At 67.0% G+C, this 111,572-nt stretch carries 109 protein-coding genes and 1 tRNA gene (1 of these 110 running past the window's edge); 62 read left to right on the top strand and 48 right to left on the bottom strand.

Annotation, left to right across the window (positions count from 1 at the left end; translation table 11 throughout):
* Positions 1–507 precede the first annotated feature (507 nt).
* The 3 genes from QZ755_RS04680 to QZ755_RS04690 are packed head-to-tail and all read left to right on the top strand — an operon-like array spanning position 508 to position 4,957.
* Complete coding sequence (locus QZ755_RS04680) at positions 508–1,611, top strand: PLP-dependent cysteine synthase family protein (protein WP_294320247.1); 1,104 nt, start codon at positions 508–510, stop codon at positions 1,609–1,611.
* The gene (locus tag QZ755_RS04685) at positions 1,608–2,960 is read left to right on the top strand and encodes an L-serine ammonia-lyase (RefSeq protein WP_294320249.1); all 1,353 of its coding nucleotides are present in this window, start codon (positions 1,608–1,610) and stop codon (positions 2,958–2,960) included. The genes QZ755_RS04680 and QZ755_RS04685 overlap by 4 nt, the downstream gene beginning before the upstream one ends.
* 11 nt (positions 2,961–2,971) lie before the next feature.
* Positions 2,972–4,957, top strand: a complete 1,986-nt coding sequence (locus QZ755_RS04690) for a M3 family metallopeptidase (protein ID WP_294320251.1) — start codon at positions 2,972–2,974, stop codon at positions 4,955–4,957.
* Between the two features lie 351 nt (positions 4,958–5,308).
* Here QZ755_RS04690 and QZ755_RS04695 read toward each other — a convergent pair whose 3' ends face one another.
* The gene (locus QZ755_RS04695; RefSeq protein WP_294320253.1) at positions 5,309–6,079 is read right to left on the bottom strand and encodes an Ada metal-binding domain-containing protein; all 771 of its coding nucleotides are present in this window, start codon (positions 6,077–6,079) and stop codon (positions 5,309–5,311) included.
* Between the two features lie 112 nt (positions 6,080–6,191).
* Here QZ755_RS04695 and ogt point away from each other — a divergent pair, with 112 nt between their 5' ends.
* Positions 6,192–6,707, top strand: coding sequence for a methylated-DNA--[protein]-cysteine S-methyltransferase (gene ogt, locus QZ755_RS04700; protein ID WP_294320255.1), 516 nt, complete (start codon positions 6,192–6,194; stop codon positions 6,705–6,707).
* A 64-nt stretch (positions 6,708–6,771) separates the two neighbouring features.
* Here the strand turns inward: ogt and QZ755_RS04705 are convergent, their stop codons facing one another.
* A complete protein-coding gene (locus QZ755_RS04705) occupies positions 6,772–8,187 on the bottom strand; it encodes a mannitol dehydrogenase family protein (RefSeq protein WP_294320257.1) in 1,416 nt (471 codons plus the stop codon).
* Entirely contained in the window at positions 8,184–9,593 is a 1,410-nt protein-coding gene (gene uxaC / locus QZ755_RS04710; RefSeq protein ID WP_294320258.1) for a glucuronate isomerase, read from the bottom strand. The genes QZ755_RS04705 and uxaC overlap by 4 nt, the downstream gene beginning before the upstream one ends.
* 65 nt (positions 9,594–9,658) lie before the next feature.
* Here uxaC and QZ755_RS04715 point away from each other — a divergent pair, with 65 nt between their 5' ends.
* On the top strand, positions 9,659–11,152 hold the full coding sequence (locus tag QZ755_RS04715) for an altronate dehydratase family protein (protein ID WP_294320259.1): 1,494 nt from the start codon (positions 9,659–9,661) through the stop codon (positions 11,150–11,152).
* Positions 11,153–11,161: 9 nt separating this feature from the next.
* Here the strand turns inward: QZ755_RS04715 and QZ755_RS04720 are convergent, their stop codons facing one another.
* From QZ755_RS04720 to glmU, 5 genes are all read right to left on the bottom strand, one after another.
* Positions 11,162–11,608 (bottom strand): hypothetical protein, encoded by a 447-nt coding sequence (locus tag QZ755_RS04720; protein ID WP_294320261.1) that lies wholly within the window; start codon positions 11,606–11,608, stop codon positions 11,162–11,164.
* Positions 11,605–12,138, bottom strand: coding sequence for a gamma carbonic anhydrase family protein (locus tag QZ755_RS04725; protein WP_294320263.1), 534 nt, complete (start codon positions 12,136–12,138; stop codon positions 11,605–11,607). The genes QZ755_RS04720 and QZ755_RS04725 overlap by 4 nt, the downstream gene beginning before the upstream one ends.
* Before the next feature lie 51 nt (positions 12,139–12,189).
* The gene (locus QZ755_RS04730; RefSeq protein ID WP_294320265.1) at positions 12,190–13,458 is read right to left on the bottom strand and encodes a PQQ-dependent sugar dehydrogenase; all 1,269 of its coding nucleotides are present in this window, start codon (positions 13,456–13,458) and stop codon (positions 12,190–12,192) included.
* 239 nt (positions 13,459–13,697) lie between these two features.
* Positions 13,698–15,521, bottom strand: coding sequence for a glutamine--fructose-6-phosphate transaminase (isomerizing) (gene glmS / locus QZ755_RS04735; protein ID WP_294320267.1), 1,824 nt, complete (start codon positions 15,519–15,521; stop codon positions 13,698–13,700).
* A gap of 30 nt (positions 15,522–15,551) precedes the next feature.
* On the bottom strand, positions 15,552–16,910 hold the full coding sequence (glmU, locus tag QZ755_RS04740) for a bifunctional UDP-N-acetylglucosamine diphosphorylase/glucosamine-1-phosphate N-acetyltransferase GlmU (RefSeq protein ID WP_294320269.1): 1,359 nt from the start codon (positions 16,908–16,910) through the stop codon (positions 15,552–15,554).
* Positions 16,911–16,973: 63 nt separating this feature from the next.
* On the opposite strand from glmU, the gene QZ755_RS04745 reads away from it, so the two are divergent.
* The 4 genes from QZ755_RS04745 (at position 16,974) to wecC (ending at position 20,933) form a co-directional block, all read left to right on the top strand.
* Positions 16,974–17,648, top strand: a complete 675-nt coding sequence (locus QZ755_RS04745; RefSeq protein WP_294320271.1) for an HAD-IA family hydrolase — start codon at positions 16,974–16,976, stop codon at positions 17,646–17,648.
* A gap of 25 nt (positions 17,649–17,673) precedes the next feature.
* Positions 17,674–18,459, top strand: a complete 786-nt coding sequence (locus QZ755_RS04750) for an SDR family NAD(P)-dependent oxidoreductase (RefSeq protein WP_294320273.1) — start codon at positions 17,674–17,676, stop codon at positions 18,457–18,459.
* A 103-nt stretch (positions 18,460–18,562) separates the two neighbouring features.
* Positions 18,563–19,687, top strand: coding sequence for a UDP-N-acetylglucosamine 2-epimerase (non-hydrolyzing) (gene wecB, locus QZ755_RS04755; protein ID WP_294320275.1), 1,125 nt, complete (start codon positions 18,563–18,565; stop codon positions 19,685–19,687).
* Positions 19,680–20,933 carry a UDP-N-acetyl-D-mannosamine dehydrogenase gene (wecC, locus tag QZ755_RS04760; RefSeq protein ID WP_294320277.1) on the top strand — a complete coding sequence of 418 codons (1,254 nt, stop codon included), beginning with the start codon at positions 19,680–19,682 and terminating at the stop codon, positions 20,931–20,933. The genes wecB and wecC overlap by 8 nt, the downstream gene beginning before the upstream one ends.
* Before the next feature lie 551 nt (positions 20,934–21,484).
* Here the strand turns inward: wecC and QZ755_RS04765 are convergent.
* From QZ755_RS04765 to QZ755_RS04780, 4 genes are read right to left on the bottom strand one after another with little or no spacing between them, the layout of a single operon-like run.
* A complete protein-coding gene (locus QZ755_RS04765) occupies positions 21,485–22,480 on the bottom strand; it encodes a nucleotidyltransferase family protein (RefSeq protein ID WP_294320279.1) in 996 nt (331 codons plus the stop codon).
* Positions 22,477–23,340 carry an HprK-related kinase A gene (locus tag QZ755_RS04770; protein WP_294320280.1) on the bottom strand — a complete coding sequence of 288 codons (864 nt, stop codon included), beginning with the start codon at positions 23,338–23,340 and terminating at the stop codon, positions 22,477–22,479. The genes QZ755_RS04765 and QZ755_RS04770 overlap by 4 nt, the downstream gene beginning before the upstream one ends.
* Complete coding sequence (locus QZ755_RS04775) at positions 23,337–23,609, bottom strand: HPr-rel-A system PqqD family peptide chaperone (RefSeq protein WP_294320282.1); 273 nt, start codon at positions 23,607–23,609, stop codon at positions 23,337–23,339. The genes QZ755_RS04770 and QZ755_RS04775 overlap by 4 nt, the downstream gene beginning before the upstream one ends.
* 7 nt (positions 23,610–23,616) lie before the next feature.
* Positions 23,617–24,012, bottom strand: coding sequence for a hypothetical protein (locus QZ755_RS04780; RefSeq protein ID WP_294320284.1), 396 nt, complete (start codon positions 24,010–24,012; stop codon positions 23,617–23,619).
* A 117-nt stretch (positions 24,013–24,129) separates the two neighbouring features.
* On the opposite strand from QZ755_RS04780, the gene QZ755_RS04785 reads away from it, so the two are divergent.
* The 8 genes from QZ755_RS04785 to QZ755_RS04820 all read left to right on the top strand — a co-directional run bounded on the left by QZ755_RS04785 (position 24,130) and on the right by QZ755_RS04820 (position 31,770).
* Positions 24,130–25,332, top strand: a complete 1,203-nt coding sequence (locus tag QZ755_RS04785; RefSeq protein ID WP_294320286.1) for an ATP-binding protein — start codon at positions 24,130–24,132, stop codon at positions 25,330–25,332.
* Positions 25,333–25,399: 67 nt separating this feature from the next.
* Complete coding sequence (locus QZ755_RS04790; protein ID WP_294320287.1) at positions 25,400–26,431, top strand: substrate-binding domain-containing protein; 1,032 nt, start codon at positions 25,400–25,402, stop codon at positions 26,429–26,431.
* Positions 26,431–27,813, top strand: coding sequence for a phosphate ABC transporter permease subunit PstC (pstC, locus tag QZ755_RS04795; RefSeq protein WP_294320289.1), 1,383 nt, complete (start codon positions 26,431–26,433; stop codon positions 27,811–27,813). Before QZ755_RS04790 ends, pstC begins: the two co-directional genes overlap by 1 nt.
* An 82-nt stretch (positions 27,814–27,895) precedes the next feature.
* A complete protein-coding gene (gene pstA / locus QZ755_RS04800) occupies positions 27,896–29,107 on the top strand; it encodes a phosphate ABC transporter permease PstA (protein ID WP_294320435.1) in 1,212 nt (403 codons plus the stop codon).
* Positions 29,107–29,889, top strand: coding sequence for a phosphate ABC transporter ATP-binding protein PstB (gene pstB / locus QZ755_RS04805; RefSeq protein ID WP_066690437.1), 783 nt, complete (start codon positions 29,107–29,109; stop codon positions 29,887–29,889). Before pstA ends, pstB begins: the two co-directional genes overlap by 1 nt.
* A gap of 10 nt (positions 29,890–29,899) precedes the next feature.
* Positions 29,900–30,601, top strand: coding sequence for a phosphate signaling complex protein PhoU (gene phoU, locus QZ755_RS04810; RefSeq protein WP_294320437.1), 702 nt, complete (start codon positions 29,900–29,902; stop codon positions 30,599–30,601).
* A gap of 2 nt (positions 30,602–30,603) precedes the next feature.
* Positions 30,604–31,296, top strand: a complete 693-nt coding sequence (gene phoB, locus QZ755_RS04815) for a phosphate regulon transcriptional regulator PhoB (RefSeq protein ID WP_294320292.1) — start codon at positions 30,604–30,606, stop codon at positions 31,294–31,296.
* Positions 31,297–31,374: 78 nt separating this feature from the next.
* Positions 31,375–31,770, top strand: a complete 396-nt coding sequence (locus tag QZ755_RS04820) for a Fe-S oxidoreductase (RefSeq protein ID WP_294320294.1) — start codon at positions 31,375–31,377, stop codon at positions 31,768–31,770.
* Here the strand turns inward: QZ755_RS04820 and QZ755_RS04825 are convergent.
* Positions 31,767–32,396, bottom strand: coding sequence for a nucleotidyltransferase family protein (locus QZ755_RS04825; protein WP_294320296.1), 630 nt, complete (start codon positions 32,394–32,396; stop codon positions 31,767–31,769). The two genes, QZ755_RS04820 and QZ755_RS04825, sit on opposite strands and share 4 nt — an antisense overlap.
* A 130-nt stretch (positions 32,397–32,526) precedes the next feature.
* On the opposite strand from QZ755_RS04825, the gene QZ755_RS04830 reads away from it, so the two are divergent.
* Positions 32,527–32,682 (top strand): hypothetical protein, encoded by a 156-nt coding sequence (locus tag QZ755_RS04830; RefSeq protein WP_294320298.1) that lies wholly within the window; start codon positions 32,527–32,529, stop codon positions 32,680–32,682.
* Positions 32,683–32,688: 6 nt separating this feature from the next.
* Here QZ755_RS04830 and QZ755_RS04835 read toward each other — a convergent pair whose 3' ends face one another.
* Positions 32,689–33,993: an MFS transporter gene (locus tag QZ755_RS04835; protein WP_294320300.1), complete on the bottom strand. Its 1,305-nt coding sequence runs from the start codon at positions 33,991–33,993 to the stop codon at positions 32,689–32,691.
* Between the two features lie 125 nt (positions 33,994–34,118).
* Here QZ755_RS04835 and pgsA point away from each other — a divergent pair, with 125 nt between their 5' ends.
* The 3 genes from pgsA to QZ755_RS04850 are packed head-to-tail and all read left to right on the top strand — an operon-like array spanning position 34,119 to position 35,385.
* Positions 34,119–34,685 carry a CDP-diacylglycerol--glycerol-3-phosphate 3-phosphatidyltransferase gene (gene pgsA, locus QZ755_RS04840; RefSeq protein WP_294320301.1) on the top strand — a complete coding sequence of 189 codons (567 nt, stop codon included), beginning with the start codon at positions 34,119–34,121 and terminating at the stop codon, positions 34,683–34,685.
* A complete protein-coding gene (gene moaD / locus QZ755_RS04845) occupies positions 34,685–34,942 on the top strand; it encodes a molybdopterin converting factor subunit 1 (protein ID WP_294320302.1) in 258 nt (85 codons plus the stop codon). Before pgsA ends, moaD begins: the two co-directional genes overlap by 1 nt.
* Positions 34,939–35,385: a molybdenum cofactor biosynthesis protein MoaE gene (locus QZ755_RS04850; protein WP_294320303.1), complete on the top strand. Its 447-nt coding sequence runs from the start codon at positions 34,939–34,941 to the stop codon at positions 35,383–35,385. The genes moaD and QZ755_RS04850 overlap by 4 nt, the downstream gene beginning before the upstream one ends.
* Positions 35,386–35,718: 333 nt before the next feature.
* On the opposite strand, the gene QZ755_RS04855 is transcribed toward QZ755_RS04850, so the two are convergent.
* The gene (locus QZ755_RS04855; RefSeq protein ID WP_294320304.1) at positions 35,719–36,390 is read right to left on the bottom strand and encodes a fasciclin domain-containing protein; all 672 of its coding nucleotides are present in this window, start codon (positions 36,388–36,390) and stop codon (positions 35,719–35,721) included.
* Positions 36,391–36,496: 106 nt separating this feature from the next.
* Entirely contained in the window at positions 36,497–37,396 is a 900-nt protein-coding gene (locus QZ755_RS04860) for a hydrogen peroxide-inducible genes activator (protein ID WP_294320305.1), read from the bottom strand.
* Positions 37,397–37,521: 125 nt separating this feature from the next.
* Between QZ755_RS04860 and QZ755_RS04865 the strand changes: the two genes are divergently transcribed.
* Complete coding sequence (locus tag QZ755_RS04865) at positions 37,522–38,064, top strand: peroxiredoxin (RefSeq protein WP_294320306.1); 543 nt, start codon at positions 37,522–37,524, stop codon at positions 38,062–38,064.
* A gap of 111 nt (positions 38,065–38,175) precedes the next feature.
* On the top strand, positions 38,176–38,697 hold the full coding sequence (locus QZ755_RS04870; RefSeq protein ID WP_066690399.1) for a carboxymuconolactone decarboxylase family protein: 522 nt from the start codon (positions 38,176–38,178) through the stop codon (positions 38,695–38,697).
* Positions 38,698–38,754: 57 nt separating this feature from the next.
* On the opposite strand, the gene QZ755_RS04875 is transcribed toward QZ755_RS04870, so the two are convergent.
* A complete protein-coding gene (locus QZ755_RS04875) occupies positions 38,755–39,516 on the bottom strand; it encodes a sulfite exporter TauE/SafE family protein (RefSeq protein ID WP_294320307.1) in 762 nt (253 codons plus the stop codon).
* Between the two features lie 149 nt (positions 39,517–39,665).
* Between QZ755_RS04875 and epsC the strand changes: the two genes are divergently transcribed.
* Both epsC and QZ755_RS04885 read left to right on the top strand, forming a co-directional pair.
* Positions 39,666–40,349 (top strand): serine O-acetyltransferase EpsC, encoded by a 684-nt coding sequence (epsC, locus tag QZ755_RS04880; protein ID WP_294320308.1) that lies wholly within the window; start codon positions 39,666–39,668, stop codon positions 40,347–40,349.
* Entirely contained in the window at positions 40,349–40,690 is a 342-nt protein-coding gene (locus QZ755_RS04885) for a DUF2794 domain-containing protein (protein WP_294320310.1), read from the top strand. Before epsC ends, QZ755_RS04885 begins: the two co-directional genes overlap by 1 nt.
* Positions 40,691–40,755: 65 nt before the next feature.
* On the opposite strand, the gene QZ755_RS04890 is transcribed toward QZ755_RS04885, so the two are convergent.
* The 4 genes from QZ755_RS04890 to QZ755_RS04905 form a co-directional block, all read right to left on the bottom strand.
* Positions 40,756–41,781 carry a hypothetical protein gene (locus QZ755_RS04890; protein ID WP_294320312.1) on the bottom strand — a complete coding sequence of 342 codons (1,026 nt, stop codon included), beginning with the start codon at positions 41,779–41,781 and terminating at the stop codon, positions 40,756–40,758.
* A gap of 85 nt (positions 41,782–41,866) precedes the next feature.
* Positions 41,867–42,607 (bottom strand): Crp/Fnr family transcriptional regulator, encoded by a 741-nt coding sequence (locus QZ755_RS04895; RefSeq protein WP_294320314.1) that lies wholly within the window; start codon positions 42,605–42,607, stop codon positions 41,867–41,869.
* A 145-nt stretch (positions 42,608–42,752) separates the two neighbouring features.
* Positions 42,753–42,828: transfer RNA gene (locus QZ755_RS04900), tRNA-Ala, on the bottom strand.
* Between the two features lie 118 nt (positions 42,829–42,946).
* Complete coding sequence (locus tag QZ755_RS04905; protein ID WP_294320316.1) at positions 42,947–43,264, bottom strand: FYDLN acid domain-containing protein; 318 nt, start codon at positions 43,262–43,264, stop codon at positions 42,947–42,949.
* 101 nt (positions 43,265–43,365) lie between these two features.
* On the opposite strand from QZ755_RS04905, the gene aroA reads away from it, so the two are divergent.
* The 5 genes from aroA to QZ755_RS04930 all read left to right on the top strand — a co-directional run bounded on the left by aroA (position 43,366) and on the right by QZ755_RS04930 (position 47,590).
* Positions 43,366–44,697: a 3-phosphoshikimate 1-carboxyvinyltransferase gene (gene aroA / locus QZ755_RS04910; protein ID WP_294320318.1), complete on the top strand. Its 1,332-nt coding sequence runs from the start codon at positions 43,366–43,368 to the stop codon at positions 44,695–44,697.
* Positions 44,694–45,317 carry a (d)CMP kinase gene (gene cmk, locus QZ755_RS04915; RefSeq protein ID WP_294320320.1) on the top strand — a complete coding sequence of 208 codons (624 nt, stop codon included), beginning with the start codon at positions 44,694–44,696 and terminating at the stop codon, positions 45,315–45,317. The genes aroA and cmk overlap by 4 nt, the downstream gene beginning before the upstream one ends.
* 258 nt (positions 45,318–45,575) lie before the next feature.
* Positions 45,576–46,418 (top strand): carboxylating nicotinate-nucleotide diphosphorylase, encoded by an 843-nt coding sequence (gene nadC, locus QZ755_RS04920; RefSeq protein ID WP_294320321.1) that lies wholly within the window; start codon positions 45,576–45,578, stop codon positions 46,416–46,418.
* A gap of 27 nt (positions 46,419–46,445) precedes the next feature.
* On the top strand, positions 46,446–46,877 hold the full coding sequence (locus tag QZ755_RS04925; RefSeq protein WP_294320324.1) for a hypothetical protein: 432 nt from the start codon (positions 46,446–46,448) through the stop codon (positions 46,875–46,877).
* Complete coding sequence (locus tag QZ755_RS04930) at positions 46,874–47,590, top strand: ribonuclease T2 (protein ID WP_294320326.1); 717 nt, start codon at positions 46,874–46,876, stop codon at positions 47,588–47,590. Before QZ755_RS04925 ends, QZ755_RS04930 begins: the two co-directional genes overlap by 4 nt.
* Before the next feature lie 3 nt (positions 47,591–47,593).
* Here the strand turns inward: QZ755_RS04930 and QZ755_RS04935 are convergent, their stop codons facing one another.
* Together QZ755_RS04935 and QZ755_RS04940 are read right to left on the bottom strand one after the other, a co-directional pair.
* Positions 47,594–48,019 (bottom strand): DUF4112 domain-containing protein, encoded by a 426-nt coding sequence (locus QZ755_RS04935; protein ID WP_294320328.1) that lies wholly within the window; start codon positions 48,017–48,019, stop codon positions 47,594–47,596.
* Positions 48,020–48,024: 5 nt separating this feature from the next.
* A complete protein-coding gene (locus QZ755_RS04940; protein WP_294320330.1) occupies positions 48,025–49,431 on the bottom strand; it encodes an ABC transporter substrate-binding protein in 1,407 nt (468 codons plus the stop codon).
* A gap of 207 nt (positions 49,432–49,638) precedes the next feature.
* Between QZ755_RS04940 and QZ755_RS04945 the strand changes: the two genes are divergently transcribed.
* The 8 genes from QZ755_RS04945 (at position 49,639) to QZ755_RS04980 (ending at position 56,567) form a co-directional block, all read left to right on the top strand.
* Complete coding sequence (locus QZ755_RS04945; protein WP_294320331.1) at positions 49,639–50,646, top strand: glycosyltransferase family 2 protein; 1,008 nt, start codon at positions 49,639–49,641, stop codon at positions 50,644–50,646.
* On the top strand, positions 50,646–52,112 hold the full coding sequence (locus tag QZ755_RS04950) for a lipopolysaccharide biosynthesis protein (protein WP_294320333.1): 1,467 nt from the start codon (positions 50,646–50,648) through the stop codon (positions 52,110–52,112). Before QZ755_RS04945 ends, QZ755_RS04950 begins: the two co-directional genes overlap by 1 nt.
* 117 nt (positions 52,113–52,229) lie before the next feature.
* Positions 52,230–53,285 carry an acyltransferase family protein gene (locus QZ755_RS04955; protein WP_294320335.1) on the top strand — a complete coding sequence of 352 codons (1,056 nt, stop codon included), beginning with the start codon at positions 52,230–52,232 and terminating at the stop codon, positions 53,283–53,285.
* A 223-nt stretch (positions 53,286–53,508) separates the two neighbouring features.
* Positions 53,509–53,904: a hypothetical protein gene (locus tag QZ755_RS04960; protein WP_294320337.1), complete on the top strand. Its 396-nt coding sequence runs from the start codon at positions 53,509–53,511 to the stop codon at positions 53,902–53,904.
* Positions 53,905–54,065: 161 nt separating this feature from the next.
* Positions 54,066–54,221 carry a hypothetical protein gene (locus QZ755_RS04965; protein ID WP_294320339.1) on the top strand — a complete coding sequence of 52 codons (156 nt, stop codon included), beginning with the start codon at positions 54,066–54,068 and terminating at the stop codon, positions 54,219–54,221.
* 1 nt (position 54,222) lies between these two features.
* Positions 54,223–54,540: a phosphoribosyl-ATP diphosphatase gene (locus QZ755_RS04970; RefSeq protein WP_294320343.1), complete on the top strand. Its 318-nt coding sequence runs from the start codon at positions 54,223–54,225 to the stop codon at positions 54,538–54,540.
* A gap of 3 nt (positions 54,541–54,543) precedes the next feature.
* Positions 54,544–54,921: a histidine triad nucleotide-binding protein gene (locus tag QZ755_RS04975; RefSeq protein WP_294320345.1), complete on the top strand. Its 378-nt coding sequence runs from the start codon at positions 54,544–54,546 to the stop codon at positions 54,919–54,921.
* Between the two features lie 107 nt (positions 54,922–55,028).
* Positions 55,029–56,567, top strand: a complete 1,539-nt coding sequence (locus tag QZ755_RS04980) for an amino acid permease (protein WP_294320347.1) — start codon at positions 55,029–55,031, stop codon at positions 56,565–56,567.
* A gap of 80 nt (positions 56,568–56,647) precedes the next feature.
* Here the strand turns inward: QZ755_RS04980 and QZ755_RS04985 are convergent, their stop codons facing one another.
* Positions 56,648–57,649 carry an adenosine kinase gene (locus tag QZ755_RS04985; protein WP_294320348.1) on the bottom strand — a complete coding sequence of 334 codons (1,002 nt, stop codon included), beginning with the start codon at positions 57,647–57,649 and terminating at the stop codon, positions 56,648–56,650.
* Between the two features lie 136 nt (positions 57,650–57,785).
* Here QZ755_RS04985 and QZ755_RS04990 point away from each other — a divergent pair, with 136 nt between their 5' ends.
* The 4 genes from QZ755_RS04990 to QZ755_RS05005 all read left to right on the top strand — a co-directional run bounded on the left by QZ755_RS04990 (position 57,786) and on the right by QZ755_RS05005 (position 60,824).
* The gene (locus QZ755_RS04990) at positions 57,786–58,484 is read left to right on the top strand and encodes an EI24 domain-containing protein (protein ID WP_294320350.1); all 699 of its coding nucleotides are present in this window, start codon (positions 57,786–57,788) and stop codon (positions 58,482–58,484) included.
* Entirely contained in the window at positions 58,477–58,854 is a 378-nt protein-coding gene (locus QZ755_RS04995) for a hypothetical protein (RefSeq protein ID WP_294320352.1), read from the top strand. The genes QZ755_RS04990 and QZ755_RS04995 overlap by 8 nt, the downstream gene beginning before the upstream one ends.
* Positions 58,855–58,985: 131 nt before the next feature.
* Positions 58,986–60,026 carry a mannose-1-phosphate guanylyltransferase/mannose-6-phosphate isomerase gene (locus tag QZ755_RS05000; protein ID WP_294320440.1) on the top strand — a complete coding sequence of 347 codons (1,041 nt, stop codon included), beginning with the start codon at positions 58,986–58,988 and terminating at the stop codon, positions 60,024–60,026.
* A 51-nt stretch (positions 60,027–60,077) separates the two neighbouring features.
* Positions 60,078–60,824 carry an HAD-IIB family hydrolase gene (locus QZ755_RS05005; RefSeq protein WP_294320354.1) on the top strand — a complete coding sequence of 249 codons (747 nt, stop codon included), beginning with the start codon at positions 60,078–60,080 and terminating at the stop codon, positions 60,822–60,824.
* 227 nt (positions 60,825–61,051) lie between these two features.
* Here QZ755_RS05005 and QZ755_RS05010 read toward each other — a convergent pair whose 3' ends face one another.
* The 3 genes from QZ755_RS05010 to QZ755_RS05020 all read right to left on the bottom strand — a co-directional run bounded on the left by QZ755_RS05010 (position 61,052) and on the right by QZ755_RS05020 (position 66,020).
* Complete coding sequence (locus QZ755_RS05010; protein WP_294320356.1) at positions 61,052–61,912, bottom strand: J domain-containing protein; 861 nt, start codon at positions 61,910–61,912, stop codon at positions 61,052–61,054.
* Positions 61,913–62,066: 154 nt separating this feature from the next.
* On the bottom strand, positions 62,067–64,742 hold the full coding sequence (acnA, locus tag QZ755_RS05015; protein ID WP_294320358.1) for an aconitate hydratase AcnA: 2,676 nt from the start codon (positions 64,740–64,742) through the stop codon (positions 62,067–62,069).
* A 204-nt stretch (positions 64,743–64,946) separates the two neighbouring features.
* On the bottom strand, positions 64,947–66,020 hold the full coding sequence (locus QZ755_RS05020) for an acyltransferase (protein ID WP_294320359.1): 1,074 nt from the start codon (positions 66,018–66,020) through the stop codon (positions 64,947–64,949).
* A 166-nt stretch (positions 66,021–66,186) separates the two neighbouring features.
* Between QZ755_RS05020 and QZ755_RS05025 the strand changes: the two genes are divergently transcribed.
* The 3 genes from QZ755_RS05025 to QZ755_RS05035 all read left to right on the top strand — a co-directional run bounded on the left by QZ755_RS05025 (position 66,187) and on the right by QZ755_RS05035 (position 69,270).
* Positions 66,187–67,476 (top strand): hypothetical protein, encoded by a 1,290-nt coding sequence (locus QZ755_RS05025; RefSeq protein ID WP_294320361.1) that lies wholly within the window; start codon positions 66,187–66,189, stop codon positions 67,474–67,476.
* A 46-nt stretch (positions 67,477–67,522) separates the two neighbouring features.
* A complete protein-coding gene (locus tag QZ755_RS05030; protein WP_294320363.1) occupies positions 67,523–68,683 on the top strand; it encodes a glycosyltransferase family 4 protein in 1,161 nt (386 codons plus the stop codon).
* Between the two features lie 140 nt (positions 68,684–68,823).
* A complete protein-coding gene (locus QZ755_RS05035) occupies positions 68,824–69,270 on the top strand; it encodes a PilZ domain-containing protein (RefSeq protein ID WP_294320366.1) in 447 nt (148 codons plus the stop codon).
* Between the two features lie 9 nt (positions 69,271–69,279).
* Here the strand turns inward: QZ755_RS05035 and QZ755_RS05040 are convergent, their stop codons facing one another.
* Positions 69,280–70,689, bottom strand: coding sequence for a cellulase family glycosylhydrolase (locus QZ755_RS05040; RefSeq protein WP_294320368.1), 1,410 nt, complete (start codon positions 70,687–70,689; stop codon positions 69,280–69,282).
* Positions 70,690–70,848: 159 nt separating this feature from the next.
* On the opposite strand from QZ755_RS05040, the gene QZ755_RS05045 reads away from it, so the two are divergent.
* Positions 70,849–71,946, top strand: a complete 1,098-nt coding sequence (locus QZ755_RS05045; RefSeq protein ID WP_294320370.1) for a glycosyltransferase family 1 protein — start codon at positions 70,849–70,851, stop codon at positions 71,944–71,946.
* 75 nt (positions 71,947–72,021) lie between these two features.
* On the opposite strand, the gene QZ755_RS05050 is transcribed toward QZ755_RS05045, so the two are convergent.
* The 3 genes from QZ755_RS05050 to QZ755_RS05060 all read right to left on the bottom strand — a co-directional run bounded on the left by QZ755_RS05050 (position 72,022) and on the right by QZ755_RS05060 (position 74,720).
* Positions 72,022–73,167, bottom strand: coding sequence for an SGNH/GDSL hydrolase family protein (locus QZ755_RS05050; RefSeq protein WP_294320372.1), 1,146 nt, complete (start codon positions 73,165–73,167; stop codon positions 72,022–72,024).
* A 3-nt stretch (positions 73,168–73,170) separates the two neighbouring features.
* On the bottom strand, positions 73,171–73,437 hold the full coding sequence (locus tag QZ755_RS05055) for a hypothetical protein (protein ID WP_294320375.1): 267 nt from the start codon (positions 73,435–73,437) through the stop codon (positions 73,171–73,173).
* Between the two features lie 92 nt (positions 73,438–73,529).
* On the bottom strand, positions 73,530–74,720 hold the full coding sequence (locus QZ755_RS05060) for a glycosyltransferase family 4 protein (RefSeq protein ID WP_294320376.1): 1,191 nt from the start codon (positions 74,718–74,720) through the stop codon (positions 73,530–73,532).
* Positions 74,721–74,883: 163 nt separating this feature from the next.
* On the opposite strand from QZ755_RS05060, the gene QZ755_RS05065 reads away from it, so the two are divergent.
* The 8 genes from QZ755_RS05065 (at position 74,884) to QZ755_RS05100 (ending at position 83,386) form a co-directional block, all read left to right on the top strand.
* A complete protein-coding gene (locus tag QZ755_RS05065) occupies positions 74,884–75,462 on the top strand; it encodes a hypothetical protein (protein ID WP_294320378.1) in 579 nt (192 codons plus the stop codon).
* A 48-nt stretch (positions 75,463–75,510) separates the two neighbouring features.
* Positions 75,511–76,746: a glycosyltransferase family 4 protein gene (locus QZ755_RS05070; protein ID WP_294320380.1), complete on the top strand. Its 1,236-nt coding sequence runs from the start codon at positions 75,511–75,513 to the stop codon at positions 76,744–76,746.
* A gap of 75 nt (positions 76,747–76,821) precedes the next feature.
* Positions 76,822–78,036 (top strand): outer membrane beta-barrel protein, encoded by a 1,215-nt coding sequence (locus QZ755_RS05075; protein WP_294320382.1) that lies wholly within the window; start codon positions 76,822–76,824, stop codon positions 78,034–78,036.
* 28 nt (positions 78,037–78,064) lie between these two features.
* Positions 78,065–78,868 (top strand): polysaccharide biosynthesis/export family protein, encoded by an 804-nt coding sequence (locus QZ755_RS05080; protein ID WP_294320384.1) that lies wholly within the window; start codon positions 78,065–78,067, stop codon positions 78,866–78,868.
* A 49-nt stretch (positions 78,869–78,917) separates the two neighbouring features.
* The gene (locus QZ755_RS05085) at positions 78,918–80,246 is read left to right on the top strand and encodes an ATP-binding protein (protein WP_294320385.1); all 1,329 of its coding nucleotides are present in this window, start codon (positions 78,918–78,920) and stop codon (positions 80,244–80,246) included.
* The gene (locus QZ755_RS05090; protein WP_294320387.1) at positions 80,243–81,607 is read left to right on the top strand and encodes a GNVR domain-containing protein; all 1,365 of its coding nucleotides are present in this window, start codon (positions 80,243–80,245) and stop codon (positions 81,605–81,607) included. The genes QZ755_RS05085 and QZ755_RS05090 overlap by 4 nt, the downstream gene beginning before the upstream one ends.
* Positions 81,604–82,290, top strand: coding sequence for a hypothetical protein (locus tag QZ755_RS05095; RefSeq protein WP_294320389.1), 687 nt, complete (start codon positions 81,604–81,606; stop codon positions 82,288–82,290). The genes QZ755_RS05090 and QZ755_RS05095 overlap by 4 nt, the downstream gene beginning before the upstream one ends.
* Positions 82,291–82,312: 22 nt before the next feature.
* Positions 82,313–83,386 (top strand): glycosyltransferase family 4 protein, encoded by a 1,074-nt coding sequence (locus tag QZ755_RS05100; protein WP_294320391.1) that lies wholly within the window; start codon positions 82,313–82,315, stop codon positions 83,384–83,386.
* A gap of 333 nt (positions 83,387–83,719) precedes the next feature.
* Here QZ755_RS05100 and QZ755_RS05105 read toward each other — a convergent pair whose 3' ends face one another.
* The 3 genes from QZ755_RS05105 to QZ755_RS05115 form a co-directional block, all read right to left on the bottom strand.
* A complete protein-coding gene (locus tag QZ755_RS05105) occupies positions 83,720–85,111 on the bottom strand; it encodes an HlyD family type I secretion periplasmic adaptor subunit (RefSeq protein ID WP_294320394.1) in 1,392 nt (463 codons plus the stop codon).
* Positions 85,108–87,243 carry a type I secretion system permease/ATPase gene (locus QZ755_RS05110; protein ID WP_294320397.1) on the bottom strand — a complete coding sequence of 712 codons (2,136 nt, stop codon included), beginning with the start codon at positions 87,241–87,243 and terminating at the stop codon, positions 85,108–85,110. Before QZ755_RS05110 ends, QZ755_RS05105 begins: the two co-directional genes overlap by 4 nt.
* Positions 87,244–87,528: 285 nt before the next feature.
* Positions 87,529–92,685, bottom strand: coding sequence for a hypothetical protein (locus QZ755_RS05115; RefSeq protein WP_294320399.1), 5,157 nt, complete (start codon positions 92,683–92,685; stop codon positions 87,529–87,531).
* A 349-nt stretch (positions 92,686–93,034) separates the two neighbouring features.
* On the opposite strand from QZ755_RS05115, the gene QZ755_RS05120 reads away from it, so the two are divergent.
* Entirely contained in the window at positions 93,035–94,369 is a 1,335-nt protein-coding gene (locus QZ755_RS05120) for a hypothetical protein (protein ID WP_294320401.1), read from the top strand.
* Between the two features lie 3 nt (positions 94,370–94,372).
* Positions 94,373–94,987, top strand: a complete 615-nt coding sequence (locus tag QZ755_RS05125) for a 5'-methylthioadenosine/S-adenosylhomocysteine nucleosidase (protein WP_294320402.1) — start codon at positions 94,373–94,375, stop codon at positions 94,985–94,987.
* Here the strand turns inward: QZ755_RS05125 and QZ755_RS05130 are convergent, their stop codons facing one another.
* From QZ755_RS05130 to xseA, 5 genes are read right to left on the bottom strand one after another with little or no spacing between them, the layout of a single operon-like run.
* Entirely contained in the window at positions 94,988–96,064 is a 1,077-nt protein-coding gene (locus QZ755_RS05130; RefSeq protein ID WP_294320404.1) for a lactonase family protein, read from the bottom strand.
* Positions 96,065–96,099: 35 nt separating this feature from the next.
* Positions 96,100–96,630, bottom strand: coding sequence for a superoxide dismutase family protein (locus QZ755_RS05135; RefSeq protein WP_294320406.1), 531 nt, complete (start codon positions 96,628–96,630; stop codon positions 96,100–96,102).
* A gap of 56 nt (positions 96,631–96,686) precedes the next feature.
* Positions 96,687–97,478 carry a M23 family metallopeptidase gene (locus QZ755_RS05140; protein ID WP_294320407.1) on the bottom strand — a complete coding sequence of 264 codons (792 nt, stop codon included), beginning with the start codon at positions 97,476–97,478 and terminating at the stop codon, positions 96,687–96,689.
* A complete protein-coding gene (locus tag QZ755_RS05145; RefSeq protein WP_294320409.1) occupies positions 97,475–97,672 on the bottom strand; it encodes a DUF2093 domain-containing protein in 198 nt (65 codons plus the stop codon). The genes QZ755_RS05140 and QZ755_RS05145 overlap by 4 nt, the downstream gene beginning before the upstream one ends.
* A gap of 13 nt (positions 97,673–97,685) precedes the next feature.
* Complete coding sequence (xseA, locus tag QZ755_RS05150) at positions 97,686–99,173, bottom strand: exodeoxyribonuclease VII large subunit (RefSeq protein ID WP_294320411.1); 1,488 nt, start codon at positions 99,171–99,173, stop codon at positions 97,686–97,688.
* On the opposite strand from xseA, the gene purD reads away from it, so the two are divergent.
* Positions 99,172–100,455, top strand: a complete 1,284-nt coding sequence (gene purD / locus QZ755_RS05155; protein ID WP_294320413.1) for a phosphoribosylamine--glycine ligase — start codon at positions 99,172–99,174, stop codon at positions 100,453–100,455. The genes xseA and purD overlap by 2 nt on opposite strands.
* Positions 100,448–101,092 (top strand): hypothetical protein, encoded by a 645-nt coding sequence (locus tag QZ755_RS05160; RefSeq protein ID WP_294320415.1) that lies wholly within the window; start codon positions 100,448–100,450, stop codon positions 101,090–101,092. The genes purD and QZ755_RS05160 overlap by 8 nt, the downstream gene beginning before the upstream one ends.
* Positions 101,093–101,099: 7 nt before the next feature.
* Here QZ755_RS05160 and QZ755_RS05165 read toward each other — a convergent pair whose 3' ends face one another.
* Together QZ755_RS05165 and QZ755_RS05170 are read right to left on the bottom strand one after the other, a co-directional pair.
* Positions 101,100–101,579: an STM3941 family protein gene (locus tag QZ755_RS05165; RefSeq protein ID WP_294320416.1), complete on the bottom strand. Its 480-nt coding sequence runs from the start codon at positions 101,577–101,579 to the stop codon at positions 101,100–101,102.
* 2 nt (positions 101,580–101,581) lie between these two features.
* Entirely contained in the window at positions 101,582–102,886 is a 1,305-nt protein-coding gene (locus tag QZ755_RS05170) for a hemolysin family protein (RefSeq protein WP_294320418.1), read from the bottom strand.
* Between the two features lie 175 nt (positions 102,887–103,061).
* Between QZ755_RS05170 and QZ755_RS05175 the strand changes: the two genes are divergently transcribed.
* Positions 103,062–103,739: an OmpA family protein gene (locus QZ755_RS05175; RefSeq protein ID WP_272815579.1), complete on the top strand. Its 678-nt coding sequence runs from the start codon at positions 103,062–103,064 to the stop codon at positions 103,737–103,739.
* 266 nt (positions 103,740–104,005) lie between these two features.
* Here the strand turns inward: QZ755_RS05175 and map are convergent, their stop codons facing one another.
* Genes map through QZ755_RS05195 form a run of 4 tightly spaced genes read right to left on the bottom strand, consistent with a single transcriptional unit; the run spans position 104,006 to position 105,756 of the window.
* A complete protein-coding gene (gene map, locus QZ755_RS05180; RefSeq protein ID WP_294320442.1) occupies positions 104,006–104,779 on the bottom strand; it encodes a type I methionyl aminopeptidase in 774 nt (257 codons plus the stop codon).
* A 1-nt stretch (position 104,780) separates the two neighbouring features.
* Positions 104,781–104,987, bottom strand: coding sequence for a ParD-like family protein (locus QZ755_RS05185; RefSeq protein WP_242414423.1), 207 nt, complete (start codon positions 104,985–104,987; stop codon positions 104,781–104,783).
* 48 nt (positions 104,988–105,035) lie between these two features.
* Positions 105,036–105,488: a nucleoside deaminase gene (locus QZ755_RS05190; RefSeq protein WP_294320420.1), complete on the bottom strand. Its 453-nt coding sequence runs from the start codon at positions 105,486–105,488 to the stop codon at positions 105,036–105,038.
* A 40-nt stretch (positions 105,489–105,528) separates the two neighbouring features.
* A complete protein-coding gene (locus QZ755_RS05195; RefSeq protein ID WP_294320421.1) occupies positions 105,529–105,756 on the bottom strand; it encodes a hypothetical protein in 228 nt (75 codons plus the stop codon).
* 164 nt (positions 105,757–105,920) lie between these two features.
* Between QZ755_RS05195 and rpmB the strand changes: the two genes are divergently transcribed.
* Positions 105,921–106,217, top strand: coding sequence for a 50S ribosomal protein L28 (gene rpmB, locus QZ755_RS05200; RefSeq protein ID WP_294320422.1), 297 nt, complete (start codon positions 105,921–105,923; stop codon positions 106,215–106,217).
* Positions 106,218–106,317: 100 nt separating this feature from the next.
* Here the strand turns inward: rpmB and QZ755_RS05205 are convergent, their stop codons facing one another.
* A complete protein-coding gene (locus QZ755_RS05205) occupies positions 106,318–107,292 on the bottom strand; it encodes an esterase-like activity of phytase family protein (RefSeq protein WP_294320423.1) in 975 nt (324 codons plus the stop codon).
* Between the two features lie 111 nt (positions 107,293–107,403).
* On the opposite strand from QZ755_RS05205, the gene dapE reads away from it, so the two are divergent.
* Complete coding sequence (gene dapE, locus QZ755_RS05210; protein ID WP_294320424.1) at positions 107,404–108,525, top strand: succinyl-diaminopimelate desuccinylase; 1,122 nt, start codon at positions 107,404–107,406, stop codon at positions 108,523–108,525.
* Positions 108,526–108,595: 70 nt separating this feature from the next.
* On the opposite strand, the gene QZ755_RS05215 is transcribed toward dapE, so the two are convergent.
* The gene (locus QZ755_RS05215) at positions 108,596–109,576 is read right to left on the bottom strand and encodes an SDR family NAD(P)-dependent oxidoreductase (RefSeq protein WP_294320425.1); all 981 of its coding nucleotides are present in this window, start codon (positions 109,574–109,576) and stop codon (positions 108,596–108,598) included.
* Between the two features lie 430 nt (positions 109,577–110,006).
* On the opposite strand from QZ755_RS05215, the gene QZ755_RS05220 reads away from it, so the two are divergent.
* On the top strand, positions 110,007–111,374 hold the full coding sequence (locus QZ755_RS05220; RefSeq protein ID WP_294320426.1) for a sugar transferase: 1,368 nt from the start codon (positions 110,007–110,009) through the stop codon (positions 111,372–111,374).
* A 4-nt stretch (positions 111,375–111,378) separates the two neighbouring features.
* Here QZ755_RS05220 and QZ755_RS05225 read toward each other — a convergent pair whose 3' ends face one another.
* A protein-coding gene (locus tag QZ755_RS05225; protein ID WP_294320427.1) for a Smr/MutS family protein crosses the window boundary here: on the bottom strand, positions 111,379–111,572 show its 3' portion. 367 nt of this gene lie beyond the right edge of the window; only the last 194 of its 561 coding nucleotides appear in the window; its start codon lies off the right edge, out of view — the gene reads right to left on this strand; it ends in the stop codon at positions 111,379–111,381.

Consider the following 111,572-nt stretch of genomic DNA (forward strand, 5'->3'; position numbering starts at 1 on the left):
ACAATATGGTGGTTGTAATTAGACATATGAGCCAGCTTGACTTTAAACGATCCAAACGCACCTTGAATGCGCAAGACCGCAAGCCGCCGCCCACATGTCCCTTCATCTACATCAACAATGTGAAAGAGCTATCCTGCCTCGAACCTCTCGGTTGAAGCGCCAGCGAACCGGCGATAGGAGGACCGGAACAGAGGCGCCAATCAATTGATCGGCACCGCGTCCCGGTTAGAAAAAGAGCAAACTCGCTATCCGTTGTTGCGGAGCGGCCCGAAGGCCAGCGAGGCGACCGGCGGAAGAAGCAGAGAGCGTCTCGTCGTCCGGTGAAGCTGCTTATATGGGCCGCTTCGGAAGGCGTCAACAACGTTTTTGCAGTTTTTTCGGTTCCATGCCGTTTTTGCGCGTGGCGGGGCTGGAATATGCCGTGGCGGGCCTGTTTCGGACGCCATCTTCCCCGCCGGGACCCTGCACGTCATAAGGACGTACCCGCGCGTGACGCACGGACCCCATATGAGAGGAAGCTTCACCTTGTCCCCCGCCCCTGCCGCTGCACGTTCGGACGACCGCCACTGGACCCGAGAGGCGATCCGGCGACTGGAGGCGGACTTCTGCCGGTCGGCGGATACGCACCTGATCCGGCTGGAGCTGCCGGCGACACCGGGGATCACGCTCTACCTGAAGGACGAATCGGTCCATCCCTCCGGCAGCCTCAAGCATCGCCTCGCGCGCTCGCTGATCCTCTATGGGTTGTGCAATGGCTGGATCGGGCGTGACACGGTGCTGGTCGAGGCGACCAGCGGCTCGACCGCCGTGTCGGAAGCCTATTTCGCCCGCCTGCTGGGGCTGCGGTTCGTCGCGGTCGTGCCGAAGAGCATCGCCAGCGCCAAGATCGCCGCGATCCGCTTCCATGGCGGCGAGGTCCATTTCGTCGACGATCCGCGCGAGGTTTATGCCGCGGCACAGGCATTGGCCGACGCGCATGGCGGCCATTATCTCGACCAGTTCACCTATGCCGAGCGCGCGACCGACTGGCGCGGCAACAACAACATCGCCGAATCGATCTTCGCCCAGCTGGCCAAGGAGGATCACCCCGAACCCAGCTGGATCGTGTGCGGCGCGGGCACGGGCGGCACGTCGGCGACGCTGGGGCGCTTCATCCGCTATGGCCGCCACAGCACCCGGCTGTGCGTCGCCGATCCGCAGGGGTCGGTGTTCCATCGCCACTTCGCCGATCCGACGATCACCACGGTCGAGGGCGAATGTTCGGGGATCGAGGGGATCGGCCGCCCGCGTGTCGAGCCGTCCTTCGTGCCCAGCGCCATCGACCGGATGATCGCGGTGGACGATGCCGACAGCATTGGCGCGATGCGCGCGCTCAGCCAGCGGCTCGGCCGGCCGGTCGGCGGCTCGACCGGCACCAACATCGTCGCCTGTGCCGCGCTGATCGCCGAGATGGCGTCGGTCGGTGCGGAAGGATCGGTCGTCACGATCCTGTGCGATTCGGGGCTTCGCTACAGCGACACCTATTTCGACGATGCCTGGCTGGCGGCGCGGGGAATCGACTGGCGCCCGGCGGCCGAGCGGTTTGCCGCCGTCCTGGGAGCCGCCGCATGAGCCCGCTCAGCGTCACCGACCTGTTCACCATCGGCATCGGCCCGTCGAGTTCGCATACCGTCGGGCCGATGCGCGCCGCCTATGCCTTTGCCACGATGCTGGCCGAGGACGGAATCGTGCCCGAGCGGGTCTATTGCGACCTCTATGGCTCGCTGTCGCTGACCGGTCGGGGGCACGCGACCGACATCGCGGTGCTGCTGGGCCTGTCCGGCGCTACGCCCGAAGGGGTCGATCCCGATGCGGTGGCAGGGATCGTCGCCGGGATTCGCGACAGCCACCGTCTGATGCTGGCCGGGGTTAACGCCATCGCCTTCGATCCCGAGCGCGATGTCGTGTTCCACCCCGGCTTCCTGCCCGGCCATCCCAATGCGATGGCGTGTACCGCCGTGTTGGCCGATGGCAGCCGCATCACCCGCCGCTATTATTCGATCGGCGGCGGCGCGATCCGCGCGGAGGGCGAGGCACCGCCGCGTATCAACCTGACGCTCCCCCACCCCTTTGCCACCGGCAACGACCTGCTGGCGCTATGTGCCGACACCCGCCAGTCGATCGCCGAGATCGTCGCCGCGAACGAGAGCGCGTGGCGGCCGGAGGCGGAGACGCTGGGCTTCCTCGATGCCGTCCGCGCGGCGATGCTGGGGTCGATCGACCGGGGCTGTGCCGGCACCGGCGAACTGCCCGGCGGACTGAAGGTGCAGCGCCGCGCACGGGCCATCCGCGAAAAGCTGCTGGAGCGCGGCCCCCGCACCGACCCCAGCGTCGTGTTCGAATGGGTCAGCCTGTGGGCGCTGGCGGTGAACGAGGAGAATGCGGCCGGCGGCCGCGTCGTAACTGCGCCCACCAACGGCGCGGCGGGGGTGATCCCCGCCGTCCTCAAATATTACGAGACCTTCGTCCATGGATCGACCCGCGCCGGCGCGCAGTCGCTGTTGATGACGGCGGCGGCGATCGGGTTCCTCTACAAGCAGAACGCGTCGATCTCCGCGGCCGAAATGGGTTGTCAGGGCGAGGTCGGCGTCGCCTGTTCGATGGCCGCCGCCGGCCTTGCCGCCGCATTGGGGGCCAGCCCGGCGCAGGTCGAGAATGCCGCCGAGATCGGCATGGAACATAATCTGGGCCTCACCTGCGATCCGATCGGCGGGCTGGTGCAGATCCCCTGTATCGAGCGCAACACGATGGGCGCGATCAAGGCGATCAACGCCGCATATCTGGCGCTGCATGGTGATGGTCGCCACATCGTCAGCCTCGACCAGGTGATCGAAACGATGCGCCAGACGGGCGAGGATATGAAGAGCCAGTATAAGGAGACCAGCCAGGGTGGCCTGGCGGTCAATGTCGTCGAATGCTGAAGGAACAACGCTTGTCTGCACTTCCCGATTTCGCCGCGATCACGCCCGACACGATTGCCCCCACGCTCGACGCGCTGCTGGCCGAGCGCGATGCGGTGGCCGAAGCCGCCACGACCACCGATCCGAGCTTTGCCGACACCTGGCTGCCAGTCGAGCGGGCCGATGTCGCGCTCGACAATTTCTGGTCGAGCGTATGGCATCTCCACGCCGTTGCCGACACGCCCGAACTGCGCGCGGCCCATGCGGCGGGACAGGCGGTGCTGACCGAACGCAGCATCGCCGCGCAGCAGGACCGGGTGATGTTCGACACGCTGCGCTCTCTGGCGGTGACGCCGGACTTCGCCGCGCTCGACGATGCCGACCGGGTGGCGGTCGAACGGTCGATCCGCGACCGGACGCTGGCGGGGGTCGCACTGGACGACGCCGCGCGCGAACGGTTCAAGGCAGTCGCGACCGAGCTGTCGGCGCTGCAGACCGAGTTCGCCAGCGCGGTGCTGGACGCGACCGATGCGTGGACGCTGCACGTGACCGATGAAGCGCGACTCGCCGGGCTGTCCGATGCCGACCGGGCGATGATGGCGGCGGCGGCCGAGGCCCGCGGGCTGACCGGATGGGTCGTCACGCTGCAACAGCCGAGCGTCGTCGCCGTCCTGACCTTTGCCGAGGATCGCGACCTGCGCGCCGACGTGTACCGCGCCTATGGCACCCGCGCGTCGGACCAGGGACCGGATGCGGGGAAGTTCGACAATGGCCCCCGCATTCGCCGCATCCTCGAACTGCGGCGCGAGGCCGCGGCGCTGCTGGGCTTCCCCGATCCCGTCGCGCGGTCGCTCAGCACCAAGATGGCGCCGGATGTCGGCGAGGTACTGGCGTTCCTGCGCGACCTGGCACAGCGGGCGCGGCCCCATGCCGAGGCGGAGATCGCCGAGCTGCGGGCCTTTGCCGCTGAACATCTGGCGATCGACGACCTCCAGCCATGGGACGTGGGTTTCGTCGGCGACCGGCTGAAGCGCCATGCCCATGCGATCGACCAGTCGGTCATCAAGGCCTATTTCCCGGTCGACCGGGTGCTGTCCGGCTGGCGCAACCTGCTGGGCCAATTGTTCGGGCTGACGCTGACCGAGCGGAGCGATGTCGCGACATACCATCCCGATGCGCGCTACTATGACGTGGGCGACGCGGACGGGGTGTTCGCCGGCCTGTATCTCGACCTGCACGCGCGCGCCGGCAAGAAGGGCGGCGCATGGATGGCCCCTGCCCGGCCGTACCTGAAGGATGCCAGCCTGCCGGTGGCATATATGGTCTGCAACTTCGCGCCGACCGGCGGGGAGATGCCGTTGCTCAGCCATGACGACGTGACGACGCTGCTGCACGAAACGGGGCATTGCCTCCACCACCTCTTCACCCGCGTGCCGCGCCCGGACATTGCCGGCACGACCGGGTTCGAATGGGACGCGGTGGAGCTGCCCAGCCAGTTGATGGAGGATTTCGCGTGGGAGCCGTCGGTGCTGGCGGCGATGTCGGGCCATGTCGACAGCGGCGAACCGCTGCCCCGCGATCTTTTCGACCGGATGCTGGCGGCGCGGCGGTTCCAGTCGGGCATGTTCCTGGTCCGCCAGATCGAGTTCGCGATGTTCGACCTGCTGCTGCACCTGGGCACCGAAGGCGATGATCCGATGGCGGTGATCGAGGCGGTGCGCGATGAGGTGTCGGTGGTGCGACCGCCCGCATGGCATCGCTTTCCCCATGCCTTCGCCCATATCTTTGCCGGGGGCTATGCGGCGGGCTATTACAGCTATCTATGGGCGGAATTGCTGGCGGCGGACGGCTTTGCCGCCTTTGCCGAGGCGGGCACGGTGGACCGGGCGACCGGCGACCGGCTGCGCGAGACGGTGTTGTCACAGGGCGCCGTGCGGCCGGCGATCGAGCTGTTCCGCGCGTTCCGCGGGCGTGACCCCGACCCGGCGGCGATGCTGGCGCGGCACGGGCTGGTTTGAGGCCAAAGTTCACGAAGTTCACACTTGCACGCTGTTTGTGCGCGGGTGTGGCTTTTGCAGGCAGTTTCTCACGCGAAGGCGCGAAGGCGTGGAGAAAGAACAGGATTTTTGGTTCGCGCGGAGGCGCGGAGACGCGGAGGAGTTGCGTTCGGGGCAAGCGGTGCGCGATCGGGAAACCCTTTTCCCGGTGGTAACGAACACGAGACCGCTGACGCGGGGAACGGCGCGTCTGGACGCAACCCCTCCGCGTCTCCGCGCCTTCGCGCGAACCCATTCCTTCTGCTTTGACGACCAGCGATGCGAAAGACCGGCAGCCATCCTGATCGGCCGCCGGCCTGTAGGAAAGCGCTTTCAGCTTGCCGCGAACACCGCGCGTTTGGCGGCGGCGATGGCACGGCCGAGCGCCGGGAGCGGGATGTCGCGCAGGATGATCCGCAGCGTCCGGTTCCGGCCCGGCGTCACCTCGGCATGGCCTTCGGGCAAGGTCACCTGCACCGCCCCGGCGGGTACGAAGTCGGGGCGATGGGCGATGGTGACAGCGATCGGCGCGTCGGGGTCCGCCGCCCCGCCGTCGCGACGCAATGCCGAGGGCGCGCGGCCGAATGCCGCCTGGAACGCTTCGTTGAAGCGCCGGACGCTGCCATAGCCGGCGGCGAAGGCGATGTCGGTCAGCGGCAGGCGAGTGTCGTGGACCAGATGCTTGGCTAGGTGCAGCCGCCGCGTCGCCTCGATCGCGAGCGGGGTCAGCCCCAGATGTTCGACGAACAGGCGGCGCAGATGACGGTCGCTCATCCCCAGCCGGTCGGCGAGGTCGGCGACGCTCCCCTCCGCCAATGCCCCGTCGTCGATCAGCCGCAGCGCGCGGTGGATGGAGGCGAGCGTACCGGCCCAGGCCGGGCTGTCGGGTGCGGTTTCCGGGCGACAGCGCAGGCACGGGCGATACCCTGCCGCCTGTGCCGCCGCCGCGCTGGCATAGAAACTGACATTGCCGCGATCCGGCGTGCGCGCCGGGCAGACCGGGCGGCAATAGATGCGGGTGGTGCGCACCGCGGTGAAGAACAGCCCGTCCATCGCCGGGTCGCGCCGTTCGATCGCGGCATAGCATTGGTCGGGGTCGAGCATGAGGCGACTGTAGCCGGGCGGCGACGGGCCACCAGCGGAAATCGGACATGGCGGTGGCGCGATGTCCGCTTTCCGCTGGCGGGGCGACCCCGACGGCGGCAGGGTCGCGTGCATGACGCAACTGCTCCTGTCCGAAACCCTGTCCAGCCCGGTGGGCGCGATCACGATCCTGACCGATGGGGATGGTGTCCTGCGCGCGCTGGAATATGCCGACTATCACGACCGCATGGAGCGGCTGCTACGGCTGCACTATCCGCAAGGGTGGCGGATCGAAGCGGCGCCTGGCGAGAGCGCAGCGAAGCGGGCGCTGGCCGCCTATTTCGCGGGCGAGCTGTCGGCGATCGATACGCTGCCGACGGCGACCGGCGGTACCGCGTTCCAGCGCGCGGTTTGGGCCGCGCTGCGCGACGTGCCCGCCGGGCGGACGGTCGCCTATGCCGACATCGCCGCCGCGATCGACCGGCCGAGCGCGATGCGCGCGGTCGGGATGGCCAATGGATCGAACCCGATCGCCATCGTCGTGCCGTGCCACCGGATCATCGGGCGATCGGGGCAATTGACCGGCTATGCCGGCGGGTTGGCGCGCAAGCAGTGGTTGCTGGCGCATGAGGGGGGCGGGTTGGTGTAAGACCGCATACGTGCTTGATCGTAACCCCGGCCTTCGCCGGGGTATGAGCGGCAGCGAGGGGTCGTCAGATCAACGCCGCCGCCAGATCCCGACCCGGCGCTAGCGCGGCATAGGCCCGCTCGATCGCGGCAACGAACGTCGCGTCCCCGCCCAGATCGCCGAACACCTCCCCCATCGCCAGCAACGCCCGCACATCCCCGGCCCGTGCCAGCAGCGGCTCCGCACGCGGATCGACCAGCGCCTCGCCGCTCGCCTTGCGGATCTCCAGAAACCGGAACCATGCCGCGATCGGCACCGCCAGCCGCTCGACCGGACGCCCGGCCGCGCGCGCGTCGCGGATCGTGTCGCACAGGCGATAGGGCAGCTTTTGCGAGCCATCCCACGCGATCTGTGCCAGCTGGTGCGCGATCGCCGGGTTGGCGAAGCGGGCCAGCACGTCGGCGATATAGGCGGACAGGTCCATCTCGGCGGGCGGGGTGATCGACGGGGCGATGTCCTGCCGCATCAATCGTTCGGCAAAGGCGGCGAGCGGGGGACAGGCCATCGCGTCGCGCACCGTCGCCAGCCCCATGAGAATGCCGAGATAGGCGAGCGTCGAATGCGCGCCGTTCAGCAGGCGCAGCTTCGCCGTCTCGAACCCGCGCACGTCGCGGGTGAACTGCGCGCCGGCCAGCTCGAACGGCGGGCGGTCGCCGGCGAAATCATCCTCGATCACCCATTGGGTGAACCCCTCGCGCTGGATCGGCCACGCATCGTCGATGCCGGTGGCGGCGCGGACCGTGGCGCGCAGCGCGTCATCGGTCGCCGGGGTGATCGAATCGACCATGGTCGAGGGGAAGCGGACATGATCGTCGATCCATGCCGTCAGGTCGGGGTCGCGCGCGGCGGCGAGGTCGCGGATCGCACGGCGGAAGCGCTGACCGTTGTCCGCCAGATTGTCGCACGCCATCAGCGTGATCGCCCCGCCCCCGGCCGCGCGCCGTGCGGCAAGGCCGGCGACCAGCCAGCCCGACAGCGTCGACGGCTCGGCACCGGTCAGTTCGCGGACGATCGCCGGATGGTCGAGGTCGAGCGCGCCGCTGGCGTCGAGGTGATAGCCTTTTTCGGTAACCGTCGTGGTGACGATCCGCGTGGTCGGCACGGCGATGCGCGACAGGATGGCGTCGCGCCGATGGGCGGTCAGCAGCTCGGTGATCGACCCGATGACGCGATACCGCGTCTCCGCCCCGAGCAGCGCCAGCGTGTAGAGCCCGTCCTGCGGCGTCAGCGCATCGGCCACGCCCGTCGAATTGAGCGCGACCGCGCTGATCGCGAAGCGGGGATCTGCGCCAAGGATGCCGTCGACATAGGCCGCCTGGTGCGCGCGGTGGAACGCACCCGGCCCGATATGGACGATGCCGGGGACGAGCGCAGCCCGGTCATAATCGGGTCGCGCGACCGACGCCGGCAGTTCGGTCAGGGTTGCGTCGGACAGCCTCACAGCCGGTATGCCCGCTTCACGAGGCCATAGGTCAGGTCGTACGCGACCGCGTGCGCCTCATCCTCGCCCAGCCGGTGTTCCGCGACGAGGCGGGCGAGGAAGGCGCAGTCGACCCGCCGCGCGACATCGTGGCGCGCCGGGATCGACAGGAACGCACGGGTGTCGTCGTTGAACCCAACGGTGTTGTAGAAGCCCGCCGTCTCGGTCGTCGCCTCACGGAAGCGGCGCATCCCCTCCGGACTGTCGTGGAACCACCATGCCGGACCCAGCTTCAGGCACGGATAATGCCCCGCCAGTGGCGCGAGTTCACGGGCGTAGGTCGATTCGTCGAGCGTGAAGAGGATGACGGTCAGGTCGCTCGACGTGCCGACGACGTCGAGCATCGGCTTCAACGCCGCGACATAATCGGTGCGGGTCGGGATGTCGGCGCCCTTGTCGCGACCAAAGGCGTCAAACAGGCCGCGATTATGGTTGCGGAAGGAGCCGGGGTGGATCTGCATCACCAGCCCGTCCGCGATCGACATCCGCGCCATTTCGGTCAGCATCTGCGCGCGGAACAGCTCGGCATCGGTCGCGTCGGCGGTGCCGGCGACGACCTTTGCGAACAGCGCCTCGGCCTCTGCCCGCGACAGGTTGGCGGTGCGGGCGGTCGGGTGGCCGTGATCGGTCGAAGTCGCGCCGGCGGCGATAAAGTCCTGCCGCCGCCTGGCGTGCGCGCGGAGATAGCCGGTCCAGCTGTGGACGTCCTCCCCCGTCAGCTCGGCGAACTTCGCGAGCGCCGGGCGAAAGGCCTCGTGTTCGCAATCGATCACCGCATCGGGGCGGTACGCGGTGACGACGCGCCCGCCCCAGCCGCTGGCGCGGATCGCGCGGTGATGGTCGAGCGGATCGTCGGCCCCCTCGGTCGTCGCGAGCAGTTCGATGCCGAAACGGTCGAACAGCGCGCGCGGGCGATAGGCGTCGGTCGCCAGCAACTCGCCGATACGGTCGTAATAGGTGTCGGCATTGGCGGCACTCAGCGCCTCATCGAACCCGAACACCGCGCCGAACACATGGTCGAGCCACAGTCGCGACGGCGTGCCGCGGAACAGGTGCTGGTGCGCGGCGAACACCCCCCAGGCCTTGCGCGGGTCGGCGACGACCGTCCCGTCGCGACGCGGCACCGCCAGATCGTCGAGCGCGACCCCCTGACTATACAGCATCCGGAACAGATAATGGTCGGGCGACAGCAACAGTTCGGTCGCGTTGGTCCATGGTCGGTCGGTCGCGAACCACGAAGGATCGGTATGGCCATGCGGGCTGACGATCGGCAGGTCGCGGACGGCGGCGTACAGGCTGCGCGCGATGCCGCGCGTCGTCGGATCGGCGGGCAATAATCGGTCGGGATGCAGCAGCAGCGCGGTCATCGGAATCTCCTCGGCCCCATCGATGCGACATTGTGCCAGCGCTGGCAACGGTCTATTTGTGCAGGATGGCCGACCAGAATCCCGCCCGCGCCGTCCGAGTCGATCGCGACGACGACGTCGCCCTGTTGCTCGATCCCGTCGCGGCGGGTGGCTTGGTCCGCTTCGACGATGCAAGCGTCGTGGCGCGCGAGGATGTGGCCAAAGGACACAAGATCGCGGTGCGCGCCGTCGCGGCGGGTGCGCCGGTCCGGCGTTATCGGGCGGCGTTCGGCGTCGCGACGGCCGACATCGCGACGGGCGCGCATGTCCATGTCCATAATGTCCGGACCGCATTGTCGGGGGAGGATGCGTATCGCTACACCCCCGCCCCGCTGCCCGCGCCGGCGGTCCGCACGGAGCCGGGCTTTGCCGGCTATGTCCGCGCCGACGGGAACGTGGCGACCCGCAACGAAATTTGGGTGCTGCCCACGGTCGGCTGTGTCGGGCGGCTGGGCGAGCGGATCGCGCTCCAGGCCTCCCCACGCCATGCCGGGCGGGTCGACGGGGTTCATGCGTTCAATCACCCGTTCGGCTGTTCGCAGCTGGGCGACGATCTGGACCGGACCGGGGCGATCCTTGCCGCGCTGGCGTGCAATCCCAATGCCGGCGGGGTCGTACTGCTGGGATTGGGATGCGAATCGAACCAGCTGGATACGATGCTCGCCCGGCTCCCCGCCGATGTCCTGGCGCGGGTGCGGACGGTGCGGGCGCAGGCAAGTGCGGATGAATTTGCCGAGGCCATGGCGGCGGTCGACGACCTGGCCGAGGCTGCACAGGCCCAGCGGCAGCCGGTGCCGCTGTCTGCGCTGCGGCTGGGGGTGAAGTGCGGCGGGTCGGATTCGATGTCGGGCCTGACCGCCAACCCCTTGATCGGACGGATGACCGACCGCGTGGCGGCGGCGGGCGGCACGGTGCTGATGACCGAGATTCCGGAGATTTTCGGGGCCGAGCGATTGCTGATGGCGCGCTGTGCCGACGAAGCGGTGTTCGACCGGCTGGTCGAGGTCACCAACCGCTTCAAACGCTATTTCCTCGACCATGGCGAGCCGGTGTCGGAAAACCCCAGCCCCGGCAATATCGCGGGCGGGATCACCACGCTGGAGGAAAAGTCGCTGGGCGCGGTGCAGAAGGGCGGCGTTGCGCCGGTGACCGACGTGCTGGACTATGGCCAGCCGGTGCGCCGCGCGGGACTGTCGATGGTCGACGCCCCCGGCAACGACGCGGTGTCGACGACCGCGCTGGCGGCGGCGGGGGCGACGCTGACGCTGTTTTCCACCGGGCGCGGCACGCCGCTCGGGTCGCCGGTCCCGACGATGAAGATCGCCACCAACCGCGACCTCGCCACGCGCAAGGGCGGCTGGATCGACTTCGACGCCAGTGTCGCGCTGGACGAAGGGCAGGACGCGGCGGCGGATGCGTTGCTGGCGAAGATCGTGGCGGTCGCGTCGGGCGAGCCGGCGCGCAATGAGGCGAACGAGGAGCGCGCGATCGGCATCTGGAAATCGGGGGTTACGCTGTAATCGTTCCGATCACAGCCGGACCGCACCCATGATATAGACATAGGGCGTAGCCAAACCCCGGATCGACCAGTCGGGCGGACATTGGCCGCCGGATCGGGTGACGACAGCCTTGGCTCCGTGCGCCTTCAGCTGCCGTGCCACCCGTTGCAGCGCTAAAAATCCGCTTCGTCCTGCCCCTTCGTCCGCGCCGGGCTGATAGCAGATCGTGTAGACGTCCGGGTTGTCCATCATCCACGATCGTACGGCGCTGGCGATGACGCCATCGGCATCGCCGGTCAGCGTTCCATCACGGTCGAACCCGACGATGAAGGGACCGGGATTGGGGTCGACGACCGCCGGCGCCAGCTCCGACACGGATGGCACGGTGCCCGGCTGGGCCGATGCCGATCCCGAGAGAAGCACCGCGACGAATATCCCTGCCCACAGGCGAAGCGACGCCGAACGGAACGCCCTCATCCGCTTCGCTCCATGGTGGATAGCCCCTCGCGATACCGCTTCGCCTTTTCCACATAGACCGCCGCCGACATCCTCAACCCTGCGCGCTGTTCGTCGCTTAACGTCTTCACCGCCCGCGCCGGTGCGCCGACGATCAGGCTTCCCGGCGGAAAGGTCTTGCCCTCGGTCACCAGTGCGCCGGCGCCGACCACGCAGTCTTCGGCGATCACCGCATGGTTCAGCACGGTCGCGCCCATGCCGATCAGCACGCGGTCGCCGATGGTGCAGCCGTGCAGCACCGCGCGATGGCCGATGGTGCAATCCTCGCCCAGCGTCAGTGGCGCACCCGGATCGCTATGGAGGACCGCGCCGTCCTGCACATTGCTGCGTGCGCCGATGGCGATCTCTCCATTGTCGGCGCGGATCACCGCGCCGAACCAGACGCTGACCCCCGCTCCCAGCCGTACCGCACCGATCAGGTCGGCGGACGGCGCGACCCAGCTGTCGAGGGCGAGGTCGGGGGCGGCGTCGGCAAGGGCGTAGATCGGCATGGCCGGCAGCCTATCACCCCCTGCCGACCGGGGCGAGCGTCGCGCGAACGATCAACTCCGCTGCCGCACCAGCCACACCGTGTCACCCGCATCGTCCACGACGAAGATCGCGCCGTCCGCGCGCGTCTGGACACTGACCGGGCGGCCGTGGACGGTGCCCTTCTTCGCATCGGCGACGAAGCCGGTCAGGAACGGCTGCGGATCACCGGTCGGGCGCCCATTGGCGAACGGCACCGCCAGCACGTCATAGCCGCTGAAGCTCGACCGGTTCCACGAGCCATGGCGCGCGACGAACGCGGTCGGCGCCCCCTGTTTGGCAAAGGCGATGCCCAGCGCCGCCGCATGTGCGCCGACCGCGACATCGGGCAGCAGCGTGAGGCCAAGCAGTTCGCGCTTCTCGTTGGCGTGGCGCGGGTCCTGCTTGCCGTAATAGCTGTAGGGCCAGCCGTAGAAACCGCCCTCGCGCACGCCGACCAGATAGTCTGGGGCGATGTCGTCGCCGATCTCGTCCCGTTCATTGACCGCCGTCCACAAGGTCGACGTGCCGGGTACGAAATCCATGCCGACCGGGTTGCGCAGGCCCGAGGCATAGGTCCGCTCACGCCCGGTCGTCAGGTCGATGGCGAGGATCGCGGCGCGGCGCCGTTCCTCGTCCATGCCATGTTCGCCGACATTCGACGCCGATCCGACCGACACGAACAGCGTGCGCCCGTCGGGGCTGAGCAGCAGGTTGCGGGTCCAGTGGTTGTTATAGCCACCAGCGGGCAGTGTCGCATGGGTGCGGGGGGCCGCGGTGATGCTGGTCTGGCCCGGCTGGAAGGGGAAGCTGATGACCGCATCGGTATTGGCGACATACAGCCGACCGTTCGCATATTGCATCCCGAACGGCTGGTTGAGCTTGTCGCGCAACACGAAACGTTGTTCGGCGATGCCGTCGCGGTTCGCGTCGCGCAGCAGGGTGATGCGGTTGGCGCTGTAGCCGGTGGTCTTCGACAGCGCCTGTCCGCGCGCGACCTCCGGATCGGCGTCGAGCTTGGGCTTGGTGCGCGCTTCGGACACCAGCATGTCACCGTTGGGGAGCAGCAGCGCCTGGCGCGGATAGTCGAGGCCGCCGGCGAACTTCACCACCTCCCAGCCGCGCGGCGCGGTGGGGGTGCGCCCTTCGGGCCAGCCGATCGTGACCGGGTGGTTGACCACCGATTCGGTCGCGTAGGGCGGCGCGGTTTCGGTGTAGCCGGGAATGGATTTTTGCGGTGCCTGCGCGTTGGCGGCGGTCGAGAACAGGGCGAGCGTCGTCGCGCCCAGCGTGCGGAGGTTCATTGCGGGTCCCCAAGTTGCCATGGAGGTGGGAACCGGGGCGTGGGGCGGCGGGTCCGTCAGCAATGAAATGATACGGGATCGGTACGGGTGCGATCCTCCCCGGCACGGGGAGGGGGACCGTCGCCGAGGGCGATGGCGGAGGGGGGTGTCGGCGCAACGCAACGGTGCCGTATGCGGACATCCCCCTCCACCATGCTGCGCATGGTCCCCCTCCCCGCAGAGCGGGGAGGATCCTGGCGTTATTCCACCGTCACCGACTTCGCCAGATTGCGCGGCTGGTCGACGTCCGTCCCCTTGGCAACCGCGACGTGATACGCCAGCAGCTGCACCGGCACCGCATAGACGATCGGCGCGATCAGCGGGTGGACCTTCGGCATGGTGATCGTCGCCACCGCGCCGTCGCCCGCCGCCTGGATGCCGTCATAGTCGGAGATCAGCACGACCTTGCCGCCGCGCGCCTGCACTTCCTGCATGTTGCTGACGGTCTTGTCGAACAGCGGGCCGGAGGGGGCGATGACGATGACGGGCACCTGGTCGTCGATCAGCGCGATCGGCCCGTGCTTCATCTCGCCCGCGGCATAGCCCTCGGCATGGATGTAGCTGATTTCCTTCAGCTTGAGCGCCCCTTCCAGCGCCAGCGGATAATCGGTGCCGCGCCCGAGATACAGCACGTCGCGCGCGGCGGCGATGACGCCGGCCATGCCCTCGATCGCCTCGTCATAGGCGAGCGCGCCGTTGATCGAGGCGGGTGCCTCGGCGAGGTGGCGGACGATGCTGCGCTCCTCCGCCTCGGACAGCCGCCCCTTCGCCTTGGCAAGGTTCGCGGCGAGCGCGGCAAGCACGGCAAGCTGGCAAGTGAACGCCTTGGTCGAGGCGACGCCGATTTCCGGCCCGGCATGGGTCGGCAGCAGCAGGTCGGCCTCGCGCGCCATCGTGCTGGTCGGCACGTTGACGACGACGGCGATCGTCTGGCCTTCGCTCTTGGCATGGCGCAGTGCGGCCAGCGTGTCGGCGGTTTCGCCCGACTGGCTGATGAACAGGGCAAGGCCCCCCTCCTCCATCACCGGCGCGCGGTAGCGGAACTCGCTGGCCACATCGAGGTCGACGGGAACCCGCGCAAACTGTTCGAACCAGTACTTGGCGACCATCCCGGCATAGAAGCTGGTGCCGCAGGCGACGATCGTCACGCGCCTGATGCCCGACAGGTCGAAATCGGGGATCGGCAGCGTCACCTTGCCCTCGAACCGCTGCAGGTACGAGCGCAGCGTCTGGGCGACGACGATCGGCTGCTCGTAGATTTCCTTCTGCATGAAGTGGCGGTGATTGCCCTTGTCGATCAGCGCGCCGGTGACGCCCGACAGCGTGACCGGGCGGTCGACCGGATTATTGTCGCGATCGAAGATGGCGGTGCCGTCGCGGCGGCAGACGACCCAGTCGCCCTCCTCCAGATAGGCGATGCGCTGCGTCAGCGGGGCGAGCGCCAGCGCGTCGGAGCCGAGATAGACTTCGCCGTCGCCATAGCCGACGACCAGCGGCGAGCCGAGGCGCGCGCCGATCAGCAGGTCGTCATGCTGGCGAAACAGGATGGCGAGCGCGAAGGCGCCGTGCAGGCGCGGCAGGATCGCCTTCACCGCATCGGCCGGCGACTTTCCGGCCTCGACCTGTTCGCTGACCAGATGGGCGACGACTTCGGTATCGGTCTCGCTGGTGAACACCCGGCCGCGCGCCGTCAGTTCCTCGCGCAACGGCTTGAAATTCTCGATGATTCCGTTGTGGACGACCGCCACTTCGTTAGTCGCGTGCGGATGGGCATTGTCGGTGGTCGGTCCGCCATGCGTTGCCCAGCGGGTATGGGCGATGCCGATATTGCCGGGCAGCGGATGCTCGGCCAGTTCGGCGGCAAGGTTCTTCAGCTTGCCCGACGCGCGACGCCGCTCGATCGCGCCGCCTTCGACAGTCGCGATGCCCGCCGAATCATAGCCGCGATATTCGAGGCGTTTCAGGCCGTCCAACAAGCGGTCGGCGACGCTCTCGGTGCCGATAATACCAACAATTCCACACATGGTCTTCTCTCCGGCGGGATACCCGCTTGGTTATTTCTTTGCGGCCTTGGCGGCCGATTGCCGGGCGCGGAAACGCTTCGCCCAGCCGGGATGGTCGACGCGCTCGGCCCGGACCAATGCCAGCGCGTCGGCCTCGACATCGCGGGTGACGACCGATCCGGCGGCGACCAGCGCGCCATCGCCGATCTTCACCGGCGCGACCAATGCGCTGTTCGACCCGATGAACGCACCCTCGCCGATCTCGGTGCGGTATTTGAAATAACCGTCATAATTGCAGGTGATCGTGCCCGCGCCGATGTTGACGTTCGCCCCCACGCTGGCGTCGCCCAGATAGGTCAGGTGGTTGGCCTTGGCCCCCACGCCCAGCGTCGTGTTCTTCACCTCGACAAAATTGCCGACGCGGCTCCCCTCGCCCAGCACCGCGCCGGGGCGCAGGCGGGCATAGGGACCGACGTCCGCCTTCGACGCGACGGTCGCGCCCTCCAGATGGCTGAAGGCGTGGATCGTCACATTGTCGGCGATGGTCACGCCGGGACCGAACACGACGTTCGGCTCGATCGTCACGTCGCGGCCGAGCTGCGTGTCGTGCGCGAAGAACACGGTGTCGGGCGCGACCAGCGTGACGCCATCGGCCATCGCGCGGGCGCGGCGCTTGGCCTGCCACGCGCTTTCCACCGCCGCCAGTTCGGCGCGGCTGTTGATGCCGGCGACTTCATCGGCGCCGGTTTCGATCACCACCGCGCCGCGCCCGTCGGCGATCGCCAGCATCACGATGTCGGGCAGGTAATATTCGCCCGCCGCATTGTCGTTACCGACGCGTTCGAGCAGCGCCCACAGGTCCACGGAGCGCACCGCGGTCACGCCGCTGTTGCACAGGTCGACCGCGCGTTCCTCCGCCGAAGCATCCTTAAATTCGACCATCTTAGCGATGTTGCCGGCATCGTCAGCGATGATCCGGCCATAGGCGGCGGGATCGGCAGGGCGGAAGCCGAGCACTGCGACCGCCGGCCGGTCGGCCTCGTCCAGCCGCGCGGTCAGGCGCGCGACGGTATCGGCCGACAGCAGCGGCGTATCGCCGAAACAGACCAGCACGATGCCGTCATGGTCGGCGAGCCTATCCTTCGCCTGCAACGCGGCGTGCGCGGTGCCCAGCTGTTCGCGCTGCCACGCAATCTCCACGCCGCGCCCCGCGACCGCCTTCTCGACCTGTTCGCCGACCGCGCCGACGATCACCACCCGGCGGGTGACGTTCGCGGCCGACAGGCTGTCCAGCAGGTGGAACAGCATCGGCTGTCCGGCGAGCGGGTGCAGCACCTTGTGCTTCGTCGACTTCATGCGGGTGCCCTGCCCGGCGGCGAGGATCACGGCGGCGATCGGTTGTGCGCTCATGGGCGGCAGTCTGTGGCACACGACCCTTGCCAATTCCATATCGCGCACGCCAAAGCCGGCCACATGACAAAGATTTCATTCGATATCGTCGGCTTCGATCTCGACGGGACGTTCGTCGATACCAGTGGCGACCTGACCGATGCGGTGAACCATGCGCTGGGCGATGCGGGCCGGCCGCTGCTGACGCGCGAACAGGTCATTCCGATGATCGGCGGCGGGGCGAAACACATGCTGCGTCAGGGGATGGAGGCGACTGGCGGCTGCGACGAGGCGGAACTGACCCGACTCCACCGGCTGCTGCTCGACCATTACGAAGCGAACATCGCGGTGCATTCGCGGCCGTTCCCCGGCGCTATGGCGGCACTCGACCAACTCGACGCCATGGGCGTGAAGGTCGCGATCGTCACGAACAAGCTGGAGGGGCTGGCGGTGCGGTTGCTGAACGAGCTGGACCTGACCCGCCGCTTCGCCTGCATCCTGGGCGGTGACACGCTCGGGCCGGGCAAGTCGAAGCCGAACCGCGCGCCGATCGATGCGATGATCGAGCGCTGTGGCGGCGGGCGCGCGGCGTTCGTCGGCGATTCGCATTTCGACATCGATGCCGCGAAGAATGCCGGCATTCCGAACATCGCCTGCTCGTTCGGGTTTCTGATGCAGCCGGTCACGGACCTCGGCGCCGATGCGGTGATCGATCATTTCGACGAACTGATCCCGACGCTCGCGCGTTTGGGCGCCTGATCCCTTTCTCCATCGAGGAACTGCCATGACCCGCCCCGTCGCCCTCATCACCGGCGCATCGTCCGGTATCGGCCTCAGCTTCGCCCATCACCTGGCGCGGACCGGCCATGACCTGGTGATCGTCGCCCGGCGCGAAGACCGGCTGCGCGACCTTGCCGAACAGCTGTCAGTCGAACACGGCATCGATATCGAGGTGATCGCCGCCGACCTCGCCGACCCGGACGACCTCGACGTGGTGGAGGAGCGGCTGGAGGCGGGCGAACCGATCGCGCTGTTCGTCAACAATGCCGGCTTCGCCGCGATGGGCAAGGTCGGCGAAGGCGACCGCGATGACATGACCGACATGCTGTTGCTCAACGTCGTCGCGTTCAGCCGCCTTGCCGATGCGGCGATGGCCGGCATGAAGCGGTCGGGCACCGGCACGATCATCAATGTCGGGTCGGGCACGCTGTTCACGAAGATGCCGAGCTATGCCGGCTATGGCGCGACCAAGGCCTATGTCGCCTATTACACCCGCGTAATGCAGGCGGAGACGAAGGACGGCAATATCCGCGTCCAGCTGCTGATCCCCGGCGTCACCGCGACCGATTTCCACCATGTTGCGGGCAAGAGCGTCGACGATTTCCCGCCGGAACGCGTGATGGAGTCGGACGATCTGGTCGTCGCGTCGCTGCGCGGGCTGGAACTGGGCGAGGCGGTGTGCATCCCGTCGCTGCCCGATGTGGCGGACTGGGAAGCGCTGGAAGCGGCCGAGGCGAAGATCGCGCCGAACGCGTCGCGGGACAAGGTGGCCGAGCGGTATCACGCGTAAAGCTCCTCCCCGTGCCGGGGAGGATCGGGTCGCCCACCAAATATTAAGCTCCCGCCGCTAACCCGGCCATGGTAGCGGCCAGTTCCGGTCGCGGGGGCGTGTGATGAACAAGCGGGTGCAGCGGATATTGGTCGTCTTCGGCACGCGGCCCGAAGCGATCAAGCTGTTCCCGCTGATCCATGCCCTTCGCGCCCATCCCGGATTCAACACCCGCGTCGTCGTGACCGCGCAGCATCGCGAGATGCTGGATCAGGTCATGGAGTTCGCCGGAATCACCCCCGATATCGACCTGAATATCATGACCGCCGGACAGTCGCTCGACGGCCTGACCGCACGGCTGCTGGATGCACTGGGTCCGGTGTTCGACAACGAAAAACCCGACCGGGTGATCGTGCAGGGCGACACCGCCACCGCGATGGTGGCTGCGCTGGCCGCCTATTACCGCAAGGTGCCCGTCGCCCATGTCGAGGCGGGCCTGCGCAGCCACGACATTTACCACCCTTGGCCCGAAGAGGTGAACCGCAAGATCGTCGGCAGCATCGCCGACCTGCACTTCGCCCCGACGCAGACCGCCGCCGACGCGCTGCTGGCCGAGAATGTGCCGGCGACACGCGTGCTGGTGACCGGCAACACCGTGATCGATGCGCTGCACATGGCGCGCGAACGCCTCGCCGCCGAGCCACAGCGGACGCAGGCGCTGGACGAACTGGCTGACCGGTTCGCGGGCAAGCGCGTGGTGCTGGTGACGACCCATCGCCGCGAGAACTTCGGCGGCGGCATGGAGAATATCGCCCGCGCCATCGCCCGCATCGCCGCGCGTGAGGACGTCGGCGTAATCTTTCCGGTCCATCCCAACCCGCAGGTGCGATCGGTGATGGACGCGATCCTTGGGCACAATCCGCGTGTCGCGATGATCGCGCCGCAGGATTATCCGCATTTCGTCCGCCTGCTTGACCTGTGCCACCTCGTACTGACCGATTCGGGCGGGGTGCAGGAAGAGGCGCCGGGCCTTGGCAAGCCGGTGCTGGTGATGCGCGAGACGACCGAGCGCCCCGAGGGCGTGATGGCCGGCACCGCGAAGCTGATCGGATCGGACGAGGACCGCATCGTCGCCGAAGTCGGCACGCTGCTCGACGACCCCCATGCCTATGCCGCGATGGCACGGGCGCACAACCCTTTCGGAGACGGCCATGCCTCCGCCCGCATCGTGGAGACCCTCTATGCTTGAACAGCGGATCACCGCCGCCGACACCTATGACGTCTGCGTCGTTGGCCTGGGCTATATCGGCCTGCCGACCGCCGCCGTCGTCGCCCGCTCGGGCGCGCGGGTCATCGGCATCGACGTCAGCCAGCATGTCGTCGACACGGTGGCGCGCGGCGACATCCATATCGAGGAAGCCGATCTCGACACGCTGGTGCGCGACGTCGTGCTGCTCGGCCGGCTGACCACCGCGACGACCCCGGCGCCGTCCGACATCTTCGTCATCGCGGTGCCGACACCGTTCGGGCCGGGCCATGTGCCCGATCTCCGCTATGTCCTGAACGCCACCCGCGCGATCGCGCCGGTGTTGGCGAAGGGCAATACGGTGATTCTCGAATCGACGTCGCCCGTCGGGACCACCGAACAGATTCGCGACCTGCTGGCGGAACTGCGCCCCGATCTTGCGCTGCCAGGCCTGTCGGACGCGCCCGACATTGCCGTCGCCTATTGCCCCGAACGGGTGCTGCCGGGGCGGATCATCCTCGAACTCGTGTCCAACGAACGCTCGATCGGCGGGATCACCCCGGCGTGCGCTGAGGCCGCGTGCGGCTTCTATCGCCGGTTCGTCGAGGGGGCCTGCACCGTTACCACCGCGCGGACCGCGGAAATGGTCAAGCTGGTCGAAAATACCAGTCGCGACGTCGCTATCGCCTTCGCCAACGAATTGTCGATCGTGTGCGACAAGATGCAGCTGAACGTGTGGGACGTGATCGAGCTGGCCAACCGCCATCCGCGCGTCAACATCCTCAAGCCCGGTCCCGGCGTCGGCGGGCACTGCATCGCGGTCGATCCGTGGTTCATCGTCGATGCCGCCCCCGAACAGACCCCGCTGATCCGCACCGCGCGCGAAGTGAACGACGGCAAGGTCGACCATGTCGTCGGCCGGGTGGTCGCGATGCTGGATGCAGCGCCGGACGCCCGCGCGTCGCTGCTGGGCCTCGCGTTCAAGGCCGATATCGACGACCTGCGCGAAAGCCCGGCGGTAAAGGTCGCCGCCGAACTGATCGCGCGCTATGGCGACCGGATCGACTTGGTCGAGCCGTTCGTGACCACCCTGCCCCGGTCGCTGGCCGGCGGGCGGCTGGTATCGCTGGATCAGGGTCTGGCGAACGACATCCTGATCGTGCTGGTCGACCATAGCGTGTTCAAGGCGGTGCCGGTCGAGGCGCGGGCTGGCAAGCAGCTGTACGATACGCGGGGCATGTGGCGGTGAGGAGCCGGCAGGGTTAGAACGCGGCGCACTAAAGGCGATGCAACCCCATGATCGATACGCGGAACGGGACTACTCGGATACTCGACTTCCTGCCGGGTGAGACACTGCCGTCGACGTCGCTCCGTGATCTGACAGGCGACACTGCAACGGGACGCGTTGGCCTCTTCCGATCGGGATTGGAACGCCGGGTTGCAGATGCGTGGTGTAGTCCGGCCACCGACCTCACCTGCGCGCAATGCCGGATGCTTGTTGGGCAGCGGCTTGCGCTGAGGTGGCTGGCCCACCCCGTAGCTACCTTCGCCGTAAAATATCCCCAGGCCGAGTGCGATCTCTACCCCGGAGATTTGACGGTCGCTGCGATTATCGCCTGGCGCGACCTTGTGGCTGTCGCGCCAGAGGCAACCTGCCTTATGCTCGCGGCGAATTATGACTGGCTCCGACGCGAAGCTAACACGGATCGATGGGCGGACAGCATTCTACAGCAGGCCGTTTCGGCGTTGGACACTGCGATGCTGGAGTGAGTGTCAGATGCAACGTCCCAACGCTGGGACCTATTTCTTCCGAAACTTCGTCCACAGATGCCGCGCCAGCATCGCCGGCGGCATCCGTAGCCAGTGCGAGCGGACGTAGAAGCCGAACTCGGTTTCCTTATGCCGCAACCGTCCCCAGCCGTCGCGGGCCAGCAGGCGGCGGGCGAACAGCGCGTCAGACGCGACCGGCGCTTCGCCCCCCGGCGTCCCGTAGATTCGCCGCGCCAGTCGCAGCGCCCGTGCGACGGCCTCCGACAGATCGTGCCGTGCCGCCCGATCCGTCAACGACGCCACGAACCCGGCATCCCGGTCGACAAACTCCCGCACCAGCCGGTCGATGTCCCACAGGTTGCGCAAGCCCCCCTGCAGGTCGCCATCGGCGAACAGGTGCGCGGCGGCATGGATCACCATGTCCTCCGGTGACAGCACCGACAGCCCGTTGCCGAGCGGCACGGCGTCGGCGATCAGCAGCGCCGCATCGGGCGTCGGTCGCGCGGTCGGCGGCAGGATGGTGTGGTGGACGTCGATCATCCGGTCCCGCTCCCGATGGATCAGCGGCGGCAGTTCATGCATCCAGCGGCGATAATAGGCGTCGTCATAGGGGTCGGGCTTCACCCATTCCCACCCCGCCGCCAGCAACGCCGCCTCCACCGCGTCGAGGGCGTCGCGCGGCACGAGGATGTCGAGGTCGCCGATCGATCGCCCGCGCCCGGCATCCAGTCCGGCGGCGACGAAGGCGGTGCCCTTCAACAGCACGACTGGCACACCCAGCGGCGCAAGCACCCGGCGCGCCGCCTCCGCCTCCCATAACGCGGCGACCCGCCCCTGCTCGGCCGAGGCACGGGCATCGGCCATGATCCGAGCGGCGGGAATGCGCCGCCTCTCCAGCCGGGTCGCGACGCTCCCGATCAGCTGTTCCGCCCGCGCTGCTGCGACCAGCGCGTTCCACTGGCCGGGCGTCAGGGTTTCCGCCCGCGACGGATCGGCCAGCACGGCGGCGACCAGCGCCCCGCTCATGCCAGCTCGCTCCACAGCCGCTCGACCAGTGCCAGCGCGGTATCGGTATCGGGATAGTCGATCGCCCGCACCGGCACCCGCGCGACCAGCCCGGTCAGCGCATCGAACCCGCGTTCCCCCATTGCGACATAGTTCGTCGATGCCTGGGTCAGCCGCACGAACGTTTCGGCAGGTTCGACCGGTCGCACCGCCTCCGCCTGTCCGAAGGTCGGGAACAGCAGCAGCGCCGGGTTGGCCGGCCGATCCATCGCGGCGATCGCGGCGGCATCGGGGACGAGGTGGCGGATGTCGCCCTTGGGCGTCGCTGCGAGCAGCGGCCCGAACCGGGCGTCGGGCGCGGCGCGCTCCATCACGCCGATCGCTTCGTTCTTCAGGCTGACAAGGCGGGGAAAGGCATGGACCAGCCCGCTTGCCGGATCGAGCAGCGCAAATTCGTCGCCCATCAACCGCCAGCCGCGCGTCATCAGCAACGCCGCCAGCGTCGACTTGCCCGCCCCCGACTCCCCAGTCATCAGCAGCGCCCGCCCATCGCGCTCGACCGCCGAGGCGTGGAGCAGCAGATAGCGGCGCTGCGCCAGCGCCATCTGCAGGTTCATGCCCATTTCCGCCGCCAGCAACCCCTGGCGCAGCGGCAACGGTGCGGCATCGGGAATGGTGAAGTCGCCGCCGATCATCACCGACGGCCGCACGATCCGCCGCCACGGTCGCGCGGCGAACAGGCGGACGTTGAAATCGACGATGCCGTCCACCGGCGGCGGATAGTCGCGATAGAGGTCGCGCAGCCGATCAACGGGCGCGCGCCAGTCGCTGCCGATCCGGAACCCTACGGGTCCGATGCGTAGCGTCGTGGCGTATCTCATGTCCGCTCGACCAGCCCGGTATCGGCCAGTTCCTCCAGCCGCGCGGTCAGCGCCGCCGGATCGCCATCGGGCAGGTCGAACCGTTCGGCCAGCACCGCCAGCAGCTCGTCGGCAGTCATCGCCCGGTCGGCGAGCAGGTCGAGGATTTCCGGCACCGGCGGGGCGACGACATGGGTCTGCCCCGATGCGCGGTGATAGACGGCGCTGAGCGCGTCGAGAGCGACGATCCGCAGGGCAGCCGGCGGCGGCGCGCGATAGCGTGCCGGCACCGCCGTATCAGCCGCGCGGCATCTGGAGCGAGGCGAAGCAGGTGAAGCCGCTGGTCCCGTTCTGCAACCGCTGGACATATTTCAGATAGGCGCGCGTGGTGTCACCATCGGCACCGGGCAGATTCTGCCCCTTCATCGCCAGCTTCACCTGTTCGCCGGTGAACGGGCGGTTGGCGCCGGGAAACGCGCCGGGCGTGCCGGGGGCCACGACCTGTCCATCGGCGGCAATCATCTGTCCCGCGCGGGCCCGGTCGGGGATCGGGATTTCGCAGGTCATGATCGACGCCTGGGTCTGGGCCAGGGCCGGGCGGATCGACACCACCGCCGACGCGCCTGCCGCACCGATCAGCAGCGTGCGCCGCGCAAGCGTGCCATCGGTCGGGGGGGTCGGCGTGTCGGTCATCCCGCCATCTTCCCCAACCCTGCGAAATTCGCAATCGCAAAGAGGGTTAACCCGTCCAATCGCGGGGCAATGCCGGCGGCACTGGCCTTGTGCGCCACTTCCGCCTAATCGGGGGCGATGGACGAATTCGGCCCCCGCCTGCCCCTCGCCCTCGTCATCGCGATCGGCGTCGCCCTGCTGGCGCTGTTGCTGGGTGCCGGGATCAACGCCAGCGCGGTCGTGCTGGTGGGGGCGGTCGCCGCCGTGCTGGTCGCGGGGTTGCATCCGCCCGAACGGGGGCCAAGCGAATCACCCGATACCCAGCGCCAGCAGGTGTTCGGCGCAACCCAGGCGGCGATCGATGCGGTCGACGAACCGATCCTCGTCATCGCCGCGGGCCATGTCGAGGCGGCGAATCCCGCCGGGCTCGCGCTGCTCGGCCAGCATATCGTCGGTGGCGACGTCCGGCTGGCCATCCGCCATCCTGCCGCCGCCGAACGCCTGTTCGGAACGCGCGACGATCGCGAGGCCGTCGGGCTGGTCGGCTTGGGCGCGCGCGACCAGAGCTGGGAAATGCGGGTTCGTCCGCTCGCCGACGACCGCCGCCTCGTCCATCTGGTCGATCGCACCGGCAACCGCGCCACCGAAAAGATGCGCGTCGATTTCGTGGCCAATGCCAGCCACGAACTGCGCACGCCGCTCGCCTCGCTGCTGGGCTTCATCGAAACGCTGCGGGACGAGGCGGGCGAGGACCCTGCGGTCCGCGAACGCTTCCTGAAGGTCATGAACGACGAAGCGCGGCGGATGCAGCGGCTGATCGACGACCTGATCTCGCTCAGCCGGATCGAGGCGGAGAAATATCGCCCGCCCGACCAGCGGATCGACCTGTCGGCGATGGTGCCGGCGGTCCGCGACGAACTGGCAGCGACCAATCCGACGCGCGGCGCCGACATCGTGCTGTCGGTCGCGCCCGACGTTGCGGTGATCGGCGACCGGGCGCAATTGTCGCAGCTGCTGCACAACGTCATGGGTAATGCGATGAAATATGGCCGCGCCGGAACGCCGGTCGAAATAAGTCTGACCCACCGCGACACCATGGCCGCGCTGGTCGTGCGCGACCATGGCGAAGGGGTGGCGATCGAACATCTGCCGCGCCTGACCGAACGATTTTACCGGGTGGATTCAGGGCGTAGCCGGGCATTGGGCGGCACCGGCCTTGGCCTTGCCATCGTCAAGCATATCGTCGAGCGCCATCGTGGCCGGCTCGACATCGGCAGCGTGGTGGGTGACGGCACGACGGTTTCCGTCCTGCTGCCCCTCCACGGTGTCATAAAGCCGTAACGCCATGGTAACACAGGACGGCCGAGCGTCGCGAATGACCGTACACGCCTCTGGAAACTGGAACCGCATGACCCGCCGGATCGCGTCCGTCCTGGCCCTCGGCCTCGCGCTCACCGCGTGCGAGCCGCAGACGTCGCGCGACCATATCCGCGTTGTCGGGTCGTCGACGGTCTATCCCTTCACCACCGCCGTCGCCGAGATGCTGGTGAATGCCAACCCCGACCTGCGCGCGCCTTTGGTCGAATCGACCGGCACCGGCGCGGGTGCCGCGCTGTTCTGCGCCGGTATCGGCCCGCAGCATCCCGACATCCTCGACGCGTCGCGCCGGTTGAAGAAGTCCGAATATGCCACCTGCCTGTCGCATGGCGTAAAGGATATCATGGAGGTGCAGGTCGGCGTCGACGGCGTCGCACTGGCCGAATCGAACAACGGGCCGAAGCTGAAACTCAGCAAGCGCGACGTCTATATGGCGCTGTCGGCCAATCCGCTGGGCAAGCCGAATACCGCGCGGATGTGGAACGAGATCGACCCGGCGCTGCCCGCCATTCCGATCCAGTTCTTCGGCCCGCCCGCGACCAGCGGCACGCGCGACGCGCTGGTCGAACTCATCATGGTGCCGGCCTGCGAGGCGGCGATGCCCGAGATCAAGGCGATCAAGACCAGCGACAAGGACCGGTACGAGGATGTCTGCACCCGCATCCGCGAGGACGCGGCCTATGTCGACAAGGGCGAGAACGACAATCTGATCGTGCAGAACCTGTCGACCAATCCCAACGCCATCGGCATCTTCGGCTATTCCTATCTCGAGGAGAACAAGGCGCGGCTGCACGGCGTGCCGATCGACGGCATCGCGCCCAGCTATGACAGCATCGCCGATGGCACCTATCCGGGGGCGCGCCCGCTGTTCATCTATGTGAAGAAGGCGCACATCAAACCGGTGCCCGGCATGAACGACTTCCTCGCCATGTATGCGAAGTCGTGGGACCCGGATGGCCCGCTGACCCGGCGCGGCATGATCGCCGCGCCCGCCGCCGTCCGCGCCGAGTCGAAGGCGGAGATCGAAGGCCAGACGGCGATGAACCCGGCGGGGCTGCACTGATGCACGGCTTCACCCTGATTCTGTTGATGCTGGGGTTCGGCGGTATCGGCTGGATGGTCGCCCGCGCCCGCGCCGCGCGCTTCGCCAAGCCGGCGACCGCTGCCGACCGTCCCAATTCGCTGCCCAGCCAGCATGGGTGGCACATGGCGATCTGGATCGCGGCCCCGGCCCTGCTGTTCCTCAGCATCTGGAGCGCGGTATCGCCCGCGCTGGTCCGCGACGCCGTGTTGCAGGCGCCCGCCGCCGCCGGCCTGCCCGGCCCCGGCTTCGAACGCTCGGCGATCCTGGCGGAGGCGCGCGCGCTGGCGCTGGGCAATGCGTATGGTGCGTTCAACCAGCAGGCGGAGGTCCTCGCCCCCGCTTACGCCGCAGCGCAAAGTCGCTATGACTGGATCGGCACCGTGCTTGCCATCCTGCTCGCCTTTGCCGGCGGCGCGTTCGCCTTCACCCGCATCCGCCCCGATTATCGCGCGCGGACGCAGGTCGAACGCGCGGTGATGCTGGCGCTGCTGGTCGCGTCGCTGATCGCGATCCTGACCACGCTCGGCATCTTCCTGTCGCTGGTGATCGAAAGCTGGCGCTTCTTCCGCATCGTGCCGGTCACCGACTTCCTGTTCGGCACCAACTGGAGCCCGCAGGTCATCCGCTCGTCCGATCCGGGCGCGACGTTGGGGGCGGTGCCTTTGTTCTGGGGCACCTTCTTCATCGGTGCGGTGATCGCGATGATCGTCGCCATCCCGTTCGGGCTGATGAGCGCGATCTACCTGACGCAATATGCCCGTCCGACCGTCCGCAAGTGGATGAAGCCGATCCTCGAAATCCTCGCCGGCGTGCCGACCGTCGTCTATGGCTATTTCGCCGCGCTGACCGTGGGTCCGGCGATCCGTGACCTGGCGGTGATGCTGGGGATGCCGTTCGCCAGTTCGGAAAGCGCGCTTGCCGCCGGCCTCGTGATGGGCGTGATGATTATCCCGTTCGTCTCGTCGATGGCCGATGATTCGATCGCCGCCGTGCCACAGTCGATGCGCGACGGCAGCCTGGCGATGGGTGCCACCACCAGCGAGACGATCGGCAAGGTGCTGCTCCCCGCCGCCCTACCCGGCGTCGTCGCGGGCGTGCTGCTCGCCGTTTCCCGCGCGATCGGCGAGACGATGATCGTCGTCATGGCGGCATCGGGCGCGGCGTCGATCACGCTCAACCCGTTCGAAAGCGCGACGACGGTCACCAAGCAGATCGTCGACCTGCTGACCGGCGAGGCCGAGTTCGACAGCCCGAAGACGCTCGCCGCCTTCGCGCTCGGCCTCACGCTGTTCGCGATCACCTTCCTTCTCAACGTCGTCGCGCTGCGCGTCGTGAAACGCTACCGGGAAGCTTATGAATAGCCCCAGCCTAGTGGCGGGCAGCCCCGCCGTCGAACGTGCCGCCACGCCCGAACGCGTGCCGACCGACTGGAAGACCGGCGCGATGCAGAAGCGCATCCGTCGCCGCTACGCCGCCGAACGCCGGTTCCGCCTGTTCGGCCTTGCCGCCGTCGTCCTGTCGGGCGGGTTCCTCGCCTTCCTGCTCGTCACGATGTTGATGAGCGGGATCGGCGGGTTCCAGCGGACGATGGTCACGCTGCCGATCGACTTCCCGGCCGCCGGCCTCGAGGTCGACCGCGCCCAGCTGAAGACGCGTGGCGCCGATCTGGCGCTGGCCGGCGCGGGGCTCGAAAACACCGTCAACGGTGCGGCGGCTTCGGCGTTCGGCGAGGACAACCGCGTCATCTCCGACAGCGCGTGGCTGAGCGTGCGCGACGCGATCAAGGCCGATCCGTCGATCCTCTCGCGCAAGGTCACTATCCCCGTCCCCGCCGCGCCGGGCATCGAGGAAGCGATGAAGGCCGATGGCGACCCGCAGGCCGAAGCGCTGGTCGCGAAGCTGGAGCGGGCGAACGCGATCTCGACCGGGTTCAACACCGACTTCTTCAAATCGGCCGATTCGACCGATCCGACCGCCGTCGGCATCTGGGGTGCGCTCAAAGGCTCGCTGATGACGATGCTGGTGACGCTGCTGATCGCGTTCCCGGTCGGCACGCTGTCGGCGCTGTACCTTGAGGAATATGCGCCCAGGAACCGCTGGACCGACCTGATCGAGGTATCGATCAACAACCTGGCCGCCGTGCCGTCGATCATCTTCGGGTTGCTGGGCCTGGCGGTGTTCCTCGGCACGCTCAACCTGCCGCGCTCGGCGCCGATCGTCGGCGGCCTGACACTGGCGTTGATGATCATGCCCGTCATCGTCATCGCCGGGCGCAACGCGATCAAGGCGGTGCCACCATCGATCCGCGACGCCGCGCTCGGCATCGGCGCGTCGAAGGTGCAGGTGGTGTTCCATCACGTCCTGCCGCTTGCGCTGCCCGGCATCCTGACCGGCACGATCATCGGCATGGCGCGTGCGCTGGGCGAGACCGCGCCGCTGCTGATGATCGGGATGCGCGCCTTCATCAGCCAGCCGCCGCAGGGCTTTGCCGACCCGGCGACCGTGCTGCCGGTGCAGATCTTTCTGTGGTCCGATCAGGTCAGCCGCGGCTTCATCGAAAAGACCAGCGCCGCGATCCTCGTGCTGCTGGCGTTCCTCCTCGCGATGAACGCGCTCGCCATCTATCTCCGCAATCGCTTCGAGACCCGCTGGTAATGACCGACACCCAACTCAACAACGCGACCCCGAAGCTGTCGGCGCGCGGCGTCGACGTGTTCTACGGCCAGAAACAGGCGATCAAGGACGTGTCGATCGACATCGACATGGAGCATGTCACCGCGTTCATCGGCCCGTCGGGATGCGGTAAGTCGACCTTCCTGCGCACGATGAACCGGATGAACGACACCGTGTCGTCGGCGCGGGTCACCGGCGATATCCGGCTGGATGGCGAGGATATCTATTCGCCCGCGATGGACGTGGTGCAGCTGCGCGCGCGGGTCGGCATGGTGTTCCAGAAGCCGAACCCCTTCCCCAAGTCGATCTACGAGAACGTCGCCTATGGCCCGCGCATCCACGGGCTGGCGGCGTCCAAGGGCGACATGGACGGGATCGTCGAGCGATCACTGACCCGTGCCGGCCTGTGGAACGAGGTCAAGGACCGCCTGACCGACAGCGGCACCGCCTTGTCGGGCGGGCAGCAGCAGCGGCTGTGCATCGCGCGCGCCATCGCCGTCGATCCCGAAGTGATCCTGATGGACGAGCCCTGCAGCGCGCTCGACCCGATCGCGACGGCCAAGATCGAGGAGCTGATCCACGAACTGCGCGGGCGCTACGCCATCGCCATCGTCACCCACAACATGCAGCAGGCGGCGCGCGTATCGCAGCGTACCGCGTTCTTCCATCTCGGCACGTTGGTCGAATATGGCCGGACCTCGGACATCTTTACCAACCCCCGCCAGGAGCGCACAAAAGACTATATTACGGGCCGATATGGCTGAGGGGAGCGACATGGCGACGGGCCACGAACATACGGTAAAGGCGTTCGATCGCGACATCGGCCATCTGCGCGCGCTGATCTCGCAAATGGGTGGCCTTGCCGAACAGGCGATCAGCGACGCGATGCTGGCGCTGACCCGCAACGATCCCGCGCTCGCCAAGGAAGTCCGCGCCAAGGACAAGGCGATCGACGCCATCGAGGCGGAGGTCGAGAAGCTGACCGTCCGCGTCATCGCCCTTCGCGCACCGATGGCCGACGACCTGCGCGAGGTGGTCGCGGCGCTGAAGATCGCCGCCGTCATCGAACGCATCGGCGACTATGCCAAGAACATCGCCAAGCGGGTCGCATCGATCCATGGCGAAACCCACGATCCACGCATCGAACCGCTGAGCATCCTGCCCGCCATGGCGCAGCTCGCCTCCGACATGGTGCATGACGTGCTCGACGCCTTTTCGGCACGCGATGCGCAGGCGGCGGTCGAAATCTGCAAGCGCGACAGCGCGCTGGACGATTATTACAACAGCATCTTTCGCGTGCTGGTGACCTATATGGTCGAAAATCCCAAGACGATCAGCCAGGTCGCGCACCTGTTGTTCGTCGCCAAGAACCTCGAACGCATCGGCGACCATGCGACCAACGTCGCCGAAATGGTCTATTTCGCCGCCACCGGTCAGACGATGGCGGAGCGTGAAACCCAGGACTTCGCAGGATAATCATGAGCAAGGCACGCATGTTGCTGTTGGAAGACGATGCGGCGCTCGCCGAACTGATCGCCTTTCATTTCCAGCGCGAGGATTTCGAGGTCGTCCGCACGCACGAGGGCGAGGAAGCCCTGCTCCTCGCGCGGGAAGCCACGCCCGACATCGTGCTGCTCGACTGGATGGTCGAAGGGCTGTCGGGGATCGAGGTCTGCCGCCAGCTGCGCCGCCAGGCGGAAACGCAGAACGTACCGATCATCATGCTGACCGCGCGCGGCGAGGAAGAGGATCGCGTGCGCGGCCTCGAAACCGGTGCCGACGATTATGTGACGAAGCCGTTTTCCCCACGCGAACTGGTCGCCCGCGTCAATGCCGTGCTGCGCCGCGTGCGTCCGGCGCTGGCCGGGGAAGCGCTGACCTATTCCGATATCGAGATGGATACGGTCGGCCACCGCGTGCGGCGCGGGGGGGAAGTCGTGCCGCTGGGGCCGACGGAATTCCGTCTTCTCAAACACTTCCTCGAACATCCCGGCTGGGTCTTCTCCCGCGAACGGTTGCTCGATGCAGTATGGGGCCATGATTCGGACATCGAATCGCGGACCGTCGACGTACATATCCGTCGCCTGCGCAAGGCGATCAATGTCGGTGACAGGCCCGATATTATCCGTACCGTGCGGTCGGCAGGATACGCCCTGGACGCGACGGGCTGAAAACTTGAGCGGAAACCTTTCCGTACTTGCACGTTTGGTTCGCAGCCTCAACGAAACAAGTCGAAAAGGAGTTTTCCGATGAAGACTGTCGCTTTCATGGCCGCCCTGCTGATGGGTAGCGCCGCCGTCGCACAGACCACGCCGCCGACGACGCCAGCCCCCGACGCCACGATGCAGCCGGGTACGACCACCGCGCCGACCCCGCCGGTCGACAACATGACCCCGCCGCCGGCGCCAGCTGATCCAGCCGCAGCGCCGACGACTCCGCCGGCCGATCCGATGGCGACGACCGCCGCCCCGGCACCGATGGCGCCCCCCGCCCCGCCCGCACCGATGGCAGGCGCGCCGATGGCCGGCGGAGCGCAGATTCAATTCGCCCCGCCGCAGGTGACCCCGCCGCCGCCGGCGAAGGAAAGCTATCCGGTGTGTTCGCGCACCGTGAAGGACAGCTGCCGCAATCCGGGCGGTCGTTAAGACCCCCGGCCTGACGGCAGACAACGGCGCCCCGCCCACTCGGCGGGGCGCCTTTTTTGTTGTCGGTCGTCCCCGATCGCTTCGCGCAGCAGCGGCCATGCGTGCAGCCATCGTTTCGATCGCACCCTTTCGGCATAGATGCACCGATCCACACCCATGAAGCGCGGAGTAGGCCGCAGGACGAGGCTCAACAGGTCGCCCACCCCGAACGGTGCCGCTACTTCGCAACGGTCGCTGCCCACCCTGCGCACCGCCACCGCGGCCGCCGTTTCCGGCCAGTAGCGCATCGCCTCGCTCGCCGAAGCATAGGGTGCGTCGCCATTGCGTTCGTGCATCCGCGCCTGATTCTTGACCGACCAGGCGATATCGGGCGCGACCGCGCGCAACGCCGCGTCCAGTCGTCGATCTTTCCCCGCATCCCGACAGTGCGGATCGTGCCAGATGACATCGACATCCCCGGATAGCGGCGACGGCGTGCGACCATGCAGATGGTCCCATACCGCGTTTCGGACAAAGCCGGCGGCGATCCAGCCATCACGGAGGTGGAGGTCGCGCACGATCCCCAGCAGATGCCAGCGCAGCGGATCGGCGCGCAGCACATCGATGATCTGCACGGCAGGGTCCATGGCCCGGACGCTATCCCGGTTCTCGAGGGCAGGGAACGGGTTCCGGCAACCTTGAGGCTCGTCCCGCAATCGGACGGTTGCCCGAAAATACGGCACGCGACGAAAAGGTAAAGAATGTGTTAACGCACTCATGATGAAGCCGAACGCTCCCCGCCCCCGTCACCCCTTCCGCGCCACGCTGCCGCGGGTCGCCAGCGTGCCGGCGCGCAGCGACGACAGCGACCTGAAGCTGTTCACCGTCAGCTTCACCGCCTTTTTCATCTGCTTCTACACGTTCTTCCTGTAGAGGGCCTCAGGCCGGGCAGCCCTCGTCGCAGGCGCGGTGGAGCCGCCAGGCAAGCCACGCCGAGATAAGGCACATGCCCGCTACCAGCAGCAGCATGTCGGTTGGTCCCAGCCCCGCCTTGGTCAGCAGGATGACGCCGATCGCGCCGATCGTCATCGACGCGCAGTTGACGACGTTGTTCGCCGCGACCGTCCGCGCGGTCTGGTCCTTGGTCACCGTCGTCGTCAGGAATGCATAGAGCGGCACGACGAACATCCCGCCAAAGATCGCGATCATCGCCAGCGTGGCCAGCAGCAGCAGCGATTGCGGATGGGTTACGAAATCGAGCGCGCCGTAGAGCGTGCCGTCGGGCGCGGGCACCCACGCCTTCGCCTCGAACGCGAAGGCCAGCACGCACACCGCCATCGCGATGACCGACGCCGGCGAATATCGCGCCGAAATCTTGCCCTTCAGCAGCGCATTGATGATGACCGATCCGATCGCGACCCCGATCGAAAAGATCGCGATGGTGAGCGAGGCGACCTGCTGGTCGGCGGTCAGGACATTCTTCACCAGCACGGGGAAGATCACGATCAGCACCGACCCGATCGTCCAGAAGAAGCTGATCGCGACGATCGCGAGGAACAGCCGGCGGATATGCATCGTCGCCGCGATCAGATGCCATGACGAAGTGAACGGGTTGAAGTTGATGACCAGCTCGGGGCCGCTGCGCGGAGCCGGGGGTACCTGCCGGCCGGTGAACCAGCCGATGATCGCGACGACCACCACCAGCGCGGCGGCATATTCGACGCTGATCCAGCCGGCGACGATCGTACCGGTCAGCACCGACAGATAGGTCGCCGCCTCGATCAACCCGGTACCGCCCAGTACCTGGTGATCCTCCAGATGCTGCGGCAGGATCGCGTATTTGATCGGCCCGAAAAAGGTCGAATGGACGCCCAGCATCACCACGGCGCTCAGCATCATCACCACGCCGGTCGTGACATAGCCGGTGCGCGCGACCAGCATTCCCGTCGCGCCATAGACCATGATGCCGATCTCGGCAGTCTTCACGATGCGGATGATCCGCGCCTTGTCATGCGTGTCGGCCAGCTGCCCCGACAGGGCGGACAGCAACACGAACGGCAGGATCGCAAGGCCGGTCGCCAGCGCATTGAAATTCTGTTCGCTCGCCGGGTCCTTGAACAGTTGATAGGTCGCGAACAATACCATCGCGTGCTTGAACAGATTGTCGTTGAACGCGCCCAGAAACTGGGTGACGAACAGCGGCAGGAAACGGCGCTGCTTCAGCAACCCCAGCGCATTATTCATTCCGGGTACGACCTGATCTACGTGCCTGTCGGCTTGGTTGGTCCGGGTGTAGCCAGCACGTCCGCCTGCTTCAACGCCGTTTTGCCGCTTTCGCGAGACGGGCCGGGGATGCTAAGCGCGGCGTTGTGCTGACGCTTCCCAACATTCTCACCCTGTCGCGCATCTTCGCGGTGCCGCTGCTGGTCGCGTTCCTGTGGTGGCCGATGTGGCAGGCGGGCTATGCGATCGCCTTTGCGCTCTACTGCCTGATGGGGATCACCGATTATTTCGACGGCTATCTGGCGCGCGCGCAGGGTACCGTGTCGAAACTGGGCGTGTTCCTCGATCCCATCGCCGACAAGATCATGGTGGCCGCCGTCATCCTGATGCTGGTCGGCACCCGGCACGATGTCGCGATCATCACCGGCATCCACCTGATCGCCGCGCTCGTCATCCTGCTGCGCGAGATCGCCGTGTCGGGGCTGCGCGAATTCCTGGCCGGCATCCAAGTGTCGTTGCCGGTGTCGCAGCTGGCCAAGTGGAAGACGACGCTGCAACTCGTGGCGTTCGGCGCGCTGATCCTGGCGGGCGCGGTGCCCGAATATGGCTTCGTCCATGTCACCGGGCTGGTATGCCTGTGGGGAGCGGCCGTGCTGACCGCCGTCACCGGCTGGGACTATCTGCGCCTCGGCCTGAAGCACATGGACACGTAATGGCGATCGACCTGCTGTATTTCGCATGGATGCGCGAAGCGATCGGGACCGGGAGCGAGCAGGTCGATCCGCCCGTCGACGTAACGACCATCGCCGATCTGGTCGACTGGCTGGGTACCCGCGGCGGCGGCTATGCGACCGCCTTCGCCGACCGGCAGCGACTGCGCGCGGCGGTGGATCAGGCGTTCGTGCCGCTCGACACCCCGCTTGCCGGCGCGCGCGAGGTGGCGCTGTTCCCCCCGGTGACCGGCGGATGATCCGCGTCGTGGTGCAGGACGCGCCGATCGACCTGGCGGCCGAACATGCCCTGGCCGAAGCGGCGGATGCCGGCGCGGTGGCGACCTTCACCGGGCTGGTGCGCGGCGACGACGGCGTCACCGAACTGGCGCTCGAACATTATCCCGGCGCCACCGAACGCGCGCTGGAGCGGTTGTGCGAACAGGCGGTCGAACGCTGGACGCTAGCCAAGGCGGTGATCGTCCACCGCGTCGGGCCGATGGTGCCCGGCGACCGGGTGGTATTCGTTGCCACGACCGCCCGGCATCGCGGGGCCGCGCTGGAGGCGTGCGCGTTCCTGATCGACCGGTTGAAGACCGGGGCGCCGTTCTGGAAACGCGAACGGCGCGGCAGCGAGGCGCGCTGGGTCGAGGCGCGGGAGAGCGATGATGTCGCGGCGGCGCGGTGGGGCGCGGCCGGGTAATGGTGCGTTCGGGGCGGTCCTTCGATACGCCCCTTCGACTTCGCTCAGCGGCTACTCAGGAGGAGCGGTTGGTAGATTCCGGCCCACATTTCATTCACTCCCGTTCGGTTCGAGTAGCGATCGAGCTTGTCGAGAGCGCGTATCGAGAACGGGGTTCCGCGGGGGTGACATAAGAATGTTCCACCCGTGGACTGCCGTTCTCGACGGACGCTTCCCGACAAGCTCGAAGCTGCTCGAACCGAACGGGGGGGGTGGTGGGGATATGGCATCCCTATAGAAAAAAACCGGGCAGGATCGCTCCCGCCCGGCTTCAACCTTCAGCCCGAACCCGGATCAGCCGAGCTTCGGCGCCAGCACGCCGTTCACGACATGGACGATGCCGTTCGACTGTTCGACGTCATATTGCGTGACATAGCTCTTGCCGCCGCCGACATCGGTCAACACCAGTGCGCCGTTTTCCAGCGTCGCCTTCAGCGGCTGACCCTCGACCGTGGTCAACGTGGCGGTGCCGCCGCCCGCTTCGACCTGCGACTTCAGTGCCGCCGCGTCGAGCTTGCCGGCCACCACATGATAGGTCAGCACCTTGGTCAGCGACGCCTTCTGTTCCGGCTTCAGCAGCTGGTCGAGCGTACCGGGGGCGAGGCGACCAAAGGCCTCGTTGGTCGGGGCGAACACGGTGAACGGTCCCGGACCCGACAGGGTGGCGGTCAGGTCGGCGGCCTGCACGGCCTTCACCAGCGTGGTGAGGTTGCTGGCCTTCGATGCATTGGCGACGATCGTCGCGGTCGGCAGCATCGGTGCGCCGCCGACCATCACCGGCGCCTTGCCAGCGGCATTGGCGTCGGCCTGCACGCCGGCGTTCACACCGACAACCGGGGTCTGCACCTTCACGGCGGTCCCGGTCTTGACCCCGGTCTGCGCGGTCGGGGCAGTGGTCGTCTGGGCATGGGCGGCGGCGGTCAGCGACAGGGTGAGCGCGGCGGCCGAAATGGTTGCGCGAATCATCGGTATTCTCCCGGTGGTTGCGGTCAAAACATGTCCGATGCCAGGGCGGCATCGACCGGGGAAATACGGTTTTTGGGGGCAAAGGGTTCCCGCGCGGCCCGAACGCTCAGCTCCGATGCGCGGCAAGCACCTCTGCCAGCAGCCGAAAATCGCGTTCGCGCGGGGACGCTTTCCGCCACACCAGCGCGATACGACGCGACGCGTTCTGCGCCTCGATCGGCCGCGCGCTGACCCCGGTATTGTCGAGGATGCCGGCATCGATCGCCATCTGCGGCAGCATGGTGGTGCCCAGGCCGTTGTCGACCATCTGGACGATAGTGTGGAGCGACGTGCCCATCATCATCGCCTGCCCCCGCGCCTCGGGCTGTTCGCACGCGCGCAGGGCATGATCCTTCAGGCAGTGGCCATCCTCCAGCAGGAGCAGGCGTTCGGCATCGATGTCGTCGGCGACCAGCGGTGTCGTGTCGGCAGCGTCGTTGCCCGGCACCGCCAGGAACAACCGGTCGTCGAACAACGGCGCCGTCTCCACCTCGCCGCACGCATAGGGCAGCGCCAGCAACACGCAGTCGGTGCGGCCATGGTGCAGCCCCTCACACGCCGCCGCGCTCGGCTCCTCACGCAGGTACAGCTTCAGGTCGGGATAGTCGCGGCGCAGGCGCGGCAACAGTTGCGGCAGCAGGAACGGGGCGATGGTCGGGATGACGCTCATCCGCATCTCACCCGACAGCGGCCGCCCGGCGGCGCGGGCCATGTCGGTCAGCTCCTCCGCCTCGCGCAGTACCGTCCGTGCCTTGGCCACGATGCTGTCGCCCAGCGGCGTGAAGCGCACCACGCGCCGGGTGCGCTCGACCAGCACCACACCGATCAGCGTTTCCAGTTCGCGTATCCCCGCCGACAGCGTGGATTGCGTAACGAACGATGCCTCCGCCGCGCGGCCGAAATGGCCGGCATCGCGCAGCGCGACCAGATATTGGAGCTGTTTGAGCGTGGGCAGATACACCGACATGGCACTTACTTATTCACTCGATCGATCAATCCCAAGGGCAATTTCGATTGGATCGGTCCGGCGCGTACCCTATATCGCGGTGCAGCAATTCACGGTGCGCACCGCACCATAAGAAAGGGCATTCCATGCTGACCGTTGGCGACAAGCTCCCCGAATTCACCGTTCCCGTGCAGCAGGGTACCAGCGCGCTGCCGGCCGGCGAGACGCTGAGCCACGACGCATTCCCCGGCAAGTGGAAGGTGCTGTTCTACTGGCCGAAGGACTTCACCTTCGTCTGCCCGACCGAGATCGTCGGTTACAGCGAGCTGAAGGACGACTTCGCCGATCGCGACGCCGTGCTGATCGGCGCATCGACCGACACCGCGCACGTCCATCTGGCATGGCGCAAGTCGGACGCGGACCTGGCCGCCGCCGATTTCCCGTGGATCGCCGACAATGGCGCGGTGCTGGCGAGCAAGCTCGGCATCCTCGACAAGAACGAGCATGTCGCGTTCCGCGCGACCTTCATCATCGATCCGGACAATGTGATCCAGGCGGTGCAGGTCAACGGCCTGAACGTCGGCCGCAACCCGGCGGAAACGCTGCGCGTCCTCGACGCGCTGCAGACCGACGAACTGTGCCCGTGCAACTGGAACAAGGGCGACGACGTCCTCCAGGTCGCAGCCTGATCCCATCGGGAGCGGGCTTTTCGTCCGCTCCCCCTTCTCTCGGCACCCCAGCGCGGACCAGGGCCTGTCGCCCGGTCGGCTGGGGTGTCGTGTATCTGACGGAGATACCCCATGTCGCTTAAGGAATTTGCGGGCCAGCTGCCCGATTTCGCCAAGGATATCCGCCTGAACGTCGGCTCGCTGCTGAACGAAACGGTGCTGGACCCGCAGAAGAAGTTCGGGACGATGCTGGCCTGCGCGCACGCCACCGGGCACAAGCCGCTGGTGGAGGCCGCCGAGGCCGAAGTCGCCGACAAGCTGTCGCCCGAGGCCGCCAATGCAGCGCGCGCGGCGGCGGCGGTGATGGCGATGAACAACGTCTATTACCGCTTCGTCCACCTCGCCAAGAACAAGGAATATGGCAATCTGCCCGCCAAGCTGCGGATGAACGTCATCGCCGCGCCGGGGATCGAGAAGGTCGATTTCGAACTGTTCAGCCTGGCGGTGTCGGCGATGAATGGTTGCGGCATGTGCATCGATGCGCACGAGGACGTGCTGAAGAAGCACGGCGTGAAGGCGGAAGTCATCCAGGGCGCAGTACGCATCGGCGCGGTGCTGGCGGCGGTGGCGACGGTCCACGCAGCGGTCGCGTAACGCCACCCTCGATCGGACGTCACCCCGGCGCAGGCGGGGGTGACGTCCCTTCCGGGGTCAGGAAAGCGCCCGGTACACGCTGTACAGGCTGGTGATCGTCAGCACGGTACCGACCAGGATCAGCAGCGTGCGCGCCGGAATATGCTTGGCGAACATCGCCCCGAACGGCGCGGCGGCGATCCCGCCGATCAACAGCCCGGCGACGGCGGTGGTGAACGCCTCCAGACCCAGATGGATCAGGAACGTCGCCGAAATGCTGATCGTCAGGAAGAACTCGACCGTGTTGACCGTCCCGATCGTCGTGCGCGGCGTGGCGCCCTGCACCAGCAGGTTGGAGGTAACAACCGGTCCCCAGCCGCCACCGCCCGCCGCGTCGAGGAACCCGCCGACCAGCCCCAGCGGGGCGATGATCTTCGGCTCCTTCGGCTCGGGCGGCTTCCGCAGGCCGCGCCACAACAGGTACAGGCCGATGCCGGCCAGATAGGTCATCACGAACGGCCGCGTCACCGACGCGTCGAGCGACGACAGCAGATACGCGCCGGTCACCCCGCCGACGATGCCGGGCAGCACCAGCCGCCAGAACAGCTTCCAGTTCACATTCTTGTGCAATGCGTGGCTGATCCCCGACACCCCGGTCGTGAAGCATTCGACGACATGCACGCTCGCCGATGCCGTGGCGGGCGGCACGCCCAGCACGCTCACCAGCAGGGTCGACGAAATCACCCCGAATGCCATGCCCAACGCACCATCGACGATCTGGGCGGCAAATCCGGCGGCAACGAACTCGGCCAGACGCGCCCAGTCGATATTCTCGAACATCCCATTCCCTTCGATATGGCGCAGCGGCGGTCAGTGATGACGGCAAACGACAATGCCTACAAGATACATAGGGTTTGTTGCGCCTACAGTACGACTTGGCGACCGGGGATGGGCCGCCTACATCTGGTACATTACCAAGGGGACTGCACATGGTTGCGCGGCTGTTGCGCTATCTGGATTCGATCAAGGCGCGTGATCCTGCGCCGCGGTCGCGCGCCGAGATCCTGACCTATCCCGGCGTCTGGGCGGTCGCGTTCCACAAGCTGTCGCATCGGCTGTTCCGCGCGCGCTGGTATTTCGCGGCGCGCACGATCAACCATTTCTCGCGCTTCCTGACCGCGATCGACATCCATCCGGGTGCGACGATCGGGCGGCATTTCTTCATCGACCATGGCTTTGTGGTGATCGGCGAGACGGCGGAGATCGGCGATGGCGTCACCATCTATCAGAATGTGACGCTGGGCGGGACCAGCCCCGACAACGGTATCGCCGGCAAGCGCCACCCGACGATCAGCGATGGCGCGATCATCGGTTCGGGCGCGCAGGTGCTGGGTCCGATCACGATCGGCGTGCGCGCACGGGTCGGTGCCAATGCGGTGGTGACGAAGGATGTGCCGGAGGGAACGACCGTCGTCGGCATTCCTGCCCGTCCGACGGTGGTCGAGGGTGGGCAGGCGCCCGACCCGCGCTTCGTCCCCTATGGCACCCCGTGCCGCGACAATTTCGATCCGCAGACCCAGCGGATCGAACTGCTGCGCTGCGAGGTGGAAACGCTCAAGCGACAGCTGGACGCGCTGCTGGCCGAGCAACAGGACCATCGCGACCGCGCCTGATGGGCATCGTCACCCCCTTCCCCCAACCGCGCCAGCCGGGGCAGGTCGGCTTCGAACGCGTCGAACTGACCCGCATCCTCGACCTGTACGGCCGAATGGTCGCCGCCGGGCACTGGCGCGACTATGCGATCGACCTGGGCCGCGACGCCGCGGTGTTCAGCGCCTTTCGCCGTGCGGCCGAACGGCCCGAGTTCCGAATAGAGAAGCGCCCGTCCCTGCGCAACAAGCAGGGCATGTGGGCGCTGGTCGGTGAAGCCGGCGCGATCGTGAAGCGCGGGCATGACCTCGGTCCGGTACTGGCCCCGGTCGAACGCCGGCTGATGAAGCTGGTCGAGGAATAGCGGCCCTGTAAAAAAGCGGCCCCGGTCGCCCGGAGCCGCAAGGTACGCTTTCCAAGGAAATGGTGTCAGGCCATCGCCACCGGCGGCAGGCGTTCGCCCAAGCCGCCGAGCAGCCCAACCACCGTGCGCCGCATCGGTTGCCAGAAAACCGACAGGGTGAGCAGCGCCGATCCGATAACGAACGCGGTGAACGCCGCCGACAGCTCGACCGCCCCCGCCTTTTCGAACAGGGCGTAGAGCGCATAGAGGACATAGGCGAGGCTGGAGACGAGCAGCGCGCGGCGATCGACCGCCAGCGCCACGACGCCGAAGCCTACATATAGCGCGATCACCACCGCCGCCATCGGCGGGGTCACGGTCGGGCCGAACACGCCCAGCAGCTGGAACAGCGAATGCGCGATCAGCGGTGCGGCGACGAGGTGCAGCCAGAAGGCGACATCGCTGCGGCGCGTGCGGCGATCGCGGTCGGACAGGTCCCACCGCATTGCAGCGGCGAACACCGCGATCCCGCCGAGCAGCGTTACGGGATAGAAATTGTCCTTGAGCGTCGGAAAGGCCGCGACCAGCAACGCCGCCACCGTGGCGACCAGTGCCGCTGCCCCCGCCGCGACCGTGATCGGCACCATGAACCGCCGCCAATGCGCCCACGCCGCCCCGGCCGACACGATGCCGATCCCGGCAAAGATCATCGCCGTCGTGCGATCGGGCACGTTTTGCGGATCGAGTTCGACGACGATCCCGAACAGCGTCGCCGCGACCCCGCCGACAAAGGCGAGCAGCAACAGGATGCTGGGCAGCGCCATCCGCCGCCGCGCGGTGAAATATTCCGCCAGGAACCAAGCCGCCCCGGCAACGCCCAGTCCACCCAGCGGGGTCAGGATCGCGCCGCCGATCCAAGCCAGCGACACCAGCAGCAGCGCGAGCGCGACCGAGACGAAGATGTCGTTGAACCCGGTCAGCAGCCGGAAATGTTCCTCATCCACCACCGGGGTCGCGCGTTGCCGCGCGATATGCGCGCGCAGCGCGTCGGCGGCGTCGGGCGACAACACGCCTGCCTCCACCGCGCCATTCACATCGCTTTCACTATACATGCCTCTACCTCCCTGTATTGGTCGAGTATGACACGCGTGTATTGCCATTGCAATACACGTCGGCGATGGCACCAGCCGCTCCGTGTCAGGCGATCGCGAACGCCCCGTCGAGGTGGAGATAGGCCGGCGGGAACGACGCGACCGCGCACAGCCGGTCGAGGTCGAGGATGGTCAGCGTCCGTCCGATCCAGGCGATCAACCCGTCGCGCCGCAATTCCTGCACCATGCGGTTGACATGCACCGGTGTCAGCCCGGTCGCCTCCGCCAGATCGGCCTGGGTCAGCGGAAATTCGCACGCCAGCCCTGCGCAACGCCCGCCCGCCCGCGACCGGAAATAGATTTCGCAGAACAGGAGCGCGATCCGTTCACGCGCGGTGCGCAGGCCCAGGCTGGCGATCCATTCGCGTTGCCTGCCCATCGCGACATGCGTGTCCCACCACAGCGCACGGCCGATCGCCGGCCGGTCGCGACCCAGCGCGTCCAGCGCCTCGGGCACGACCTCCGCCAGCGCCATCGTCGTGATCGCCCCGACCGCATGGTCGGTCCGCGCCACCGTCCGGGGACAGGGATCGAACAGGTCGCCCGGCAGCAACAACGACACGATCTGCCGCCGCCCGTCAGGCAACTGGCGATAGCGACAGCCCCATCCGTCCAGCACGACATGCACGAATCGCGGCACCTCTCCCTCCGCGATCACGTCGCGGCGCGGTGCGACGACACGCTGCCGCCGATCGAGCAGCGCATCGATCGCCATCCGGTCGGCATCGGTCAGTTCGGAAAATAGGTGCAGTCGCGAACGATACCGCAGGTCATGGCCCCCTGTCATAGGGGCGTTCAGCTAGCCGCTATCGCGGCGGCGCACGATATACTGGTTTAATCGCGCGGAAATGCCGCGATATTTGCGGCGCGGACACAACGATTATACGATCGACAACAAAAAACCCCGCATCGCTGCGGGGTTCTTTGGAAAATGGTGGAGCCGAGGGGGATCGAACCCCTGACCTCTGCAATGCCATTGCAGCGCTCTCCCAGCTGAGCTACGGCCCCGTCATTTTTCGAAGCCGCCGCTGGTCGGCGGCCTCGCTTCCCCGGTGGGGAGGAGCGCCCTCTATGCGGAGGGCGCCGGTTTGGCAAGCGGCTTTTTATGGCCACCATGCCAAAAAGATCAACGCTCGGCTTCGTTGTCCTCGTCGGACGTGTCGACGCCCAGGTCGTCGTCGCCGCCCAAGTCGACATCGTCGTCGGCCGACGGCTCGTCGTCGCCCTCGATGTCCAGATCGTCGCCCAGGTCGGCATCCTTGGTGCCTTCCTTTTCGACCTTCGCCTGTTCGAACGGCAGTGGCTGCTTCGACTTCAGGATCGGTTCCGGAGTCCAATGCACGCCGCAATTGATGCAGGTGACGGGATCGTCATTGCCAAGATCGTAGAAGCGCGTCGCGCATTTCGGGCAGGTACGCTTCGTACCCCATTCCGGCTTCACCATGGGTAGCCCCAAACCTTTCGGTGCTGTGGAAGAACGGGGCAGATACCCCGGATCGGGCCGCGCCTTGCCATAGCGGGCACGCGCTGTCAAAGCCGCCGGTCATGCACGACGCCACTCCCACCCCGCTTTCCGTCGCCGCCAGCGGTCCGCTGACCGGCACCGCCCCGGTTCCCGGCGACAAGTCGATCAGCCACCGATCGCTGATGCTGTCCGCGCTCGCCGTCGGCACCAGCCGCGTGACCGGCCTGCTGGAGGGAGAGGACGTCCTCGCCACCGCCGCCGCGATGCGGGCAATGGGGGCGACGATCGCACGCGGCGACGACGGCGTGTGGACGATCGACGGCGTGGGCGTTGGCGGACTGCTGCAACCCGCGACCGCACTCGACATGGGCAATTCGGGCACCTCGACCCGGTTGCTGATGGGGCTGGTCTCGAGCCATGCGATCACCGCGACCTTCACCGGCGACGCCTCGCTCAGCAAGCGCCCGATGGGTCGGGTGATCGAACCACTGTCGCAGATGGGCGCGGAGATCACCGCCAGCCCCGGCGGCCGCCTGCCGCTGATGCTGCGCGGCATCGTGCCCGCCGTGCCGATCGACTATACCCTGCCGGTCGCCTCGGCACAGGTGAAGTCGGCGATCCTGCTCGCCGGCCTCAACACGCCGGGCATCACCCGCGTCGTCGAACCGCTCCCGACCCGCGACCATAGCGAACGGATGCTCAAGGGCTTCGGTGCGAAGCTGACGGTCGAGGTCACGCCGCAGGGCCGCATCATCGAACTGCACGGCGAAGCGGAACTGACCCCGCAGACGATCACCGTGCCGGGCGACCCGTCCTCCGCCGCCTTCCCGGTGGTCGCCGCGCTGCTGGTACCGGGCAGCGAGGTGACGATCACCAATGTCGGCCTGAACCCGACCCGCGCCGCGCTGTTCGACGTGCTGCGCGCGATGGGCGGCGACATCACCTTCGAAAACCCGCGCGACGTGGGCGGCGAACCGGTCGCCGACCTCGTGGTCCGCGCCTCGTCGCTGACCGGGATCGACGTCGATCCGGCGGTCGCCCCGTCGATGATCGACGAGTTCCCGATCCTGTTCGTCGCCGCCGCGCTTGCCAAGGGCCGCACGGTCACGCGCGGCCTCGAGGAACTGCGCGTCAAGGAAAGCGACCGCATCACGACGATGGCCGAAGGGCTGCGCGCGATCGGTGCCCGTGTCGAGGAGACCGAGGACGGCCTCATCATCGACGGCACCGGCGGCGATCTGCTGCCCGGTGGCGGCACCGTCGCGGCAAAGCTCGACCACCGTATCGCGATGAGCTTCGTCGTCGCCGGGCTGGTGTCGCGCGAAGCGGTCACCATCGACGACATGGCCCCGGTCGCGACCAGCTTTCCGACCTTCACCACGCTGCTGCGTGGCCTTGGCGCGCCGCTGTGATCATCGCGGTCGACGGCCCGGCGGCATCGGGCAAGGGGACGATCGCGCGGGCGCTGGCGAAGCATTACGGCCTGCCGCACCTCGATACCGGGCTGCTGTACCGCGCGGTGGCGACCCGCGTGCTGCGTGATGGCATGGACCCGACGCGGGAGGCGGATTGCGTCGCCGCGTGCGACTTTGCCGATTCGCTGCTGGACGATCCGTGGCTGCGCACCGATGAAGCCGGACAGACCGCCTCGATCGTGTCGGCGCATCCGCTGGTGCGCTCGGCCCTGCTCCGCCGCCAGCGCAAGTTCGCACAGCAACCCGGTGGCGCGGTGCTGGACGGGCGCGACATCGGCACGGTCATCGCGCCCGATGCCGATGCCAAGCTGTTCGTGAAGGCGACGCCGGCGGTCCGCGCCCGCCGCCGCCACGCCGAACTGGCGAAAGCCGGCTCGAGCGTCACCTATGACCGGGTGCTGGCCGATATCCGGGCACGGGACGAACGCGACTCGGGCCGGGCCACCGCCCCACTGACCATGGCCGCCGACGCCGCCCCGCTCGACACGACCACCCTGTCGATCGAGGTCGCCGTGGAACGCGCCATCGCCATCGTCGAGGGGCAGCGGGGGAAGTAGGGGCGCAACCTTCGGCTTCCAAGCGCACCTCCGCCTGCGCGGGGGTGCGCCCATCTTTCCTACACGACGCCTACCTGCCATCATCAGCGGGTCGCCCCCTCACCCCCGCCGCCCACACGTCTCGACCGACCACCACCGCCGACGCCGCGCAAAAACGCCACGAGTGTGAACTTAGTGAACTTTGGCCCGCAAACCGCCTGTCACCCACCTGCGCCCGCCCCTATAGCAACGCCTTCCTTTCAGCGCGGACCCTGCCTCATGATTCCCGGTTTCGACCTGCCCGCCTTCGTCGCCGCCACGCTTGCCGAGGATATGGGGGACGATGGCGACATCACCGCCGCCGCCGTCATTCCGGCCGATGCCGTGTTCACCGGCATCATGGACAGCCGCGACGCGATCACCGTGGCGGGACTCGACATCGCCGCCGCCTTCTTCCGCCATCTCGACCCGATGGCGCAGATCGAAGCGCTGGTCGCCGATGGCGATGCCGTGCCGGCCGGCACCGCGCTGATGCGGCTGCGCGGCAATGCCCGCGCGCTGCTGACCGCCGAGCGATCGGCGCTGAACACCGTCCAGCACCTGTCGGGCATCGCCACGCTGACCGCGACCTATGTCGCCGCGATCGCCGGCACCGGTGCAACCCTGCTCGACACGCGCAAGACCATTCCCGGCCTGCGCATCCTCGAAAAATATGCGACGCGGATGGGCGGCGCAACCAACCACCGCATGGGGCTGTGGGACGCCGCCATGATAAAGGACAACCACGTCGCGGTCGCCGGATCGGTCGGCGAAGCGACTGCGCGCGCCAAGGCGGCGGGCATCGAGCGGATCATCGTCGAGGTCGATTCGCTGGATCAGATCGAACCGGCGCTGGCCGCAGGAGCCACGCACCTGCTGCTCGACAACATGGCCCCGCCGACCCTGCGCGAAGCCGTCACCATGATCGCCGGGCGCGTGCCGGCGGAGGCATCGGGCGGGGTCCGGCTCGACACGATCCGCGCCATCGCCGAAACCGGCGTGACCTATGTCAGCGTCGGCCGCCTGACCCAGTCGGCGCCGGCCGCCGATATCGGGCTGGATTTCACCCTCGACGCCGCATAACCCGTCGACATCATCAGGGGAGCCTTCATGCGTCCGTCTTCGATCGTCCGGTTCGACCGGCTCTACCTCGCCTCGATCGCCGTCGGGCTGATCGGCAACATCCTCGAATGGCCGCTGACCATCGCGCGGCTGGCCGAGAACCCCGACACGGCGGCGATGGGATCGACCGCCGCCGTCGCGGCCGGCGGCATGATCGCCGCAGGGGTGCTGATCGCGCTGCTGCTGTGGTTCTTCATCGCCCGGCGCGGCAGCGGCGTCGCCAAATGGATACTGGTGGTCTTCACCGTCTTCGCGATCGGCAGTCTTCTGCTCGGCTTCTCCAGCGGCGCAGTGATCCTCGACGCCGGCGGCATCGTCCGCATCGTCGCGGTCGCGCTGCAGACGGCGGCGGTCGTCTTCCTGTTCCGCCCCGACGCCGCCGCATGGTTCGCCCCTGCCATCGACGAGGAAGACATATGAGCCGCCTCGCCCTTACCCTCGCCGCGCTGCTCACACCCGTCGCGGCACAGGCGCAGACGCTGCAATGCTCGGTCCCGACGCGGATCGAGCGCCCGCGCCCCGACCTGCCGACCCCGCAACAGCCGCGCCGGGTCCTCCCGATCGGCAGCTATACGCTGGCCGTCACCTGGAGCCCCGAATATTGCCGCACGCGTCGCGACGATGCGCGCAATGCTTTCCAATGTGGCGGCGCCAACCGCTTCGGCTTCACGCTGCACGGCCTGTGGCCCGATGGCGAGGGCAAGGACTGGCCGCAATATTGCACCGCCACGCCGATCCTGCCCGACGCGGTAATCGCGAAGAACCTGTGCGTCACCCCCTCGGCGCAGCTGCTCCAGCATGAATATGCCAAGCACGGCACCTGCATGGGTGTGCCCCCGGCCGCCTATTTCGACGAATCGCGCAAGCTGTTTCAGGGCTTGCGCTTTCCCGACATGATGGCCCTGTCGCGCCGGCCCAACCTGACCGCCGGACAGATCGCCGGCGCCATCGCGCGCCTGAACCCCGGCATGACCGCGCAGTCGATGCGGATCACCACCAACCAGCGCGGCTGGCTGGACGAACTGTGGCTCTGCCTCGACAAGCGTCGCCGTTTCGCCACCTGCCCGGCGCATCAGGGCGGCGTGACGCCCAACACCCGCGTGAAAATCTGGCGCGGCGGGCGCGGCGCGTAACCCCTATCCCTCGACCGTCACCGACGCGGGATGGTGGCGGTCGAGATGCTTGCGGATGATACGCAGGTTCCGGGTGTTCGACCGGAAGAAGAAATCGGGCACCGCGCCGACGATCGGGATCAGCCCCAGCGCCCAGTCGGTGCCGACATTGCCCGCCATCCGCGCCATCTGCCACTTCGTCATGCCGAGGTTGCGCGCTTCCCACAGCATATAGCTGCCCATCGCCGCACCGATGAAGCTGCCGACCACGGGAATGAAGTTCAGCAGGAAGTCGAGGCCGACCGGATGGTTCGTGCCCGGAATGGTCATCGACCGCTCCATCAACCGCTCGATCGCGACCACGCGGCGGCGCACGGCGTCGGGGTTCTTGTCGAGATGCCCGGCGATCTGTTCGAACAGTTCGGGCGAGATGCGGGTCGGCTTTGCCATGCCCCCTATCTGGTGTCGGCGCGCAGGTGGTTCAACGGATGCACCGCGCGGGCATTGGCCTGGAACGCGCGCAGCCGCGGCGCGACCAGTGACCAGCGCCACGGCCGCGCCACCGGCACGAACGCCACGTCCGCCGCCATCGCCGCGTCCGCCGTCGCCAGCCGCTGCGCGCGATCGGGCAGGTTGTCGGCATCGCGCGCCGCCGCGATCAGCGTCATCGCCTCCATCGAACACGTCCGGCAGGCGGTGGCCAGGTACCAGCGCGCGCTGTCATAGGGCGCCACCCGGTCGATCAGCCGCAGGTCGGCCGGCGCGGTCATCGCGACCCGCCCGCCCGCGATCCCGATCCGCGACAGCGCGGCGGCAATGCGCCCCCATAACAGGGTCGCGCCCGGTCCATCGGGCAGCGCGACACGCACCCGCACCGGCTGGCCATAGCCCGCCACCTGCGCCCGTGCCGTGGTCCAGCGCTGTTCCTCAGTCAGGTTGCGCCACGCCGGCAGCGCCGGGTCCGCCGCCGAATCGAGCCGTTCGGGCAGGATCGTGTCCGCTGGTCCCCAGCCCGAATCGATCGCACCGGGCAGGTTCGCGCCCTGCATCGCCATCGCCACCGCCGCCCGGCCGAGCGCGGTCGACAGGAACCCGTCGCGCGCGACGAACGCAAAGCCGAACAGCCCCCGCGCCGGATCGACCCGCACGTCCGCCGGGCGCGGATTGGCAGCGGCGACCAGCGGCCAGTCGGCAAATTTGCCGCCCAGCACCAGGTCACTGCGCTTTTCGGCGTAGCGCGCCACCGCCAGCGCGGCGCGTGCGCCCCGCAACCGAACCTCGTCGGCGGCGACCGGCGGCGGCCCTTCCGGATCGGCGGGCGCGCGCAGGCGGATACCGCTTCCCCGCAACCGGCGCAGCGGCCCGGTCCCCTGCGCGCCGCGAATCACCGCCAGTTCGGGCTGCGCCAGCAGGGTCAGCAATTCGGTATTGGGCCGTTTCAGCCGAACCTCGATGACCTGCGGCGTCATCGCGACGATCTCGTCGATCGATCGCAGGAAAGGGGTAAGCCGATGCGCCGCTTCGGGCCGCACCGCCCGGCGCAGCGCCACCACCACCTGTTCGGCGGTAACCGGTCGCCCGTCGCTCCACGTCGCATCGCCCAGCCGAAAGATATAGCTGCGGCCGTCATCGACCATGTTCCAGCGTTCGGCGAGGCCCGGTTCGACCTGTCCGGTGGCATCGAAGCGGACCAGCCCCTGCGCCAGCGCACTGCGTAGCACGACGCGTTCGACATTGCCCTTCGCGCCGTCCTCGACCGTATCGACCATGACCGGCCGCTTGTCGCCCCCGCCGTCACAGGCGCCGAGCGCGAACAACAGGGGGGCCAGGATCAGGATGCGCGCCATGCCCCGCCATGCCATGAAAGTCGGTGTGTCGGCCAGTGCGGCCGGAACGTCGTGCGATCGGGACTCGTCAAGCAGGGCGATACCCGACAGGATGGCGCTGCCCCGACACGCCTATGTTGCATCGCACAAACAATATAGTATGGCGGCATCGTGCCAGACATCGGTCGTTCCCGCTGAACGCCCGCCGGTCTGGCCTTGCCGGTTGCGCATAAAGGAACGATCATGCTGCCTTCGGGTTTGTCGACGACGCCAATCGTATCGGTCGTAATTCCCGCCTTCAATGCCAGCGGCTGTATCGACCGTGCGGTAGAATCGGTCCGCGCGCAGACCTTGCAGGAATTCGAGATCGTCATCGTCGACGACGTGTCGACCGACGACACGGTAGCGGTCGTCGAGCGCATGGCCGCGGCCGATCCCAGGGTCAGGCTCGTCCGGTCGGACGTGAATGGCGGGCCGTCCGCTGCACGCAACCGGGGTTTCCTCGAAGCGAAGGGTAAATGGATCGCGATCCTCGACGCCGACGACGCGTTCAAGCCCGAGCGGCTGGAAACGCTGATCGCGCGCGCCGAGGCGCAGCAGCTCGATGCCATCGCCGACAATATCGACATCCACGACTATCATGCGGACGTCACCATTCCCCGCGTCATCAATCGCCTGAAGACCTTCGACGGCGCATACTTCCACCTTACGCTGGAAGAATTCCTGAAGAATGATTTCGTCGAAAGCGGTTATCAGTTCGGGTTGATGAAGCCGATCTTCCGCGCCGCGTTCATGGCGGAAAACAACATCTCCTACCCGACGGCCTATCGCCACGGCGAGGATTCGTTCATCTATTCGGCGGTGCTGGCCAGCAAGGCGAAGATGGAAATCTCGAAGGCCGCCTATTATCTCTACACCCCGACCTTCGGCCCGGTGTCGCGCAAGATTTCGGAATTCTCGCGGACCAACACCGACTATATCAAGAAGGCGGCGTCGTGCGATGATTTCCTGAGCCGCTTCGCCACGTCGATCTCGCCCGAGGCACGGCGCCTGGTCGAGGCGCGCAAGGCCCGGATGCTCGCATTCCGCGAATTCCTCATCACACTGGAATCGCGCCGTTCCCTGGGTCCGGTGGGTACGGTCAAGCGGTTGCTGCAGCATCCGTCGTCGCTGCAATTCCTGCCGACGCTCATTCTTGGCAAGGTTCGCTCGATGCTGCCGTTCCGGTCGAACAAGACGACGGCAGCATAATGGCCGGCGCGCTTTCCGGTCGGACGGCCACCGGCGTCTTCTGGATGATGCTGGGGTCGGGCGGACAGACCGTCTTCCAGTTCGTCCTGTTCATCGTCCTCGCCCGGCAGCTGGGTCCATCGACCTTCGGCCTGATCGGGATCGCGGCGGTCTTCATCGACCTCAGCTCGATCGTCGGACGCGCCGGGTTGACCGAGGTGCTGGTCCAGCGTCCGACGATGGACGACGACGACGCCAGCACCGCCTTCTGGTCGAGCCTCGCGATCGGCCTGCTCTTCACGCTGGTGCTGTTCGCCGCCGCCGGTCCGCTGGCGCGCAGCTTCGACGAACCGCTGCTGCAGCCGGTGATGCAATGGCTCGCGCCGATCTCCGCGCTGTTCGCGATCGGGGCGGTGTACGAAGCGACGCTGCGCCGCAATTTCGGGTTCAAGGCGCTGGCCGCCCGCAACGTCACCGCCACCATGGCAAGCGGCATCGTGGCCCTCGTCCTCGCGCTCACCGGCTTCGGCGTGTGGAGCCTGGTGATCCAGCGCCTGATCTATGTCGTGTGGCTGCTAGTGGCGATGGTCTATTCGACGCGCTGGCTGCCGCGCCTGACATGGAAGCGCGACGCAGGCGTGGCCCAGTTGCGCGACGGCAGCGTGATCGCCTTGTCGTCGGTGCTGGGCAGCGGCAACCAGCGGATCATCGACCTGATCGTCGGCTATGCGCTGGGTGCGACGGCGCTCGGCTATCTGCGCATCGCGTGGCGTGCGCTCGACCTGTTGCAGGAACTGTCGATCCGCCAGATCACCAGCGTGACGCTGACCTCGCTCTCCCGCCTGCAGGAGAACCGGGAAGCGTTGATCGCCGGCTATCTGAAGCTGGTGAAGACGACCGCGCTCTTCGCCTATCCGATGTTCCTGGGCGCCGCCGTCGTCGCGCCGGAAATCATCACCTTCATGTTCGGCAAGCAGTGGCAGCTGAGCATCCTGCCGATGCAGGTGCTGACGCTGACCGCGATTTTCATTCCGCCGCTGTTCTTCAAATCGAACATCCTGATGGCCGCGGGACAGATGCGCCTGGTGCTGGCGGTCAACGTCTTCGAATTCGTCGCCAGCACGATCGTCGCCTATCTCTTTGCCCGCTACGGACTGGTGGCCGCCGCCGCCGGCAACGTCGCCCGGCTGGCGCTGGTGTCGCCGGTGATCTTCGTCATCCTGAAGCGCAGGATCGGCGTACCGGTCGGCGAAACGATTGCCGGCGTCCTGCCCCCGCTGCTCGCATCGGGGGTGATGGTAGGCGCGCTTACCCTGTTGAAGCCGCAACTGCCCGACCTGCCGTCGCTGGTGACGATCGCGATCATGGGAAGCGTCGGCCTGCTGATCTATCTTGGCGCACTGGTCGTGGTACAGCGCGATCAGGTCATGGAGATCTTTGCGGTTGTGCAGCGCCTGGTAGGGCGCAGGCGCGAACCGGCGGGCTGAAACCCGATCGAGGTCGGGCGAGGCGCCGGACCTGTTACTGCCAGCGCAGGTCCTGCCGCGGCCTTGTCCGGCGCGCATTTTGGGTTCAGTGCATATGCCGCCATGGAGGCTTCGAACGTGTCCGACAAACGCCGCATCCCGTGGCTAGATCATGCCAGAGGCCTCGGCATCGTCCTCGTCGTGCTGGCCCATGCGCTGGCTACCGCCGAGGACAATGGCCGCCTGTATAGCGTGATCTACAGTTTCCACATGCCGCTGTTCTTCGTCCTGTCCGGCTTGGCGCGCGGGATGAAGCCGGACGAGAACCTCGTATCGACGGCGAGGAAGCTCGCCCAGACGCTACTGGTCCCGTTCGCCTTCTTCGGCCTCGTGACGCTCTGCTATTACATCCTGCTGCAAAAGGCCGTGGCGCACGAATTTCTGACGTTGGGACAGATCGCGCTGGCGGCGGCGCGTATCTTCTACGGCGTGGGCGAATGGATGCCGATCAATTCGCCGCTGTGGTTCTTCCCTTGCATGTTCGTCACCATGCTATTGTCGCTGGCATTGGTACGATTGATCGGGTCGCGGCCGGCATTCGTCACGACCGCGATCGCGGCGGTTGCGATCATGGTCCTGCCCCCGCCGGTCCGATTGTTCTGGAGCGCGGACACCGCCGTCATCGCCGCCTGTTTCTTTCAGATCGGCATGTTCCTGCGCGCCGGTCGACTTGACCAGACCCTTGACCGGATCGGCACCCGCCCCGCGACCATCGCGCTGGGCATGATCTGCCTGGCGGCGACCGCCTATCTCTCCATGATGAACATCAGCGTCGACATGGCGGCCATCCGCTTCGGCAACCCGATCCTTTTTGCCGTGGCCGCATGTTCGGGGATCGCCGGCATTTTCCTCATCTCCGGAATCCTGCCGGCCATTCCCTTCAAGCGATTGTCCGACGACGCGCGGGTCATCTTTCCGCTGCACCTGATTTTCTTCAGCGTGATCACCGCCTTCGTGACGATCGCGCTGCACGTCGATCGCTATGCGTTCCAGAACAGTTCCTACGCGGCCGTTGTCTATACCACGCTGTCCATCGCCGGATCGATCGTCGCCGCAAGCGCACTGCGCAGGACAACGCCCCAAGCAATCGGGGAAGCACGAAAGCGACCCAAGGTGTTTGATCCCAGCGTTTAATGGTGCATCATCAGCGACAGCCTGGAAAGACGCACTATGGGCGGGTTCTATACAGGAACGCCCGCACCACAAAGGCGGTCCGTTAATAACAAGCTGCGTTCATTCGTGGCAATCGACTGGACCAGAAAATTCGCGTGTGTCTGACTGCACCTGCACCTGCACCTGCACCTGCAGCGCGGCAAGGTGGTTTGGCGCATAATTCCTGCGTAACCTCGTCGTATCAGTGCCCTACCGTATCCTCGTAACGCTGACCGACAAGGGCATCCAGTTCACCAATCAAGCCTGCGACGAGTACGACTTCCACCGTGTCTTCGACCAGGTCGTTAAAGAGAACCCTATCGAAGATCGGCTGACCAAGATGAAGAATTCTTGGACCAACGGGCGGGTGGAACGGGTGAACCGGAAGACCAGGGAGGCGACTGTCAAGCGTTACGATTACGACAGCCACGGCCAACTCGGGCGGCGCCTCGACAACTTCGTCGCCGCCTGTAATTCCGGCCGCAGCCTCGAAACACCCAGACGGCCGACACCTTCCGAAGCCGTCTACAAGGCGTGGCAGTACGAACCCGCACCACTTACATCGAAAGCGTACCATCAAATGCCGGGATCAAACACGTAACGAACAGCTTCATAACAGCGAAGACCAGTGCTTCCTGCGGCCGGTAGCGCGCTGCGTTACCGTGAGATGCAAGTCTCCGCTGGGATAACGTGTACGGCTAACGAGTCATCCCCGTACCAGGAAGGATTTTCAGGTCCCGCAAAACCCCCTACAGCCTGCCCATGGCCACCACCGCCCTTGCCGCCGCCCATTCGGGTATCGCCCCACCCCGCGAAGGCTTTGCCTTTTCGGACGTCGCGACGTTCGTCGCGTTCGCGTTCATGGTGGTGCTGGCGCGGCGGGCGATCCGGAATCGGCACCGTAGCAAGAGAGACTGACATGGACGCCTTCGACCGGCTCGAATCGGTGATCGCCAGCCGGATCGGCGGCGATCCGACCAAATCCTATGTCGCGAAGCTGCACGCCCGCGGCACGGCGAAGATCGCGCAGAAGGTCGGCGAGGAAGCGGTCGAGTGCGTAATCGCCGCGATGGCCGAAGACCGCGCCGGGCTGATCGGCGAGGCTGCCGACCTGATGTTCCACCTGACCCTGCTGCTCCATGCGCAGGGTATCGCGCTCGACGAGGTTCGCGCCGAACTTACCCGCCGCGAAGGCCAGTCCGGCATCGCCGAAAAAGCGTCCCGCCCCCAGGAGTAAGCCATGCCGATCGACGCCACGACGCCGTACGACGACGCCAACATCTTTGCCCGCATCCTGCGCGGGGAAATCCCGGCGAAGAAGGTCTATGAGGACGACTTCGCCCTCGCCTTTCACGACATCGCCCCGCAGGCACCGGTGCATGTGCTGGTGATCCCCACGGGACGTTACGTATCGTGGGACGATTTCGCCGCAAAGGCGCCCGACGCCGAGATCGCCGGCTTCGTGCGGGCCGTGGGCCATGTCGCCCGCACGCACGGGCTGGTCGAACCCGGTTATCGCCTGCTTGCCAATATCGGCGGCCATGGCGGACAGGAGGTCCCGCACCTGCACGTCCACCTGTTCGGTGGGCAGCCGCTGGGGCCGATGCTGGCGCGATAGGACAGCTTTATTGCACGAAAGGAATTGCGCGGACCGGATTTGCGGGTAGGTTTACGCCTTTGTAACTTCGCGGCCCCGCAAGAAGGTGCCGCGTCTGGGGGGCCTGCATGATTTTTGGCCGTATCAAGCCACTCGATGCGATCCTTGCGACCGCTGAAAAGAAATCGCTTACGCGCACCCTTGGTGCATTCCAGCTGACCATGCTGGGCGTCGGAGCCATCATCGGCACCGGCATCTTCGTTCTCACCGCCGAAGCCGCGCAAAAGGCGGGGCCGGGCATGATGATCTCGTTCATCATCGCCGGCGCGGTCTGTGCCGTCGCTGCCCTGTGCTACGCCGAAATGTCGTCGATGGTCCCGGTGTCGGGATCGGCCTATACCTACAGCTATGCCGTGATGGGCGAGATGCTGGCCTGGATGGTCGGCTGGGCGCTCGTGCTGGAATATGCCGTCGCGGCGGGCGCCGTTTCCGTCGGCTGGTCGGGCTATTTCGTCGGGTTGCTCCGGGAGTTCCTGGGCATCGACCTGCCAACCGCATTGACGCTCGGACCGATCGATGGCGGCATCATCAACGTACCCGCCTTCGTCATCGCGCTGCTCGTCACCTGGCTGCTGGTGATCGGGACCAAGGAATCGGCGTTCATCAACGCGATCCTGGTTGCGGTGAAGATCGGTGCGCTGATCCTGTTCTGCGCGCTGGCGCTGCCGGTGATGCAGTCGAAGAATTTCGAACCGTTCATGCCACTGGGCTTTGGCGGCGTTTCGGCGGCGGCGGCATCGATCTTCTTCGCCTATGTCGGGTTCGACGCGGTATCGACCGCGGCGGAGGAGACCAAGAACCCGCAGCGCAACATGCCGATCGGCCTGATCGGCAGCCTGGCGATCTGCACCATCTTCTACATCCTGGTCGCCGCCGGCGTCATCGGCACCGTCGGCGCCCAGCCACTGGTCGATGCGGCGGGCAAGGGCATCGCGCCCGGCAGCACCGAACTGGCCGCCGCCTGCGCCAATATCGGCAGCCAGGCCGTCGTCTGTTCGAAGGAAGCGCTGGCATGGACGCTGCGTGAAATCGGCTGGCAGCAGGTCGGCAACCTGATCGGCCTTGCCGCCGGACTGGCGCTGCCCAGCGTCGTGCTGATGATGATGTTCGGCCAGACCCGCATCTTCTTCGTCATGAGCCGCGACGGCCTGCTCCCGGCCAAGCTGTCGAAGGTCCATCCGAAATACGGCACGCCGCACGTCGTGACGATCATCACCGGCGTGTTCGTCGCATTCTTCGCCGCGCTGTTCCCGGTCGGCGCGCTGGCCGACATCTCGAATTCGGGGACGTTGTTCGCCTTCGCCATGGTCGCGATCGCGGTGCTGGTGCTGCGCAAGACCGATCCGGATCGTCGCCGTCCGTTCCGCACGCCGGCCGTCATGGTCGTCGCGCCGCTGGCGGTCGCGGGCTGCATCTATCTGTTCTTCAGCCTGTCCTTCTACACGCTCGCGCTGTTCTTCGGCTGGGCGTTCGTCGGGCTGCTGGTCTATTTCGGCTACAGCAAGTCGCGCAGCCATGTTGGGCGCGGCATCGTCGATACCCATGAGGACGATGCAGGCGTCCCGCCGCTGCCGGTACCGCCGCTGCCGGGCGGTCCGAAGGACTGATCGGCAACGACGCTTCGAAACGAGAAGGGCCGGGGAATCGCTTCCCCGGCCCTTTCCTTTTGTCCGCTGCGGATCGGTTGTTACGCGCCCAGCTTGTCGACCATCAGCTTGGTCAGGTCGACCTCGGGCCGCGCGCCATAGTGCGAGATGATTTCGGCCGCGCACAGCGCACCCAGCTTCAGCGAGCGTTCGATGTCATAGCCGTGCGACTGGCCGTGCAGGAAGCCCGCGGCGAACAAGTCACCCGCGCCGGTCGTATCGACGACGCGCTCGATCGGCTGGGCGGGCACGCTGGTCCGCACCCCCTCGGTCACCGCGATCGCGCCGTGTTCGCCGCGCGTGACGACCAGCACCGGCACCTGCCCGGCGATCCGATCGACCGCCGCATCGAAATCCTCGACCTGGGCCAACGCCAGCAACTCGTTCTCGTTGGCGAACAGGATGTCGACCTGGCCTTCCGCGATCAGGGCACGGAAATCATCGCCATGGCGCGAGATGCAGAAGGTGTCCGACAGGGTGAAGGCGACCTTGCGGCCCGCCTCCCGCGCGATGCGGATGCCGGCGCGCATCGCGGCACGCGGCTCCTCCGGGTCCCACAGATAGCCTTCGAGATACAGGATCGCGCCGCTGGCGATCAGCTCGGCGTCGAGCGCCGCTTCGGGCAGGAACTGCGACGCGCCGAGGAAGGTGTTCATCGTGCGCTGGCCATCGGGCGTCACGAAGATCAGGCAGCGCGCGGTGGTCGGCTCGCCCGGACGCACGGCGGTATCGAACCGGACACCGGCGGCGCGGATGTCATGGGCGAATACCGCGCCGAGCTGATCATCGGCGACCTGCCCGATAAAGCCGGTCCTGCCGCCCAGCGCCGCAATGCCCGCGACGGTGTTGGCCGCCGATCCGCCCGACACTTCGCGGCCCGGACCCATCTTGGCATAGAGCGCGTCGGCATCAGCGGGCGAGAAGACGAGCTGCATCGACCCCTTGGTCATGCCTTCCGCTGCAAGGAAGGCATCGTCCGACTGGGCGAGAATATCGACGATGGCGTTGCCGATCGCAACGACGTCGAGCGTGGGCTGGGTCAATCAAGGTCTCCGAAAGATGGCGCCCGGCGACGGCGCGCGGACATTGCCCTTCGCGTTAGCCAGCGGCGCGCGCCCTAGCAAGCGGGACCCCGACCGGGCGTTGACGCGCCCGCCCGCGCCCCGCATCGTCCCGTCCATGATCGAAAGCTTTTTCCTGTCCGTCGCGCAGATCGGCGACCGTGCGTTCCTGCGGGTGCTGGCCAAGTCGCTGGCGCTGACCCTCATGCTGCTGGCACTGGTCGGCGTGGGGCTGGCCTGGGGGGCGCGCTGGGTGACGACCGACTGGTTCGTACTGGGCGACGATGCCGGCACGCTGGCAGTCATCGCCGCCGTCATCGTCGCGATCGGGCTTGCCTGGCTGCTGTTCCGCATCGTCGCCATCGCGGTCATCGGCCTGTTCGCCGACGAAGTGGTCGAGGCGGTCGAGGCGAAACATTATCCCGCCGCGCTGGCGACCGCCCGCCCGGTACCGATCGGCCGATCGCTTGCAATGGGCGGAAAATCGATCCTGCGGACGGTGGCCGTGAACCTGTTCTTCGTGCCGCTCTACCTCCTGTTGCTCGCGACCGGGATCGGGACGGCGGCGGTGTTCTTCGTCGTCAATGGCTGGCTGTTGGGGCGCGACCTGTCGGATATGGTCGCCGCGCGCCACCTGCCCCCCGCCGCGATGCCCGCCGAGCGACGGGCAAGCGGCGGACGACGGTTTCTTCTCGGGCTGGTGGGAACCGGATTGCTGTTAATACCGTTTGTGAATTTCGTTGCGCCGCTGATCGGCGCGGCGATGGCGACGCATGGCTTTCATCGACGCCGCGGCAAGGGGGTCGGGAATGCGTAGCGTTGGGATCAGCGTAGGCTTGGCGCTGGCCGTCTCCGCCTGCGCCTCGCCCGGTCCCGTCGTGCGCCAGAACGCCCTGCCCGCGCCGCCCAGGCCCAGCTATGGCACCGTCGGCCTCGAACGGGTGATGGGGCAGAACGCCAATGCGCTGACCCAGCTGTTCGGCCAACCGCTGCTCGACCTGACCGAAGGGGCCGGGCGCAAGCTGCAGTTCGGATCGAATATCTGCGTTCTCGACGCCTATCTCTACGCCCCGCAGCAAGGCGGCGTGCCTGTGGTCAGCCATGTCGATGCACGCCAGCGCAGCGGCGCACCGATCGACCGCGCCAGCTGCGTCGCGGCGTTGACCCGGCGCGACGGCGGACGGTGAATTCCAATAATGCTGCAATTGCGAAATAGCGTTTTGACCGATAGGACCGGTACAGTAACAATAAATCGCTACGGCGCGGCAATAGCCGACGGCTCTGCTTTCCAATTCTTTGCACAGGAACCTGCGTGACCATGCCGACGATCGTACCCGTGATCCTTTCCGGTGGCTCGGGCACCCGCCTGTGGCCGATGTCGACCCCGGAAACCCCCAAGCAGATGCTGGCGCTGACCGCAGAGGCGACGATGCTGCAGCTGACCGCACAGCGGGCGGTCGGGGACGATTTCGACGCGCCGATCATCGTCGCCAATGCCCGCCATGCCGACATGATCGACGAGCAGCTGGGCGCGGTAGATGCCACACCCAGCGCGGTGATCCTCGAACCGGCCGGCCGCAACACCGCGCCCGCCATCGCGCTTGCCGCCCTTGCCGCCGGGACGCCCGATGCGGTGCTGCTGGTGATGCCGTCCGACCATGTGATCGCCGACGTGCCCGCATTCCACATGGCGGTGCAGCGGGCGCTGCCCAAGGTGCAGGACGGCTGGCTTGCGACCTTCGGCATTTCGCCCGACGCGCCGGAGACCGGCTATGGCTGGATTCAGGCCGGCGAAGAGATTGCCGAGGGCGTCCACCGCGTCGCGCGCTTCGTCGAAAAGCCGCCGCTCGACGCGGCGCAGGCGATGCTGGCGGCGGGTGACCATGTTTGGAACGGCGGCATCTTCCTGTTCCGCGCCGACCGTTATCTGGCCGAGCTTGGCCAGCACGAGCCGGCGATGCTGGCGGCGTGTGAACGCGCGATGGAGCGGGCTGAGCGCACCGGCAACCGCATCGCCCCCGATGCCGCCGCCTTTGCCGAGGCGCCGTCGCAGTCGATCGACTATGCCGTGATGGAAAAGGCGGACCGCGTAGTCGTCGTACCGGTCGCGATGGGCTGGAACGATCTGGGCAGCTGGGACGCGCTACACAGCATCAGCGAACGCGACGCGACCGGCAACGCGCATCGTGGCGAAGTGCTGGCGATCGACACCCGCGATTGCCTGGTGCGGACCGACGGTATCCGCATCCGCATGGTCGGTGTGTCCGACCTGATCGTCGTCGCCAGCGGCAACGACCTGCTGATCCTGCCGCGCGGCCAGAGCCAGAACGTCAAGAAGCTGGTCGAAGCGCTGAAATAATCCCGGCCGGGCGGCCCGGACGCCGCCCCGCCCCCGTTCCCGGAGTATCACATGAAGCAACTGGTAGCCTTCGACCTCGACGGCACGCTGGCCGAAAGCAAGCAGCAGCTGACCGAGCCGATGGGCGAAGCGCTGGCCGACCTGCTCGGTGTCGCGCATGTCGCGATCATCTCGGGCGGCGACTGGCCGCAGTTCGAAAAGCAGGTGGCGACGCGCCTGCCCGAACGCGCCGACCTGTCGCGGCTGTGGATGATGCCGACCAGCGGCACCAAGCTCTACACCTATGGTGATGGCCGCTGGAACACGGTCTATGCCGACCTGTTCGATGACGCGACCAAGACCAAGATCCTCGAGGCGTTCGACGCCGCGCTGGAAGCGACCGGTTTCGTCCCCGAACAGACCTGGGGCGAACGGATCGAGGATCGCGGCAGCCAGATCACCTTCTCGGCACTGGGACAGCAGGCGCCGATCGACGCCAAGGAACATTGGGACCCCAAGTTCGAGAAGCGCAAGATCATCCAGGCCGACCTGAAGCAGCGCCTGCCGGGCCTATCGATCAACATGGGTGGTGCCACGTCGATCGACATCACCAAGGAGGGCGTCGACAAGGCGACCGGCCTCGCCAAGCTGGCCGATATCAGCGGCATCGCGACCGACGACATGCTGTTCATCGGCGACGCGATCTTCCCCGGCGGCAACGACTATGCACCCAAGGCCGCTGGAATGGACACGGTCAAGATCCGCGACCCGCAGGAAACGCTGGCCGTGATCGAGGCGATCGTCGCCTGCCAGAAGTGATCCGGCCCCCTGCCCCGCAAGTGTGCGGGGCGGGTTGGCGGGCCAAAGTTCACTAAGTTCACACTCGCGGTGTGTTTGTGCAGGTGTTGTGATCCCGGCGGCGCGAGTCCGCATGGTTCAACGATTTAAAAGAGCCGGTCGAACGATGACATGGGCGGTGCGATGTAGGAAAGTTCTGCACATCGCGACCTTCCTGCCTCGAAATCCGCGCAGCATACCCTCGTCTCTCAGCGAGCGGCCCCTGCTACCTGCGGTCCGTCCGATGAAAAATGACGTCGTGCTGCTTCAACCGCTGCATTGAGTGCCTGCGCTTCCTCACGCGCCAATGCCTGCATACGCTCCGACAGATTCATGTGAAGATCGGGGTGACATTCTTTCAAACATGACCGATACGCCCGTTCGGCATCCGCCAGCGTTGCTGTATCGCTCAACTTCAATTTCGTACGCCACCAATTACCAGAATTGGACTGGAATGGCGGATCAGGCTCGTTATCCTGGTCGGGCGTGTCGCCCACCCTAGAACTATTCTGCTCGCCGCTCCACACGTTCCCTAATTCGCGCAGGCGTTCGGCGGCTTGTGCCAGGATATCCGCCTGATCTTGTCGAGCAATGTCCATCTGGCGTTCGGTACGGTATCGTTTCAGACGCCCATACCAAGCGCGACTTCCAATTGCAGCGCCAGCTATTATCGCTGCCCACCAACTATACTGCCAACCGGCCAGACCGACCGCACCGATCGCCGCCAGTTCGAGGACGGCATTGGGAACGGCGGCAATCCGATCGCGAATGCGGGGAACGACCTTGGCCGGGATATTGGATGCGACGTAGATTTTCCGCGCCTTATCGGACGTGTAGGCAATCCAGGCGCCGACCTCTTCTCCCAGTCCGCCGACTTGTTGAATGACGTAGAGCGGATCACCTGCGGTAAGCCGTAAGTCGCGCGGGACAAACTGGTTGCGGAACGCGGAACCTGTGTCGGCCCAGACGCCATATATATCCACATAGCGGTAATCGTCGGTCCGGCAGATTTCATCGACAATCGCCACACGCTCCACATAGCGATTCAGTCTGGACTGCAATTCACCCATCGATCCCGTTTCCCCTCTGATACCGCGCGATAACAAGGAGTTCCAAACGGCGACATACCAGTCATAGCTAATGACTATTCATCTTGCTCCAACGAAAAGGGCCGCGCCTCCCTCTCGGAAGACGCGGCCCTCATCAGCCGTCAGGCGTCAGCGCTTACGCGGCCAGCTTGCGCAGCACGTATTGCAGGATGCCGCCGTTCAGGAAATATTCCAGTTCGTTGACGGTATCGATCCGGCACTTGGTCTGGAACGTCTCGGTCGTGCCGTCGGCGCGGGTCATGACGACTTCGACGTCCTGACGCGGACGCAGGTTCGCGACGCCGGTGATCGTGAAGGTCTCGTCGCCGGTCAGGCCGAGGGTTTGACGGGTCACGCCTTCGGCGAACTGGAGCGGCAGCACGCCCATGCCGACGAGGTTCGAACGGTGGATACGCTCGAAGCTTTCGGTGATGACCGCGCGGACGCCCAAGAGGTTGGTGCCCTTCGCCGCCCAGTCGCGCGACGAGCCGGTGCCATATTCCTTGCCGGCGATGACGACCAGCGGGGTGCCGTCGGCCTTGTGGCGCATCGCCGCGTCATAGATCGGCATGACTTCGCCGTCATAGCGGCTCATGCCGCCTTCGACGCCGGGGACCATTTCGTTCTTGATGCGGATGTTGGCGAAGGTGCCGCGGACCATGACATTGTCGTTGCCGCGGCGCGCGCCGTAGCTGTTGAAGTCGGCGCGCGAAACCTGCCGCTCCATCAGCCACTTGCCCGCCGGGCTGTCGGCCTTGATCGAACCGGCCGGCGAGATGTGGTCGGTGGTGATCGAGTCGCCGAGGATCGCCAGCGGCTTCGCCTCGATGATGTCGGCGATCGGGTTCGGCGTCATCGTCAGCCCGTCGAAATAGGGCGGGTTGGCGATATAGGTGCTCGACGTCGGCCAGTTATAGGTGTCCGACCCCTCGACCGAGATGCCGGCCCAGTGCTTGTCGCCGGCATAGACGTTGCCATAGCGCGAGCGGAACATGCCGTCGTCGATATTGGCGGCCATCAGGTCGGCGACCTCTTCATTGGTCGGCCAGATGTCCTTGAGGTACACGTCCTGCCCGTCCGAGCCCTGCCCGATCGGGGTCGACACCATGTCCTCGGTGACGGTGCCCTTCAGCGCGTACGCCACGACGAGCGGCGGCGAGGCGAGGAAGTTGGCGCGGACGTCGGCCGACACGCGGCCTTCGAAGTTGCGGTTGCCCGACAGGACCGAGGCGGCGACGATGTCGTTGCCGTTGATCGCGGCCGAGATCGGCGCGGCCAGCGGACCCGAATTGCCGATGCAGGTGGTGCAGCCATAGCCGACGAGGTTGAAGCCGACCGCGTTCAGATCGGCGGTCAGGCCCGCCTTGTCGAGATAGTCGGTGACGACCTGCGAACCGGGTGCCAGCGAGGTCTTGACCCACGGCTTGGGCTTGAGGCCGAGCTTGTTCGCCTTGCGCGCGACGAGGCCGGCGGCGACCAGCACCGACGGGTTCGACGTGTTGGTGCAGCTGGTGATCGCGGCGATCACGACGTCGCCGTCGCCGATATCGTGGGTTTCGCCATCGACCGGGGCGCGCTTAGCCCCGTCCTTCTTGTAGACCTTTTCCAGATCGGCGTTGAACACGTCATCGACGCTGGGCAGTTCGACGCGGTCCTGCGGACGCTTCGGCCCGGCGAGCGACGGCACGACGGTCGACATGTCGAGTTCGAGCGTGTCGGTGAAGATCGGGTCGACGGCGTTTTCGTCGCGCCAGAAGCCGTTGGCCTTCGCATAGGCTTCGGTCAGTGCGATCACTTCCTCGGGCCGCGCGGTCAGGCGCATATAGTCGATCGTCTTGTCGTCTACGGGGAAGAAGCCGCAGGTCGCGCCATATTCCGGCGCCATGTTGGCGATGGTCGCACGGTCGGCGAGCGTCATCGACGACAGCCCCGGACCGTAGAATTCGACGAAGCGGCCGACCACGCCCTTGGCCCGCAGCATCTGCGTGACGGTCAGCACGAGGTCGGTGGCGGTGATGCCTTCCTGCAGCTTGCCGGTCAGCTTGAAGCCGACGACTTCCGGAATCAGCATCGACACCGGCTGGCCGAGCATCGCCGCTTCCGCCTCGATACCGCCCACGCCCCAGCCGAGTACGCCCAGACCATTGACCATCGTCGTGTGGCTGTCGGTGCCGACCAGCGTGTCGGGATAGGCGATGGTGCCCGAACCATCGGTCGATTCCGACGACCACACCGCCTGCGCGACATATTCCAGGTTCACCTGGTGGCAGATGCCGGTGCCCGGCGGCACGACCGAGAAATTGTCGAGCGCCTTCGAACCCCATTTCAGGAATTCATAGCGTTCGATGTTGCGCTGATATTCCAGCTCGACATTCTGTTCGGCGGCCTTGGGCGTGCCGAACTCGTCGACCATGACCGAGTGGTCGATGACGAGGTGGACGGGCACCTGCGGATTGATCTTGGCCGCGTCGCCGCCCAGGCCGGTGATCGCGTCGCGCATCGCCGCCAGATCGACCACGCAGGGAACGCCGGTGAAGTCCTGCATCAGCACGCGCGCCGGGCGATACTGGATTTCGCGATCGCTGCGGGCGTCCTTCTGCCAGTCGACGATCGCCTGCGCATCCTCGCCCGTCACGGTCGTGCCGTCCTCGAAGCGGAGCATGTTCTCCAGCAGGACCTTCATCGAGAAGGGCAGCCGCGACACATCGCCGAGCTTCGCCGACGCCTTGGCCAGCGAATAGTAAGAATAGGTCTTGCCGCCGACAGTAAGCGTGTCGCGGGTGCCGAGCGTGTCCTGGCCAATGGCGGTCATGCGGGGTCCTTCCCAGTTGGTCATGGCAGCCCGGCCCGGTCGGAGCGGCTAGTCCGCTCGCAAGGCCCGCCGCACATGCGAATACGAGCGATAACCGCTGCGCCGTAGCAAGTGTCGGCACCGGGGGGAAGGGTGTCGTGCCCGCATAATTTACGCGAAAGGTCAATCACTTTTGATCGGCATTCGCATTAGCAAGAATCGGCGTTACGGAATCCCGGTACCGAGATTGGGTCGGCGATAGAAGCGGGCAAGCAACGGCTTCTCGATCGCGAAGTGGACGACGAACGACCCGATCACCGCCGCGACCACCGTCCCTGCCCAGAACGCCCAGGGCGCATGGTCGAACAGGCCGATCTTCGCCGCCACCGCATCGGTCACGCGAATCGTCACCGGGTGCGACAGGTACAGCGCGTAGGACGCATCGCCCCCCAGCACGAGCAGCGTCATCCAGTGGCCATGCTCACCGCGCGGCTCCAGCCCGAACACCGCGCCGCCCAGGATCAGCGCGGCGGGAATGCCGCCGGTCCACAACCGCCAGATGTGGTCGTACAGGTCGAGTTGATAGCTGACGACCGCCAGCATCAGCCCGGCGAAGACCATCGTCCAGCCAACCGGACGCGATACTCGCCACCCGCGCAGGAACGCGGCGGCCAGGCCGATGCCGAACAGGAATTCGCCGATGATCGGATAGCCCCAGAAATGCAGCATCGACCAAGACGGCGGCACCACCTGTCCCATCACGATCAGCCCGACGATCAGCGCGACGACGACGCCCAAGCCGGTCCGCCGGGAAAAGCCCAGTGCCAGCGCGAACAGCGCATAGAACAGCATCTCGTAATTTATCGTCCAGCCGAGCGTGAACACCGGGAAGCAATATTCCCCGCATACCGGCCCCGGCAGGAACAGGTAGGAGAACAGGACATTGGTCCACGGCAGGTCGATCGCCCCGGTCGCGAGGCCGACCGCCAGTACCAGCGTGGTGAACAGCCAGTACATCGGCACCACCCGCACGATCCGGCGGCGCAGGAAGGTGGCCGTCGCACCCGGCTTCGCGAACCGGTCGTGCATCAGGTAATACATGACGAAGCCCGAGATGACGAAGAACACGTCGACCCCCAGTCCCCAGTCGAGCGGTACGAAGGCATAGCGCCCCGCCCCCGCGCTCAGTCGTTCGAGCAGCGCGTGCTGCGTATGCCCGATCAGTACGAGGAACGCGGCGAAGAACCGCAATATCTGAAGCGAATCGAGCCGCGAGGCCGCCTTTGCTGCTGTCGTCACGACCCGCTGTTCCTTCTGCATCCCGCCATCGCCCCTATCCGCCGGACGCTTTACGCATCGTGCATAATCGCCTAGCGCAATTTTGCAGTGCAGCAATATCGTTCGGTCGCCTGGTTCGGCAGATTTCCGGCTTGCTGATCCGGCTGAATGGAGTGATCGATAGGCCATGGCGGGGGTAGCGGGCAAATTGATGCGCGGCGGGTTGCCCAACATGGCGATCCGCGGGTCGCAGCTGTTCTTCCGCTTCGCCCTGTCCTTCTACATCGTCAGCCAGCTGGGGCTGGAGGCAGCCGGCATCTATGGCCTGGCGATCGGGGCGATCGGCATCGTGCCGGCGACGGTCGGCTGGGGCCTGAACTATTTCGTATCGCGCGAGGTCGTCGGCCACACCCCGGCGACGGCGGCGGGGATGATCCGCGACCGGCTGACCATCTCGATCGCGTCGCTGCTGGCCGGCACGATCGTCGCCGTGCCGGTGCTGGCGTGGATGACCGGGGGGTTGAGCGAAACGGCGATCCTGATCCTGATCCTGTTGTGGCTGGAGACGCTGGCGCTCGACATCTACATGCCGATGATCGGGCTGGAGATGGCGCTGTTTGCCAATGTCATGGTCTTCATTCGGTCGGCGCTGTGGATTCCGATCGTCGTCGCCATCGGCTTTCTCTATCCACCGCTGCAGACGCTGAACGCGATCTTCATCGGCTGGATCGCCAGCCATTTCGTGGCGCTCGCCATGCTGGGCGTGCATCTGCGCCGCTGGCCGATCGGCGAGGGGTTGCGGGAGCGGATGCAGCTCGGCCGGCTGGGCCAGCGTGTGCGGACCGCATGGTATATCTATTTCAGCGATCTGGGGATCGTCGGCCTTGGCTATGCCGACCGCTTCATCCTGAACGCGCTGCTGGGGCTGGTCGCGACCGGGATCTACAGCTTCTATTTCTCGATCACCAATGCGCTCCAGACGCTCATCACCACCGCCGTCGTGCAACTGGCGCTGCCGCGCATGGTGCGGGCGGCGCGAGGCGGCGACGGCGCCGAATGGCGCGCCGAGCTGCGGCGGCAGATGGGGAAGACGCTGGCCTATTCCGGGGTGCTGGCCGTGGCGATCTTCGCTGCGACCGAGGTGATCTTTCGCGTCAGCCCGGAGGGGCGCTTCCCGGTCGATCGCACGCTGCTGGTGGTGATGCTGCTGGCCGCGATCGTCCGGTCGGCATCCGACCTGCTGAACGTGGCGATCACCAGCATGGGGCGCGACCATGCCTATGCCGCGACCAATGTCGTCGGCGTCCTGCTCGCGCTGGCGTTCGGGGCCGGGTTCATGTGGGCGTTCGGGCTGATCGGGGCCGGGCTGTCGGCGGTCGCGACTGCCGGCGCGCTGCTGGTGATCCGCCTCGTCTATCTGCGCCATGTCGGGGGCGGCGCGGTGGTTACCGCCGCCGCCGCGCCGGGTTCGCCATGACGCCCCCGGCCCCATGCCCCCCAACCCCCAAACAAGCGGAGTCACGATGGAACGGCTGCTGATCCCCACCTTCGAATTTCCGCCCTATGCCGGCGGCGTCGGCACCTTTTGCGTCGAACTGGCGAAGTCGCTGGCGGCACGGGGGTTCGCGGTGACGATCCTCGCGCCCGATTACGGCAAGGCGCATCATCCCGACGACGCGACCTATCCGTTCCAGGTCGAACGCTTTCCGGCATCGGGCTATTCGGCCAAGGTGCTGCCGACCCTGGTCCGCGCGCTGCTGTCGCGGCGCACGCGGTTCGACCGCTGGCTGATCGCCGACTGGCCGTTCATCATCGCCGCCGGCATCGCGCGCATGGTCGCCCGGCTGCCACCGTTCCGCATCTTCCTGCACGGAACCGACGCGCTGATCCTGGCGCAGGGCAAGGTGCCGAAGCTGCTGCGCACGACCAACGTGTTCGGCCATGCCGAGGCGGTGATCGCCAACAGCGAATACACGCTGTCGATCGCACGTGCGAACCACCCGTCGCTGGCCAGGACCCCGACCAAGGTCGCGCTGCTGGGCGTCAATCCCTATTGGTTCGAGGATGCCGGCGACACCGCAGAGGTCAAGGCACGGTTGGGCATTCCCGCCGGCCGGCCGCTGTTGCTCAGCGTATCGCGCGTCGACGAACGCAAGGGCCACCGGCTGATGATCGCCGCCGTCGCGGCGCTGCCCGACGACCTGCGCCGCGAGGCCGTGTACGTCATCGCCGGACGGCCGGGCGATGCCGGCTATCAGGCGCGGCTGGAGGCGATGGTGGCGGACACCGACGCGACGATCCTGTTCACCGGCGGGCTGGCACAGGACGACATCCGCGCGCTCTACGCCAGTGCCGACCTGTTCCTGCTGGTCGGCGAAAACCGCACCGACAAGATCGAGGGCTTCGGGCTGGTCTATCTGGAGGCGGCCGGGCAATCGGTGCCCAGCATCGCATCGCCGGTCGGCGGCGTGCCCGAAGTCGTGCTGGACGAGGCGACGGGCCTGCTGGTCGACGATCGCGACCCGACGCAGACGACCGCCGCGATCGTCCGGCTGCTGCGCGACGATGCCACCCGGCGGCAGTTCGGTTCGGCGGCACGCGACCGCGCGCGCACCCTGACCTGGCAACGCTGTGCCGACGTCACGATGGACATCGATCCGGCTACGCCGATGCCGTCCGCCTGACCGCCTTGCCGGCAACCGCTTGCCGGTGACGGCAAAAGATTGCCGCCACGGTAACCAAACAGGAATACCCTTTCGGAACGAGCGGCGGGATAGAACGGGGTCAGGGACGACATGTCTCGTGTAGTGACCGGGAACCCGACGTGAACATCAACGCGCATCTCTATCGCCAGGACGATCGCCGTGCCGAGGATCGTGTGACGGTCGAACGGACGGGTACGCTTCGCCTTGCGGAGAACCCGCCGGAGGCGATCATCGTCGCCGACCTGACCCGCGACGGATGCCGGATCGAGGCGCCGGTACCCCTTGCCCCCGGCACCATGATCGGGGTCGGCATCGCCGGGGTCGGCACCGTGGAGGCCGAGGTCCGCTGGCGCACGGGGGCGACCCATGGCTGCGCATTTGTCGAACCGCTGCGATCGGGCGCGGTGACGGCGGCGGTCATGTCGAACGTCCACCCCTTTCCGGGCAGCGCCGAACCGGTCGCGCTGTCGCCAAAGCTGTCGGCACGCCGGAGCGGCATGTTCCTGATGGGCATCGCGGTCAGCGGCTGGGCGATGGTCGGCGCGATGCTGTGGCTGTTCGACTGACCGGACGGGTCAGTCGAACGTCGCGCTGAGCGGTACGCCCGACAGGCGCGCGGCGTCGATCACGACCGGCCGGGTCCCGACATCGATCGTCGCCGCCGCGGCAGACGGTGCCGCCTGGCACAGGGGCCGCGCCGCCACCGGCCGCCCGCCGAACGACAGGTGCGCGACCGTCCCCTGTTGTTCGGCATAGGCGACCAGCCGCCGCCCCTGCGTCCCGTCGAGCTGGATCAGGGTCAGGCCGCCGCCCTGCCGCAGCACGCGCCAACGCCGCGCGCCGTGGACGATGCGGGTAACGTCGGCGACCATGCAGGCGCCGGGCTTCGGCTTGTAGTCATAATCGAACAGGCCGAAATTATCCTCCAGCTCGGCCGGGTTCTTCCCGGAATCGCGCAGCTGATAGATCCACACCCCGCCCAGCCATGGCGTCGCCGCCGCCCACAACAGGAACTGCGCGGCATTGTCGCCCGACTGCTGGCGCGGAATGTCGCAATGCCCCCCGGTCGTCGTCGGCCAGCCGATTTCGGTCAGGTAGATCGGCAGCGCCCGGTTGCCCTGCTTGCTCACCATCATCCGGCGCAGCCCCTCGATCTGCTGGATGGCATCGGCGGCGGTGCGTTCGTTCTGGCGCTTGCAGTGGTTGTAGAAATGGAACGACACGCCGTTGGCGCGATCGGCCGCGCCCAGCGCCAGCATCGCGTCGGTCCATTTCCACTGCGGGTCCTCCCCCACCGCGCCGACCAGGATGAAGGCATCGGGATCGGCGGCGCGGATCGCATCGGCCGTGCGCCGCGCCAGCGGAGCATAGTTGCTGGCCGACCGCGGATCGTCGCGCGGGCCGGCATCGGTCAGCTTGGGCCGCCCCTGCACCGCCGACATGTTCCATTCGTTCCAGATTTCATAATAAGGCGGCTTGGCGCGCATCGCCGCCGCGGCCTCGCCGGCAAAGGCGGCGAACATCCCGCGGCCTTCGTCGTCCAGCGGCGTCGCGCCGGTGCGGAACGCAGGATGGCCGTAATCGACCGCCAGCAGTGGGCGCGCCGGCGTTGCCGCCATCATGCCCGCCAGTCGCGGCGACAGCGATCCCGGCTGGTTCAGCCCGTCGCGCTTGAACACCTGCCACGGCAGGTCGTCGCGAAACGAATCGACGCCCAGCATCGCGATCGCCTTTGCGGTCGGCGCAGCCTCATAACCCCAGGTCCGGTTCAGCCCGAAATGCGTGCCGACGCCCATCACCAGCGGCGTGGCGCGCACGGGCAGCGAATCGTAATTCAGGGTCAGCGATACCGGGGCGCCGGTCGGCGCCGCTGCGCCTGCCCATAGCAGCGACAGCCCGACCGCGGCGACGCCGGCCAGCCCCGCCGATGCGATCGTCGCGCGCCGCCGGCTGCGACGCGAGTGCCAGTGTCGTTGCATCGCCATGTTTCCGCTCCGCGTAACCAAGAAATTCCATCATACCGCATCGCAGCAGGATCACCAATCAGCGGCCCGAACAGCTAAACCGACAATCCGGCCGACAGGACGCAGCGGAACGATGGAGCGGGGTCGATTTTGTTTCGCAGGTGCGGCATAGCTTGCACCATGCCATTCTCCCGCGACTCCGTCCTGCCGCACCTTTATGTCAACGGCCGCTTCCTCGGGCGGTCGGTGACCGGCGTCGAACGGTTCGCGCACATGGTGCTGGACCGCCTGCACGATCGTCAGCCCGCCGATGGCCGCGCGCCGGGCGTCACCATCCTTGCTCCGCCGGGGATCGAACGGCCCGCCAAATGGCCGCGCTTCGGCTTCCGCACCGTCGGCAGCGGCGGCGGGCACCGCTGGGAACAGCTGTCGCTGCCGGCGGCGGCCAAGGGCGGCGTACTGGTGGGACTGTGCAATTCGAACCCGGTGCGCCCGCGCCGCGCGCTGACCGTGATCCACGACGCGGCCGTCTATGATTTCGGACAGGGTTTCGCGCGCAGCTACCGGCTGCTCCACCGTACCCTCGGCCGGATATTGGCGCGCCGGTCGCACATCGCCACCGTTTCGCGCTTTTCGCAGGCACGGCTGGCGGCGATCCTGCGCCTGCCGCTGGCCGACATCACCGTCATCCCCAACGCCGCCGACCATATCCGCGCGATTGCGCCCGACCCCGCGATCCTGGCCAGGCACGCGCTGACGCCCGGCCGCTACCTGCTGATCGTCGGATCCTTCGCCCCGAACAAGAACCTGCCGCGCACCATCGCCGCCTTCCAGTCGATCGCCCGTCCGGAAGACCGGCTGGTGCTGGTCGGCGCAGCGGTGAAGTCCTTTGCCGCCAACGGCATCGACAGTGTGCCCGACGGCGTGATCCTGCCCGGCCGGATCGACGATGAATCGCTGATGGCGCTCTACGCCAACGCTCGCGCGCTGGTATTCCCCAGCCTGTACGAAGGATTCGGCATCCCGCCGCTGGAGGCGATGCAGTTCGGCACGCCGGTGGTCGCGTCGACCATCGCGCCGGTGCGCGAGGTGTGCGACGATGCCGCGCTCTATTGCGATCCGGAGGATGCGACCGCGCTCGGCACAGCGATGCGCCGGATGCTCGACGACGACGACCTGCACCTGCGCCTGTCCGCCGCCGCCCGCGCCCGCGCACTGGCATTCCGTTGGGAAGACAGCGCCGACCGATTGTTGGAGGCCGTCGCCGCGATCGGTTGATGCGGGTCGCCTGTGGGCAACATCGCAACCGACGATCGGGGGGGCCGCGAACGGCGGCCCCCTGACGCCACCAGCCTACCAACCGATCACGCGATACTGGGTCGCCGCCTCCAGCAATTGCGCCCAGGCTGCCGTATGCACTCCGTCGGGCAGCGCGCCGGACGCCTGCGCGCCCGATCGACCGCCCAGCAGCGCCTCTTCATCGAGGAACATCGACTGTGTGGTGAGCGCGATACGCAGCGCGGTCGCCTGCCAGCGACGGCGCACGTCGTCGGCGCCATAGGCCGGCGACACGCCGCCGATCGACGGCCACACCAGCACCACGCTGCCGGTCGTGCGGGCGGTAGCGACGATCGCGCGAAGATTGGCCTCCCACTGCGGCAGCGTAACCCCGGTATTGATGTCGTTGGTGCCGAGCTTCACGAAGGTCAGGTGCGGCTGATACGTCCCCAGCGCCGCCAGCGGGGATGCGGGCTTGGCTGTGGCGCTCTGCACGACGCTGGTCGTGCCGTAGATGCTGGTATTGGCAACCTCGATCCCCGGCAGCGCGCTGTCCCACGCCACCGTTCCGGCGACCGAGACATAGCCGCCGCTGGCCCAGCCATATTGGATCGGGTCGGCCGATTTCGTTGCAAAGACGATTTCGGACCGGGTGAACCCTTCCGTCCCGGCGGTGTTGATCGTGAACGATTCGGCCCCCTTCGAGATGCGCAGTACGCCGCCGCCGGAGCTGATCCGAACGAACACCGATGCCCGGTCGACCGGTCGCGACGGTTGGAACGCGCCGGTATTGGTGCCATTCGTCGCCAGCGTCGGCCCGCCCAGCGACACTTCCCCGCCGCCCCAGCCGGTGAAACCGGAACGCCGGGGGTCGTAGGCTGCGATCGCTGCCATCGACTGCATCCCCGCCGTGCCGAACCAGCTGTCGCGGACGACGAAGCCGTCGCCTACGAACATCCCGGCCAGTTGTGTCGGCCAGGCCTTCGGAAAAGCGCCGTCCATCCGCTGCGATCCCGTGCCGGCACCGGCGCCGGCGGTCTTGCTGTCGCCGACACACGCGATGCGCGCCGCATCGGCCGCCCCGCCCTTCAGCCGGGCCAGTTGCGCCCGCCACACCATCAACGTGGCGGGTGTCGCATTGACGATGGAAACGGGGCCCGCGCCGATACGGGCCAGATTGCCGAGCGTAACGCCCCCGGTCGCGCCAGACGGTCGTGCCATGGTTCAGGCCTCCGCGATCAGGTCGGTCGCGGTCGTGCCGGTCGCGCGGACATATTGCGCGCGCACCGCGATATAGCTGGCATCGGGCAGGTTGCGATACGTCACGTCGGCCGTGCCGCGCACGCCGCGCAGCGTCAGGTCGCCGCCGGTCCCGACATAAATCCCCTTGGGCACAGTCGGCAGTTCCTGCGTGTCGCTGGGCACGACGGAAAACGGGGCGGTCGCCGGCGCCTCGGGGCTGTCGGCATGGGCGGAAAAACGGTCGGGCATGATTCCTCCTGTCTCGTCCGGCGCAGTGCCGGCACAGGAATTCCCGCTATGTTCCGATCAGGCGAATGTATCCAACAATCGCGGCCGCATCGTCAGGCGGCGGTCCCCGCATAGAAGGCGAGGTAGTTGCCGACGACCTTCTCCTCCGAAAACGCCTCCAGCACCTCTGGCGCGACGCCGCGCACCGCGCGCCACTCCTCGGCCGATTCGAGCGCATCGCTCAAGCGCGCGGCCAGCGCCGCGGCGTCGTCCTTGGCATAGATCGCGCCCAGCGGGGCGAGGTGGCCGATCTCCGGCGTGCCGCCTCCGTCCGAATAGATCACCGCCTTGCCGCGAGCGAGGCAGTCGATCATCGTGCGCGGCAGCGGTTCGGGCCAGGTCGACGAGATGAGGACGACATCGACCCCGGCATAGAAATCGTCGGCATTGACGAACCCCAGCCAGCGGATGCGCGGATCGGGATAGCGCGCCTGCAGTTCGGCGACATAGCTGCCCTTGCCCGCCCCTGCGATCACCAGCTGCCAGTCGGACCGCTCCAGCCGGGCAAAGGCGTCCAGCACGACCTCGATCCCCTTTTCGGGTTCGACGCGCCCGATGAAGCCAAACGTCAGCCCCCCATCCTCCGGCACCGCCGCCGGGGTCGGGGCGGAACGGACATCGGCGATGTTGAAGATCACCCGCGCATCGGTGTCGTTGAAATAGCCGTGGCGACGATGGGTATCGATCACATATTGGCTGTTCGACGCGACGGCATCGACCAGCACCGAATTGTCCTTCTTGCGCCCGGTCAGCAGCTTGCAGTCGATGCAGCGCTGCACGCAGTCATGCCCCGCGCGGTACAGCGAGGCGCGCGCGCACAGCAGGCTGTAGTCGCGCAGCGTGTGGACGATCCGGATATTGCGCCGCTTCGCCTCGGCCCAGATTTCGGTGGAAAAGCCCTGCAGGTTGTTGGTGTGCAGCACGTCCGGGCGGATACGGTCCATCAACGCGACCAGATCGCGGGTCGCCGCCGGGTTACGGCGGTCGCGGGCGTGCCAGGCCAGCCGGCGGGGCTTGGATTCGTGCCGCTCGGCATCAAACGGCCAGTAGAGGTTGCGCAGCGGCAGGCGATGCACCGTGACGTCGCCGTCCCGCTCCTCGCGCTGGTCGTCGGCCGGGTGCAGGCTGGCGACATGCACGTCATGGCCCCGCCGGGCGGCCGCCCGCGCGAGCAGCGCGACACTGCGCTCCGCGCCTCCGACGGTCGATGGCGGATACAGGGTGTTGACGATGAAAACCTTCACAACTGCGTCTCCGCCCCCTTTTCGATCCGCACCGCCCCGAACGCACCGGCGCGCTCGTAACAGGTTCACCCCGCTAATGATATGGTAGCGCCACGTACGATACGAAGGTTCCATGCCGCACTGCAACCTTGACCTGCCGGATCGTTGCCACGAAGGGCCGCCCATGACCGAACCATCGCTCGACGCATCTGGATTCCGCGCGCTGCTGCAGCAGGATATCGCCCATTTCGCGCGTCGCGACGGCGAGGCGGTCACCTGGCGCTTCCTGATTCGGTTGTTCCTGCTGACCCAAGGCTTCCAGTTCGTGCTGGCACGGCGGATACAGGACGCATTGCCCGGCGTGCCGTTGATCGGGCGTCCGGCACGCCGGGTCTGGTGGTGGTGGACCTGCCGTCGCTTCGGCGCGGAACTGGCGATCGACGCGACCTTTGGCGGTGGCCTCTATATTCCGCACCCCTATGGCATCGTCGTCGGTGTCTGCACCGTGGGGCGCGACGTCGCCATCCTCCAGAATGTGACGATCGGGACCCGTGGCAGCGACGATATCGGCCATGCGACGATCGGCGATGGAACTTATCTGGCCGCTGGTGCGGTTATACTGGGTCCAGTACAAATCTGTGCGGGCGCAAGGATCGGCGCGAATGCCGTCGTGTTGGGGGATGTCGCGGCAGGGGAGGCCGCAGTCGGCGTACCGGCACGAACGGTCCGCTCCGCGCATACACCGGATATTCACTTGAAATAAGGACTCTGTCGATACACGGTCGACGAGTAAGGGGGCCCCGACAGTTTGATGCGTATCCTGGAAGTCAGCGCCTTCTACACTCCGTACATCATCGGGGGCGCGGAAATCTGTGCGCAGAACCTGACCGAATGGTTCACCGAACAGGGGCATGACGTCGCGGTATTGTCGGCCGCCCCGCAACGCGAGCATGAGAGCTGGGGCACGCCGATGAACGGCTACCGCCTCTACCGCGTCGGCACCCCGCATATCTATCCGGTGTTCCAGGCCAGCACCGCGGCCGGGTGGAAGAAGCCGATCTGGCATCTCCAGGATATTTACGATCCCCGCAACGAAGCGATGTTCGAACGGGTGATCGAGGATTTCCGCCCCGATTTCGTCCATATCCACTGGATTCAGGGGCTGGGTTATAACGGGCTGAAGGTGCTGGCCCGCCACGACATCCCGACCGCGATCACGCTGCACGACCTGGCCTATGTCTGCGTCCGCACGACGATGTTCCGCGGCAACCACGAATGCGTGCGCCAATGCAAGGGTTGCCGCCTCAGCATGAACGCGAAGATCGGCTATCTGGAGGATATTCCGCGGCTGGGCTTCATCTCGCCGTCGCGCGCGAACCTCGAAAAGGTCGGCAGCCTGATGCCGATTGCGGACTATCCATCGTTCCACATCCTGAACCCCATCACCTACCCGCCCCCCGCCGTCACGCATACGCCGTCGGACAAGGTGCGCCTGCTGTTCGTCGGACGGCTGGAAAATACCAAGGGGATCGCCTTCGCGCTCGAACTGCTCGAACCGCTGGCGCAGCGCTATGATTTCCACCTGACGGTGTTGGGCAAGGGGCCGGAGGAAGACGCGCTGCGCCGTCGGTTCGGCCATCACCCCTGGGTCGACATCGCCGGCCATGTGCCGTTGCAGCAGGTCGCCGACACCATGGCGCAAAGCGACCTCCTGCTGGTGCCCTCGCTATGGATGGAAAATTCGCCGGGCGTCGTGTTCCAGGCGCTGGGCGTCGGCTTGCCCGTGCTGGCGAGCGACAAAGGCGGCCTGCCCGAACTGATCGATCCGGGCCGGAACGGCTATATCGCGCCGGCCGGCGACGTCGATCGCTGGCGCGACCAGCTCGTATCGCTGCTCGAACGCCCCGAACAGCTTCAGGCGCTGCGCGAACAGGCGGCCGCATCGAGCGCGGAGTTCGATTATGCCCATCTCGCCCGCAAGATGCTCGACGCGTTCACGGTCATTCGCGACCATCGCCGTCCCGCTCCGGGCCAACGGCCCGGCTGAGCATATGCTGCAACGCAACATTCCAACTTGTCCCTGTTCGCCGATCCGGGCATAAGACGCATCGTGAAACCAGACATGTTCTTTAAACCCCGTGTTTTCGGCACGCTGGCGCCCGTTGTCGCGGGCATCGTGATCGTTCCGGCCGCCGCGCAGACGGCATCCCCGGCCTTCCAGCCGCGCGACACGAGCGTGGAACGCCCCGAGATCCGCGACCCGGCCTTCACCTTGTCGGCCGGATTGCTCGGCACCTATGACGACAATATCTTTCGCCTCGACAACCAGCGGCGCGAGCCGGTCGACGATTTCATCCTGACGCCGCAGGTCACCGCGCAGTATAAGCGGCAGATCGGGTTGAACGACATCACCGTGCGCGGCGACGCCAGCTATGGCTATTATGTCCGCAATCCGGACCGCAGCCGCATCCAGGCAATTCTCAACACGCAGGGCACGTTCCGCGTCGCGGGCACCTGCGTCCTAAAACCGCTCGCCCGGATTCAGCGGCAGCGCGCCGATTATGGCGACATCAACGGGTCGATCGACAACTTCCAGACCTTCACCGCGCTGGGGCTGGAGGCGACCTGCCCACGCACTGTGGGGTTCTTCCCGATCGTCGGCATTCGTCGCGACACGTCGGACAATGATCCGCGGTTCAATTTCGCGAACCAGAAATCGGTCAGCTACACTGCCGGCATCGGCTATGCCCGCCCCAGCATCGGCACGATGACCGCCTATTACAACCGGATCGACAGCGACCGCAGCGCGATTGGCGTGAACAACCATATCGATCGCGCCGGAGTCACCTTCGTCCGGTCGGTCGTGTCGAGCGTCGCGCTGAAGGCCGATGTCCAGTATTTGAGCGCGCGCAGCGTCGGGGCGAACGTCCGCCCCTATCGCGGCCTGGGCTGGGCCGGCGAACTGATCTATCGCCCGCTGCCGCGCCTGTCGCTGACCGGCACGACCGACCGTCGCATCATCAACGACACGCTGGTCCCCGCCGGGTTCGCGGTGCAGACCGATTATGGCCTGCGCGCCGACTGGCAATTTGCCGAACGTACCAAGATCACCGCGCAGGGCAGCTATGCCACCCGGTCGTTCCGCGGCGATCCGCTGGTCATCGTCAGCGGGATCAATTCCGATACGCTGGCCGACGCCCTGCTGCGCATGACCCGCCGGGTCGGTGCCCGCGTCGACCTGCAGGTCGAGGCACGCCACATCTCGCGTCAGACCGATACCGACGCGAACCAGTATAAAGTCACGTTGGCGACAGGCGGCATCACCTATCGCTTCTGATCGACGAATCATCCGTAAAGGATCGACCATGCATACGTATCGAGCATTGCTGATCGCCGCGCCGCTGCTGGCACTGGCTCCTGCCGCCATCGCCCAGACGGCCGCCCCGGCCTATACCCCGGCACCGGTTGCCGCCCCGGCCGCCGCCTATGTCCTCGGCCCGAACGACGAGATCGAGGTCAAGGTCTTCGGCCAGCCCGACATGAGCTACAAGACGCGCATCCGCGCCGACGGCACGATCACCGCGCCGTATCTCGGCACGGTCACCGCGGCGGGCAAGACGACGGGCCAGCTGTCGGACGAGATGATGCGGACGTTCCTGCGCCAGAAGATCCTGAGCGCGCCGTCGATCAATATCGAGGTGACGACCTTTGCCAGCAAGACGGTGACCGTGCTGGGTGCGGTGCCGACCGCCGGTCTGTACGCGCTCGACCAGCCTTACTCGGTGGCCGCGATGGTGGCAAAGGCCGGCGGCCCGCGCGCCGATGGTGCGAACACCGTCATCCTGACCCGTGCCAACGGCCAGGTCGAACGCATCGCGCTGACCGATGCCGCGACTGCGGCAACGCGGATGGTCGGCCCCGGCGATACCGTGTTCGTGCCGAACGCCGAAAAGGTCTATGTCTATGGCGAGGTCAATCGCGGGGGCGCCTTCCCGGTCACGCCCGGCATGACCTTCCGCCAGGCACTGGCACTGGCCGAAGGGCCGACGCTGGCCGGTTCGACCAAGCGGATCGAGGTACGGCGCGGCGGCAAGCCGCTGACCAAGCCGTCGCTCGACGATGTGGTGCAGCCCGAAGACGTGCTGGTCATCAAGGAAAAGTGGTTCTGATGCCCTTTTCGCCCGCCCGGCCCCGTCAGCGCTTCGCAAGGTATCGCGTATGAACGTCTTCCGTCAGTTCGCCGACTGGCTCGGTCGCCTGCTGGAACCGCAGCCGACGCCAAGCAGCCTGCCGCGGCCGGTGCCGGGCGTGGCACCCGCGCCGGCCGTGCCGTTCCAGGCCCCCCCGGCACCGGCGCGACCGGCGCGCTCGCGTCGCGCGATCATGCACGAGGTGTTCGACACCGGAATGCCGGTCGCCAACCGCGCCGCACTGGCGGGGCGCACCGACGAACTGGAACGCCTGCTGGAAGCGGTGCTCGACCATCGCAAGCACGGCATCATCTACGGCGCGCGCGGGTCGGGCAAGACGTCGCTGTCGCGCATCTTCGGCGACATGGCCGACGAACGCGGCTGCCTGGTCCTCTACAACCTTGCCAGCGGCGACGTCGCGTTCCACGACCTGTTCCGCCCCTATCTGCTCGACATCGCGGCCGAACCGCAGTCGAAGGTACGCCGGTCCGAGGTGGAGGCGCTGCTGAACGAACCGTTCGACGCACGCCGGCTGGCCAGCCTGCTCGCCGACCGGGTCGAACGGCGTACCATCCTGATGCTCGACGAATTCGACCGGGTGCATTCGCTGGCGACGAAGGCCGAACTGGCCGCGCTGATGAAGCTGCTGTCGGACATGCGTTCCGAGGTCAGCATCGTCGCGATCGGGATCGCCGCCAATCTCGAAGACCTGATCGCAGGGCACCCGTCGCTGCGCCGCCACCTGATCGCGGTGCCGGTCGGCGGGCTGACCCCGACCGATCTCGACGCGCTGCTGCGCCGTTGCCTGACGCGGGTCGACCTCGACATTACCGACGATGCGGCGCAGATGATCGTGTCGGCGGCGGTCGGATCGCCCTATCACCTGCGCCTGTTCGGGCTGTACGCCGCGTTGCAGGCGGACATCGCCGGCAAGGCAGTGATCGACCACGACGTCGCGGTGCGCGGGCTGGAGGTCGCCTTCGCCGAATGGCGCGACGTCAGCCGGCGCAACGCTGACCTGTTGTTGTCGCAGATCGACCGACCGCGCGTCGCGGCGCTGCCCGCCGCGATCATCTGCCTGAACGCCGCCATGCGCTCGCGCGTCGACCGGGCGGAAGTCATCGCCGAACTGGGCGAACCGGGCGCCGCCGAACAGGTCGATGCGATGCTCGACATGCTCGGCCCGATCCTGGTCGAAAGCAGCACGCCCGGCCAATATGTGTTCGAGGATTCGCTGGCGCCGCAATTCTTCCTGCTGCTCTTCACGCGCAAGATCGCGTCGGGCGGGGCCGAACGCAGCCTCGGCGCGGGCCATGACCTGCGCGCGCTACTTCAAGACAAGGGGGCCACCCAATGATGAGCTTCTCCGACCTGATCAGTGCGATCCGGCATCGGCTGCGGACCGTGATTATCGTCGGGCTGCTCGTGTTCGGCGCGCTGGTCGCGCTGGCCATGGTGCAGAAGCGCCAGTACAGCGCATCGTCGTCGCTGCTGGTCGACCTGACGCAGAGCGATACCAACGCGACCAACGCCAACGGCAATACCCAGCAGAACGCGTCGGTGATCGACACGATCATCGGCACGCAGATCGACATCATCCGCAGCAACGCGGTGCTGGAGGAAGTCGCGCGGACCGACCCCGCGTTTCAGAGCGCGGCATTCGGCGAAACCGCCGAACAGCGGATCCAGAACGCCAGCGGCCTGCTGCGTCGCCAGCTGATGATCGGCAGCGAAAAGGGCAGCAACGTCATCCGCCTGAGCTATACCTCGACGGACCCGGAAGCAGCGGCGGCGACCCTCAACCGGATCGTCGACACCTATCTGACCAAGCAGGTCGAGTTGCGCACCAGCCCGGCACGCAACAGCGCGAAATGGTATGACGAACGGACCCGCGCCGTCCGCGAACGCTTCGAAGCGGCACAGAGCCGCCTGTCGGACTTCCAGCGCGCCAACGGCATCGTCGGCGTCGACCGCATGGACATCGAGGGCGACCGGGCCAAGAACCTGTCGACCGAACTGGTCCAGGCACAGGCCGAAGCCGCCGCCGCCCGCGCCCGCGCAACGTCATCGGACGGCCCCGAAGTCGAATCGTCGACCATCGTGCAGGAGCTGCAGCGCGAGGTCGGGATGCAGGCGGGCAAGGTCGCCGAACTGTCGAAGACGCTGGGCGCCGCCCACCCGACGATGGTCGCCGCCAACGCCCAGCTGTCGGCGCTTCGCAGCGAACTGGCCAAGGCCCGTTCGACCCAGGCCGGCGCACTCGACTCGGCCAGCCTGGCGGCCGGTCGCCGCGAGGCCGAACTGCGCGCCAAGCTCGAACAGCAGCAGCAGCGGATGCTCAGCATGTCGGGCGTGCAGGATCAGCTGAACGTCCTGCAGCGCGACGTCGATGCCACTCGCCAGACGTACGATACGGTGCGGCAGCGGTTCAACGAAGCCTCGCTGCGCAGCGAGATTTCGCAGGCCAATGCCAGCCGTCTCGACCAGGCCGTCGCGCCGCTGCTGCCGTCGACCCCCAACCTGCCGCTGTGGTTCGCCGCGGCCTTGGTACTGGGGCTGGGTGCCGGCATCGGTGCCGCCGCCGCGCAGGAATTCGTGCGTCCCCGGCTGCGCACCGCTTCGGGCACCGCGTCGGCGCTCGACCTCGACGTGATCGTCGACATGACCGCCCTTGACGGGTCCGGTCGCCACCATTCGAACAGGGAGTTCGCGGCATGAGGATCCGGTCGAGCAATTGGGCGGACGACAACGCCGCCCCGGTCGCGCCCGATCGGGCCGAGCGGATCGGCGTCGCGCCGGCGGCATCGGCGGCGCAGGTCGACCCGTCGCTGGTCGCGGCGTTCGACCTCGAACTGCCCTATGTCGTCGCGCTGCGTACCGTGCGCAGCCGCATCGTGCAGCATTATGCCGCCGATGGTGAACAGCAGGCCTTTTCCTGCGCGGTGATCGGGCTGGATTGCGAGGCGGAACTGGCCGCCTTCGCCGCCAACCTGGCGGTCGTCATGGCGCGGATGCAGACGCCGACGCTGCTGATCGACGGCAATCTGTCGCAGGCTTCGGTCCACCCGCTGTTCGGGCTGGCCGAACGGACCGAGGCACAGGGCACGCCGATCGCAAACCTGTGGATCGCCGGATCGGGAGGTGCGACCGGACAGGCCGCGCTCGAACAGCGTCCGATCCTCGAGCGCAGCTACGACTGGAACCTGCCGGTCACGCAGACGCTGGCGGCACTCAGCGTCCAGGGCGCGGCCAGTGCGGCGTCGATCGCCGCCGCGCTCAGCGGGTTCGACCAGGCGATCCTGCTGCTGCGCAAGAACGTCACCGCGCGCCGTGCCGCACGGCAGCTGGTCGACCGGCTGGACGAACGGCGGATCGCGATCACCGGCACCGTGCTGGTCTGACGTCCACGATTCCGGTTCAACCATGCGTATCCTGCACGTCTGCGACAGCATCATCGGCGGCACCGGCAGCTATCTGGCGGAACTGCTGACGTTGCAGGCCGAGCGGCGGGGACCGGGCAAGGTCATGCTGCTGATGCCGTACGAGCATCGCCAGCATGTCGAGCCGCGACTGGCGAACAGCGGGGTCGAGTTCCGCTATTTCACCCGCAAGAGCCGGGTGCGCGGCGTGGCGCGGCTGGCGCTGACCTTCCTGTCGGTCCGGCGTGAATTCCGGCCCGACATCGTGCATGGCCACACCTTCGGCGCGGGGATCATCACCCGCGTACTGCGGTTCGGACGGCGGCCGGCGACGGTCTTCTGCCCGCATGGCTGGGCCTTCGACATCGAGATGCCGGCGCCGGCCCGCACGGCCCTGATCGCGACCGAACGGCTGCTGGCGCTGCGGTCGGAAAAGATCATCCTGATCTCCGAACATGAGGAACGCCGCGCCCACGCGATCGGCATCGCGGACAAGCGGCTGGCACTGGTACCCAACGGCATCGCCGCCACCCCGCCCGCCATTGCCGCGGTGCCGTGGGACGATAATCGGCTGAAGCTGTTGTTCGTCGGCCGCTTCGACCGGCAAAAGGGGCTCGACCTGCTGATCGAGGCGATCCGCCCGCTGGCGGACCGGGTGACGCTGCGCATCGTCGGCGCACCGGCGGTCAGCAGCGGCTATCAGCCCCCCGCCCTGCCCCATGTCGACATTCGCGGCTGGCGCGACCGCGACGGCGTGGTCGCGGAAATGAAGGCGTGCGACATGCTGGTCGTGCCGTCCCGCTGGGAGGGATTCGGGTTGGTCGCGGTAGAGGCGATGCGCGTCGGCAAGCCGGTCCTTGCCGCGGCGGCCGGCGGGTTGAACGACATCATGGACGGCGGGCGCTACGGCATGACCGTACCGACCAACGACCCGCTGGCGATCCGCGCGGCGATCGAGGCGCTGTCATCGGAGCGGCTGGCGGCACTGGCCGAGGCGGGCCATGCCCGCTTCCACGACCGCTATACCGCCGAGCGGATGACCGACGATATCGACCGGGTGTACGCCGAACTGATGTGACGGGCGCCCGGTGATCGCCCACCGGCTCGAACCTCCCGTCATCCGAGCGAAAGCTGGGATCTCCGGCTCATAGCACCAGCCAAGAGCCGATGGAGACCCCAGCCTGCGCTGGGGTGACGATACGGGCGAGTGGCGCTGCGGCAAAGGCTGCGGCACCCGACAGGCCGCCAGCACGATCCCTGACCTCCTAGCGCTCGCGTCACCCCGGCCGTACCCCCGCCTGCGCGGCCGGGGGTCCAGGGGCACGAACGCCAGCGACAGTTCTGCTTGGCTCTGCCCCCCGCCTGCGCGGGGGTACGGCGGAGTGGTCAGCGCCAGATGACAAAGCCGCCCCTACCGCTCGCGCGCAGCTTCGCGAATCCCCGTATCCATCGGATCGAACAGATAGCGGATGATCCGCCGCTCGCCGATGCGCACGTCCGCCGTCGCCGACAGCCCCGGCGTCAACGGCACGCGGCGGCCATCGGCCTCGATCGTGCGTTGGTCGAGCGCGATCCGCGCAACATAATAAGGCGGCGTCTTCTCATCCTGCACCGCGTCGCGGCTGATCGTCAGGATGCGGCCCGGCACCGTGCCGAACCGGGTGAAGGGGAACGCCTCCAGCTTCACCGACACCGGCTGTCCCGCGCGGACGAAGCCCGCATCGCGGTTCATCACCCGCGCCTCCATTACCAGCGCATCGTCGGGCACGACCACCATCAGCGGGCGGACCGGTTCGACCACGCCGCCGATGGTATGCACCGCCAATTGCTGCACGGTGCCGTCGACCGGTGCGCGCAGATGCTGCATCCGGCTGCGGTCGCGCGCCTTGGTCAGTTCCTCGCGGCGCATCATCGCCTCGGCCTGCGCGCGAGCAAGGTCGGTCAGTGCGCTTTGCCGAGCCGCCTCGCGCGACTGGGCATATTGCTGGGCATAGCGGCGCGCCTCCGAATTGCCGCGCGCGACCTGCGCCGCCGCGACGTCGCGGCTGCCCGCCTCGCTCCGGCGCTGGCGCTGTACTTCCAACAGGCGCAGGCCCGACGCATAACCCTTGTCCGCCAGCGTGGTGATCGCCGCCAGATGCTTGTCCATCAGCGGACGATTGGCGTCATAGGTCCGCACCTGATCGCGCGCCGCCGCCGCGTCGGACAAGGCCGCCGCCCGCGCCGCCGCGAGGCCCGCACCCTCTGCCCGGATGGTCGCCAGCTGCGCCGCGACCAGCCGCCGCTGCGTATCCGCCACATCGGCCGGCGTACCGGCCGGCGCCACGAAATGCCCTGCCCCGCCGCTCAGGCCCTCGACGATCGCCTGTCCCCGCGCGACATCGATCTCGGCCGCCAGCAGCGCACGCGCCGCCTGCGATTCCTCGGCGCCCGATACGGTCGAATCAAGGTCGACCAGCACCTGCCCGGCCTTTACCCGGTCGCCGTCATGGACATGGATGTTGCGGACGATCCCGGCGGTCGCCGCCTGCACCAGCTTTACGCTGCCGACCGGGGCGATCTTCCCATCCGCGGTCGCGACGACATCGACCTTGCCCAGCACCAGCCACGCCGAGGTCGCCGCCAGACAGCCGAGCATCAACCACGCGGTACGGCGTCCGGTCGGCGATACCGGCCGTTCGATGACTTCGAGGGCGGCGGGCAGGAAGCGCGGTTCGAGGCTCTCTTTCCGGTCACGCGCCTCGGCACGGTCGTCGGCCAGTGCGCGGCGGAACAGGCTCCAATGGTAAGCAACGGCACTCATGCGGCAATTCCGTGCAGGACGCCCATCTGGCGTCGGTGAAGATCGGCGTAGCGGCCGCCCAGTTTGAGCAGTTCGTCATGGTCGCCCGCCTCGACCAGCCGGCCGCGTTCCATGGCGACGATCGTGTCGCACTGGCGGATCGCGGACAGGCGGTGGGCGATGATGATGACGGTGCGCCCCTCGGCCATGGCGCGCAGGTTGGTCTGGATGATCTCCTCGCTCTCGGCATCCAGCGCGCTGGTCGCTTCGTCGAAGATCAGGATGCCCGGCCGGGTGACGAGCGCGCGGGCGATGGCAAGCCGCTGGCGCTGCCCGCCCGACAGGTTCGCGCCGCGTTCCTCGATCATCGTGTCATAGCCTTGCGGCAGCCGCGTGATGAAGTCGTGCGCCCCGGCCAAAGTCGCGGCTTCGACAACTTGTTCCAGCGGCAGCGCGGGGTTGGCGAGCGCGATATTTTCCCGCACCGACCGGTTGAAGAGCATATTCTCCTGCAACACCACGCCGATCTGCCGCCGGAGCCACGCCGGGTCGATCTGGCTGATGTCGATCCCGTCGATCAGCACGCGGCCGGCGGCGGGGACGTAGAAGCGCTGGAGCAATTTGGTCAGCGTCGACTTGCCCGATCCCGACGACCCGACGATGCCGAGCGTCGAGCCGGCGGGGATGGTCAGATCGACATCCTCCAGCGTCCATGGCCCTTCGTCGGCATAGCGGAAGCGGATCGATTCGAACGTGATGTCGCCGCGGATCGCGTGCGGCGCGCTCTGGCTGCCCGAGCCGGGTTCGACCCGATGGTTCAGCACGTCGCCCAGCCGCTGCACCGCGAGGCGCACCTGCTGAAATTCCTGCCACAGCTGCGCCATGCGGATCACCGGACCCGAAACGCGCTGTGCGAACATGTTGAACGCGACGAGGCCACCGATGGTCAGGTCGTGGGCGATCACCGCCTGCGCCCCGAAATACAGGATGGCGGCCATGTTCAGCTTGGACACCAGCTGGATCGCCTCCGACCCGGTATTGCCGAGGTTGATGACACGCTGGTTCGCACCGGCATAGCCGGCGAGCTGGCGTTCCCAGCGGTCCTGCCATTGCGGTTCGACCGCCGCCGCCTTCACCGTCTGGATCCCGCCGATCGTCTCGATCAGCAGCGCGTTGTTGGCGGCACCACGTTCGAACTTGTCGGCGATGCGCGCGCGCAGCGGACCGGTCACCAGCATCGCGATGACGAAATAGGCGGGAATCGTCAGCACCGCGACCGCGAACAGCTTCAGCGAATACATCGCCATCGCGGCCAGGAACACGAGCGTGAAGATCGGGTCGATCAGCACGGTCAGCGACGCGTTGGTCAGGAATTCGCGAATCGTCTCGATCTGTCGCACGCGGGCGGCGGTATCGCCGACGCGGCGCTGTTCGAAATAGCCGAGCGGCAGGCGCAGCAGGTGGCGGAACAGCCGCGCGCCCAGTTCGACGTCGATCTTCTGGCTGGTTTCGGAATAGAGGCCGGTGCGCAGCCAGCCGAACGCGGTTTCCCACAGCGACACCGCGACGAAGCCGACGACCAGCACGGTCAGTGTCGACATCGTTTCATGTACCAGGACCTTGTCGACGACATTCTGGAAGAACAGCGGCGCGGCAAGGCCAAGCAGGTTCAGCGCCAGCGTGATGAGCAGCACCTCACCGATCAGCCGGCGATAGCGCACGATCTGCGGAATGAACCACGAAAAGTCGAAGTCGCGCAGGGCAAGGCGCGCGCTTTCGCGGGTGGTGACCAGCACCAGCTCACCCGACCACATCAGCTCGAAATCGGCGCGGCTGACCTTGGTCACCGGCAGTCCGGGGCGCTGCACCAGCACCGCATCGTCGCTGACCTGTCCGATCAGGAACCAGCCATCGACCCCGTCGGCGAGTGCCGGGAGTGGCAGGCGCGCAAGATCGGCGAAGCCCGCGCGGCGCTTCTTCGCCCGCACGCCGTCGATATTGCCGGTCAGGCGGATCAGGTCGTCGGCGGACAGGGTGTGGAAATGCCCCATCTCATGCCGCAGCTGCGCGGGGTCGACCGCGATACCATGGATTTCCAGCAGCGCCGCCAGCGCGACCAGCCCGCTGTCGTTGCGGATCGTCTGGTGGATCATGCCACCACCCCGCCTGCCGCCTGTCGGCGACCCCCACCCCGATGTTGCACGCACATACCCTTTCACTGCGGTCCGGCGCGACGGCGTGCCATGGTGCGGCGCAGCGTATCGGCGGACCGGGATGGGACATGCTTAACGGCCAATGCCTAAGATTCCCTTGCGGGCGGCGTCACACCACCGACACGGAAACAAGCATTTTCATAACGTTATCGTTACGAAACGACACCGCCCCGCACCGGTCGTCCGATGCGGGGCGGCGGGGCGCACTGCGGTGATCCGACGGGATCAGCCGAGCATATAGACGCCGCTCGCCTGCGGCGATGCAACCAGCCGGCTGGGATCGACCCCGGCCAGCGTCACCGTTTCCCCGCTGCCGAAGCGCAGGATGGTGTTACCTTCCGACAGGGTGATCGTCGGCTGGCCGCCCTTGGTCAGCGCGCTGATGTCGAGCAGGTCGGAACCCGCACCGAAATCGGTGATCGTGGCGCTGGCCCCGCGCTGGATCACGAAGCGGTCCTTGCCCAAGCCACCGGTCAGGATCGTCGTGGCCGACCCATCGGCCAGCAGCACTTCGTCGGCCAGCGTGCCCGCGATCTTGCCCGCTCCATTGTCGAACAGGATCGCCTGATACCCGACCAGCGCCTTGACCCCCGACAGGTCGTGCCCGTTCGCCGAGAAGCTCTCGGTCATCGTCGCGCCATTGGCCATCCGGGTCGTGCGCTCGGTCACCACGCCGTTGCGATAGGACGCGGTGATCGTATCGCCCGCCGGCGACTGGACGATGCTCTTGACCAGCAGTTGCGAGCCGGCGTCGAAGTAGAGCGAGGTCTTGGCGCCGTTGGCGGCGGCGGTTACCTGGCTCTGGCGGCGATCGGCGGCATCGAACCATTCGCTGGTCCGGGTCCCGTCGCCCGCCACGGTGAAGGCGACGATACGGGTGCCATCGGCGCGGGTCTGGCCACCCGCCACGATCGCCTTGGTCGTATCATATTTCTGCCATTCGGTGACGAGGGTCGCGCCCGCGCCGGTATAGGTGAAGTTCTGCCCGCTGCCGTCGGCATTTTCGAGGAAGCGCCGGCTGACCGCACCGCTCGCCACGTCATAGCGCAGCGTTTCCCAGTTGTTGGCGGCATCGGTCGTCGCCTTGGTCGTCAGGCGACCCTGGCTGTCGAGGCTCTCGACGATGCGGCTGCCGTTGGTCAGGTCGTTGGTGACGCGCGTCTCGACCCTACCGCCCTTATAGACCGACTGGATCGTCGCGCCCGCGGTTTCGGCGATGGTATCGACGATCGCCCCCGACTTCGCATCGAGGCGCGTGGTGAACTTGTCGCCATTCGCCGCGATCGCCGCGCTCAGCGTCTTGCGCCCGGCCGTGTCGTAATAGGTCAGCACGCTGCTGCCATCGGCGGCATTCGCCTCGGTATAGTCGAGGCTGCCATCGGCGTGCAGCCGGGTGACGCCCACGACCTTGCCCGCAGTATCGACGACCTGCATCTCGGTGACATAGCTCTTGCCGGTGATGCCATAGGCGGTGACTTCGCCGCTATGGTCGGCCCGCTCGACATAGCGGCGCGACGGCTTGCCCGCCGCGTCGTAGATCAGCGTGGTCCAGGTATTGGCCGAATCGATCGTAACACCGCTGATCCGCTTGCCATCGGCGGCGAAGGTATCGATCTGCCGCGTGCCCGCGACGATCACCTCGTTGACCTTGCGCCCATCGGCGAACAGCGTCTTCTGCGCCGTCATCACCCCGTCGACGAAGGTCGCATCGATCAGGTCGCCTGCCGCCGTCTGCGTCTGCTTCGCGGAAAGCGCCTGGGTATCGGGGGTGAAGGTCATCGCCACCCGCGTGCCATCGGCATGGACGTTCAGCTGGGTCAGCTTCAGTCCGCTCGCATCGAAGCTGCTGATCTCGCGCGCGCCATCGGCATCGTTGCGCTCGTGATAGTCGAGCGTGCCGTCCGCGTGCAGGCGGAATACCTCGACCACCTTGCCCTTGGCATCGGTCAATTGCCGCTGGGTGACATAGGATTTGCCGGTGATGCCGTAGGTCACATTCTCCCCCGTGCCATCGGCATTCGACACGAAGGCGCGGGTCGCATCGCCGGTCGCCACGTCGAACTGGATCGTCGTCCAGGTCTTGGTCGCGCTGACCGACACCTCGGTCGTCTTGCGCCCTTGCGTGTCGTAGCTGACGGTATCGCGGCTGCCATCGGCGCGCACGGTCAACTGCTGCGTCACGACGCCACCGGTATAGGTGGTGGTCATCGTGTCGCCGCCCGCCTGTACGATCGACTGGACCAGCTTGCCGGTCGCACCGTCCCAGGTACGGGTCGTGCGGCTGCCATCGGCGCCGGTCACGATCTCGCTCAGCTTGTTGCCGGCCGTGCCATAGGTCGTCACGGTCTTGGTACCATCGATGGCGAGCGCTTCGCTCGACACCAACGTCCCATCGGCGCGGGTGCGTTCGACCAGGGTCACCACGCCCTTGGCATTGGTGACCTGCCGCATCGTCACATAGGGCTGACCGGTGATGCCGTAGCTGACATTCTCACCCGACCCATCGGCGTTCTGCACGAACTTGCGGGTCAGTTTACCGCTGGCCGCGTCGAACTGCTGCGTGATCCACGTCTTGTCGGCGGTCACCTCGACATCGCTCGTCTTGCGGCCCTGCGCGTCATAGGTGATCGTGTCGCGGCTGCCATTGGCGCGCACCGTCAGCAGCTGCGTGACGACACCGCCGGTATAGGTGGTGGTCACCGTGTCGCCGCCCGCCTGCACGATCAACTGGGCGAGCTTGCCGGTGGTCGCGTCCCAGGTGCGGGTCGTGCGGCTGCCATCGGCCCCGGTCACAATCTCGCTCAGCTTGTTGCCGGTCGTGCCGTAGGTGGTGTTCGTCTTCGTACCATCGGCCGCGACCGCCTCGCTCGACACCAAGGTCCCGTCGGCACGGGCGCGTTCGACCAGCGTCACCGCGCCCTTGGCATTGGTAACCTGCCGCATGGTCACATAAGGCTGCCCGGTGATGCCGTAGCTGACATTCTCACCGCTGCCATCGGGGTTCTGCACGAACTTTCGGGTCAGCCTGGCCGTAGCCGCGTCATATTGCAGCGTGGTCCAGACATTGGTCGTGCTGACCGCGACATCGCTCGTCTTGCGGCCCTGCGCGTCATAGGTGACCGTGTCGCGGCTGCCATCGGCACGCACCGTCAGCAGCTGGGTCACGACGCCGCCGGTATAGGTGGTGGTCACCGTGTCGCCGCCGGTCTGGACGATCGACTGGGCCAGCTTCCCCGACGTCGCGTCATAGGTCAGCGTGGTACGGCGGCCATCTGCCGCGACGATCACCTCGGTCAGCTTGTTGCCGGTCGCGCCATAGGTCGTCGCGGTCTTGGCCCCGTCCGGTGCCACCGCCTCGCTCGACACCAGCGTTCCGTCGGCGCGGGCGCGCTCGACCAGCGTCACGGTGCCCTTCGTATCGAGGACCTGCCGAACCGATACATAGGGCTGGCCGATGATGCCGTAGCTCACATTCTCCCCGCTGCCGTCGCGGCGCTGGACATAGCGCGATTTCAGCGCCCCGCCGCCATAAAGCAGCGTGGTCCAGGTGCCGGCGGTATCGACCGTTACTTCCTTGGTACGGACGCCGGCCGCGTCGAATTCGTCAATCGTGCGGCTGCCATCGGCGCGGTTGAGCGTGTAGCCCGACACGATACCCTTGGTGTAGCTGGTGATCGCGACGTCGCCATTGGCCGCCTTGTCGACCAGTTCGGCGACCTTGCCGGTGGCGACGTCATAGGTGGTGGTCACCGTGCGCCCGTTGCTGACCGCGACGACCTGCGACAGCTTGCCGCCGGTATACAGGCTGTCGGTCACGTCGCCGGCGGCGGTCACGGTGCGGTTATGCTTCAGCACGCCGCCTTCGAACGCCAGGTCGGTCGTGGAGGTCAGCTTGCCGGTCGCATCGAACGACCGTTCCTCGCGCCAGTTCGGGCCGGTCTCGATCACCTTGAAGCTGACGCCGCCGCCCGCGACCTTGCCCAGCAGCGCGCCGTAATTCCTGACGACGAAATCCTTGGTCGCATCGGATGCGAGTTCGATCACCTTGCCATCGGTCAGCGTGACCGACTTCAATCCGCTCGACCGCGCCAGCGTGTCGATCTGCGCGGCGAACTGCGCGGCGGTCATCGTCAGGTCGGGGGCGCTGGCCGGCGGCAGGTCGGCGACCGGGCCGGCGGCACCCACCTCGACGATCAGCGGGCGGTCGCCGACCGCCAGCTGGATCGAGGACACATTGGTATAGACCGCGATCGGCTTGGTCCCGCCCAGCGGGTCATAGACATAGACCGTCTTCTGCACGCCGCCCAGGTCGACGGTGACGGTCTTCGCCTCGGTCACATTCTCCTTGTCGAGCGGGTCGTTCCACACCTTTACGTCGCGCCAGACGACCAGATCCCATGCGCCGCTCGCCTTGGCCAGCACCATCGAATGCCCGTCGGCGGGCAGGCCGCCCATCGTGTAGCTGGCCTTGCCGGCATCGGTCCCGGTCCCGGCATCGACATAGCCGAGGATGGTCGTCAGGTTGTGGATCGCGGTCGCCGCAAGTTTGGGCGTACCATCGGCGTTGAACAGGCCGAAATGCTTTTCCTTTTCGGCCCCGTCCGGGGCAAGGTTGCTGTCGAGCAGTTCGTACAGATAGGTCTGCTGCGCGCCGTTCTCGAACGCCAGCAGCATCGCGTTGAGCGTCAGTTTCGCCTGCGCCGACTGGTTGACGCCCAGGTCGGGATTGCTCGCCAGCGTGGTATAGCCGGTTTCGGTGATGACCACCGGATCGCCCACGGACGTCCGCTTGGCGCGCGCGAGCGACGCCTCCATCACCTTGTCCGCCTGCTGACCGGTCGCGGTATAGGCATGGGCATTGGCGAAGTCGGAATATTTGCCCAGGTCGCCCAGCGCCGCGGCGTCGGCATCGCTCTCCATGCCCAGCGACATGTTGATGACCGGAATGCCCGACAGGGCCGCGTTCGACTTGACCGCACCATACAGCGTCTTCTGGAACGCACCGGCGGCGGCGAGCGACGACGATCCGTTATAGCTGAACGCCTGGATATTCGCCTCGTTCAGCCCCTCGATGGCGATCACGCTGCCCTTGTAGGTCGTGGCGAATGCCTCGATCGCCTTGATATGCGCTGCCAGTGCCGCATCCCCGGCGGCGGGCAGCGACGAGCTGATGACGAAGTCGAACTTCACGCCCGCCGCCGCCATCGCGCTGGTGACCGCGCTGGACGTGCCGAGCGTCGGCAGGTTGTCGCGAACCCGGCTGAAGCCGAGATAGGCGAGGCTGTTGTTGACGATGCTCGCATTGGCATATCCGGCGTTGCCGGAATGCGTGTTGACCCCGAACGTCGACAAGAAGGCGGTGGCGGTAGCGATGCTGGGCACGGAACTGGCACTCCGGGAGGGATTACACCCTCTGCAATACCGCCGCTGTCTGGACATCGACTTACGGCCCTCGGTTAACCGGACGTTATGCAAAAATGCCCTGATTTCCGTGGGGTGGCCATGGATCTCAGCAAATCCGGGCATCGTTCTACCCGCGTATCGATTCATCACCCGATAAAGTGCGACGCCGCGATCAACGATTATGCCGCAATGCAGCACAACATTGCCTTTTTTGCAGTTCGGCCTAGAACGCGGGGTCACGCGATGACGGCCGGCAGTTGCGGCGGGACCCGTCATGCTGGATGCGTGAGCGCAATGCGGGGTTCGCCCGCCAAACCGGGTATCTGCGATGGCCACGACGATCGACACCACCCTGTTCCCGGCGGCGGCACCAGTTGCCGCGCGGCGCCGCTGGATTCGCGACGCGGACATCGATCGCGCCATGCTGCCGCTGATGGTCGTATTCCTGACCTACGCCACCCGCGATGCGCTGACCGGCGTCTTCCGCTACTGGCTGCCGAAATTCCATCTCGCCGGCGTGTGGTTCCTGCCCGACCTGATGTCGTTCATGGTCATGGCCTATTTCATCTGGGTGATCGCGTTTCGTCGCCAGTCGGCATGGGCGATCCTGTTTTCGGCCAGCGTGTTCGTATCGACGATCATCGGCTGGATCTTTATGTCGTCCTCGCCGGTCGCGCTGCTGTCATCGGTCAAGATGATGTCGCCGTTCTTCGTCGGGCTGGCCTTTGTCGGGCGGTCGCTCGCCGAACGGAAATGGGCGTGCTATTTCATGTTCGCGCTGTCGGTCATCTCGACGGTCGGCCTGCTGGGATCGCCGCTGTTCGACTATCCGTGGGTCGGGATGGCGGTGGAAACCTTTGGCCAGACCAAGGCGGTCGGGCGCGTGTGGTGGTCGGGCGGCGCGATCCGATATGGCGGGTTCGCCGGCGACAGCACGATGGCCGCTTATATGTGCCTGTTCCCGCTCATCATCGTCCACCGGCACATTTCGCCCAAGCTGATCCTGCTGATGGCGGGGCCGGTCGGGCTGGCTCTGCATCTGGCGACCAGCAAGACCGCGATCGCATGTGGCGTCCTGTTCGCGCTCTATTATGTCTTCGTCGTGCTGCTCGGCAGGAAATGGGGCGATGCCGCGCGGGAACTGCACCTCACGCGGCTGTTGGCGAAATGGTCGTTCGTGCTGGTGCCCCTGCCCTTCATCCTGATGCTGGCGCTGGGCGGCACCGACCTGACGCAGATCGACCCGATGCTGTTCAGTATGCAGGATCGCATCAACAGCACCTGGGTCTTCCCGTTCGTCCATCTGGGGCAGAATTTCCCGATCGGCCTGGTGACCGGCTGCGGCCTCGGATGCTTCACCTATCCGATGGAATATACCCGGCTCGGCTATCTGATGGTGCCGGTCGATAATTTCTACATCGCGACCTACGTCATGCTGGGCGCGCCGTTCATCCTGTTCGTGGTCGGCATGTTCACCGCGACGATCAAGAGCAACGATCGCGAAAAGCTGACGCTGATCGCCCTGCTGAACGTCTATGTCGTCACGATCCAGTGCTATGGCCCGTCCACCGCGACGATCGTCATGGGCTATGCGTTCAGCGACATGTTCCTGACCCTCGGGCGCACCTGGACTCGCCGCAATCGGGCGAAGGTTCCCGACTGATCCATGGCCGAACGCCTTGAATCCGGCGCGACGACCGGGCGGCAGCGCATCCGCTTCGTCATGGCGACGCCGCACGAATATGGTCCGCACCTCCAGCAGCGGTTCGATCCGCTGATAACCGGGGTCGGGCCGGTGGAGGCGGCCGCCTCCACCGCCGCCATGCTGGCCGTGGCGGCGGAGCGGGGCGCGCTGCCCGACCTGGTCGTGTCGATCGGGTCCGCAGGATCGCGGACTCTGCCGTTGGGGTCGGTGTGGCAGGTCGCCAACGTGACGTGGCGCGACATGGATGCGTCGCGGATCGGCTTTGCCAGGGGCGTGGTGCCGTTCGCCGACTTCGGTGCGGAACTGACGTTGGCGACGCCGCTCGACTGGCCGGTGGCGCGGCTGTCGACCGGTGCGGACATCGTCGGAGGCGAAGATTATGCGGGGATCGATGCCGATATGGTCGACATGGAAACCTATGCGATCGTGCGCGCCTGCCAGCGCTTCCGGGTGCCGGTCCTCGGCCTGCGCGGTATTTCGGACGGGCCGGGCGAGCTGGACGCGATCGGCGGATGGACCGCGATGCTGAACGTGCTGGACGAAAGGCTGGCGGCGGTGGTCGATCGGCTGGGATAGCTACGCCCGGTCGAGGAACACCACGCCCGGCACCGCGATGCGCGCTGGTGTCGCGCGCAGGCGACCGTCATAGGTCATGTCGAAAATCGCTACCGTGCCGCTGCGTTCGTTGGCCACCAGCAACTGCCCGCTATCCTCCAGCACCAGGAAGAAGCGCGGCCAGTCGCCGCCGCACGGTATGTGCTGGGCCAACCTCGCGCTGCCGTCCTCGGCCAGGTCGAACACCGCGATGCTGTTATGCCCGCGGTTCGAGGCGTAGAGGCGGCGGCCAGCGCTATCGATCGCGATATGCGCGCCATAGGACGTGCCCTGCCAGTCGGGCGGCAGCAGCGAGGTGGTGGCACGCGCGGTCAGCGTACCGTCGAACTGCGCGTCGAGCGTGGTCAGCGTGTTGGCGAGTTCGGTGACGACGTAAGCGATCGGCAGCATTGGGTGATAGGCCAGGTGGCGCGGCCCCGATCCGGCGGGCGCCCGCCATGCCAGCGCCGGCTCCCCGATCTCCCCGGTCGACAGGGCATAGGCGAACACGGCATCGGCACCCAGGTCGACCGAATGCAGGAAGCGATTGTCGGGGGTGAAACCGACCCAATGGGCGTGAGGGCCGGCCTGACGATCGGTGCGGGGGCCGGCGCCCTTGTGCTGGCGGATGATCGGCGGCTGCGGCATCCCGGCAGCGAGCGGGTAGAGCGCGACGGTACCCGACGAATAATTGGCGACCGCGAGCAGCGAGCCGTTCGGGGCGATAGCGATGTGGCAGGGGTCGTCGCCACCGCTCGGCAGGTCGGCAAGGATCTTGCCGGCGCGGTCGGTGGCGACCATCCGCCCCTGCGCGAATTCGCGGACGAAATAGCGCATGTCGCCGCGCGACACGCCGAATGACGCGTCCTTGAGCGCGGGATCGGCGGCCCCGACGCTCCAGCTGCGGCCAGACGCGGGCAGACGGTAGACACCGGCCCCGCCCTTTGCAGCATAGGTTCCGGCGATCAGCGCCTGTCGCCACCCCTGTGCCCGGACGGGTAGCGTGGACAAGGTGGCGGTGGCGGCCATGCCGGCCAGAACGGAGCGTCGCGTGGTCATGGACCCGCTATGCGCCGCTCCGGCCACCCATGCAATCAGGCGGCGGTGAACACGCCGCAGGCGATGCGACCGCCCGAATTGCCCGACGGGTCGGTCTTGTAGTCGTCGGCATTGGCATGGATCACGAACGCCGAGCCATCGGCGTCGAGCAGCCCGTCCATCGTGCCGGCGGGCAGCATGATCGTGACCGATCCCGACCCGTCGGCGCCGATGGTCAGGTTGGGCGCATCACCCGCGTGCGGGCCGGCGGGGTTACTGGTGCCGTGCTGTTTGGCGGTCGGGTTCCAGTGGCCGCCAGCAGTGGTGAAGTCGGGCGCGTCGCAGCGGCCGATCGTGTGGACATGGGCACCGTGCATCCCGGCAGGCATCCCGCGAGCGTCGATCCTGATCTGGATACCGCCCGCCATTTCGGTCGCGGTGACGGTGCCGACATCTGCGCCGGCGGCGGTGCGCAGCGGCGCGGTGGCGGTCCGCATCGTCTTGTCACCGGCCATGCCGGTTCCGGTGGTGGTGCAGCCGGCAAGGGCGGTGGCAGCGATGGCGGTGAGCAAGGTGGCACGCAGCATGGTCGAAATCCCCTTTGATACAGATGCGGAATGTTCCGGCGGTGCGGACGGTTCCGTCAGGTCGTCATCGGTCCGGCCAGCAGCAGCGGATCGATCCGCGCGTCATGCCATTTCATGCCCCAGTGCAGATGCGGGCCGGTCGCGCGGCCGGTCGCACCGATCGCGCCCACGACCTGCCCCTGCCGTACATGCTCGCCGGGCTTCACGTCGATCCGCGACAGGTGGAGGAACGCGCTGTTCAGCCCCATGCCATGGTCGATCATCAGCAGGTTCCCCTCCAGCGTGAAGGGGGCGGAAGCAGCGAGGATGACGACGCCATCGGCCGGCGCCGCGACCGGCGTACCGGTCGGCCGCGCGACATCGACGCCCGAATGATAGGCGCCGGGTTCGCCGGCATAGACGCGCTGCGACCCGAACAGGCCGGAGATGCGGCCCTTGACCGGCCAGGCGAAGCGCTGCCGCCAGCCCTGTGCGTCGGTCGCCCGGTCCCGCGCGGCGTTGATCTGCGCGAGTTCGGGCGCGCGGCGGCGCTGGAATTCGGCAGAGGGTTGCGCGATGCGCGGCAGGGTCGGCAGGCGTTCGATCCGCCAGTTGCGCGGTGCGATGGTCAGGGGGCGGACGATACGCTGGCCATCGGGGAGCGTCGCGATCAGTGTCGCGGCGGGGCCGGCGTCGCGGTCGAACGCGATCAGGAACCGGCCATCAGACGCGACCGCGACCGGTTGTCCGTCCAGTTGCAGCGTTGCACCGGGAGCCACGCTGCCGGTCAGCGCCGCGCCCTGCCCCGGCGTACCGTCGATCAGGATCGCGGCGGGCGCCGCCACGATCAGGGCGGCGGCAACGATCACTCCGGCGCCAGCGCCTTGGTCGACGCTGCGGCATCGACATAGGCTTCCTGCCGGTCTGCGTTCCAGTAGCGCAGCTCTTCGAGCGGGATACGGGTGCCGGTGACCGCGCAGGTCACGAAATCGCCATCGGCCAGCACCCGGAAATTATTGGTGAGGTAATGGAGCTTGGCAGGGCGGCTTTCGGGCTTCAGCATGAGCGGTTCCGGATCAGAGCAGGGTGGGTTGCGTCGGCTCGACATAGGCGCGGCCACCGGCACGCTCAACCTTCGCGTCCAGCACGCCGTCGCGGAAGTGGAGCTGGAGCGCACCGGCCGCGCGGGCATCGGCGGCGGTCGCCACCGTCTTGCCGTTCGTCTTGGCAACGACGCGGACATAGCCCTTTTGCAGCAGATTGTCGGGATTGACCTGCTCCAGCATCCGCGCGGTGCCGTCGAACCGCGCGCGGGCCTGCGCCAGCCGCTGGGTCAGCATCGCGGGGCGCAGCGCATGGCCGTGGCGGTCGAGGCTGCGCCGGGCGGTCGCGACGCGGCGTTCGAGGGCGAGCGACAGGCGGCCGGCGGCATCGTCCAGCCGCTGCCGCTGCGGGCCGAGCAAGGCGTCGCGGCGGGGCATGACGCGGACCAGCGCCGCCAGTTGCTCGCGCCCCCGGTCGTGGTAGCGCCGCGTGCACCGTTCCGTCCGCAGCGCCAGCGTGGCGATCGTGTGGGCGAGGTCGGCGCGGACCGGCACCGCTAGTTCGGCGGCGGCGGTCGGCGTCGGCGCGCGCAGGTCGGCGGCATGGTCGCACAGCGTCGTGTCGGTTTCATGCCCCACCGCCGAGATGACCGGGATCGGCGAGGCGGCGACCGCACGGACGACGACTTCCTCGTTGAAGCACCACAAATCCTCGATCGATCCGCCGCCGCGCGCGACGATCAGGAGGTCGGGGCGGTATATCCGGTTACCCCCATCGCCTTCCGTACCCCGGCGAAGGCCGGGGTCCAGTTGGGTGACGTCTGCGACTCCTTCCGACTGGTCCGGAGCTGGACCCCGGCCTTCGCCGGGGTACGGTTGAGGACGGGCGGGAAGCGACCCGAACCCCTTCACCGCCGCCGCGATCTCCGCCGCGGCGCCCTCGCCCTGCACCTTCACCGGCCAGACCAGCACATGGGTCGGGCAGCGATCGGCCAGCCGGTGGAGGATGTCGCGGATGACCGCGCCGGTCGGCGAGGTGACGATGCCGATGGTGCGCGGCAGGAAGGGCAGCGGACGCTTCGTCGCCGGGTCGAACAACCCCTCCCCCGCCAGCTTGGCCTTCAGCTTTTCGAGCAGTGCCATCAGCGCGCCTTCGCCGGCCAGCTCCAGATGGTCGATCACGATCTGGTAGCGCGAGCGGCCGGGATAGGTGGTGAGCTTGCCGGTCGCGATCACCTCCACGCCGTCCTGCGGCGTGAAGGCGAGGCGGCCGGCCGATCCGCGCCACATCACCCCGTCGATCAGCGCGGCATCGTCCTTCAGCGCCAGATAGACATGGCCCGACGATGCGCGCTTGTAGCCCGAGATTTCACCACGCAGCCGGACGCGGCCGAACTCGCCCTCGACCATGCGCTTCAGCCGGCCGGCGAGTTCGCTGACGCTTTCGGGCGCGGCGTTGTCGTTCGCGCGTGGCTCGGCTACGAGCCGGCTCGAGGTAAAATCGGGGAAACGATCGTCCATGAATGTCCTGTTGATCGGATCGGGTGGGCGCGAACATGCGCTGGCGTGGAAGCTGGCGCGCTCGCCGCTCCTCGATACGCTTTATGCCGCGCCCGGCAACCCCGGCATCGCGAACTGCGCGACGCTGGTGCCGCTGGAGGTGACCGATCACGCCGCGGTGGTGGGCTTCTGCGTCGAACGGTCGATCAAGCTGGTGGTGGTCGGGCCGGAAGCGCCGCTGGTCGCGGGGCTGGCCGATGATCTGCGTAGCAGCGGCATCGCGACGTTCGGGCCATCCGCCGCCGCCGCGCAACTCGAAGGGTCGAAGGGCTATACCAAGGACCTATGCCGCGAGGCGGATATTCCGACCGCCGGCTATGTCCGCGTGACCGACCTCGACAGCGCCATCGCCGCGCTGTCCCCCTTCTCGCTGCCGGTGGTCATCAAGGCCGACGGCCTTGCGGCGGGCAAGGGCGTGACGGTGGCGATGGACCGCGCCGAGGCGGAAGGCGCGCTCCACGCGATCTTCGAACAGCCCGGCGGCGAGGCGGTGATCGAGGAGTTCCTGGCCGGCGAGGAAGCCAGCCTGTTCGTGCTGACCGATGGTGTCACGCTGCTGCCGTTCGGATCGGCGCAGGACCACAAGCGCGTCGGCGATGGTGATACCGGGCCGAATACCGGCGGCATGGGCGCCTATTCCCCCGCCCCCGTCCTGACCCCTGCGCTGGAGAAACTGGCGATCGACACGATCGTCGCGCCGACCGTGGCGGCGATGGCCGCACGTGGCACCCCCTATTCGGGCGTCCTCTATGCCGGGCTGATGCTGACCGAGCGTGGGCCGAAGCTGATCGAATATAATGCGCGCTTCGGTGATCCCGAATGCCAGGTGCTGATGGCGCGTCTGGACAGCGATTTGCTGCCGGTGTTGCTGGCGGTGGCGCAGGGGACCTTGGCCGACGTCGAGCCGCCGGTGTTCAGCGACGACACCGCGCTGACGGTGGTGATGGCGGCGCCCGGCTATCCCGGCACGCCGGAGACCGGTCGTGCGATCGGCGGGATCGACGCGGCGGAGGCGACCGGCGCGACCGTGTTTCACGCGGGAACCCGATCGGGCGGCACGGGCGTTGTGACCGCCGGTGGCCGGGTGCTGGCCGTGACCGGACGCGGGGCCAATGTGACCGCCGCGCAAGGAGCGGCGTATCGCGCGGTCGATGCGCTCGACTTTCCGGGCTTCTGCCGCCGCGACATCGGCTGGCGCGAGGTCGCACGCGAAGCGGCGATGAAGGATGGATACGATGGATAGTGGCACCACTCCCCTGCAATCGCCCGGTTTCCTCGGCGCGCTGACGACGGTCCATTTCGTCATCATCGCCGTGCTGGCGGTGCTGACGATCATCGGCATCGCCTATGGCATGAAGCTGGCGCGCGCCCGGCGGCAGGGTGTGCGGGAACTGGAGGAAGCCGGGCATCTGGAGCGGGGTGACGCGCCGGCGCGCGAGGTGCCGGCGGCCGTCGAAAGCGCTCCGCCGGCAACACCCACGCCCGCGCCCATTGAGCGGGTAGCGGCACCGTCGCCTGCACGGGTCGAGCCGGTCGTGACCCCAGCCCCCGCCGCACCGGTCGAACCGGCAGCGGAGCCGATCGTAGCGCCGGTGCCTGTCGCGGTAACGACGCCCCCTGCCCCGGCCGCCCCGGCAGCCGGCACCACCGATCTGACCCGCCTGAAGGGGCTGGGACCGAAGGTCGCCGCGATGCTGATCGAACAGGGCGTGCCGGACATTGCGACGCTGGCAACGCTGGATGCCGCACGGGCAGATGCGGTCGCCGCGCAGCTGGGCATGTTCGCCCCGCGCATGACCAAGGACCGCTGGGTCGAACAGGCGCGGTTCCTGGCGGCGGGCGATGTGGCGGGATTCGAGGCAACGTTCGGGAAGCTGTAGGGACGGCTCAGTCCGGCGTTACATAGCGCCGGACTGCTTTGACCAGTTCGTCGAACCGCCGGTCGGTGCCGATCGTATTGATCGCAACATCACCGAAGCCCATGCTCTTCGACAGGGATGCGCCACGTGCGGCCAGGGCATTGCGGAAGTGCGTCGGCCGATGGAGCCATAGGCACAAATGATGATGCCGCCCCTGCCGACGGATCGAGACATGGTCTATATCGTGCCATGCGATCAGGTCCTCGCTCCACGCCAGCCAGCAGATACCCTGATCGGACACCTCAATCGCAACTTCCCGCCCCCGCAGCAGACGGCGAAGGAACACCAGCGCGAAGGTACCGAACAAGAGGACGGCGAAAAGCCCGAAGGCACTGACAACGAGTTCGCCGGTCGTCGCCATGGCTATACCAAGTACGACGAACAGCAGGGATAGCAGGAGCAGAGCGGACAATCGCCACGGTGACGATCGCGCCTGCCACACCGGCATGGTTATGCCGCCGCCTGCACCAGCAGCTTGTCGATCTTGCGCCCGTCCATGTCGACGATCTCGAAGCGCCAGCCCTGTTCGGTGAAATGCTCGCCCTCGGTCGGCAGGTGCTTGAGGACGGCGAGCGCGAGGCCGGCGACGGTCGCGTAGTCGCGGTCCTCGGGCAGGTCGATGCCGATGCGTTCGGCCAGCTGGTCGGCAGGCGTCTGGCCCGACACCAGCAGCGATCCGTCCTCGCGCCGGACGATCAGCGGATGGTCGCCCTCCTCCGCGTCCGAGGCGAAGTCGCCGGCGATCGCGCGCAGCAGGTCGGCGGGCGTCACCAGCCCTTCGAAATGGCCATATTCGTCATGGACGAGTCCCATCGGCACATCGGCACGGCGAATCGCCTGCAGCGCGTCCATCGCATCGACCTGATCGGGTAGCACCGGGGCTTCGTGCAGCAAGGTGCGCAGGTCGAGCGGCTCGCCCCGGCACAGTGCCGCGACGATATCGCGCGCCTGCACGACGCCGATCACCGCGTCGACCGATCCTTCGGCGACCGGCAGGCGGGTATGCGGCGTGGTCGCCATCGCCGCGCGGATGCCGGCATCGTCGAGCGTGACGTCGAGCCATTCGACCTCGGTCCTGGGCGTCATCACCTCGCGCACCGGGCGGTCGGCCAGGCGGACGACGCCGGAAATGATCGAGCGCTCATGCTCCTCGATCACGCCCGACTTGCTGGCTTCGGCGACCAGCAGGTGCAGTTCCTCCGCCGTCACCCGGTTTTCGGATTCGCGGTTCATGCGCAGCAGCTTGAAGATCAGGCCCGAGGTCGTGTCGAGCAGCCAGACGAAGGGCGCGGTGATCCGCGACAGCCACAGCATCGGCACCGCGACCAGCACCGCGATCGGCTCCGGGCTGCGCAGCGCGAACTGTTTCGGCACCAGCTCGCCGATCACCAGGCTGGCGAAGGTCGTGACGCCGATCACGACGCCGAAGCCAACATTGGCCGCCAGCGATTCGGGCAGGCCGAGCAGCACCAGCCGCTCGCCGACCGGCCCGCCCAGGCTCGCCCCCGAATAGGCGCCCGACAGGATGCCGATCAGCGTGATGCCGATCTGGACGGTCGACAGGAACTTGCCGGGATCGTCGGCCAGCCGCATCGCGGTCTGTGCGCCCCTGCCCCCCGCCTTTGCCAGGCCTTCCAGCCGTGCCTTGCGCGCGGACACGATGGCGAGTTCGGACATGGCGAACAGGCCGTTCAACGCCACCAGCGCGAGGATGATGACGACGTCGAACCAGGGGAAGGGTGTGAGAGGTTCCATTGAACTGCCCCACCCATGCCGCAATGCCGCGCCCCGCACAACCGGCGAGTCGCGGCGGAACGATCAATTTGCGTGCCGGTCGGTCAGGAACCGTTCAAAACGGATGCGGAACAAGTGGCGCGTTGCCCGGTTTTTCCGGGCAAGACCGAAAATGGATACGTTGGAGGACATGGACATGGCGAAGGGCTCGAAATTCTGGATCGCGGGCGCGCTGTCGGCGGCGCTGCTGACCGGCGGCTGCGTGACCGACCCGGAAACCGGCGAGCGCAGCATCTCGCGCGCGGCGATCGGCGGCATCGGCGGCGCGGTCGGCGGCTATCTCCTCGGCGATCTGGTCGGTGGCCGGCGCGACCGGACCGAGAAGATCCTGGGTGCCGGCATCGGCGGCCTCGCCGGCGCGGGGATCGGCGCGTATATGGACAAGCAGGAGCGCGACCTGCGCGCCCGCACCGCCGGCACCGATGTCGAAGTGACGCGGCGCGGCGACGACCTGGTGCTCAACATGCCGGCGGGCATCACCTTCGCCTATGACAGCGCCAATGTGCAGCCGCAGTTCCGCGCGACGCTGGACCAGGTCGCCGACGTGCTGCGCGACTATAACCAGACCTATATCGACGTGTACGGCCATACCGATTCGACCGGGTCGGACGCCTATAACCAGACGCTGTCGGAGCGCCGCGCCGCATCGGTCGCGACCTATCTGACGTCGCGGGGCGTACAATCGGCCCGTATCGGCACGCGCGGCTTCGGCGAAACCCAGCCGATCGCGTCGAACGAGACCGAGGAAGGCCGCGCCGAAAACCGCCGCGTCGAGATCAAGATCGTGCCGATCGAGCAGGATCAGTTGCGGTAATCACTGCCCTACCTCCGCGCGGGCGGGGTCCAGGGTTACCGAGCGCAACGCCCGTGGCTCTGGATTCCCGCCTGCGCGGGGATACACTAGAGTTTGATCGACACACGTGGAAGCGGTGCCGGCTCTACTATTTGAGTTTATCCATTCTTGTGGAAACGGGCGTCATCCCAGCGAAGGCTGGGATCTCCCGATTGTAGCGCACAGCAGGAGCCGAGAAAGACCCCAGCCTTCGCTGGGGTGACGTATCCATGCTGATGGATCAAACTCTAGCGGCGACGCGAGGGCGTCTCGTCCGATCGCAGCGTGAGCACCTCCACCCCCGTCGCCGTCACCGCGACCGTGTGTTCGAACTGGGCCGACAATTTCCCGTCGGCGGTGACGACGGTCCAGTCGTCACTTTCCTGCGCGACCTTGCGCGATCCCTGATTGACCATCGGTTCGATGGTGAAGGTCATCCCCTGCTGCAGCACCGCGCCGGTGCCGGGACGGCCGAAATTGAGGACCGAGGGTTCCTCGTGCATCTCGCGGCCGATGCCGTGGCCGCAATATTCGCGCACCACGCTATAGCCCTGTTTCTTGGCATGGCGTTCGATCGCCGCGCCGATATCGCCCAGCCGCGCGCCGGGGCGGACCTGCGCGATGCCGGCCCACATCGCGGCCTGCGCCGCCTGCACCAGCCGCCGCGCCTGCGGGGTGACGGTGCCGACCATGTAAGTCTTGGACGAATCGGCGATGAAGCCGTTCTTTTCCAGCGTGATGTCGAGGTTGATGATATCGCCGTCGCGCACGATCACCGCCGCATCGGGCACGCCGTGGCACACCACATCGTTGATCGAGCTGTTGAGGACATAGGCAAAGCCATACTGCCCCTTGCTCGCCGGGCGCGCGGCGCAATCCTCGACGATGAACCGCTCCACTAGGTCGTTGATGGCGAGCGTCGACATGCCGGCAAGCGGCTGGCGGTCGAGCATTTCGAACACGCTGGCAAGCAACCGGCCCGATTCGCGCATCAAGGCGAGTTCGGCGGGCGACTTCACCATGTCAGGCAGCGACCGCATCGACCGCGCGGACCTGTGCGGCGGCGAGGCGGGTGCGGACGATGTCGTTGAACGTCAGGTCGGGATTGGCTTCGGCGATCATGCCGATCGTCATCCAGAATTCGGCCTGTGCGTTGATCGAGCGGCACAGCACCCCGCTCGCCCGCCGCACTTCCTCGTGCAGCGCGTCGTCGATCTTCACGATACCCATGGCAATCCTTTCGATATACGAACCATATATGATTCGTATATCGCGCGGTCAAACGCCGCGTCGGCTCGCGAAGAAATCGCGTAGCAGCGCCGCCGATTCGGCTTCGCCAATACCCGGATAGATGTCGGGACGATGGTGGCAGGTCGGCTGGGTGAAAAAGCGCGGGCCATGCTCGACCGCGCCGCCCTTCGGATCGGACGCGCCATAATAGAGTCGGGCGATTCGCGCATGGGCGATCGCCCCGGCGCACATCGCGCACGGCTCCAGCGTTACCCACAGGTCGCAATCCTCCAACCGATCACGGCCCAGCAGCTGGGCGGCGGCACGAATCGCCAGGATTTCGGCATGGGCCGTTGGGTCGGCCAGCGTGCGCGGCGCATTGGCGGCGGTTGCGATTACCCGCCCGTGCCGCATCACGACGGCACCGACCGGCACCTCCCCCGAATCGGCGGCGGCGCGGGCGGCGGCAAGGGCGTGGTGTATCGGGGCGGCGTCGAACATGCCGGCTCCCTTGCCAGCCGCGACCGGCGCCTGCCAGCGGTTACTGGGCGGCCTTCTCCACCTTGACGGTCGGCACCTCGACGGTGCGGTTGACGGTGCCGACATCGACCTTGCCGACCTCCACGTCAAACTTGGGCACCTGCCCGCCCTCGATCTTCACCTGCGGCAGCGCGCCCTGCTGCGTCTGCGGGATGCCGATCACCTGAAAGATCATCAGCGCGGCGACGACCAGGACCAGCAACCCCAATATCCCCAGAAATGCGCGCATCCACCGTCTCCCGATCTTGCCATCATCCGAATCGTTGCCGTAACAACGCAGCGGCCGTGGCCAGGGTTGCAACCGCACCCTTGCGGTTGACGTGGAGGCGGTTCGACGCTATCCGCGCCGTCTTTCCGGGGCATTGTCCCGACACAGAATCAGGATCAACGATCATGTCGCGCATCTGCGAGCTGACCGGCAAGGGCCGGCAGGTGGGTCACAATGTTTCCCACGCCAACAACAAGACCAAGCGCACGTTCCTGCCGAACCTGCAGAACGTCACGCTGATGTCGGAAGCGCTGGAGCGCTCGATCCGCCTGCGCGTGTCGACCCACGGCCTGCGCTCGGTCGAGCATGTCGGCGGCCTCGACAACTGGCTGCTGAAGACCAGCGACGACGACCTGTCGCTGCGTGCCCGCCGGCTAAAGCGCGACGTGAAGAAGAAGGCCGCAGCGGCAGTCGCCGCCTGAGCCATTCCTCGCGACGGATGATTCGAAACCCCGGACGGCCCGCCGCCGTCCGGGGTTTTCGCGTGCGCAGTGTGTTGACGGTGCGGCGGATGCCCCGCCCCTATAGCTCCAGGCGGAACTTCAGCAGCAGCGAGCGTTGCCAGAACGCCTGATTGTCGTCCGACGCGATCCACACCACATCCCGGCCACCTTCACGGGTCAGCGCCAGTGCTTCGAAATTGTCGTGGATCGCATCGTCCTCGAACGCGGCGATGGTGCGGCCGGTGACGACGGCACCGGGGCGAATCGCCCCGGCCTCGACCAGTTGCAGTCGCGCCGTGAACAACTGCGGCAGCCCGAACCGGCGGACCAGCACCAGCAGTCGCCCGTCCGGCAGCGCCACCGCATCCGTCACCGCAAACTCGGGCGGCGCGACGTAGCGGAAGCGGTACCATGGCACGGCGGGATCGACCGGGTCCCCGTTCAGCCGGATCGCGGCGAACCCCTTAAGCCCGCGCTTCGCATTCGATTCGCTGAAGACCGTCACGCTGCCGTCGGGCATCGTCGCGACCGCCTCCGGTCCGCTGTTGGCAGACCATTTGCGCATCGATCGCGGCGCACGGTGGCCGATCACCCGACGCAGGTCATGGTCGTACCGCCACAGCGCATTGGCCCGCTCGAACCCGACCAGCACGTCGCCGCCGGGCAGCACCGCCATCGATTCGCTGTCGCGGTCACGCTTTTCCCATCCGGTGCCCGGACCGCCCGGCAATTCGCGCGCCACCGCATCGCGTACGCGCCAGTCGGGTCCCATCGTGAAGCGGACGATGCCTCCGCCGTCGGACAACAGCGTAAAGCGCGTCCCCTCGATCCGCATCGACGAAAAGCCGCCGAACACCGGATCGTTCGCCGTCAGCTCGACCCCGCCCAGATAGGTCAGCGCGCCCAATCGTCGCCGCGGTGGATCGCCGGGGAACAGATCGACCGGTGTCGCGATGACCTGCGCAGGACCCGAGCGCAACAGCGGCAGACGCTCCGCCCCCGACCAGCCGGGTACAAGGAGCAACACCGCGAGGATCACGAACAGGATACGCATCGCCATCGGCTCTAGGGGGCCGGTGCGCCCGCCGCAACGTCGTGGCCCATTGCATCCGCCGCGGTGCTGGGCGATGCGGCGTGCCTGTCTGCCCTGTCCGAAAGCCCTTCGATGTCCGATGTCGTCGCCCTGACCAAGGCCCTGCTCGCATGTGACAGCGTGACCCCAGCAATGGGCAGCGTGTTCGACGTGGCCGAGGCGATGCTGGTGCCGCTCGGCTTCGACGTCGAACGGTTCGTGGCGGGCGAGGCACCGGACGGCCCGGTCGAGAACCTGCTGGCGGTGCGCGGCAAGGGCGGGCGGCATTTCGCCTTTGCCGGGCATCTGGACGTCGTACCGGCAGGACCGGGCTGGACCAGCGGTCCGTTCGCACCGGCCGAGCGTGACGGTCTGCTTTTCGGGCGGGGCGCGGTCGACATGAAGGGCGCGATCGCCGCGTTCATCGCCGCCGCCGCGACGCTGCCGACGGATCTGGGCACGATCAGCCTGATCCTGACCGGTGACGAGGAAGGGCCGGCGATCTTCGGCACCCGCGCGTTGATCGACCGGATGGCAGAGCGCACGCTTGCCCCCGACCTGATCCTGGTCGGCGAACCGACCTCGCAGGCGTTGCTGGGCGACATGATCAAGATCGGGCGGCGCGGGTCGGTCAACATCTGGATCGACGTGCCCGGACGGCAGGGGCATGTCGCCTATCCGCACCTTGCCGACAATCCGATCCCGAAGCTGGTGGCGGCGCTGGCGGCGATCGAGGGGGTGGTGCTGGACCATGGCAACGACTGGTTCCAGCCATCGAATATCGAGGTGACCGACATTGCCGTCGGCAATCCGGCGACCAACGTCATCCCCGGCCATGCGCAGGCGCGGCTGTCGATCCGCTTCAACGACCTGCACCGGGGGGACGCGCTGGTCGAGCGCGTGCGCACGATCGTCCATGCCCATGCGCCCGACGCGACCGTGACCGGGCGGGTATCGGGGGAGGCGTTCCTGACGCCGCCGGGCGATTTCTCCACGCTGATCGCCGATGCGATCCGGCGCCACACCGGCCGCACGCCCGAACTGTCGACCACCGGCGGCACGTCCGACGCGCGCTTCCTGTCCCGCCTAGCCCCGACGGTCGAGTTCGGCCTGCTCAACGCGACGATGCACAAGGTCGACGAAGCGGTGGCGATCGACGATCTGCGCCTGCTGACCGCGATCTACGCCGATATCGCACAAGGAGCTTTGCGATAGGCCAAACGCAAAACGCCGCCCCGACTGACGTCGGAGCGGCGTTCCTTCGATCGGATTACGGTTTGGCCGCTCAACCGACCCGGTAATATTCCCGATACCAGTCGGCGAAGCGCTGCAATCCTTCGGCCAGCATGACCTTGGGCTGATAACCGGTCAGCTCGCGCAGCTTCGACACATCGGCATAAGTCGCGGTGACGTCGCCCGGCTGCATCGGCTTCATGATCTTCACCGCCTCACGCCCGATCGCGCTTTCCAGCGTGGAGATCATTTCCATCAGCCCGACCGGATGGCTGTCACCGATGTTCAGCACGCGGTGTCCGCCCTGTTCCGGCGGATGGTCGAGCGCGCCGAGGATACCGGTCACGATGTCATCGATATAGGTGAAGTCGCGCGCCATCTTGCCTTCGCCGTACACCTCGATCGACTGGCCGGCCATGATGCGGTTGGTGAACGAGAAATAGGCCATGTCGGGCCGGCCCCACGGGCCATAGACGGTGAAGAAGCGCAGGCCGGTCTGCGGAAAGCCATAGAGCTTCGCGTAGGACTGGCTCATCAGCTCGCACGCCCGCTTGGTCGCGGCATAGAGCGAGACGGGATCGACCGAGGGCTCGTCCTCGCTGAACCCCTGCCCGCCCATCGGCTTGTCGCCATAGACCGAGCTGGACGAGGCGTAGACGAGATGTTCGAACCCCGGCGCGTGGCGGCACGCCTCCATGATCGACAGATGCCCGGCCAGGTTCGAGCGTTCATAGGCCATCGGGTTGTCGATGCTGTAGCGCACCCCCGCCTGTGCCGCTAGATGGATCACGCGGGTCACGCCATTGTCGCGCACCAGCTTTGCCATCGCTTCGGTATCGGCGATGTCGGCGCGGTGGAAGCTGAATTCGCGCCGGCCGTTGAAGGTCGACAGGCGCGCTTCCTTCAGCGACGGATCGTAATAATCGTTGACGATATCGACGCCGATTACCGTCTCACCGCGCTCGAGCAGGCGATGGGCAGTGGCATGACCGATGAAACCGGCGGCACCGGTGACGAGGACAGGAGCGGCCATCGATCAGCGCCCCACGACGGGGCGGCAGAAACAGGTCCCCAATGCGAGACCGATCTGGCCCGTCCCAATTACCACGATCCGCATTGCTCGGCCTCCCTGTTTCCGTTCGTACCCAACGGCATGATTTTGCGGCAGGGCAGCATGGATACTGCCTCACCCCGATTCCCTTGAAATGACAAGCCCTGTTTTTGTGCAAGAGATCAGGAGCAGGACAAAGCGCCTGCCTCGCAAGATGACCGGAACGCCCGTTTTGGGTTGGTTCAATGGCGGACTGTCCCCGGAATGCTTCCATTCATCCTAGGTTTCCGGCAAGGATGGGATTGAGACTTTTAATTTAGTCACTTTTGCATAACGGCTTTCGGTCAATGGACCGGTACGTGGTCAAAACCGTCCAAGGGGTGCGAATCCGGTGAACTCTACACCGACCGACATGATCGTTTTGCCGGAAGATGCTGCGGTGCAGCAGGGCTTCTGGGGTACGCCCCATGCCCTGCGCCTGCGGGTGTTCGGCGTCCTGCTGATCCTCGACCTGCTGTCGATCGGCATGGGCTTTGCCGTTCCCTGCATCTGGTACCGCTACGACCCGTCGCTGGTCGGCGTCTTCTTCGTGACGGGCGCGGTGTATGTCGCCATCGCGTTCAATGGCGGGGCGTTCTCGTTCAAGCCATCGCGGACCTTCATGATCGATACCGGCCCGGCCGTCCGGTCGCTGCTGTTCACCTATGGCACGCTGTTCCTGATGTCGTATTTCCTGCGACTGGACCAGATTCTGCCGCGCGGGCTGCTGCTGATCGCGATGGTGACCGGCCTGACGCTGTTGTCCGCACTGCGGCAGGTCGTGGTCGTCTATACCGCCACGCATCTGCGCGACCGGTTGCTGACCCAGTTGCTGGTGATCGACGGGATGCAGATCGTCCCGCCCGACGGGTTCCAGGTGTTCGATGCCCGCGCGCGGGGCCTGCGCCCCGACCTGCGCGACCCAGCGATGCTCAACGCCTTCGGCCTGTTGATCCGTGGGTGCGAACGGGTCGCGATCGCGTGCCGGCCCGAAGACCGCAACAATTGGGCGATGATGCTGAAGGGCGTGAACGTCCGCGGCGAAATCGTCGTCAACGACCTCGAATCCTACGGCGCGTTCGGCGTGTCGCATGTCGGCGACCTGCCGGCGTTGACCGTGGCGGTCGGGCCGCTCCCGCTGCGCAAGGCGCTGGCCAAGCGCCTGTTCGATCTGGCGATCTGCGTCCCCGCGCTGATCGCGCTGCTGCCGGGCATCATCCTGATCGCGGTCGCGATCAAGCTGGACAGCAAGGGACCGGTCCTGTTCCGCCAGCGTCGCGTCGGACAGGGCAACGAATTCTTCTACATCCTGAAATTCCGGTCGATGAAGGTCGAACAGAGCGACCCGGACGGCAAGGTATCGGCCAGCCGCGACGACGACCGCATCACCCGCGTCGGCTATTTCATCCGCCGGACCAGCATCGATGAACTGCCGCAGCTCTTCAACGTGCTGCTGGGCGACATGAGCATCGTCGGGCCGCGTCCCCACGCGCTGGGGTCGCTCGCCGGGGACAAGCTGTTCTGGGACATTGACGAGCGCTATTGGCACCGCCACGCGCTGAAACCCGGCATCACCGGCCTGGCGCAGGTGCGCGGCTTCCGTGGCGCGACCAACGAGACGACCGACCTGACCCACCGGTTGCAGGCCGATCTGGAGTATATCTCCAACTGGTCGTTCTGGCGCGATGCCGCGATCCTGGTGCTGACCGTCCGGGTGCTGGTCCACCGCAACACCTTCTGACCGGTCAGTCGGGGCGACGTCCCGGCCGACGCAGGATCAGGTACAGCGCCCCCTGCCCGCCATGGCGGATGTGCGCGCCGCGGATCGATGCGACGCGATCGGCATAGGGTCCCGCGATGATCCAGTCCTGCACCGCCGCGCGGATCGCGCCGCGGGCATGGGGCCGTTCCGATTCGGCGCGCGGCGGCTTGCCCGTGA

Origin of the sequence: uncultured Sphingomonas sp. (assembly GCF_913776855.1) — a bacterium.
Lineage (GTDB): Bacteria > Pseudomonadota > Alphaproteobacteria > Sphingomonadales > Sphingomonadaceae > Sphingomonas.

What these genes read in the sequence shown, in the direction of transcription:
- QZ755_RS04850 (WP_294320303.1), top strand. Translation starts at nt 34,939, where the DNA reads ATGATCCGCGTCGTGGTGCAGGACGCGCCGATCGACCTGGCGGCCGAA.
- QZ755_RS04875 (WP_294320307.1), bottom strand. Translation starts at nt 39,516, where the DNA reads ATGTTCGAGAATATCGACTGGGCGCGTCTGGCCGAGTTCGTTGCCGCC.
- QZ755_RS04935 (WP_294320328.1), bottom strand. Translation starts at nt 48,019, where the DNA reads ATGGCAAAGCCGACCCGCATCTCGCCCGAACTGTTCGAACAGATCGCC.
- moaD (WP_294320302.1), top strand. Translation starts at nt 34,685, where the DNA reads ATGGCGATCGACCTGCTGTATTTCGCATGGATGCGCGAAGCGATCGGG.
- QZ755_RS05135 (WP_294320406.1), bottom strand. Translation starts at nt 96,630, where the DNA reads ATGCTGCGTGCCACCTTGCTCACCGCCATCGCTGCCACCGCCCTTGCC.
- QZ755_RS05205 (WP_294320423.1), bottom strand. Translation starts at nt 107,292, where the DNA reads ATGCGTATCCTGTTCGTGATCCTCGCGGTGTTGCTCCTTGTACCCGGC.
- phoB (WP_294320292.1), top strand. Translation starts at nt 30,604, where the DNA reads ATGAGCAAGGCACGCATGTTGCTGTTGGAAGACGATGCGGCGCTCGCC.
- QZ755_RS05110 (WP_294320397.1), bottom strand. Translation starts at nt 87,243, where the DNA reads ATGATCCACCAGACGATCCGCAACGACAGCGGGCTGGTCGCGCTGGCG.
- dapE (WP_294320424.1), top strand. Translation starts at nt 107,404, where the DNA reads ATGTCCGATGTCGTCGCCCTGACCAAGGCCCTGCTCGCATGTGACAGC.
- QZ755_RS05005 (WP_294320354.1), top strand. Translation starts at nt 60,078, where the DNA reads ATGAAGCAACTGGTAGCCTTCGACCTCGACGGCACGCTGGCCGAAAGC.
- QZ755_RS04785 (WP_294320286.1), top strand. Translation starts at nt 24,130, where the DNA reads ATGGACGAATTCGGCCCCCGCCTGCCCCTCGCCCTCGTCATCGCGATC.
- glmS (WP_294320267.1), bottom strand. Translation starts at nt 15,521, where the DNA reads ATGTGTGGAATTGTTGGTATTATCGGCACCGAGAGCGTCGCCGACCGC.
- nadC (WP_294320321.1), top strand. Translation starts at nt 45,576, where the DNA reads ATGATTCCCGGTTTCGACCTGCCCGCCTTCGTCGCCGCCACGCTTGCC.
- pstB (WP_066690437.1), top strand. Translation starts at nt 29,107, where the DNA reads ATGACCGACACCCAACTCAACAACGCGACCCCGAAGCTGTCGGCGCGC.
- QZ755_RS05190 (WP_294320420.1), bottom strand. Translation starts at nt 105,488, where the DNA reads ATGTTCGACGCCGCCCCGATACACCACGCCCTTGCCGCCGCCCGCGCC.
- QZ755_RS05080 (WP_294320384.1), top strand. Translation starts at nt 78,065, where the DNA reads ATGCATACGTATCGAGCATTGCTGATCGCCGCGCCGCTGCTGGCACTG.
- QZ755_RS04970 (WP_294320343.1), top strand. Translation starts at nt 54,223, where the DNA reads ATGGACGCCTTCGACCGGCTCGAATCGGTGATCGCCAGCCGGATCGGC.
- QZ755_RS04780 (WP_294320284.1), bottom strand. Translation starts at nt 24,012, where the DNA reads ATGACCGACACGCCGACCCCCCCGACCGATGGCACGCTTGCGCGGCGC.
- QZ755_RS05145 (WP_294320409.1), bottom strand. Translation starts at nt 97,672, where the DNA reads ATGCTGAAGCCCGAAAGCCGCCCTGCCAAGCTCCATTACCTCACCAAT.
- phoU (WP_294320437.1), top strand. Translation starts at nt 29,900, where the DNA reads ATGGCGACGGGCCACGAACATACGGTAAAGGCGTTCGATCGCGACATC.
- QZ755_RS04695 (WP_294320253.1), bottom strand. Translation starts at nt 6,079, where the DNA reads ATGCTCGACCCCGACCAATGCTATGCCGCGATCGAACGGCGCGACCCG.
- QZ755_RS04860 (WP_294320305.1), bottom strand. Translation starts at nt 37,396, where the DNA reads ATGTCGGTGTATCTGCCCACGCTCAAACAGCTCCAATATCTGGTCGCG.
- QZ755_RS04680 (WP_294320247.1), top strand. Translation starts at nt 508, where the DNA reads ATGAGAGGAAGCTTCACCTTGTCCCCCGCCCCTGCCGCTGCACGTTCG.
- QZ755_RS04965 (WP_294320339.1), top strand. Translation starts at nt 54,066, where the DNA reads ATGGCCACCACCGCCCTTGCCGCCGCCCATTCGGGTATCGCCCCACCC.
- QZ755_RS04825 (WP_294320296.1), bottom strand. Translation starts at nt 32,396, where the DNA reads ATGGACCCTGCCGTGCAGATCATCGATGTGCTGCGCGCCGATCCGCTG.
- QZ755_RS04750 (WP_294320273.1), top strand. Translation starts at nt 17,674, where the DNA reads ATGACCCGCCCCGTCGCCCTCATCACCGGCGCATCGTCCGGTATCGGC.
- QZ755_RS04745 (WP_294320271.1), top strand. Translation starts at nt 16,974, where the DNA reads ATGACAAAGATTTCATTCGATATCGTCGGCTTCGATCTCGACGGGACG.
- QZ755_RS05055 (WP_294320375.1), bottom strand. Translation starts at nt 73,437, where the DNA reads ATGCCCGACCGTTTTTCCGCCCATGCCGACAGCCCCGAGGCGCCGGCG.
- QZ755_RS04835 (WP_294320300.1), bottom strand. Translation starts at nt 33,993, where the DNA reads ATGAATAATGCGCTGGGGTTGCTGAAGCAGCGCCGTTTCCTGCCGCTG.
- QZ755_RS05000 (WP_294320440.1), top strand. Translation starts at nt 58,986, where the DNA reads ATGCCGACGATCGTACCCGTGATCCTTTCCGGTGGCTCGGGCACCCGC.
- QZ755_RS04895 (WP_294320314.1), bottom strand. Translation starts at nt 42,607, where the DNA reads ATGACAGGGGGCCATGACCTGCGGTATCGTTCGCGACTGCACCTATTT.
- QZ755_RS05215 (WP_294320425.1), bottom strand. Translation starts at nt 109,576, where the DNA reads ATGGCCGCTCCTGTCCTCGTCACCGGTGCCGCCGGTTTCATCGGTCAT.
- glmU (WP_294320269.1), bottom strand. Translation starts at nt 16,910, where the DNA reads ATGAGCGCACAACCGATCGCCGCCGTGATCCTCGCCGCCGGGCAGGGC.
- QZ755_RS04820 (WP_294320294.1), top strand. Translation starts at nt 31,375, where the DNA reads ATGAAGACTGTCGCTTTCATGGCCGCCCTGCTGATGGGTAGCGCCGCC.
- QZ755_RS05185 (WP_242414423.1), bottom strand. Translation starts at nt 104,987, where the DNA reads ATGGGTATCGTGAAGATCGACGACGCGCTGCACGAGGAAGTGCGGCGG.
- QZ755_RS04725 (WP_294320263.1), bottom strand. Translation starts at nt 12,138, where the DNA reads ATGCCGATCTACGCCCTTGCCGACGCCGCCCCCGACCTCGCCCTCGAC.
- QZ755_RS05095 (WP_294320389.1), top strand. Translation starts at nt 81,604, where the DNA reads ATGAGGATCCGGTCGAGCAATTGGGCGGACGACAACGCCGCCCCGGTC.
- QZ755_RS04830 (WP_294320298.1), top strand. Translation starts at nt 32,527, where the DNA reads ATGATGAAGCCGAACGCTCCCCGCCCCCGTCACCCCTTCCGCGCCACG.
- QZ755_RS04890 (WP_294320312.1), bottom strand. Translation starts at nt 41,781, where the DNA reads ATGTATAGTGAAAGCGATGTGAATGGCGCGGTGGAGGCAGGCGTGTTG.
- QZ755_RS05085 (WP_294320385.1), top strand. Translation starts at nt 78,918, where the DNA reads ATGAACGTCTTCCGTCAGTTCGCCGACTGGCTCGGTCGCCTGCTGGAA.
- QZ755_RS05050 (WP_294320372.1), bottom strand. Translation starts at nt 73,167, where the DNA reads ATGGCACGACCGTCTGGCGCGACCGGGGGCGTTACGCTCGGCAATCTG.
- wecB (WP_294320275.1), top strand. Translation starts at nt 18,563, where the DNA reads ATGAACAAGCGGGTGCAGCGGATATTGGTCGTCTTCGGCACGCGGCCC.
- QZ755_RS05220 (WP_294320426.1), top strand. Translation starts at nt 110,007, where the DNA reads ATGATCGTTTTGCCGGAAGATGCTGCGGTGCAGCAGGGCTTCTGGGGT.
- QZ755_RS04685 (WP_294320249.1), top strand. Translation starts at nt 1,608, where the DNA reads ATGAGCCCGCTCAGCGTCACCGACCTGTTCACCATCGGCATCGGCCCG.
- QZ755_RS05175 (WP_272815579.1), top strand. Translation starts at nt 103,062, where the DNA reads ATGGCGAAGGGCTCGAAATTCTGGATCGCGGGCGCGCTGTCGGCGGCG.
- uxaC (WP_294320258.1), bottom strand. Translation starts at nt 9,593, where the DNA reads ATGACCGCGCTGCTGCTGCATCCCGACCGATTATTGCCCGCCGATCCG.
- QZ755_RS04885 (WP_294320310.1), top strand. Translation starts at nt 40,349, where the DNA reads ATGGGCATCGTCACCCCCTTCCCCCAACCGCGCCAGCCGGGGCAGGTC.
- QZ755_RS05160 (WP_294320415.1), top strand. Translation starts at nt 100,448, where the DNA reads ATGGATAGTGGCACCACTCCCCTGCAATCGCCCGGTTTCCTCGGCGCG.
- wecC (WP_294320277.1), top strand. Translation starts at nt 19,680, where the DNA reads ATGCTTGAACAGCGGATCACCGCCGCCGACACCTATGACGTCTGCGTC.
- QZ755_RS05090 (WP_294320387.1), top strand. Translation starts at nt 80,243, where the DNA reads ATGATGAGCTTCTCCGACCTGATCAGTGCGATCCGGCATCGGCTGCGG.
- QZ755_RS05045 (WP_294320370.1), top strand. Translation starts at nt 70,849, where the DNA reads ATGCCATTCTCCCGCGACTCCGTCCTGCCGCACCTTTATGTCAACGGC.
- QZ755_RS05195 (WP_294320421.1), bottom strand. Translation starts at nt 105,756, where the DNA reads ATGCGCGCATTTCTGGGGATATTGGGGTTGCTGGTCCTGGTCGTCGCC.
- QZ755_RS05030 (WP_294320363.1), top strand. Translation starts at nt 67,523, where the DNA reads ATGGAACGGCTGCTGATCCCCACCTTCGAATTTCCGCCCTATGCCGGC.
- QZ755_RS04940 (WP_294320330.1), bottom strand. Translation starts at nt 49,431, where the DNA reads ATGGCATGGCGGGGCATGGCGCGCATCCTGATCCTGGCCCCCCTGTTG.
- QZ755_RS04945 (WP_294320331.1), top strand. Translation starts at nt 49,639, where the DNA reads ATGCTGCCTTCGGGTTTGTCGACGACGCCAATCGTATCGGTCGTAATT.
- pstA (WP_294320435.1), top strand. Translation starts at nt 27,896, where the DNA reads ATGCAGAAGCGCATCCGTCGCCGCTACGCCGCCGAACGCCGGTTCCGC.
- QZ755_RS05125 (WP_294320402.1), top strand. Translation starts at nt 94,373, where the DNA reads ATGGCCGAACGCCTTGAATCCGGCGCGACGACCGGGCGGCAGCGCATC.
- QZ755_RS04975 (WP_294320345.1), top strand. Translation starts at nt 54,544, where the DNA reads ATGCCGATCGACGCCACGACGCCGTACGACGACGCCAACATCTTTGCC.
- xseA (WP_294320411.1), bottom strand. Translation starts at nt 99,173, where the DNA reads ATGGACGATCGTTTCCCCGATTTTACCTCGAGCCGGCTCGTAGCCGAG.
- QZ755_RS04950 (WP_294320333.1), top strand. Translation starts at nt 50,646, where the DNA reads ATGGCCGGCGCGCTTTCCGGTCGGACGGCCACCGGCGTCTTCTGGATG.
- QZ755_RS05105 (WP_294320394.1), bottom strand. Translation starts at nt 85,111, where the DNA reads ATGAGTGCCGTTGCTTACCATTGGAGCCTGTTCCGCCGCGCACTGGCC.
- QZ755_RS04730 (WP_294320265.1), bottom strand. Translation starts at nt 13,458, where the DNA reads ATGAACCTCCGCACGCTGGGCGCGACGACGCTCGCCCTGTTCTCGACC.
- acnA (WP_294320358.1), bottom strand. Translation starts at nt 64,742, where the DNA reads ATGACCGCCATTGGCCAGGACACGCTCGGCACCCGCGACACGCTTACT.
- ogt (WP_294320255.1), top strand. Translation starts at nt 6,192, where the DNA reads ATGACGCAACTGCTCCTGTCCGAAACCCTGTCCAGCCCGGTGGGCGCG.
- QZ755_RS05025 (WP_294320361.1), top strand. Translation starts at nt 66,187, where the DNA reads ATGGCGGGGGTAGCGGGCAAATTGATGCGCGGCGGGTTGCCCAACATG.
- aroA (WP_294320318.1), top strand. Translation starts at nt 43,366, where the DNA reads ATGCACGACGCCACTCCCACCCCGCTTTCCGTCGCCGCCAGCGGTCCG.
- rpmB (WP_294320422.1), top strand. Translation starts at nt 105,921, where the DNA reads ATGTCGCGCATCTGCGAGCTGACCGGCAAGGGCCGGCAGGTGGGTCAC.
- QZ755_RS04720 (WP_294320261.1), bottom strand. Translation starts at nt 11,608, where the DNA reads ATGAGGGCGTTCCGTTCGGCGTCGCTTCGCCTGTGGGCAGGGATATTC.
- QZ755_RS04980 (WP_294320347.1), top strand. Translation starts at nt 55,029, where the DNA reads ATGATTTTTGGCCGTATCAAGCCACTCGATGCGATCCTTGCGACCGCT.
- pstC (WP_294320289.1), top strand. Translation starts at nt 26,431, where the DNA reads ATGCACGGCTTCACCCTGATTCTGTTGATGCTGGGGTTCGGCGGTATC.
- QZ755_RS04990 (WP_294320350.1), top strand. Translation starts at nt 57,786, where the DNA reads ATGATCGAAAGCTTTTTCCTGTCCGTCGCGCAGATCGGCGACCGTGCG.
- QZ755_RS05165 (WP_294320416.1), bottom strand. Translation starts at nt 101,579, where the DNA reads ATGCCGGTGTGGCAGGCGCGATCGTCACCGTGGCGATTGTCCGCTCTG.
- QZ755_RS04925 (WP_294320324.1), top strand. Translation starts at nt 46,446, where the DNA reads ATGCGTCCGTCTTCGATCGTCCGGTTCGACCGGCTCTACCTCGCCTCG.
- QZ755_RS05130 (WP_294320404.1), bottom strand. Translation starts at nt 96,064, where the DNA reads ATGACCACGCGACGCTCCGTTCTGGCCGGCATGGCCGCCACCGCCACC.
- QZ755_RS04930 (WP_294320326.1), top strand. Translation starts at nt 46,874, where the DNA reads ATGAGCCGCCTCGCCCTTACCCTCGCCGCGCTGCTCACACCCGTCGCG.
- QZ755_RS04770 (WP_294320280.1), bottom strand. Translation starts at nt 23,340, where the DNA reads ATGAGATACGCCACGACGCTACGCATCGGACCCGTAGGGTTCCGGATC.
- QZ755_RS05100 (WP_294320391.1), top strand. Translation starts at nt 82,313, where the DNA reads ATGCGTATCCTGCACGTCTGCGACAGCATCATCGGCGGCACCGGCAGC.
- QZ755_RS05010 (WP_294320356.1), bottom strand. Translation starts at nt 61,912, where the DNA reads ATGGGTGAATTGCAGTCCAGACTGAATCGCTATGTGGAGCGTGTGGCG.
- QZ755_RS04870 (WP_066690399.1), top strand. Translation starts at nt 38,176, where the DNA reads ATGTCGCTTAAGGAATTTGCGGGCCAGCTGCCCGATTTCGCCAAGGAT.
- QZ755_RS05040 (WP_294320368.1), bottom strand. Translation starts at nt 70,689, where the DNA reads ATGGCGATGCAACGACACTGGCACTCGCGTCGCAGCCGGCGGCGCGCG.
- map (WP_294320442.1), bottom strand. Translation starts at nt 104,779, where the DNA reads ATGGTGAAGTCGCCCGCCGAACTCGCCTTGATGCGCGAATCGGGCCGG.
- epsC (WP_294320308.1), top strand. Translation starts at nt 39,666, where the DNA reads ATGGTTGCGCGGCTGTTGCGCTATCTGGATTCGATCAAGGCGCGTGAT.
- QZ755_RS04765 (WP_294320279.1), bottom strand. Translation starts at nt 22,480, where the DNA reads ATGAGCGGGGCGCTGGTCGCCGCCGTGCTGGCCGATCCGTCGCGGGCG.
- QZ755_RS05065 (WP_294320378.1), top strand. Translation starts at nt 74,884, where the DNA reads ATGACCGAACCATCGCTCGACGCATCTGGATTCCGCGCGCTGCTGCAG.
- purD (WP_294320413.1), top strand. Translation starts at nt 99,172, where the DNA reads ATGAATGTCCTGTTGATCGGATCGGGTGGGCGCGAACATGCGCTGGCG.
- QZ755_RS04865 (WP_294320306.1), top strand. Translation starts at nt 37,522, where the DNA reads ATGCTGACCGTTGGCGACAAGCTCCCCGAATTCACCGTTCCCGTGCAG.
- QZ755_RS05075 (WP_294320382.1), top strand. Translation starts at nt 76,822, where the DNA reads ATGTTCTTTAAACCCCGTGTTTTCGGCACGCTGGCGCCCGTTGTCGCG.
- QZ755_RS04790 (WP_294320287.1), top strand. Translation starts at nt 25,400, where the DNA reads ATGACCCGCCGGATCGCGTCCGTCCTGGCCCTCGGCCTCGCGCTCACC.
- QZ755_RS04855 (WP_294320304.1), bottom strand. Translation starts at nt 36,390, where the DNA reads ATGATTCGCGCAACCATTTCGGCCGCCGCGCTCACCCTGTCGCTGACC.
- QZ755_RS05170 (WP_294320418.1), bottom strand. Translation starts at nt 102,886, where the DNA reads ATGGAACCTCTCACACCCTTCCCCTGGTTCGACGTCGTCATCATCCTC.
- QZ755_RS05120 (WP_294320401.1), top strand. Translation starts at nt 93,035, where the DNA reads ATGGCCACGACGATCGACACCACCCTGTTCCCGGCGGCGGCACCAGTT.
- QZ755_RS04995 (WP_294320352.1), top strand. Translation starts at nt 58,477, where the DNA reads ATGCGTAGCGTTGGGATCAGCGTAGGCTTGGCGCTGGCCGTCTCCGCC.
- QZ755_RS04905 (WP_294320316.1), bottom strand. Translation starts at nt 43,264, where the DNA reads ATGGTGAAGCCGGAATGGGGTACGAAGCGTACCTGCCCGAAATGCGCG.
- QZ755_RS05070 (WP_294320380.1), top strand. Translation starts at nt 75,511, where the DNA reads ATGCGTATCCTGGAAGTCAGCGCCTTCTACACTCCGTACATCATCGGG.
- QZ755_RS04715 (WP_294320259.1), top strand. Translation starts at nt 9,659, where the DNA reads ATGGCCGACCAGAATCCCGCCCGCGCCGTCCGAGTCGATCGCGACGAC.